This is a genomic window from Janthinobacterium sp. FW305-128 (assembly GCF_020858135.1).
Lineage (GTDB): Bacteria > Pseudomonadota > Gammaproteobacteria > Burkholderiales > Burkholderiaceae_D > Janthinobacterium.
On sequence record NZ_JACYMK010000006.1, the window covers coordinates 1 to 113,724 of the forward strand.

General features: G+C 63.1%; 104 protein-coding genes and 4 tRNA genes (1 of these 108 only partly in view). 87 read left to right on the forward strand and 21 right to left on the reverse strand.

The annotated features are described in order from the left end of the window. Positions 1-227 precede the first annotated feature (227 nt). From IGS60_RS13635 to IGS60_RS13655, 5 genes are all read right to left on the reverse strand, one after another. Complete coding sequence (locus IGS60_RS13635) at positions 228-1,481, reverse strand: DUF2863 family protein (protein ID WP_070219186.1); 1,254 nt, start codon at positions 1,479-1,481, stop codon at positions 228-230. A 213-nt stretch (positions 1,482-1,694) separates the two neighbouring features. Next, positions 1,695-4,415, reverse strand: a complete 2,721-nt coding sequence (gene acnA, locus IGS60_RS13640) for an aconitate hydratase AcnA (protein WP_070219187.1) — start codon at positions 4,413-4,415, stop codon at positions 1,695-1,697. A gap of 87 nt (positions 4,416-4,502) precedes the next feature. Further along, positions 4,503-5,048: a hypothetical protein gene (locus IGS60_RS13645; protein ID WP_230504977.1), complete on the reverse strand. Its 546-nt coding sequence runs from the start codon at positions 5,046-5,048 to the stop codon at positions 4,503-4,505. 13 nt (positions 5,049-5,061) lie between these two features. Next, complete coding sequence (locus tag IGS60_RS13650) at positions 5,062-6,060, reverse strand: CoA ester lyase (protein WP_099410103.1); 999 nt, start codon at positions 6,058-6,060, stop codon at positions 5,062-5,064. Between the two features lie 113 nt (positions 6,061-6,173). Further along, complete coding sequence (locus IGS60_RS13655; RefSeq protein ID WP_070219190.1) at positions 6,174-7,163, reverse strand: malate dehydrogenase; 990 nt, start codon at positions 7,161-7,163, stop codon at positions 6,174-6,176. Positions 7,164-7,468: 305 nt separating this feature from the next. Between IGS60_RS13655 and IGS60_RS13660 the strand changes: the two genes are divergently transcribed. From IGS60_RS13660 to IGS60_RS13700, 9 genes are all read left to right on the forward strand, one after another. After that, a complete protein-coding gene (locus IGS60_RS13660) occupies positions 7,469-8,353 on the forward strand; it encodes a GntR family transcriptional regulator (protein ID WP_230504979.1) in 885 nt (294 codons plus the stop codon). 307 nt (positions 8,354-8,660) lie between these two features. Continuing rightward, the gene (gene sdhC / locus IGS60_RS13665; RefSeq protein ID WP_034752080.1) at positions 8,661-9,083 is read left to right on the forward strand and encodes a succinate dehydrogenase, cytochrome b556 subunit; all 423 of its coding nucleotides are present in this window, start codon (positions 8,661-8,663) and stop codon (positions 9,081-9,083) included. Between the two features lie 2 nt (positions 9,084-9,085). Further along, a complete protein-coding gene (gene sdhD, locus IGS60_RS13670) occupies positions 9,086-9,451 on the forward strand; it encodes a succinate dehydrogenase, hydrophobic membrane anchor protein (protein WP_034752078.1) in 366 nt (121 codons plus the stop codon). Positions 9,452-9,453: 2 nt separating this feature from the next. Then, a complete protein-coding gene (sdhA, locus tag IGS60_RS13675) occupies positions 9,454-11,235 on the forward strand; it encodes a succinate dehydrogenase flavoprotein subunit (RefSeq protein WP_121670131.1) in 1,782 nt (593 codons plus the stop codon). Positions 11,236-11,244: 9 nt separating this feature from the next. Further along, positions 11,245-11,955, forward strand: a complete 711-nt coding sequence (locus tag IGS60_RS13680) for a succinate dehydrogenase iron-sulfur subunit (RefSeq protein WP_034752075.1) — start codon at positions 11,245-11,247, stop codon at positions 11,953-11,955. A 117-nt stretch (positions 11,956-12,072) separates the two neighbouring features. Beyond that, positions 12,073-12,354 (forward strand): succinate dehydrogenase assembly factor 2, encoded by a 282-nt coding sequence (locus IGS60_RS13685; RefSeq protein ID WP_034752073.1) that lies wholly within the window; start codon positions 12,073-12,075, stop codon positions 12,352-12,354. Between the two features lie 121 nt (positions 12,355-12,475). Next, positions 12,476-13,777, forward strand: coding sequence for a citrate synthase (gltA, locus tag IGS60_RS13690; RefSeq protein ID WP_034752071.1), 1,302 nt, complete (start codon positions 12,476-12,478; stop codon positions 13,775-13,777). Positions 13,778-13,901: 124 nt separating this feature from the next. Then, positions 13,902-14,243 carry a helix-turn-helix domain-containing protein gene (locus tag IGS60_RS13695; protein WP_230504981.1) on the forward strand — a complete coding sequence of 114 codons (342 nt, stop codon included), beginning with the start codon at positions 13,902-13,904 and terminating at the stop codon, positions 14,241-14,243. A 225-nt stretch (positions 14,244-14,468) separates the two neighbouring features. Continuing rightward, positions 14,469-15,011 carry an NAD(P)H-dependent oxidoreductase gene (locus tag IGS60_RS13700; RefSeq protein WP_230504982.1) on the forward strand — a complete coding sequence of 181 codons (543 nt, stop codon included), beginning with the start codon at positions 14,469-14,471 and terminating at the stop codon, positions 15,009-15,011. Positions 15,012-15,027: 16 nt separating this feature from the next. Here the strand turns inward: IGS60_RS13700 and IGS60_RS13705 are convergent, their stop codons facing one another. Continuing rightward, a complete protein-coding gene (locus IGS60_RS13705; RefSeq protein ID WP_139143551.1) occupies positions 15,028-15,483 on the reverse strand; it encodes a hypothetical protein in 456 nt (151 codons plus the stop codon). Between the two features lie 115 nt (positions 15,484-15,598). Between IGS60_RS13705 and IGS60_RS13710 the strand changes: the two genes are divergently transcribed. The 20 genes from IGS60_RS13710 to IGS60_RS13805 all read left to right on the forward strand — a co-directional run bounded on the left by IGS60_RS13710 (position 15,599) and on the right by IGS60_RS13805 (position 41,770). Further along, the gene (locus IGS60_RS13710; RefSeq protein ID WP_230504984.1) at positions 15,599-16,573 is read left to right on the forward strand and encodes a LysR family transcriptional regulator; all 975 of its coding nucleotides are present in this window, start codon (positions 15,599-15,601) and stop codon (positions 16,571-16,573) included. A gap of 257 nt (positions 16,574-16,830) precedes the next feature. After that, positions 16,831-19,683: a 2-oxoglutarate dehydrogenase E1 component gene (locus IGS60_RS13715; RefSeq protein ID WP_046685725.1), complete on the forward strand. Its 2,853-nt coding sequence runs from the start codon at positions 16,831-16,833 to the stop codon at positions 19,681-19,683. A gap of 117 nt (positions 19,684-19,800) precedes the next feature. After that, positions 19,801-21,057, forward strand: a complete 1,257-nt coding sequence (gene odhB, locus IGS60_RS13720; protein WP_070310020.1) for a 2-oxoglutarate dehydrogenase complex dihydrolipoyllysine-residue succinyltransferase — start codon at positions 19,801-19,803, stop codon at positions 21,055-21,057. Positions 21,058-21,151: 94 nt separating this feature from the next. After that, positions 21,152-21,535, forward strand: a complete 384-nt coding sequence (locus tag IGS60_RS13725; protein ID WP_070219197.1) for a PspC domain-containing protein — start codon at positions 21,152-21,154, stop codon at positions 21,533-21,535. Further along, the gene (gene lpdA / locus IGS60_RS13730; protein WP_230504986.1) at positions 21,525-22,955 is read left to right on the forward strand and encodes a dihydrolipoyl dehydrogenase; all 1,431 of its coding nucleotides are present in this window, start codon (positions 21,525-21,527) and stop codon (positions 22,953-22,955) included. The genes IGS60_RS13725 and lpdA overlap by 11 nt, the downstream gene beginning before the upstream one ends. Before the next feature lie 70 nt (positions 22,956-23,025). Continuing rightward, complete coding sequence (gene zapE, locus IGS60_RS13735; RefSeq protein ID WP_230504988.1) at positions 23,026-24,123, forward strand: cell division protein ZapE; 1,098 nt, start codon at positions 23,026-23,028, stop codon at positions 24,121-24,123. 16 nt (positions 24,124-24,139) lie between these two features. Then, the gene (locus IGS60_RS13740) at positions 24,140-24,859 is read left to right on the forward strand and encodes a hypothetical protein (protein WP_205602269.1); all 720 of its coding nucleotides are present in this window, start codon (positions 24,140-24,142) and stop codon (positions 24,857-24,859) included. Positions 24,860-24,992: 133 nt separating this feature from the next. Further along, positions 24,993-25,193, forward strand: a complete 201-nt coding sequence (locus IGS60_RS13745; protein WP_034752051.1) for a YdcH family protein — start codon at positions 24,993-24,995, stop codon at positions 25,191-25,193. Positions 25,194-25,287: 94 nt separating this feature from the next. Next, positions 25,288-27,291: an ATP-dependent DNA helicase gene (locus IGS60_RS13750; protein WP_230505328.1), complete on the forward strand. Its 2,004-nt coding sequence runs from the start codon at positions 25,288-25,290 to the stop codon at positions 27,289-27,291. A 269-nt stretch (positions 27,292-27,560) separates the two neighbouring features. Continuing rightward, positions 27,561-28,166, forward strand: a complete 606-nt coding sequence (locus tag IGS60_RS13755; protein ID WP_070219201.1) for a toll/interleukin-1 receptor domain-containing protein — start codon at positions 27,561-27,563, stop codon at positions 28,164-28,166. 19 nt (positions 28,167-28,185) lie between these two features. Then, positions 28,186-30,666, forward strand: coding sequence for a tetratricopeptide repeat protein (locus tag IGS60_RS13760; RefSeq protein ID WP_230504990.1), 2,481 nt, complete (start codon positions 28,186-28,188; stop codon positions 30,664-30,666). 94 nt (positions 30,667-30,760) lie between these two features. Further along, positions 30,761-31,498 carry a 5'/3'-nucleotidase SurE gene (gene surE / locus IGS60_RS13765; RefSeq protein ID WP_230504992.1) on the forward strand — a complete coding sequence of 246 codons (738 nt, stop codon included), beginning with the start codon at positions 30,761-30,763 and terminating at the stop codon, positions 31,496-31,498. 9 nt (positions 31,499-31,507) lie between these two features. Continuing rightward, positions 31,508-32,398 carry a protein-L-isoaspartate(D-aspartate) O-methyltransferase gene (locus IGS60_RS13770; RefSeq protein ID WP_230504994.1) on the forward strand — a complete coding sequence of 297 codons (891 nt, stop codon included), beginning with the start codon at positions 31,508-31,510 and terminating at the stop codon, positions 32,396-32,398. Between the two features lie 42 nt (positions 32,399-32,440). Beyond that, positions 32,441-33,358 (forward strand): peptidoglycan DD-metalloendopeptidase family protein, encoded by a 918-nt coding sequence (locus tag IGS60_RS13775; RefSeq protein WP_083293400.1) that lies wholly within the window; start codon positions 32,441-32,443, stop codon positions 33,356-33,358. Between the two features lie 8 nt (positions 33,359-33,366). Continuing rightward, positions 33,367-34,398 carry an RNA polymerase sigma factor RpoS gene (gene rpoS, locus IGS60_RS13780; protein ID WP_070310025.1) on the forward strand — a complete coding sequence of 344 codons (1,032 nt, stop codon included), beginning with the start codon at positions 33,367-33,369 and terminating at the stop codon, positions 34,396-34,398. A 243-nt stretch (positions 34,399-34,641) separates the two neighbouring features. Beyond that, complete coding sequence (rlmD, locus tag IGS60_RS13785) at positions 34,642-35,985, forward strand: 23S rRNA (uracil(1939)-C(5))-methyltransferase RlmD (protein WP_099380785.1); 1,344 nt, start codon at positions 34,642-34,644, stop codon at positions 35,983-35,985. 398 nt (positions 35,986-36,383) lie between these two features. Beyond that, positions 36,384-38,330: a glycosyl hydrolase family 18 protein gene (locus IGS60_RS13790; protein WP_268994082.1), complete on the forward strand. Its 1,947-nt coding sequence runs from the start codon at positions 36,384-36,386 to the stop codon at positions 38,328-38,330. An 80-nt stretch (positions 38,331-38,410) separates the two neighbouring features. Next, positions 38,411-39,451, forward strand: a complete 1,041-nt coding sequence (locus IGS60_RS13795; RefSeq protein ID WP_230504996.1) for a cupin-like domain-containing protein — start codon at positions 38,411-38,413, stop codon at positions 39,449-39,451. A 269-nt stretch (positions 39,452-39,720) separates the two neighbouring features. Beyond that, complete coding sequence (cfa, locus tag IGS60_RS13800; protein ID WP_230504998.1) at positions 39,721-40,896, forward strand: cyclopropane fatty acyl phospholipid synthase; 1,176 nt, start codon at positions 39,721-39,723, stop codon at positions 40,894-40,896. Between the two features lie 28 nt (positions 40,897-40,924). Next, entirely contained in the window at positions 40,925-41,770 is an 846-nt protein-coding gene (locus IGS60_RS13805; protein WP_070310026.1) for a LysR family transcriptional regulator, read from the forward strand. A 165-nt stretch (positions 41,771-41,935) separates the two neighbouring features. Here the strand turns inward: IGS60_RS13805 and IGS60_RS13810 are convergent, their stop codons facing one another. Further along, complete coding sequence (locus IGS60_RS13810; RefSeq protein WP_230505000.1) at positions 41,936-42,622, reverse strand: Bax inhibitor-1/YccA family protein; 687 nt, start codon at positions 42,620-42,622, stop codon at positions 41,936-41,938. 219 nt (positions 42,623-42,841) lie between these two features. On the opposite strand from IGS60_RS13810, the gene ndk reads away from it, so the two are divergent. The 19 genes from ndk to IGS60_RS13905 all read left to right on the forward strand — a co-directional run bounded on the left by ndk (position 42,842) and on the right by IGS60_RS13905 (position 61,524). Then, on the forward strand, positions 42,842-43,258 hold the full coding sequence (gene ndk, locus IGS60_RS13815; RefSeq protein ID WP_070223377.1) for a nucleoside-diphosphate kinase: 417 nt from the start codon (positions 42,842-42,844) through the stop codon (positions 43,256-43,258). Positions 43,259-43,381: 123 nt separating this feature from the next. Then, positions 43,382-44,557, forward strand: coding sequence for a 23S rRNA (adenine(2503)-C(2))-methyltransferase RlmN (gene rlmN, locus IGS60_RS13820; RefSeq protein WP_034752035.1), 1,176 nt, complete (start codon positions 43,382-43,384; stop codon positions 44,555-44,557). An 11-nt stretch (positions 44,558-44,568) separates the two neighbouring features. Continuing rightward, positions 44,569-45,345, forward strand: coding sequence for a type IV pilus biogenesis/stability protein PilW (gene pilW / locus IGS60_RS13825; RefSeq protein WP_230505002.1), 777 nt, complete (start codon positions 44,569-44,571; stop codon positions 45,343-45,345). Between the two features lie 67 nt (positions 45,346-45,412). Next, positions 45,413-46,339 (forward strand): helix-turn-helix domain-containing protein, encoded by a 927-nt coding sequence (locus IGS60_RS13830; RefSeq protein ID WP_306798489.1) that lies wholly within the window; start codon positions 45,413-45,415, stop codon positions 46,337-46,339. A gap of 38 nt (positions 46,340-46,377) precedes the next feature. Further along, on the forward strand, positions 46,378-47,640 hold the full coding sequence (ispG, locus tag IGS60_RS13835) for a flavodoxin-dependent (E)-4-hydroxy-3-methylbut-2-enyl-diphosphate synthase (protein ID WP_070221911.1): 1,263 nt from the start codon (positions 46,378-46,380) through the stop codon (positions 47,638-47,640). Between the two features lie 57 nt (positions 47,641-47,697). Next, positions 47,698-49,059: a histidine--tRNA ligase gene (gene hisS, locus IGS60_RS13840; protein ID WP_070221912.1), complete on the forward strand. Its 1,362-nt coding sequence runs from the start codon at positions 47,698-47,700 to the stop codon at positions 49,057-49,059. Between the two features lie 54 nt (positions 49,060-49,113). Continuing rightward, positions 49,114-49,782, forward strand: coding sequence for a tetratricopeptide repeat protein (locus IGS60_RS13845; RefSeq protein WP_070221913.1), 669 nt, complete (start codon positions 49,114-49,116; stop codon positions 49,780-49,782). A gap of 88 nt (positions 49,783-49,870) precedes the next feature. Then, on the forward strand, positions 49,871-51,016 hold the full coding sequence (gene bamB, locus IGS60_RS13850; protein WP_230505006.1) for an outer membrane protein assembly factor BamB: 1,146 nt from the start codon (positions 49,871-49,873) through the stop codon (positions 51,014-51,016). A 4-nt stretch (positions 51,017-51,020) separates the two neighbouring features. After that, complete coding sequence (gene der, locus IGS60_RS13855) at positions 51,021-52,367, forward strand: ribosome biogenesis GTPase Der (protein WP_070221915.1); 1,347 nt, start codon at positions 51,021-51,023, stop codon at positions 52,365-52,367. A gap of 242 nt (positions 52,368-52,609) precedes the next feature. Beyond that, positions 52,610-52,846 carry an RNA chaperone Hfq gene (gene hfq, locus IGS60_RS13860; RefSeq protein ID WP_008450615.1) on the forward strand — a complete coding sequence of 79 codons (237 nt, stop codon included), beginning with the start codon at positions 52,610-52,612 and terminating at the stop codon, positions 52,844-52,846. A gap of 114 nt (positions 52,847-52,960) precedes the next feature. Continuing rightward, on the forward strand, positions 52,961-54,184 hold the full coding sequence (gene hflX, locus IGS60_RS13865; protein WP_046685708.1) for a GTPase HflX: 1,224 nt from the start codon (positions 52,961-52,963) through the stop codon (positions 54,182-54,184). Positions 54,185-54,186: 2 nt separating this feature from the next. Next, positions 54,187-55,479 (forward strand): FtsH protease activity modulator HflK, encoded by a 1,293-nt coding sequence (gene hflK, locus IGS60_RS13870; protein WP_070221916.1) that lies wholly within the window; start codon positions 54,187-54,189, stop codon positions 55,477-55,479. Beyond that, a complete protein-coding gene (gene hflC, locus IGS60_RS13875) occupies positions 55,479-56,366 on the forward strand; it encodes a protease modulator HflC (protein ID WP_070221917.1) in 888 nt (295 codons plus the stop codon). Before hflK ends, hflC begins: the two co-directional genes overlap by 1 nt. Positions 56,367-56,635: 269 nt before the next feature. Further along, positions 56,636-57,796 (forward strand): ATP phosphoribosyltransferase regulatory subunit, encoded by a 1,161-nt coding sequence (locus IGS60_RS13880; protein ID WP_070310467.1) that lies wholly within the window; start codon positions 56,636-56,638, stop codon positions 57,794-57,796. 3 nt (positions 57,797-57,799) lie between these two features. Then, positions 57,800-59,113, forward strand: a complete 1,314-nt coding sequence (locus IGS60_RS13885) for an adenylosuccinate synthase (RefSeq protein ID WP_034752021.1) — start codon at positions 57,800-57,802, stop codon at positions 59,111-59,113. Positions 59,114-59,179: 66 nt separating this feature from the next. Beyond that, positions 59,180-59,725 carry a phosphoribosyltransferase gene (locus IGS60_RS13890; protein ID WP_034752020.1) on the forward strand — a complete coding sequence of 182 codons (546 nt, stop codon included), beginning with the start codon at positions 59,180-59,182 and terminating at the stop codon, positions 59,723-59,725. Positions 59,726-59,790: 65 nt separating this feature from the next. Next, entirely contained in the window at positions 59,791-60,300 is a 510-nt protein-coding gene (locus IGS60_RS13895) for a GNAT family N-acetyltransferase (protein ID WP_230505008.1), read from the forward strand. Then, positions 60,297-61,190: a WD40 repeat domain-containing protein gene (locus IGS60_RS13900; protein ID WP_230505011.1), complete on the forward strand. Its 894-nt coding sequence runs from the start codon at positions 60,297-60,299 to the stop codon at positions 61,188-61,190. The genes IGS60_RS13895 and IGS60_RS13900 overlap by 4 nt, the downstream gene beginning before the upstream one ends. A gap of 28 nt (positions 61,191-61,218) precedes the next feature. Beyond that, positions 61,219-61,524, forward strand: a complete 306-nt coding sequence (locus tag IGS60_RS13905; protein WP_034752016.1) for an NIPSNAP family protein — start codon at positions 61,219-61,221, stop codon at positions 61,522-61,524. Positions 61,525-61,530: 6 nt separating this feature from the next. Here the strand turns inward: IGS60_RS13905 and IGS60_RS13910 are convergent, their stop codons facing one another. Together IGS60_RS13910 and IGS60_RS13915 are read right to left on the reverse strand one after the other, a co-directional pair. Further along, complete coding sequence (locus IGS60_RS13910; protein ID WP_070292229.1) at positions 61,531-62,190, reverse strand: glutathione S-transferase family protein; 660 nt, start codon at positions 62,188-62,190, stop codon at positions 61,531-61,533. 132 nt (positions 62,191-62,322) lie between these two features. Continuing rightward, positions 62,323-63,384: an AI-2E family transporter gene (locus tag IGS60_RS13915; RefSeq protein WP_230505013.1), complete on the reverse strand. Its 1,062-nt coding sequence runs from the start codon at positions 63,382-63,384 to the stop codon at positions 62,323-62,325. A 203-nt stretch (positions 63,385-63,587) separates the two neighbouring features. On the opposite strand from IGS60_RS13915, the gene IGS60_RS13920 reads away from it, so the two are divergent. Then, complete coding sequence (locus IGS60_RS13920) at positions 63,588-64,214, forward strand: flavin reductase family protein (RefSeq protein WP_070221929.1); 627 nt, start codon at positions 63,588-63,590, stop codon at positions 64,212-64,214. A gap of 27 nt (positions 64,215-64,241) precedes the next feature. On the opposite strand, the gene IGS60_RS13925 is transcribed toward IGS60_RS13920, so the two are convergent. Genes IGS60_RS13925 through IGS60_RS28350 form a run of 3 tightly spaced genes read right to left on the reverse strand, consistent with a single transcriptional unit; the run spans position 64,242 to position 66,557 of the window. Next, positions 64,242-65,576: an MFS transporter gene (locus tag IGS60_RS13925; protein ID WP_230505014.1), complete on the reverse strand. Its 1,335-nt coding sequence runs from the start codon at positions 65,574-65,576 to the stop codon at positions 64,242-64,244. A gap of 32 nt (positions 65,577-65,608) precedes the next feature. After that, the gene (locus IGS60_RS13930; protein ID WP_230505016.1) at positions 65,609-66,412 is read right to left on the reverse strand and encodes a substrate-binding domain-containing protein; all 804 of its coding nucleotides are present in this window, start codon (positions 66,410-66,412) and stop codon (positions 65,609-65,611) included. A gap of 16 nt (positions 66,413-66,428) precedes the next feature. Continuing rightward, entirely contained in the window at positions 66,429-66,557 is a 129-nt protein-coding gene (locus IGS60_RS28350) for a hypothetical protein (protein WP_268994084.1), read from the reverse strand. Between the two features lie 105 nt (positions 66,558-66,662). Here IGS60_RS28350 and IGS60_RS13935 point away from each other — a divergent pair, with 105 nt between their 5' ends. Further along, positions 66,663-67,577 carry a LysR family transcriptional regulator gene (locus IGS60_RS13935; RefSeq protein ID WP_230505018.1) on the forward strand — a complete coding sequence of 305 codons (915 nt, stop codon included), beginning with the start codon at positions 66,663-66,665 and terminating at the stop codon, positions 67,575-67,577. A gap of 31 nt (positions 67,578-67,608) precedes the next feature. Here the strand turns inward: IGS60_RS13935 and IGS60_RS13940 are convergent, their stop codons facing one another. Further along, positions 67,609-68,421, reverse strand: a complete 813-nt coding sequence (locus IGS60_RS13940) for a FadR/GntR family transcriptional regulator (protein WP_070310460.1) — start codon at positions 68,419-68,421, stop codon at positions 67,609-67,611. 189 nt (positions 68,422-68,610) lie between these two features. On the opposite strand from IGS60_RS13940, the gene IGS60_RS13945 reads away from it, so the two are divergent. The 6 genes from IGS60_RS13945 to denD are packed head-to-tail and all read left to right on the forward strand — an operon-like array spanning position 68,611 to position 74,599. Beyond that, positions 68,611-69,939, forward strand: coding sequence for an MFS transporter (locus IGS60_RS13945; RefSeq protein WP_230505019.1), 1,329 nt, complete (start codon positions 68,611-68,613; stop codon positions 69,937-69,939). Between the two features lie 14 nt (positions 69,940-69,953). Then, a complete protein-coding gene (gene ltnD / locus IGS60_RS13950) occupies positions 69,954-70,853 on the forward strand; it encodes an L-threonate dehydrogenase (protein WP_230505021.1) in 900 nt (299 codons plus the stop codon). Between the two features lie 20 nt (positions 70,854-70,873). Further along, positions 70,874-72,175, forward strand: a complete 1,302-nt coding sequence (otnK, locus tag IGS60_RS13955; RefSeq protein WP_230505023.1) for a 3-oxo-tetronate kinase — start codon at positions 70,874-70,876, stop codon at positions 72,173-72,175. Continuing rightward, positions 72,172-72,816, forward strand: coding sequence for a 3-oxo-tetronate 4-phosphate decarboxylase (gene otnC, locus IGS60_RS13960; RefSeq protein ID WP_070221939.1), 645 nt, complete (start codon positions 72,172-72,174; stop codon positions 72,814-72,816). The genes otnK and otnC overlap by 4 nt, the downstream gene beginning before the upstream one ends. Before the next feature lie 17 nt (positions 72,817-72,833). Further along, a complete protein-coding gene (otnI, locus tag IGS60_RS13965; protein ID WP_230505025.1) occupies positions 72,834-73,631 on the forward strand; it encodes a 2-oxo-tetronate isomerase in 798 nt (265 codons plus the stop codon). After that, positions 73,628-74,599: a D-erythronate dehydrogenase gene (gene denD / locus IGS60_RS13970; protein WP_230505027.1), complete on the forward strand. Its 972-nt coding sequence runs from the start codon at positions 73,628-73,630 to the stop codon at positions 74,597-74,599. The genes otnI and denD overlap by 4 nt, the downstream gene beginning before the upstream one ends. Positions 74,600-74,734: 135 nt before the next feature. Here the strand turns inward: denD and uvrB are convergent, their stop codons facing one another. Next, the gene (uvrB, locus tag IGS60_RS13975; RefSeq protein WP_230505029.1) at positions 74,735-76,822 is read right to left on the reverse strand and encodes an excinuclease ABC subunit UvrB; all 2,088 of its coding nucleotides are present in this window, start codon (positions 76,820-76,822) and stop codon (positions 74,735-74,737) included. Positions 76,823-76,934: 112 nt separating this feature from the next. On the opposite strand from uvrB, the gene IGS60_RS13980 reads away from it, so the two are divergent. From IGS60_RS13980 to IGS60_RS13995, 4 genes are all read left to right on the forward strand, one after another. Further along, on the forward strand, positions 76,935-78,149 hold the full coding sequence (locus IGS60_RS13980; protein WP_230505031.1) for an amino acid aminotransferase: 1,215 nt from the start codon (positions 76,935-76,937) through the stop codon (positions 78,147-78,149). Between the two features lie 131 nt (positions 78,150-78,280). Then, positions 78,281-78,356, forward strand: a tRNA-Asn gene (locus IGS60_RS13985). A 136-nt stretch (positions 78,357-78,492) separates the two neighbouring features. Next, positions 78,493-78,568: transfer RNA gene (locus tag IGS60_RS13990), tRNA-Asn, on the forward strand. Between the two features lie 186 nt (positions 78,569-78,754). Then, positions 78,755-79,501, forward strand: coding sequence for an alpha/beta hydrolase (locus tag IGS60_RS13995; protein WP_230505032.1), 747 nt, complete (start codon positions 78,755-78,757; stop codon positions 79,499-79,501). Positions 79,502-79,513: 12 nt separating this feature from the next. Here the strand turns inward: IGS60_RS13995 and IGS60_RS14000 are convergent, their stop codons facing one another. Further along, entirely contained in the window at positions 79,514-80,458 is a 945-nt protein-coding gene (locus tag IGS60_RS14000; RefSeq protein WP_230505034.1) for an alpha/beta fold hydrolase, read from the reverse strand. Positions 80,459-80,655: 197 nt separating this feature from the next. Between IGS60_RS14000 and IGS60_RS14005 the strand changes: the two genes are divergently transcribed. The 8 genes from IGS60_RS14005 to IGS60_RS14040 all read left to right on the forward strand — a co-directional run bounded on the left by IGS60_RS14005 (position 80,656) and on the right by IGS60_RS14040 (position 87,652). Then, the gene (locus IGS60_RS14005) at positions 80,656-80,982 is read left to right on the forward strand and encodes a Dabb family protein (RefSeq protein ID WP_230505036.1); all 327 of its coding nucleotides are present in this window, start codon (positions 80,656-80,658) and stop codon (positions 80,980-80,982) included. Positions 80,983-81,055: 73 nt separating this feature from the next. Then, positions 81,056-81,131 (forward strand) — tRNA-Asn (locus IGS60_RS14010). 137 nt (positions 81,132-81,268) lie between these two features. Then, complete coding sequence (locus tag IGS60_RS14015) at positions 81,269-81,571, forward strand: hypothetical protein (RefSeq protein WP_230505038.1); 303 nt, start codon at positions 81,269-81,271, stop codon at positions 81,569-81,571. A gap of 348 nt (positions 81,572-81,919) precedes the next feature. After that, complete coding sequence (locus IGS60_RS14020) at positions 81,920-82,579, forward strand: sorbitol dehydrogenase family protein (RefSeq protein WP_230505040.1); 660 nt, start codon at positions 81,920-81,922, stop codon at positions 82,577-82,579. After that, a complete protein-coding gene (locus IGS60_RS14025; protein WP_034788982.1) occupies positions 82,576-84,234 on the forward strand; it encodes a GMC family oxidoreductase in 1,659 nt (552 codons plus the stop codon). The genes IGS60_RS14020 and IGS60_RS14025 overlap by 4 nt, the downstream gene beginning before the upstream one ends. Further along, complete coding sequence (locus IGS60_RS14030) at positions 84,231-85,709, forward strand: cytochrome c (RefSeq protein ID WP_230505042.1); 1,479 nt, start codon at positions 84,231-84,233, stop codon at positions 85,707-85,709. Before IGS60_RS14025 ends, IGS60_RS14030 begins: the two co-directional genes overlap by 4 nt. A gap of 143 nt (positions 85,710-85,852) precedes the next feature. Then, positions 85,853-86,254 (forward strand): GtrA family protein, encoded by a 402-nt coding sequence (locus tag IGS60_RS14035; RefSeq protein WP_230505044.1) that lies wholly within the window; start codon positions 85,853-85,855, stop codon positions 86,252-86,254. A 99-nt stretch (positions 86,255-86,353) separates the two neighbouring features. Then, a complete protein-coding gene (locus tag IGS60_RS14040) occupies positions 86,354-87,652 on the forward strand; it encodes an NCS2 family permease (RefSeq protein ID WP_230505046.1) in 1,299 nt (432 codons plus the stop codon). A 70-nt stretch (positions 87,653-87,722) separates the two neighbouring features. Here the strand turns inward: IGS60_RS14040 and IGS60_RS14045 are convergent, their stop codons facing one another. Next, complete coding sequence (locus tag IGS60_RS14045; protein WP_230505048.1) at positions 87,723-88,430, reverse strand: GntR family transcriptional regulator; 708 nt, start codon at positions 88,428-88,430, stop codon at positions 87,723-87,725. Positions 88,431-88,700: 270 nt separating this feature from the next. On the opposite strand from IGS60_RS14045, the gene IGS60_RS14050 reads away from it, so the two are divergent. Next, positions 88,701-88,776, forward strand: a tRNA-Asn gene (locus tag IGS60_RS14050). 151 nt (positions 88,777-88,927) lie between these two features. Here the strand turns inward: IGS60_RS14050 and IGS60_RS14055 are convergent. Further along, complete coding sequence (locus IGS60_RS14055; protein ID WP_227742012.1) at positions 88,928-89,311, reverse strand: hypothetical protein; 384 nt, start codon at positions 89,309-89,311, stop codon at positions 88,928-88,930. A 340-nt stretch (positions 89,312-89,651) separates the two neighbouring features. Between IGS60_RS14055 and IGS60_RS14060 the strand changes: the two genes are divergently transcribed. Both IGS60_RS14060 and IGS60_RS14065 read left to right on the forward strand, forming a co-directional pair. Beyond that, on the forward strand, positions 89,652-90,446 hold the full coding sequence (locus IGS60_RS14060; protein WP_230505050.1) for an alpha/beta fold hydrolase: 795 nt from the start codon (positions 89,652-89,654) through the stop codon (positions 90,444-90,446). Then, positions 90,440-90,817 carry a VOC family protein gene (locus tag IGS60_RS14065; protein ID WP_230505052.1) on the forward strand — a complete coding sequence of 126 codons (378 nt, stop codon included), beginning with the start codon at positions 90,440-90,442 and terminating at the stop codon, positions 90,815-90,817. The genes IGS60_RS14060 and IGS60_RS14065 overlap by 7 nt, the downstream gene beginning before the upstream one ends. Positions 90,818-90,832: 15 nt before the next feature. Here the strand turns inward: IGS60_RS14065 and IGS60_RS14070 are convergent, their stop codons facing one another. Continuing rightward, a complete protein-coding gene (locus IGS60_RS14070; protein ID WP_230505054.1) occupies positions 90,833-91,525 on the reverse strand; it encodes a hypothetical protein in 693 nt (230 codons plus the stop codon). Between the two features lie 139 nt (positions 91,526-91,664). Between IGS60_RS14070 and IGS60_RS14075 the strand changes: the two genes are divergently transcribed. The 4 genes from IGS60_RS14075 to IGS60_RS14090 all read left to right on the forward strand — a co-directional run bounded on the left by IGS60_RS14075 (position 91,665) and on the right by IGS60_RS14090 (position 98,309). Next, complete coding sequence (locus tag IGS60_RS14075; RefSeq protein WP_230505056.1) at positions 91,665-92,504, forward strand: M15 family metallopeptidase; 840 nt, start codon at positions 91,665-91,667, stop codon at positions 92,502-92,504. A gap of 217 nt (positions 92,505-92,721) precedes the next feature. Beyond that, positions 92,722-96,543, forward strand: coding sequence for a type VI secretion system membrane subunit TssM (gene tssM, locus IGS60_RS14080; protein WP_230505057.1), 3,822 nt, complete (start codon positions 92,722-92,724; stop codon positions 96,541-96,543). Continuing rightward, positions 96,540-97,520: a type VI secretion system-associated protein TagF gene (gene tagF, locus IGS60_RS14085; RefSeq protein WP_230505060.1), complete on the forward strand. Its 981-nt coding sequence runs from the start codon at positions 96,540-96,542 to the stop codon at positions 97,518-97,520. The genes tssM and tagF overlap by 4 nt, the downstream gene beginning before the upstream one ends. Before the next feature lie 9 nt (positions 97,521-97,529). Next, complete coding sequence (locus tag IGS60_RS14090) at positions 97,530-98,309, forward strand: OmpA family protein (RefSeq protein ID WP_230505062.1); 780 nt, start codon at positions 97,530-97,532, stop codon at positions 98,307-98,309. Between the two features lie 28 nt (positions 98,310-98,337). Here the strand turns inward: IGS60_RS14090 and icmH are convergent, their stop codons facing one another. From icmH to tssJ, 3 genes are read right to left on the reverse strand one after another with little or no spacing between them, the layout of a single operon-like run. Next, positions 98,338-99,123, reverse strand: coding sequence for a type IVB secretion system protein IcmH/DotU (icmH, locus tag IGS60_RS14095; RefSeq protein ID WP_230505064.1), 786 nt, complete (start codon positions 99,121-99,123; stop codon positions 98,338-98,340). Next, positions 99,120-100,490, reverse strand: coding sequence for a type VI secretion system baseplate subunit TssK (gene tssK, locus IGS60_RS14100; protein ID WP_230505066.1), 1,371 nt, complete (start codon positions 100,488-100,490; stop codon positions 99,120-99,122). Before tssK ends, icmH begins: the two co-directional genes overlap by 4 nt. A gap of 37 nt (positions 100,491-100,527) precedes the next feature. Continuing rightward, positions 100,528-101,124: a type VI secretion system lipoprotein TssJ gene (gene tssJ, locus IGS60_RS14105; RefSeq protein WP_230505068.1), complete on the reverse strand. Its 597-nt coding sequence runs from the start codon at positions 101,122-101,124 to the stop codon at positions 100,528-100,530. A 272-nt stretch (positions 101,125-101,396) separates the two neighbouring features. On the opposite strand from tssJ, the gene IGS60_RS14110 reads away from it, so the two are divergent. From IGS60_RS14110 to IGS60_RS14165, 12 genes are all read left to right on the forward strand, one after another. After that, positions 101,397-101,987: a hypothetical protein gene (locus IGS60_RS14110; protein ID WP_230505071.1), complete on the forward strand. Its 591-nt coding sequence runs from the start codon at positions 101,397-101,399 to the stop codon at positions 101,985-101,987. 37 nt (positions 101,988-102,024) lie between these two features. Next, positions 102,025-102,534 carry a type VI secretion system contractile sheath small subunit gene (gene tssB, locus IGS60_RS14115; RefSeq protein WP_230505073.1) on the forward strand — a complete coding sequence of 170 codons (510 nt, stop codon included), beginning with the start codon at positions 102,025-102,027 and terminating at the stop codon, positions 102,532-102,534. A 1-nt stretch (position 102,535) separates the two neighbouring features. Next, positions 102,536-104,026, forward strand: coding sequence for a type VI secretion system contractile sheath large subunit (gene tssC / locus IGS60_RS14120; RefSeq protein WP_230505074.1), 1,491 nt, complete (start codon positions 102,536-102,538; stop codon positions 104,024-104,026). A 31-nt stretch (positions 104,027-104,057) separates the two neighbouring features. Beyond that, positions 104,058-104,549: a type VI secretion system tube protein Hcp gene (locus IGS60_RS14125; RefSeq protein WP_034750126.1), complete on the forward strand. Its 492-nt coding sequence runs from the start codon at positions 104,058-104,060 to the stop codon at positions 104,547-104,549. 65 nt (positions 104,550-104,614) lie between these two features. Next, complete coding sequence (gene tssE / locus IGS60_RS14130) at positions 104,615-105,091, forward strand: type VI secretion system baseplate subunit TssE (protein ID WP_230505076.1); 477 nt, start codon at positions 104,615-104,617, stop codon at positions 105,089-105,091. Then, entirely contained in the window at positions 105,088-107,730 is a 2,643-nt protein-coding gene (gene tssH / locus IGS60_RS14135) for a type VI secretion system ATPase TssH (RefSeq protein ID WP_230505078.1), read from the forward strand. Before tssE ends, tssH begins: the two co-directional genes overlap by 4 nt. 34 nt (positions 107,731-107,764) lie before the next feature. After that, positions 107,765-108,802 carry a type VI secretion system protein TssA gene (gene tssA / locus IGS60_RS14140; RefSeq protein WP_230505080.1) on the forward strand — a complete coding sequence of 346 codons (1,038 nt, stop codon included), beginning with the start codon at positions 107,765-107,767 and terminating at the stop codon, positions 108,800-108,802. Between the two features lie 33 nt (positions 108,803-108,835). Beyond that, positions 108,836-109,636 carry an ABC transporter substrate-binding protein gene (locus IGS60_RS14145; protein WP_230505082.1) on the forward strand — a complete coding sequence of 267 codons (801 nt, stop codon included), beginning with the start codon at positions 108,836-108,838 and terminating at the stop codon, positions 109,634-109,636. 25 nt (positions 109,637-109,661) lie between these two features. Beyond that, a complete protein-coding gene (locus IGS60_RS14150) occupies positions 109,662-110,174 on the forward strand; it encodes a lipocalin family protein (protein WP_070224147.1) in 513 nt (170 codons plus the stop codon). A gap of 264 nt (positions 110,175-110,438) precedes the next feature. Beyond that, a complete protein-coding gene (locus IGS60_RS14155; protein WP_230505085.1) occupies positions 110,439-112,196 on the forward strand; it encodes a methyl-accepting chemotaxis protein in 1,758 nt (585 codons plus the stop codon). A gap of 86 nt (positions 112,197-112,282) precedes the next feature. Next, a complete protein-coding gene (locus IGS60_RS14160; protein ID WP_230505087.1) occupies positions 112,283-112,990 on the forward strand; it encodes a tRNA-uridine aminocarboxypropyltransferase in 708 nt (235 codons plus the stop codon). Positions 112,991-113,118: 128 nt separating this feature from the next. Further along, positions 113,119-113,724, forward strand: the 5' portion of a protein-coding gene (locus IGS60_RS14165) for a PA0069 family radical SAM protein (RefSeq protein ID WP_230505333.1). 537 nt of this gene lie beyond the right edge of the window; 606 of the gene's 1,143 nt are visible here — the first part of the coding sequence; the start codon lies at positions 113,119-113,121; its stop codon lies beyond the right edge, outside the window.

Genomic DNA, 113,724 nt, shown 5'->3' on the forward strand with positions numbered 1-113,724 from the left:
GCATTCGGCGTGCTCAGGTCGGGAAAAATATTTGATCCGGCCTTGCACGCCGCTTGACGGGGATAACAGTATCTACGGCCTGCCTTTCAACCATTATATCGACACCTATTGCATCGACACCTCTTCAAACCGTAGTCGGATTACGCCGTTCCGGCTAATCTGACCTACGGCCTATGCCGGCATCGTAGGTCGGATTAGCGCTGCGCGCGTAATCCGACAAGCCCGCATCAATGGAAATGCTCGGTACCCTGCGGCGTATCTTCCGGCATTTCCGCATGCGCCAGCTCGCCGACCGGGTCGGCAAACAGGGGGGCGCCGCAGTCGTCGCAATACTCTCCGACAAAACGTTCCGCGTGGCGCTTGATCTGCGTCACGCCGGCGGCGTTCAGGTGTTCGATGATTTCATCGACGGGCGTCTTTTGCTTGTCCAGCGCGGCGATGCCGACCTGGATCAGGCCTTCGATCGGCGTGCCATCCTCGTCTTCCTGGCCGTACAGGGGCCAGACGATGCCGTAGATGACGTCCGGCGCCTGGCGCAGGGTGAAGGCGATGCGGTACTCGTCGACCTGACCGTCGGCCGCCTCTTCGCCGAAGCCGGCGATCACGGCGCGCAGTTCCGACGGCTCGATGGCCAGCGTGTGCGTCAGGTAGTGCACGGCGGCGCGCACGGAGACGGGGCGTATCAGCTTGTCCGCTTCGCGGCAAGCCACGTAGTACGCTTCCGGCAGCAGCAATTCCAGGCCGCAGCCGGGCAGCAGACGGGCGATGGTCGGCGTCGCCTGCGTGCGCCATTGTTCCAGGGCGGCGCTGCGCTCGGCGATGAAGTCGAGCTGGCTCGAAGGCGTCTGCCAGCGGAACAGCGGCGCGCCGGCAGGCGCGACCACGGCCACCAGCAGGTAGCGCGTGTCGGCCAGGAAGGGCGCCGTTTCCGCCTCTTTGCTGGAGGGCTTGACGGCCGTGCCCTTCAGGGCGGCCAGGGCCAGCTTTTGCGTCTTGGCATAGGTTTCGACGTGGCTGCGCGGCAACTGATCGATCGAGTACAGGGTTGGCGCCATGGCCATCTTCGTGCCGTCGGCCAGCAGGTGGGCGGCGAAATGTGCGGACAGCACGCCGTGCGCGTCGCCGGCCATGGGGCCGGAGGCGATGGAAAAGCGCGTCCACGCAAGGATGGGCACGGCGACGAGCAGGGCGTCGTAGCGCACGTCTTCATGCGTGACGACGGTCGATTCGCTGATGGCTTCAACGCAGTCCATCAGCACGTCGTAGGCGTTCAAGTCTTCCTTGAACAGGCTGCCCAGGGTGTTGTCGATGGTGTCCTGGTGGCCGGTTTTGAGTAATTTCTGGAGCTGCGTATCCAGGCTGTGTTCCCAGGACCGCTCTTCGAGACGGCTGGCTGCCTGTACGATCGCCTGGGCAAAGGTGACCAGGCGCTGGCTGTCGGCAGTCAGTTTATGGGATGAATCTTTGGAAGGACGACGCATAGCGGGATAAGAGTCTCGGAAAGTGAAAAAAATGGATCAGTCAAACAATGATAAACCCTTATAACCGTATTGTAGAGGATTCAGCCGCACGCAATACGTAAGCTGTCCTTAGATCATGCCAATAGTCGAAATTTCAAGTCGGAACGGGGCGCAGGGACGAAAAAAAGCGCCGGTCGGAACCGGCGCTTTGATCTTGCATCACAGCTGGGCTGATTACTCGGCCAGCAGTTGACGCAGCACGAATGGCAGGATACCGCCATGCTTGTAGTAATCGACTTCGATCGGCGTATCGATGCGCAGCAGGACTTTGACTTCCTGGCTGCTGCCGTCGGCGCGGTGGATCACCAGGGTGGCCAGTTGCTGTGGCTTGATTTCGCCTTCGAGGCCTTTCAGGTCGAAGGTTTCATTGCCGGTGATGCCCAGCGTCTGCACGCTGTCGTCGCCGATGAATTGCAGCGGCAGCACGCCCATGCCCACCAGGTTCGAGCGGTGGATGCGCTCGAACGAACGGGTGATCACGGCTTTCACGCCCAGCAGCTGGGTGCCCTTGGCTGCCCAGTCGCGCGACGAGCCCGTACCGTACTCTTCGCCGCCGAAGACCATGGTTGGCGTACCTTCAGCAACATATTTCATCGCTGCGTCGTAGATCGACATCTGTTCGCCGGAAGGCTGGTGGATCGTGATGCCGCCTTCGACCGCCGAACCGTCCGCCTTGGCAGGGATCATGCGGTTTTTGATACGCACGTTGGCAAACGTGCCGCGCATCATGATTTCATGGTTGCCGCGACGCGAGCCGTAGGAGTTGAAGTCCGCTTTCAGGACGCCGTTTTCCTTCAGCCATTTGCCTGCAGGACCGTTTTCCTGGATCGAGCCGGCTGGCGAGATGTGGTCGGTGGTGATGGAATCGCCGAACACGCCCAGTGCGCGCGCGCCTTCGATGCCGGTGGCCACAGCCGCTGGTGTCATCGAGAAGTTGTCGAAGAACGGCGGTTCCGCGATGTAGGTCGATTTCGGCCAGTTGTAGACTTGGCCGGAGACGGTGGTGACTTTCTCCCACAGCTTGCCTGGCGCGCCCTTGACGTCCGCGTAGTTGTCCTTGAACACCTTGGCGTTCATGGCGAACTTCATCATGGCCGACACTTCAGCCGAGGTCGGCCAGATGTCGCCCAGGTAGACGTCCTTGCCGCCCTTGCCCTTGCCGACAGGTTCCGTCATCAGGTCGCGCGTCATGTTGCCGGCGATGGCGTAGGCGACGACCAGCGGTGGCGAAGCGAGGAAGTTCGAGCGGATGTTCGGGTGGATACGCGCTTCGAAGTTGCGGTTGCCCGACAGCACGGCCGAGGCGACGATGTCGTGCGTGGCAATCGCTGCATTCAGCTCGGGCGTCAGGTCGCCCGCATTGCCGATACAGGTGGTGCAGCCGTAGGCGGTCACGCCGAAGCCCAGTTTTTCCAGGTAGGGCAGCAGGCCGGCGGCCGTCAGGTACTCGGTCACGACGCGCGAGCCGGGAGCCAGCGATGTCTTGATGTGCGGAGCGACCTTCAGGCCCGCTTCCACGGCTTTCTTGGCCAGCAGGCCGGCAGCCAGCATCACGCTCGGGTTCGAGGTGTTGGTGCACGAGGTGATCGCGGCGATCAGCACGTCGCCGTTCGACACTTTCACGCCGTTCGTCGTTTCGTACACGGCAGCCAGGTCGGCCGGGTTCTTGTTGAAGCCGTTTTCGGTCGTCGGCTTGGCGAACAGCTCGGCGAAGTTCGCCTTGACGTTGCCGATTTCGATACGGTCTTGCGGGCGTTTCGGGCCGGCCAGCGACGGAGCGACCGACGCCAGGTTCAGTTCCACCACGCGGGTGTAGTCGATGTCGCCGGCTTTTGGCACGCCGAACAGGTTCTGCGCCTTGAAGTAGCCTTCGAACGCGGCGATTTCAGCCTTGCTGCGGCCGGTGCCCTTGAAGTAGTCGATGGTCGCTTCGTCGACCGGGAAGAAGCCCATGGTCGCGCCGTATTCCGGTGCCATGTTGGCGATCGTCGCGCGGTCCGTCAGGGTCAAGGACTCAGTGCCTTCGCCGAAGAATTCGACGAACTTGCCGACGACTTTTTCTTTGCGCAGCAATTCGGTAATCGTCAGTACCAGGTCGGTGGCGGTGCAGCCTTCGCGCAATGCGCCCGACAGGTTGACGCCGATGACGTCAGGCGTCAGGAAGTAGACCGGCTGGCCCAGCATGCCGGCTTCCGCCTCGATGCCGCCCACGCCCCAGCCGACTACGCCGATGCCGTTGATCATGGTGGTGTGCGAGTCGGTGCCGACCAGGGTGTCGGGGTAGTACACGTCGCCGGCTTTCTTGCCTGCGTGGTGCACGCCGCGCGCCAGGTATTCCAGGTTGACCTGGTGGACGATGCCGAAGCCCGGCGGCACGACGCCGAAGGTGTCGAATGCCTGCATGCCCCATTTCATGAACTGGTAACGCTCGTTGTTACGCGAGAATTCCAGTTTCATGTTCAGGTCCAGCGCTTTCTTTTCGCGGTAGTGATCGATGGTGACCGAGTGGTCGACCACCAGGTCGACCGGCACCAGCGGTTCGATCTTCTTGGCGTTGATGCCCATCTTGGCGGCCACGTTGCGCATCGCTGCCAGGTCGGCCAGCAGCGGTACGCCGGTGAAGTCTTGCAGCACGACGCGCGCCACTACGAACGGGATCTCGTCGGTGCGCTCGGCGGTCGGGCCCCAGCTCGCCAATTGCTTGACGTGTTCTTCGGTGACTTTTTTGCCGTCGCAGTTGCGCAATACCGATTCGAGCACGATACGAATCGACACTGGCAGGCGGGAGACATTGATGCCCAGGCTTTTTTCCAGCGCAGGCAGGGAATACAGCTTGCCCTTCTTGCTGTCCGAAATATTAAAGTCCTTGAGCGTGTTCAGAGTGTTGCGGGACATGACCTCTCCTTGTTGGGTATCGTCTATTATTGATTATTCAAATTACAAAACATGACTGAGCCCCCGAAGAGGCCCTTGCTACGCACATCAGCCGCCGGTCGCCGGCAGCACGCCCAGCGATGGCGCGGCTTCCATCACTGCCGCCGGCTTGGCTTGCTCCGCATCCTTGCATTCATTGGCCAACTGGCGGCCCTGCTTGGAGTCGAGCAGCATGCCTTTGGCCGGGATGCCGATCCACACGAGACCATACAGACGGTTCTCGAAGCGGTTGGCGCCGGTGGTGGTGCCAACGCGGCTCAGGCGGTGCAGGCGCTTCTTCCAGCGCAGGGCGATGTGTTTGTCGTCAGTAGCATTGGTGTAGATGGTAATTTTATTACCAAGTTCACAATTGAAATCGGTGGAGGCCGAGCCTGCCGTGTTCGGTTCATCGGCTTCTTCCTTGTCGGCGACCGACATGGCCAGCGGATGGGCTTCCTTGGCGGCAGCTTTTGCCTTGGCGGCCTTGGCCTTTGGCTTGGCCTTGACGGCCTTGGGATTTGCCTCTGCCGTGGCGGCGAAGCTGGCTGGCGCCAGCGTGAGGGTCATGGCGCCCAGCGCGACGCTGCAGGCAATTGCTAATTTGGAGAGGGACATCGTGTAATTCCTGTCAGTTTTCAGTGGTGCTGGAAGAGGGGGTGTTGAGTAATGCAGCAGCCGCCTCGGGCAGGCCGAGGCCCGCCAGTTTGGCGCGTTGCAAAACGGTCCAATAATATCGGTAGCTGGCGCGGTCGTGCAAGCGGCCATTTTGCGCAATCGGCCCCCAGTTGGCGCGCAGCGCTTCGTTGAGGATGTTGCTGGCCTCGTTGACTTCGGACAGGCGCGGCGTAAAGGCCTTGATGATGGGCTTGATCTGGTCCGGGTGGATGCTCCACATGCGCGTGTAGCCGAACTCGGCTGTCGCGCGCTGGGCGTCGTTGGCCACCACGGCCGAATCGCGCACGTCCGTCGTCACGTTATGCGACGCCACCTTGCCGTGCGCGTGGCAGGCGGCCGCCACTTCGAGCTTGGCGCGCACCACCAGCGGGTGCGTGAACTGGCCCGGCGTGCGCATGGCGGCGGCGGGAATGGCGCCGTAGTGGGCCGAGACGAAATCCATGATGCCGAAGGACAGGCATTCGACCTGGGGCAGGGCGGCGATCGCATAGGCGTCGCGCAGCGCGCCGTGCGTCTCGATCAGGATGTGCACGGGCAGGTTGTCGCGGCCGGCGCGGCGCGCGTGCAGGTTGATCAGGTCGATGGCCAGCATGGCGTCCTGCACGCCGGCCACCTTGGGCACGGCGATGTAGGCCAGGCGGGATGCGGCCGTGCAGATGATTTCCACGTCGCGCGCGAAAAACGGGCTGTCGACGTCGTGCACGCGCACGCCGATGCGGTTGAACTGGTTGTCGTCGCTGGCCAGCAGGCCGGCGATCATCAGGGCGTGGGATTCTTCATTGCCGGCGCTGGCGCCGTCTTCGCAGTCGAACGTGATGTCGAACAGGGGACCAAGCTCTTGTTGCAAAGCAATCGATTTACGCATCAGCTTTTCAGAGCCGGCGTAGTGGTCGCAAGCGGCGAGCAACAGCGGCTGGCGTTTGCCTTGGAATAAAACCTCGGAAGGGTGCATGCTTAAGGCATTTCTGCAGGTAAAGACTACTTGATAAAACAGCCGCGCCGCGAATCTCGCGGGGCGGCCTTCGTGGCGGGCGGCACGTTTGCGCCGCGCCGCCAGAACTGGACTTAGGCCAGCAGGTGTTTCACGCCTTCGCGCTCTTCGGTCAGTTCCTTCAGGGTCAGGTTGATGCGCTCTTGCGAGAATGCATCGATTTCCAGACCTTGAACGATCGTGTACTCACCGTTGTCGGTGGTGACCGGGAAGCCGAACACGGTACCTTCCGGGATGCCATACGAGCCATCCGAAGGAACGCCCATGGTGGTCCACTTGCCGTTCGTGCCCAGCATCCAGTCATGGATGTGGTCGATGGCGGCGTTCGCTGCCGACGCTGCCGACGACAGGCCGCGCGCTTCGATGATGGCCGCGCCGCGCTTGCCGACGGTTGGCAGGAACACGTTGGCGTTCCATTCCTGGTCGTTGATCAGGTCTTTCACAGCCTTGCCGTTGACGGTGGCGAAGCGGTAGTCGGCGTACATCGTTGGCGAGTGGTTGCCCCACACGGTCAGCTTTTCGATGTCTTTCACGGCGGTGCCGGTCTTGGCAGCGACTTGCGACAGCGCGCGGTTGTGGTCCAGGCGCAGCATGGCGGTGAAGTTTTTCGCCGGCAGCGATGGTGCCGATTTCATGGCGATGTAGGCGTTGGTGTTGGCAGGGTTGCCGACCACCAGCACTTTGACATTGCGCGAAGCGACGGCGTCGAGCGCCTTGCCTTGCACCGTGAAGATCTGGGCGTTCGCTTCCAGCAGGTCCTTGCGTTCCATGCCTGGGCCGCGCGGACGCGCGCCAACCAGTACGGCCACGTCGACATCCTTGAAGGCGGTCAGCGGATCGGAGTGGGCGGTCATTTCCGTCAGCAGCGGGAAGGCGCAGTCGTCGATTTCCATCATCACGCCCTTGAGCGCCTTCTGGGCTTTTTCGTCCGGGATTTCAAGCAGTTGCAAGATGACAGGCTGGTCTTTGCCGAGCATGTCGCCATTGGCGATGCGGAACAACAGGGCGTAGCCGATCTGGCCGGCGGCGCCGGTCACTGCAACACGCATTGGGGTTTTAGCCATGATGAATCTCCAAAAATGGGAAAGAAAACGGGCTTGAAGCTGGGCTTACGCTTATCCGGAAAAACTATAATGATACCAAAACCGGCCCGCGCCACCGAATTGCTGGTGTACGCTGCCGTCACGCTCGTGCTGCACGAAGCCAGAGTGGCTGGCCGACAACATAAAACGCGGGCTCACATGTTTTATCGAGGGCAGTTTAGGCCTCCGATCCCTATCTGTCAATCATATCTTATGTCTTATATAAGACAGATAACCGCGTCTGTTTTACTGGACGCGGGCAGTGATTTGTGTTGAAATGTCGGACTATGAATTCCGCCTCGTCCAATCTGACCAACAATGCCACTGCTGCAAGCGGGGCGGTCAGTCCGACCGCGGGCACCCCGGCCACGTCCGTCCCCGCGGTGGCCAGTACGCCAGTCACCGTGACGGCCGCCAGCAATACCAGTGCTTCCGCCGTGCCTGCAGTCACTGCTTCGCCCACCTTCAGTCCCCTGTACCAGCAGATCAAGGCGCTCATCACGCAAAGCCTGCAATCGGGCGAATGGAAACCGGGCGAACTCATTCCCAGCGAGGTCGAGCTGGCCGGCCGCTTCAAGGTCAGCCAGGGCACGGTGCGCAAGGCCATCGATGAACTGGCCGCCGAGAATCTCGTCATGCGCCGCCAGGGCAAGGGCACTTTCGTTTCCACCCACCATGAGGCGCGCGCGCATTTCCGCTTCCTGCGCCTGGTGCCGGACGAAGGCGTGCCGCATTATCCCGAAAGCAAATTCATCGAAGTCAAGCGCGTGCGCGCGCCGGCCGACGTGGCGCGCCTGATGGACCTGAAGTCCGGCGACGCCGTCATCTTCATCAAGCGCGTCCAGTATTTCGACGGCGTGCCGACCATCGTCGAAGAGCTGTGGCTGCCCGGCCTGATCTTCAAGGGTCTGACGGCCGAGCGCCTGGTGGAATACAAGGGACCCATGTACGGCCTGTTCGAAACGGAATTCGGCACGCGCATGATACGCGCGTCCGAGCAGATCCGCGCCGTGTGCGCCGACGCGGGCGCCGCGCAACTGTTGAATATCGACCTCGGCACGCCCTTGCTCAGTTCCGAGCGCGTGTCGTTTACCTACGGCGACAAGCCGGTCGAACTGCGCCGGGGCTTGTACCTGACCAGTCGCCACCATTATCAGAATGAACTCAGCTGAAGCTGCGGGGCGCCTGCGGGTGTCCGCACAAGCGGCAAGGCTGAAGTGCATCGCTTGCAAGATGCCTGCCGCAAGGCGGGCTACGGAGACAACGGAAAGCGCAGCGACAACATGGCCCGCCCCCGGCGGGCCGTGTTTTGCCAGCGATTCTGTAATTAAATTACGTGAACTACGGAAAGTAGCGCGGTATTTTGTAGTAAAAAACCATTTTGGTTATATGTAACAATAGATATTGGTATGGGTTGCGAAAATCGGCGAAAATCGCGGCTTCAATATTTAGTTGAAATTCAAAGGGGAGGTTTTTGTTATGTCTGAAGCCGTAAGAGAAGTACCAAAAAAAGAACGGCCGCAATTCCGTAACATTCATGTTACCGAATTGTCGAACTACCGCATGGCTGTCGGCGCCATCGTCTCGATCCTGCATCGCATCAGCGGTTTCATCATTTTCGCCTTGCTGCCATGCATACTGTACATGCTGGAACTGAGCCTGCGTTCCGAAATGTCCTATGCCTACTTCCAGGGCATCGCCTCGCACTGGTTCGTCAAGCTGATCACCCTGGGTCTGGTCTGGGCCTTCCTGCACCACTTCTGCGCCGGTATCCGTCACCTGTTCATGGATGTGCACGTCGCCATCGAAAAAGATTCGGCCCGCAAGACCGCGTCGTCCGTGCTGGTCGTGAGCCTGGTGTTGACGGCTTTGGTCGCTTTGAAACTGTTTGGAGTATTTTAAACATGGCAGACAATAATATCGGACCGAAACGCCTCGTCGTCGGTGCCCATTACGGCTTGCGCGACTGGCTGGCGCAACGCGTCACCGCCATCGTCATGGTGGCTTATGTGGCCATCCTGCTTATTTCTTTCCTGACCGGCAGCAACTTCAGCTATGAAGGCTGGGCTGGTCTGTTCGCACAGCAGTGGTTTAAATTGTTCAGCCTGGTGACCTTCGTCGCCCTGTTCTACCACGCATGGGTCGGCGTACGCGACATCTGGATGGACTACGTGAAAAGCGCTGGCCTCCGTCTGACCCTGCAAATTGCCACCATGCTGTGGTTGATCGCTTGTGCCGGCTGGACGGTACAGATACTCTGGAGTGTGTAATCGTGGCAGCATATAAATCTGCAATCCCTACCCGCCGCTTTGATGCGGTCATCGTTGGCGCCGGCGGTTCCGGCATGCGCGCGTCGTTGCAGCTGGCTGAAGCCGGTCTGAACGTCGCAGTTCTGTCGAAAGTCTTCCCGACCCGCTCGCACACCGTGGCAGCGCAGGGCGGTATCGGCGCGTCGCTCGGCAACATGGCCGAAGACAACTGGTTCTGGCACATGTTCGACACCGTCAAGGGCGGCGACTATCTGGGCGACCAGGATGCCATCGAATTCATGTGCCGCGAAGCACCGAAGGTCGTGTACGAACTGGAACACTTCGGCATGCCATTCGACCGCAACCCTGACGGCACCATCTATCAGCGTCCGTTCGGCGGCCACACGGCCCACTTCGGCGAAAAGCCGGTGCAGCGCGCTTGCGCGGCAGCCGACCGTACCGGCCACGCCCTGTTGCACACGCTGTACCAGCGCAACGTGCGCGCCCGTACGCACTTCTTCGTCGAATGGATGGCACTTGACCTGATCCGTGACGCCGAAGGCGACGTGATCGGTGTTGTCGCGCTGGAAATGGAAACCGGCGAATGCATGATCCTGGAAGCAAAGACGACGGTCATGGCAACGGGCGGCGCAGGCCGCATCTTCGCCGCGTCGACGAATGCGTTCATTAATACCGGCGACGGCATGGGCATGGCGGCACGCGCCGGCCTGCCGCTGCAGGACATGGAATTCTGGCAGTTCCACCCGACCGGCGTGGCCGGTGCGGGCGTATTGATCACCGAAGGCGTGCGCGGCGAAGGCGGCATCCTGATCAATAGCGAAGGCGAACGCTTCATGGAGCGCTATGCACCGACCCTGAAAGATCTGGCGCCGCGCGACTTCGTCTCGCGTTCGATGGACCAGGAAATCAAGGAAGGCCGCGGCTGCGGTCCGAACAAGGACCACGTGATGCTGGACCTGCGCCATATCGGCGCCGACACCATCGCCAAGCGCCTGCCGTCGATCCTGGAAATCGGCCACAAGTTCGCCAACGTCGACGCCACCAAGGAACCGATTCCTGTCGTGCCGACGATTCACTACCAGATGGGCGGCATCCCGACGAACATCCACGGCCAGGTCGTCACCCCGACCGGTCCGGATAATTCGGCCAAGGTCGTCAACGGTCTGTACGCGATCGGCGAATGCGCCTGCGTTTCCGTGCACGGCGCCAACCGCCTGGGCACGAACTCGCTGCTCGACCTGGTGGTCTTCGGTCGCGCGGCCGGCAACCACATCGTCAACAGCGGCCTGAAAGCCAAGGAAAACAAGCCTTTGCCAGCCGACGCTGCCGATTTCGCCATGGGCCGCCTGGCGCGCCTGGAAAACTCGACCGGCACGGAAACCGTGCAGGGCGTGGCCAACGACATCCGCGCAACGATGCAGAAGTACTGCGGCGTGTTCCGTACCGACGAGATGCTGAGCAAGGGCGTCGAAGAAATCATGAAGCTCGACGAGCGCCGCAAGCACGTCTCCTTCAAGGATAAATCGATGGTCTTCAACACGGCCCGCGTGGAAGCGCTGGAGCTGGACAACCTGATCGAAACGGCGAAAGCGACCATCGTTTCGGCAGCGGCCCGCAAGGAATCGCGCGGCGCGCACGCCCAGGACGACCATCCGCAACGCGACGACGAGAACTGGATGAAGCACACTCTGTGGTATTCGGAAGGCAACCGACTGGAATACAAGCCGGTCGTGACCAAGCCGCTGACGGTTGATACCTTCAAACCGAAACCACGTACTTTCTAAGGCTATACCATGGCACGCACTCTTAAATTCAAAATCTACCGCTACGATCCTGACCAGGATGCCAAGCCGTACATGCAAGACCTGACGGTCGAACTGAAAGACACCGACAAGATGCTGCTCGACGCACTGCAGCGCATCAAGGCGGACGTCGATGACTCGCTGGCCCTGCGCCGCTCGTGCCGCGAAGGCGTGTGCGGTTCGGACGCGATGAACATCAACGGCAAGAACGGCCTGGCATGCACCACCAACCTGAACGAACTGTCGGAGCCTATCGTGCTGCGTCCGTTGCCAGGCTTGCCGGTCATCCGCGACCTGATCGTCGACATGACGCAATTTTTCAAGCAGTACGATTCGATCAAGCCTTTCCTGATCAACGATTCGATCCCGCCTGAAAAAGAACGCCTGCAATCGCCGGAACAGCGCGAAGAACTCGATGGCCTGTACGAGTGCATCCTGTGCGCATGCTGCTCCACGTCGTGCCCGTCGTTCTGGTGGAATCCGGACAAGTTCGTCGGTCCTGCCGGCCTGCTGCAAGCCTACCGCTTCATCGCCGATTCGCGCGACGAAGCCACGGGTGCGCGTCTGGACAACCTGGAAGACCCGTACCGCCTGTTCCGCTGCCATTCGATCATGAACTGCGTCGACGTCTGCCCGAAAGGGTTGAACCCGAACAAGGCGATCGGCAAGATCAAGGAATTGATGGTCCGCCGCGCGATCTGATCCTCCTGATCGCGTCCGCCGGGCGCCGTTTGCCGGAAGAGGGTATCCTCTCTTGCCTGCAGGCGGCGCCTGCAAAGCAGCACCGTGCCGCAAGGCACACGTAAAGTGGTAAACCAAATGACAGAATCAATTTTGTCCTCGCATCAGGCCGACCCGGCCAACCGCGCCCGCCTGCGCTGGCGTTCACGCCGTGGCCTGCTGGAAAACGACATTATCCTGACCCGTTTTCTCGATGCGTATGAAACCGAATTGACCGATGAAGAAGTTGACGCGCTGACGCGTTTGCTGGATTTATCGGACAATGCGTTAATGGATCTGGTACTGGCCCGTAAAGAGCCGGAAGGCGAAGTCGATCTGCCGCATGTGCGCGCACTGCTGCAACGACTGCGCATTGCCTAGACGCCTGGGCGATATATTGCAAACGGTGCGAGTGGCGCGCTGTAGCACTGCCGAATGCGGTGCGAATTGCAGCCAGAATTTTTGATTTTAATTTCGACTCACTCCCGAGAAGGAAGAGCCCATGAATATCTCTGACACAAAAGCTACCCTGTCGTTCTCCGATGGCAGCCCATCGCTTGAATTTCCAATCTACAAAGGCACGGTTGGCCCGGACGTCATCGACATCCGCAAACTGTACGCCGGTAGCGGCAAGTTCACCTACGACCCAGGCTTTATGTCGACGGCCGCCTGCAACTCGTCGATCACCTACATCGACGGCGACAAGGGCGAGCTGCTGTACCGTGGTTACCCGATCGAACAGTTGGCCGTCAACGCCGACTTCATGGAATCGTGCTACTTGCTGCTGAACGGCGAACTGCCGAACGCGGCGCAGAAGGCCAAGTTCGTCGACACCGTCACCAAGCACACGATGGTGCACGAACAGATGCAATTCTTCTTCCGCGGCTTCCGCCGCGACGCGCATCCGATGTCGGTCCTGGTGGGCACCGTCGGCGCGCTGGCATCGTTCTACCATGACTCGCTGGACATCAACGACCCGCGTCACCGCGAAGTGTCGGCCATCCGCCTGATCGCCAAGATGCCAACCCTGGTCGCCATGACCTACAAGTACTCGGTCGGCCAGCCGTTCGTGTACCCACGCAACGACCTGTCGTACAGCGCCAACTTCATGCACATGATGTTCGCCAACCCGTGCGAAGAGTACAAGGTCAACGACGTGCTGGTGCGCGCCCTGGACCGCATCCTGATCCTGCATGCGGACCACGAGCAAAACGCATCGACTTCGACCGTCCGTCTGGCCGGTTCGTCGGGCGCCAACCCGTTCGCCTGTATCGCTGCCGGTATCGCCTGCCTGTGGGGCCCTGCCCACGGCGGCGCCAACGAAGCGGCACTGAACATGCTGAAAGAAATCGGCACCGTCGAGAACATCCCTGCCTTCATCGCGCAAGTCAAGGACAAGAACTCGGGCGTCAAGCTGATGGGCTTTGGCCACCGCGTGTACAAGAACTTCGATCCACGCGCCAAGCTGATGCGTGAAACCTGCTACGAAGTGCTGCAAGAACTGGGTCTGCAAGACGATCCGCTGTTCAAGCTGGCGATGGAACTGGAAAAGATTGCGCTGAACGACGAATACTTCGTGTCGCGCAAACTGTACCCGAACGTCGACTTCTACTCGGGCATCGTGCAATCGGCGCTGGGCATCCCTGTGTCGCTGTTCACCGGTATCTTCGCTATGGCCCGTACGATCGGCTGGATCGCCCAGTGGAACGAAATGATCGCCGACCCAGAGCAAAAGATCGGCCGTCCGCGCCAGCTGTTCGTCGGTTCGACCACGCGTGAAGTGCTGCCACTGGACAAGCGTTAATCCAGAGCGGTATCGAGCAAACAAAAAAACGGGCTTCGGCCCGTTTTTTTATGCGCGTGTTCGACGCAAGCCGGGGCCGCCGGGCTGTTATGCTCGTACTCTGATCAACAGGAAGCACAACGCGATGAATGAAGAAACCTGCGCCCCCGGCGGCGTGGCCCTCGGCGATACTGCATTTGGCTATACCTTGTCGCTGATCGGCGGGAAATACAAGATGCTGATCCTGTACGCGCTGGCGGAAAACAAGGTGCTGCGGCATAACGAACTCAAGCGCCATCTGGGCGGCATCGCCTTCAAGACCCTCAGCGTCGTGCTGAAGGAGCTGGAAGCGGACGCGCTGATCGTCCGCAAGGAGTATCCGCAAGTGCCGCCCAAGGTGGAATACTCGCTCTCCAGCAAGGGGGGCTCGCTGATCCCTGTGCTGCATACCCTGTGCGAGTGGGGCGAGCGGCACCAGCCAGTCTGATGCGGATGCACCTGGCAAGGCGCTTTTCCATAGTCTAGTAGCTTACTTTTTGTATGGTATGAGTAGTTAATGTGCGTACTTGTGAAAAGTACCCGGCATGGCTATGCTGTTTCTGCCCTTGGAGGCGTGCGGCCACGTGCTGCACGCCACGGGGCAGGGCATCGGCTTGCCTGCTTTTTTGAAAAGGCGGGGCCGGTGCATCCCTTTCATTTTCAGGAAAGCAGCATGATGAAAACCCTTGTGATCGTCTTCCATCCCTCCATCGCCACGTCGGTGGCCAACAAGCGCTGGCTGCAGGAACTGGCGCGGTATCCGGACCGCTATACCATCCACGACGTGCACCAGGCTTATCCGGATGGAAAGATCGATGTGGCGCGCGAGCAAGCGCTGGTGGAGTCGCACGCCCACGTGGTCTTGCAGTTCCCCGTGTACTGGTTCAACTGTCCGCCCTTGCTCAAGCGGTGGCTCGACGAGGTGCTGGCGTATGGCTGGGCCTATGGCACGGGCGGCGACGCCTTCAGGGGCCGCAAGGTGGCGCTGGCCGTCACGGCAGGCATCCGCGAGGAAGACTTCACGCCGCAAGGCAAGTGGCACGTCACCCTGGCGCAGCTGCTGGCGCCGTTCGATGTCACCCTGGCGTATATCGGCGCCGACAATGGCCGCTTCTTCGCCTTCTATGGCGCGGAAGACGGGCCGAAGGAAACGGGCTATGCCGAGCGGCTGGCGCGCAGCGCGCAAGAGTATGAGCGCTTCCTGGCTGCGTTGTAGAACCGGCCGAGCGGCCTCAGTTCAGCGCTGCTTCGAGCTGGCGCAGCGCGACCTGCCGCCCCTCCAGCTGCAGGCTGCTGCCTTCATAGGGCTGGGGCATGACGATGCAGCGCGGCGCATTGTGCTTGAGGATGCCGCCCCAGTGGGCGACCCTGGCGCCGGCCTGGCGGCGGATCGCCTCGACCGTGGCGCCGCTGGCGAGGATGCGGGCTTGCGGAAAGGCTAGCCGCAGCACGCCCAGACCGAAGTACGCTTGCGGTTCGGCCGCGCTGATATAGATGGTGATCAGGCGCTTGCCGCTGGCGGCGATGGTGTGCGCTAACTGCGCCGCATCGTCGCGCAGGAACTGGGCATTGACGAGGATGGCGTCGGCCACGCCGCTCAGCAGCAGCGAAGTGGACGGTGCGCGGCCCAGTACATCGAGCTGGAAGGTTTCCAAGGTACGGGAGGGAAGGGCGGCGCGTGCAAACATATTATTCTTTCTGCATTAGGTGCTCATGTCGCATATTATCCTTTCGACCAGGCGCGACAAATAGGGTAGATTGCAATACTTAGTTGCATGGATCGGATGAATCAAGGAGTAGCGCATGGACCGTATCACCGCCGCACAAGTATTCGTCGCCATCGCCGAGCGGGGCAGCATGGTGGCCGCCAGCGAGGCGCTCGACATGTCGCGCGCCATGGTGACGCGCTACCTGGCCGAAATGGAAGAGTGGGCGGGGGCGCGCCTGTTGCATCGCACCACGCGCCGCCTGAGCCTGACGGATGCGGGCGACGCCACCCTGGCGCGCTGCCGGCAGATGCTGGAAGTGGCCGGCGCCATGGCCGTCACCTCGCCCGAGGGCATCGACACGCCGCACGGCTTGTTGCGCATCACCTGCTCGCAATCCTTGGCGCAGACGGCGCTCGCTGGCGCAGTGACCGCTTACCTGCGGCGCTACCCGCGCGCCGCCGTCGACCTGCAGATGGAGAACCGCGCCGTCAACCTGGTGGAACAGCGCATCGACCTGGCGATCCGCATCACGAACGCGCTTGAACCGAACCTGATCGCGCGCCAGCTGGCCAGCTGCGCGTCGGTGGTGTGCGCCGCACCATCGTACCTGGCGGCGCACGGCACGCCGCGCCGGGCGCAAGACCTGGCCTTGCACAACTGCCTGACCTATACGTATTTCGGCAAGAGCCTGTGGCAATTTACGCATGACGGGGAAGCGCTCACTGTCCCCGTCAGCGGCCGTTTGTCGGCGAATGAGTCGCTGGTCCTGCTGGTGGCCACGGTGGCGGGGGCGGGCATCGCCATGCAGCCGCGCTATTCGGCCGCGCCGCTGATCGCCAGCGGACAGCTGGTGGAACTGCTGCCCGCTTACGTGCCGCAGGATATGGGCATCTATGGTGTCTACACCTCGCGCCAGCACATGTCGCCGCTGCTGCGCACCATGCTCGACTTCCTGGTGGAGTGGTTTGCCGGCGATGCCGATTGGCTGGCGGCCATCGCGGCGGGGCCGTTGCCGGGCAGACCAGTCGGGCGCAAGCGGCACGCCGGCAGGTCCGCCGATGTGCCGTAAGCACAACAGTGACAGGCTTGCAAGCCCGGGAAAATCAACAACACAGCTTACATTTGCTTGCCAAATAAAATTCAACTTGCAGTTGTTGCGTTACAATACCGCGTGCTATTCTAAATGACGGTATGCAGAATGCTGGTGCAATAAAAAAGCCCTTCCCCACAACTTGATGTGCAATCCGCTAACCGGTCAGGCCGTGTCGCGGAAGGTTAGATTAACCCGCTAATTCCTCGCGAAGCGCGAAGAAAGGTGAGCAATATATGCAGCAATTAACGACCAACTCCTACCTGTTCGGTGGGAATGCTCCGTACGTGGAAGACCTGTACGAGGCGTATCTGAACAATCCAGGCTCGGTACCCGATAACTGGCGTTCCTACTTCGACGCAATGCAGCACGTGCCTGCCGTCGATGGCACCAACAAGCCTGACGTGGCACATGCCTCCGTCGTCGCCTCGTTCGCCGAGCGCGCAAAAGCAGGTCCGATCCGCACAGTGACCGCTTCCTTCGATGCTGAAATGGGCCGCAAGCGCGTCGCCGCCACGCAGCTGATCGCCGCTTACCGCTACCTCGGTTCGCACTGGGCCAACCTGGATCCGCTGCAACGCCAGGAACGTCCGATGATCCCTGAGCTCGAGCCGAGCTTCTACGGTTTCACCGATGCGGACATGGACACCGTGTTCAACATCAGCAATACCTATTTTGGCCCCGAGACCGCCACCCTGCGCGATCTGCTCAACTATCTGCGCGATACCTATACGCGTTCGATCGGCGCCGAATTCATGTACATCTCCGATCCGGCCGAAAAGCGCTGGCTGCAAGAGAAACTGGAATCGATCCGCTCCACCCCGAATTTCACCCCAGAGAAGAAAATCCACATCCTCGACCGCCTGACCGCGGCTGAAGGCCTGGAACGTTATCTGCACACCCGCTACGTGGGCCAGAAGCGCTTCTCCCTGGAAGGCGGCGAAACCTTCATCGCCTCGATGGATGAAACCATCCAGCGCGCCGGCGAAAAAGGCGTGCAGGAAATCGTGATCGGCATGGCCCACCGCGGCCGCCTGAACGTGCTGGTGAACACCCTGGGCAAGGCGCCGCAGGAACTGTTCGAAGAATTCGAAGGCAAGCATGGCGACGACCTGCCAGCCGGCGACGTGAAATACCATCAGGGCTTCTCGTCGGACATCTCCACCGCAGGCGGCCCGGTCCACCTGTCGCTGGCGTTCAACCCGTCGCACCTGGAAATCGTCAACCCTGTGGTCGAAGGTTCCGTCAAGGCCCGCATGGACCGCCGCGGCGACGCGCAGGGCGCGCAAGTGCTGCCTATCCTGGTGCACGGCGATGCCGCTTTCGCCGGCCAGGGCGTGGTCATGGAAACGCTGAATCTGGCGCAAACCCGCGGCTACCATACCGGCGGCACGGTGCATATCGTGATCAACAACCAGATCGGTTTCACCACCTCGGATCCGCGCGATGCCCGCTCGACCCTGTACTGCTCGGACGTCGTCAAGATGATCGAAGCACCGGTCCTGCACATCAACGCCGATGATCCGGAAGCCGTGGTACTGGCGACGCAGATCGCGCTCGACTACCGCATGGAATTCAAGAAGGACATCGTCCTCGACATCATCTGCTACCGCAAGCTTGGCCACAACGAGCAAGATACGCCGGCACTGACGCAGCCGCTGATGTACAAGAAGATCGGCCAGCATCCAGGCACCCGCAAGCTGTACGCGGACAAGCTGGTGGCGCAAGGCGTGATCCCTGCCGATGGCGGCGACAAGATGGTGGCCGCGTTCCGCGACGCCATGGACGCCGGCAAGCACACCGTCGATCCGGTCATCTCGAACTTCAAGAACAAGTACGCCGTCGACTGGCTGCCGTTCCTGAACAAGAAATGGACCGATTCGGCCGACACCGCCGTGCCGATGACGGAACTGAAACGCCTGGCCACCCGCATCACCACCGTGCCGGAAGACTTCAAGGTCCACTCGCTGGTGGAAAAAGTGCTGGGCGACCGTGCCACCATGGGCCGCGGCGAAATGAACCTGGACTGGGGCATGGGCGAACACCTGGCCTACGCATCGCTGGTATCGTCCGGCTACGCCATCCGCCTGACGGGCCAGGATGCCGGCCGCGGCACCTTCGTGCACCGCCACGCCGTGCTGCATGACCAGAACCGCGAACGTTGGGATGCAGGCACCTACATTCCGCTGCAAAACGTGTCGGACAACCAGGCGCCGTTCACCGTCATCGACTCGGTGCTGTCCGAAGAGGCCGTACTGGCCTTCGAATACGGCTATTCGACCGCTGAACCGAACACCCTGACGATCTGGGAAGCCCAGTTCGGCGACTTCGCCAACGGCGCGCAAGTGGTGATCGACCAATTCATCAGCTCCGGCGAAGTGAAGTGGGGCCGCGCTTCGGGCCTGGTCATGATGCTGCCGCACGGTTACGAAGGCCAGGGGCCTGAGCACTCGTCCGCGCGTCCCGAGCGTTTCCTGCAGCTGTGCGCAGACAACAACATGCAAGTGGTGCAGCCGACGACGGCTTCGCAGATCTTCCATTTGCTGCGCCGCCAGATGGTGCGCCAGTTCCGCAAGCCGCTGGTCATCCTGACGCCGAAGTCGCTGCTGCGCAACAAGGATGCCGGTTCGCCGCTGACCGACCTGGCCAAGGGCGGTTTCCAGACCGTCATCGGCGAAGTCGACGACAAAATCGACGCCAAGAAAGTCAAGCGCGTGGTCGCCTGCTCGGGCAAGGTCTACTACGACCTGGTCAACGCACGCAAGACCCGTGGTCAGACCGACACGGCCATCGTGCGCCTGGAACAGCTGTATCCGTTCCCGCACAAGTCGTTCGCTGCTGAACTGAAGAAGTTCCCGAACCTGGTCGAAGTCGTCTGGGCACAGGACGAGCCGCAAAACCAGGGCGCCTGGTTCCAGATCCAGCACAACATCTTCGAAGGCCTGGAATCGGGTCAGCGTCTGGCCTACGCCGGCCGTCCTGCTTCGGCGTCGCCTGCTGTCGGTTACTATGACAAGCACTACGCCCAGCAAAAAGACCTGCTGGAAACGGCATTCTCGAAGCTGAAGGGTTTTATCCTGACCAAGTAAGTGGCTCGATAAGGGGCGTCATGCGAGTGCATGGCGCCTGCTCGCATACATCATGACGGAGCGCCGCCCTTGCTACGCAGGGGCGGCGCCGCAATAACAAAATAAACGGAGTTTTACATGGCACAAATCGAAGTCAAAGTTCCCCAGTTGTCGGAATCGGTTGCGGAAGCGACCCTGCTGGCATGGCACAAGAAGGTCGGCGAAGCAGTCGCGCGCGACGAAAACATGATCGACATCGAAACCGATAAAGTAGTGCTGGAACTGCCGGCGCCGGCCGCTGGCGTGATCGTGCAAATCATCAAGGATAACGGCGCCACCGTCGTTGCCGGCGAAGTCATCGCCATCATCGATACCGACGGCTCGGCCAAGGTCAGCCCGATGGAAGTCTCCGCCGTGCCTGCGCCAGCCCTGGCTGCCGCTGCCCAAGATACCGCCAGCGCTTCGGCGCCAGCTGCCGCGACCAAAGGCGATGTCGCCATGCCTGCCGCCGCCAAGATCCTGTCCGAAAAAGGCCTGTCCGCCGGCGACGTCGCCGGTTCGGGCAAAGACGGCCGCGTGACCAAGGGCGACGCCCTGGCCGCTTCCGCCAAGCCAGCCGTTGCGCCGCTGGCGCCAGCCGCTGCCAAGCCGGCGCTGCAACAAGTTGCCACGCCGTCGGCCGCCAGCCTGGGCGACCGCCCTGAAGAGCGCGTGCCGATGAGCCGCCTGCGCGCACGTATCGCCGAGCGCCTGCTGCAATCGCAATCGACGAACGCCATCCTGACCACGTTCAACGAAGTGAACATGCAGCCGGTCATCGACCTGCGCAACAAGTACAAGGACAAGTTCGAGAAAGAGCACGGCGTCAAGCTGGGCTTCATGTCCTTCTTCGTCAAGGCCGCCGTCGCCGCCCTGAAAAAGTACCCGATCATCAATGCCTCCGTTGACGGCAACGATATCGTCTACCACGGCTACTTCGACATCGGTATCGCCGTCGGTTCGCCGCGCGGCCTGGTCGTGCCTATCATCCGCAACGCGGACCAGCTGTCGATCGCCGACATCGAGAAAAAAATCGGTGAATTCGGCGCGAAAGCCAAGGAAGGCAAGCTGACCCTGGACGACCTGACGGGCGGTACGTTCTCGATCTCGAACGGCGGCACCTTCGGCTCCATGCTGTCGACTCCGATCATCAACCCGCCGCAATCGGCCATCCTGGGCGTGCATGCGACCAAGGACCGCGCCGTCGTCGAAAACGGCCAGATCGTGGTGCGTCCGATGAACTACCTGGCCATGTCCTACGACCACCGCATCATCGACGGCCGCGAAGCCGTCCTGGGCCTGGTGGCGATGAAAGAAGCGCTGGAAGATCCTGCACGCCTGCTGCTGGACCTGTAAGCACTGTAGTCCCCCGGCGTAGCCGCCGGGGCAATGTAGCTGATACCCCTTGCCAGAAGACGCAGCTGGCTGATCTCAATGAAAGAGGATTCCTATGAACATCTCTGAAGAAATCAAGCGTCTGCACGAGTTGCACCTGGCGGGCGCCCTGAGCGACGCGGAATTCGCGCAAGCGAAAGCCAAGCTCCTGAGCAATATCAACCTGGACAAGCCGGACAGCACGTCCGGCGCCGGTGCCGCTGCCGGCCCGGCGAACGACCTGGTGCAGGAATTCAACCGCCTGCGCCGTTCGCGCGACGACCGCTGGCTTGGCGGCGTCTGCGGCGGCCTGGGCCGCGCTTCCGGCATGGAAGCGTGGATCTGGCGCCTCGTCTTCGTCCTGTTTACATTGACCTTCGGCTTCGGCGTGGTGATTTACCTTCTATTGTGGATTTTCGTACCAGACGAAGAGATTGGAATAACAAAACATGAGTACTAAACAATTTGACGTAGTTGTCATCGGTGCGGGCCCTGGCGGCTACATCGCCGCCATCCGCGCAGCGCAGCTGGGCTTTTCCGTCGCTTGCGTCGACGAGTGGTCGAACGCCAAGGGCGGCGCCGCTCCTGGCGGTACCTGCACCAACGTCGGCTGCATCCCGTCGAAAGCGCTGCTGCAATCGTCCGAGCATTTCGAACACGCGGGCCACAGCTTCGCCGAGCACGGCATCGACGTCGCCGGCCTGAAGCTGAACCTGGGCCAGATGCTCAAGCGCAAGGACACCGTCGTCAAGCAGAACAACGACGGCATCCTGTACCTGTTCAAGAAGAACAAGATCGCCTTCTTCCACGGCCGTGCCGCTTTCGCTGCCGCCGCCGCTGGCGCGTATGACATCAGCGTGACGGGCGAAGCCAACGAAACCTTGTCGGCCAAGCACGTGGTCATCGCCACGGGTTCGAACGCGCGCGAACTGCCGGGCGCACCATTCGACGAGAAACTGATCCTGTCGAACACGGGCGCACTGGCCATCGACGCCGTACCCGCCAAGCTGGGCGTCATCGGCGCCGGCGTGATCGGCCTGGAAATGGGCAGCGTCTGGCGCCGCCTGGGTTCCGACGTCACCGTGCTCGAAGGCCTGCCGGTCTTCCTGGGCGCCGTGGACGAGCAGATCGCCAAGGAAGCGTCGAAACTGTTTACCAAGCAAGGCTTGAAGATCAACCTCGGTTGCAAGATCGGTACGATCACGCCAGGCAAGAAAGACGTCACCGTGGAATTCGTGGACGCCAAGGGCGAAGCGCAAAAAGCCGTGTTCGACAAGCTGATCATCTCGATCGGCCGCACGCCGAACACGAACGGCCTGGGCGCCGACAAGGTCGGCCTGCAGCTGGACGAGCGCGGCTTCATCGCCGTCGACGGCGACTGCAAGACCAACCTGCCGAACGTGTGGGCAGTGGGCGACGTCGTGCGCGGCCCGATGCTGGCGCACAAGGCCGAAGAAGAAGGCGTTGCCGTGGCCGAGCGTATCGCCGGCCAGCATGGCCACACCAACTTCAACACGATTCCTTGGGTAATCTACACCTCGCCGGAAATCGCGTGGGTCGGCAAGACCGAGCAAACCCTGAAGGCCGAAGGCATCGCCTACAAGGCCGGCACCTTCCCGTTCATGGCCAACGGCCGTGCGCGTGCGCTGGGCGACACCTCGGGCATGGTGAAATTCCTGGCCGATGCGACCACCGATGAAATCCTCGGCGTGCACATCGTCGGCCCGATGGCGTCCGAACTGATTTCCGAAGCCGTCGTGGCGATGGAATTCAAGGCCTCGGCCGAAGACATCGCGCGCATCTGCCACGCGCACCCATCGCTGTCCGAAGCGACCAAGGAAGCGGCACTGGCGGTTGACAAGCGTACCTTGAACTTCTAATTGTAGTTAGTCCAGCAGGGGCGCTCGCGGATTTTTTCCGCCGGCGCCCTTGTGCGTTAAAGCGAATCCCATGAACGTAGAAGAGTTTTACCAGCACGCGTTGCAGAAGCGTGATTTCAAGGCCGACGCCGCCCAACGGCGCGCGGTCGACCGCCTGCAGCTGTGCTATGACGAGTGGGTGGCCTACAAGGGCCAGCGCTCGAGCACCTTCAAGCGTCTGATCAACCGTCCCGCCGTGCCGAAGGGCGTGTACATGTGGGGCGGGGTGGGGCGCGGCAAATCGTTCTTGATGGACAGTTTTTACTCGGTCGTGCCCCTGGTGCGCAAGACGCGATTGCACTTCCACGAATTCATGCGCGGCGTGCACCAGCAGCTCGATGAATTGAAAGGCGTGGCCGATCCGCTCGACGAGGTGGCCAAGCGCATCGCCAAGAAATACCGCCTCATCTGTTTCGATGAATTCCACGTCTCGGACATCGCCGACGCAATGATCCTGTACAACCTGCTGTCGGCCCTGTTCGCCAATGGCGTGTCCTTCATCATGACCTCGAATTACGACCCCGACCTGCTGTATCCGGACGGCCTGCACCGCGACCGCATGCTGCCGACCATCGCGCTGCTCAAGGACAAGCTCGACGTGATCAACGTCGACGCCGGCGTCGATTACCGCGGCCGCGCGCTGGAACAGGTGGAGAGTTACTACACGCCGCTGGGCGCGGACACGGACCGGGCCCTGCGCGACGCCTACACGCGCATCGCCGAGACGGCCGACGAAGATGCGCGCATCCGCATCGAAAGCCGCGAAATCCACTGCCTGCGCCGCGCCGGCGGCATCATCTGGTTCGATTTCGCCACCTTGTGCGGCGGGCCCCGTTCGCAAAATGACTACCTGGAAATCGCCAGCCGCTTCCATACGGTGATATTGTCCGGCATACCGGCCATGTCGGCGGCGCAGTCGTCCGAGGCGCGCCGCTTCACCTGGCTGATCGACGTGTTTTACGACCAGAAGGTCAAGCTGATCATGTCGGCCGAAGTGGCGCCGGACCAGCTGTACACGAACGGCATGCTGGCCAACGAGTTTCACCGCACCGTTTCGCGTATCATCGAGATGCAATCGCGCGAATACATGGAAAAAGAACAGCGCGGCGCGGCCGACGCGATCGTTTGAGGCAGGGATAAGGAACATGATGGCAAATACACTATACAAGCTGGGTGCGGCGCTGGGCCTGGTTCTGGCGTTGTCCGCCTGCGCGCACAAGGGTGCCGCGGCATTGGATGAGGTCGGCGCACCGCAGGTGCCCGCCACCTTGTCCGTGGAAGAGGCGGACGCCAAGCTGAAGCAGTCGGCCAGCGAGCGCGAAGCGGCGGAAAACGAGTTTGCCGCGCGCGAAATCGAGTGCTACAACAAGTTTTTCGTGAATAATTGCCTCGACAAGGCCAAGGAAAAGCGCCGCCTGATCCTCGTGCGCCTGCGCGCCATCGACGCGGAAGCGAATTATTTCAAGCGTGCCGAGTCCGTGCGCCTGCGCGATATCGACCTGGCCAGGACGCAGGAAAGCGCGCGCCTCGATGCCGAGCAGCGGGCCGCGGCCGTGCCCAAGCCCGTGAAAGTGGTCACGCCCGATCCGGCGCCGCCCAAGCCGCAAGGCAAGAGCGTTGCCGAGCGCGAGGCTGAGCAAGCGGCGAAAGTGGCGAAACAAGCCGCCGACGATGCCGCCGAGGCGCCGCGCCGCGCCGCCCGCGAAGCAGCCTATGCGAAGAAACAGGCTGACGCCGTGGCGCGCCAGAAACGCGTGGCCCAGCGCCTGGCCGAGCGCCAGGCCGAAGCGGATGCCAAGGCCGCCAAGGCAGCCGCCGCTGCCAGCGCGCCGGCGGCTGCCGTGCCTGTGCCGCCGGTCAAATAACACCGCCGCGCAGGGGCACGCCGGAAATGGCGTGCCCTAACGCGCGCGGCAGGTTAAACTATGCACCATGGCTGCCTGCGCGCGCCGCGCCGGTTTCCCAACACTGTTACCAACACTGCCTGGAACGCAACACATGAGCGATGCACAGCAAATAGAGCGGCGCCTGATTGAACTCAACGTGGAGCACCGCGACCTCGATGCCGTCATCGAGTTGCTGATACTCGATGGCCACCATGATGAGCTGCAGCTGCGCCGCCTGAAAAAGCGCAAATTGCAATTGAAGGATCACATCACCTTGCTGAAAATGCAGTTGGTGCCCGACGTTCCCGCCTGAGGGGCGCCAGTAGCGTCCAGTCCAGCCTTCACCTAAGTATATTTTGACCGATCACAATTTATTGCCAGTAAACCCGGATGGCCAGCCGACCGATCTGCAAGCCAGTCCGCCGGCCGAACCGCAGGCGGCGCCTGGCAAGCACGATGCCGACATCGAGCGCCTGTTTGGCGCCGGCGGCCCGCTCGGTCCGGCCGTGGGCAGCTACAAGCCGCGCCGTTCGCAAACGGACATGGCCAAGGCCATCGCCAGCGCCATCGACAGCCAGACGACCCTGATCGCCGAGGCGGGCACGGGCACCGGCAAGACCTTCGCCTACCTGGTACCGGCCCTGATGTGGGGCGGCAAGACTATTGTTTCCACCGGCACCAAGAACTTGCAGGATCAATTGTTCCTGCGCGATATCCCCACCGTACGCGCCGCGCTGCAGGCGCCCGTCTCCGTCGCCCTGCTGAAGGGTCGCTCGAACTACGTCTGCCACTATCACCTGGAACGCACGCTGCAGAACGGGCGCATGACCTCGCGCGACGACGTGGGCCATCTGCGCGAAATTTCGCGCTTCATCAAGATGACCAGCTCCGGCGACAAGGCCGAACTGACCAAGGTGCCGGAAAACGCCATGATCTGGAACCTGGTGACGTCCACGCGCGACACCTGCATGGGTGCCGAGTGCCAGTATTACCAGGATTGCTTCGTCATGAAGGCCCGCAAGGAAGCGCAGCAGGCCGACGTGGTGGTGGTCAACCACCATTTGTTCTTTGCCGACGTGGCCCTGAAAGACACGGGCGTGGCGGAATTGCTGCCTTCGGCCAATACCATCATCTTCGATGAGGCGCACCAGCTGCCCGATACGGCCACTTTGTTCTTCGGTAACACAGTGTCGACCTCGCAAATCCTGGAACTGTGCCGCGACGTGCTGGCCGAGGGGCTCGCGCACGCGCGCGGCATCGACTGGGCCAAGACCGTCACCGTGGTGGAAAAGGCGGCGCGCGACCTGCGTTTGACGTTCCCGCAGGATATCGTGCGCCTGTCCCTGCCGCAGATCGCCCCGTCGAGCGACTTCTTCCCCGCGCTCGACACTCTCAAGGATGAGCTTGACGGCATGGTGGCCGTGCTGGAAACGCAGGCGGAACGGGCGGAGACGCTGGAACAGTGCCGTGTGCGCGGCGTCGAACTGGCGCAGCAGCTGAGCGGCTGGAAGTTTGACCCGAAGGCGAAAGTAGCGGCAGGCGAAGAAGCCGTGTTCTGGGTAGAAGCGTTTTCCAGCTCTTTGCAGTTGCATAAAACGCCATTGTCGATCGCGCCGATCTTCAATAACCAGCGCGAAGGCACGCCGCGCAGCTGGATTTTCACGTCGGCCACCCTGGCCGTGAAAAACGATTTCAAGCATTTTTCCGAGCAGATGGGCTTGACGGGCGAACCGTCGCACACGTGGCCGAGCCCGTTCGACTATGGCCAGCAAGGCTTGCTGTTCGTGCCGCAAAACCTGCCGCAACCGAACTCGCTGGGCTACACGGACGCCGTCATCGACTGCGCCTTGCCCATCATCGAGGCGGCGGGCGGGCGCACCTTCTTCCTGTGCACTACCTTGCGCGCCGTCAAGCGGGCCGCCGAGCGCCTGGCCGACGAATTCAGGCAGCGCGGCCTGAACTTTCCCCTGTTCGTGCAGGGAGAAAGGGGCCGCACGGAATTGCTCGATCAGTTCCGCGCGGCCGGCAATGGCGTGCTGATCGGTAGCCAGAGCTTCTGGGAAGGCGTCGACGTGCGCGGCGATGCCTTGTCCCTGGTGATCATCGACAAGCTGCCGTTCGCGCCGCCGGACGACCCGGTGCTGGCCGCGCGCATCGAAGTGATGGAAAAGCAGGGCAAGAATGGCTTTATGCACCACTCGCTGCCGGAAGCCATCATCAACCTGAAGCAGGGCGCGGGCCGGCTGATCCGCGACGAGGGCGACCGGGGCGTGCTGATGATTTGCGATCCGCGCCTCATCTCCAAGCCATACGGCAAGCGCATCTGGCAAAGCCTGCCGCCGTTCAAGCGCACGCGCGACACGGCTGAAGTGGTGGAGTTCTTCCGCAACCTGCCCGCCAAGGGCGCCTAGCCTTGCTTGCCGGCGCCATCCGCGCGCCGGCTTATTTCCCTTTGTTATCAAGCGAGTAGCGTTTTTCGCGCGCTGCGTGCCTGCGCGCCCGGCATGCCAGAAAGCGGCGCGATCACGCCATTTTCTGGCATTGTGACGCGTGTCCAGGACGCCAGACACATCTTTGTGCCAGCGCAAACAGTCTTGTTGCCGGGCAGTCTACAGTGAGCTCATGCCTTGCAGGATGAGGCGCGGCGATGGCAGGGCCGCACGGGGAACAGGGGGATGCCATGGAGATCCGCTACGGCTGTTTCTTAAGTTATGCACACGGCCAATATGCGTTCATGAACAAGTTCAAGAATGACCTCATCGAGGCGCTGGCGTGCTATCTGGAGCCGCACCTCGACCGCGAGGAAGTCCTGTTCATCGACAGCGAGCAACTGGGCGGCGGCGACGATATCGACCAGCGCGTGGCGCGCGCCATGTGCCAGAGCGTCTGCATGATCGTGCTGTACACGCCCAAATATGAAGCGCATGGCTACACGCGGCGCGAATTTGCCGCCATGCAGCTGATCGAACAGGAGCGCCGCGCCTGGTATGAGCTGCCCAGCCACCTGATCATTCCCATCATCATGACGCGCCATCCGGACGGCTTGCCGCCGCAAATCACGGAGTCGGGTCTGTACGTCGATTTTTCCGGCTATACGCTGGCCAGCGGCGACCTGAAGTCGAATCCGCAATACCTGCCCGATATCGAACGCATCGTGCAGCGCATCGCCACGCATTACCACTTGCTCAAGCGGTCAACACCGCCCGGCCACGATTGCAGCCGTTTCGTGTTGCCCGATATTCCACCGGAATGGCGCGCCATTCCGCCTCCCCACTTTCCACGTTAATCACGTAAAAGGTCCCGTCATGGAATGCCAACGCCTCTCCCTGCCACCTTTGAGCGCCCCTGGCGAAGTCGTCACCTTCTATTCCTACAAGGGCGGCACCGGCCGCACCATGGCCCTGTCGAACATCGCCGTCCTGCTGGCGCGCCGTGAAAACGCCAGCGTGCCCGTGCTGATGCTGGACTGGGACATGGAAGCGCCGGGCCTGCACCATTATTTCGAGCAGCACGAGGAGCGGCCGGGCGTGCTCGAGTTCTTCGAGGCGTGCCGCCAGCAGATCGAGCGTATCAGCCTGGAAACGGCGGGCGCGCGCGCTGGCGGGCAGGCCGGTGGGCGCGAAGATGGGGGCCGCGAGGACGCGGCGCTGGCCCAGCGCGTGCTCGACGCCATCGACTGGCAGCAGTACGTGGTGCGCGTCGACCAGGGCAGTCCGCTGTACCTGATGCGCGCGGGGCGCTTCGACGCCAGCTACAGCGAGCGTCTGGCGCAGATGCGCTGGGATCAGCTGTTCGACAGCTGCCCGGCCCTGTTCCGCTGCTTTGCCGATACCCTGGCCCAGCATTTCCGCTATGTGCTCGTCGATTCGCGCACGGGGCGCACCGACAGCGCCGGCATCTGCACCACCTTGCTGCCGAAAAAGCTGGTGGTGGTCTTCACGCCGAACCGGCAAAGCCTGGAAGGCGTCGACGCGCTCGTCACGCGGGCCATCGAGTACCGCCGCAGCCATGAAGATGAACAGCGCCCGCTGCTCGTGTACCCCTTGCCGTCGCGCATAGAGATGGGCGATGGCGCGCAGCGTGCCGAGTGGCGCCGCGGCGACGCGCACAAGGGCATCGCCGGCTTCCAGCCTATGTTCGAGCGCCTGCTGCGCACGTCCTACGGCTTGCCGCAGATCGCCCTCGACAGCTATTTCGACGAAGTCCAGCTGCAGCAGACGAAAACCTTTGCCTATGGCGAGCAGCTGGCCGTGCGCATCGACCAGGGCGGCGACCGCTTTTCCCTCACGCGCACCTTCGAAGCCTTTTTGCACTGGCTGACGGGCGGCTATTTCCCCTGGCAATCGAGCCGCGAAATCGCCTTGCTGGGCGCCATCAGCGAAGCGCGCCAGGCCTTGCAGCTGGAACCGGGCCGCGCCGTGGCCCTGCCGCTGGCGCGCGATCTGGCCCGTCTGGGCGAGCTGTACCGCAAGGATGGACGCAGCGCGCAGGCGCTCGACGCCTTTCGCCAGAGCGTCGAGATCCGCGTGCGCCTGCTGGGCGAGGAGCATCCCGACAGCCTGGCGTGCAAGAGCGGCATGGCGCGCCTGCTGCGCCAGCTGGGCAAGCTCGATGAAGCGCGCTTCCTGGAAGAAGACGTGCTCGACGTGCGCGAGCGCGTGCTGGGCAGCGAGCATCCCGACACCCTGTCCGCCCGGGCTTGCCTGGCGAAAACCCTGCTGCTGCAGGGCGAGCTGGCGGCGGCGCTGCTGCTGCAGGATACGGTGCTGGCCACCTATGTGCGCCAGCTGGGCGGCGAGCATCCGCTGACCCTGGATGCGATGGATGGCCGCGCCGCCACCTTGCTGCGCATGGGCAGGCTGGCGCAGGCGCGGCAATTGCTGGGCACAGTGGTGGCGGCGCGCGAGCGCCTGTTTGGCGCCGAGCATGGCGATACCTTGCGCAGCAAGCTGGCCCTGGCGCAGGCGCTGGGACGCGAAGGCGACCTGGAGGGTGCGCGGCGCCTGCTCGCCGCCGTGCTGCGGGTGCAGGAGCGGCGCCTGGGCGGCGACCATGCCGCCACGCTGTCCACGCGCGACTTGCTGGCCGATATCGTGGCCGGGCAGGGCGACTGGGCCGGCGCGCGCCAGCTGCACGAAGACCAGGTGGCCGCGCGCGAGCGCACGCGCGGTCTCGACCATCCGGAGACCCTGATGAGCCAGCGCAAGCTGGCCGAGGCGCTGCTGCGGCGCGGTGAACTCGATGCGGCGCGCAGCGTGCAGGAGCAGGTGCTGGAAGTGCATGCGCGCCTGCTGGGCGAAGACCACCTCGATACCTTGCACAGCAAGAAGCAACTGGCTGGCACCCTCCAGCAGCAGGGCGACAGCGAGGCGGCGCGCCTGCTGGAAGACGCTGTGCTCAGCGGCAGCGACCGGCTCTTGAATGCACCCGTCACGGGGCATGCGGACAGCGTGCTCGACGGTGCGCGGCATTTGCAGGAAACCATCCTGGCCGGCCGCGCCAACGAACAGGATGCGGCCGAGCCGGACACCCTGGCCAGCATGATCTCGATGTTGCAAGGCATGATCGAACGGGAACAGTATGCGCAGGCGGGCGAACTGGCCGAACATTTGAAGTCCTGCCTGCTGCGCCCGGGCGTGCCGGGCAAGCTGCGCAGGCGCGGCATGGCGCAGCTGAAAAGAATGTACAAGTTGCAAGGCGACCTGAATGCCTTGCTGGCCTTGCAGGAGGATGAGGTGCAGGCGCTGGAAGGGGCGCTGTCGGAGGCGCGCATCGAGCAGCGCTGAGCTTGCGCGCCAGGTTCGCGCGGCGGCACAAAAAATGCTGCCTATCGGCGTGCGGCATGCGCAGTGTGGGCATTGCTTCAGGTAAAATCTCGTTATGAGAATCCTTATCAGTAACGACGACGGTTACCTGGCGCCAGGCCTGGCGGCCCTGGCCGACGCGCTCGCGCCCATTGCCGACATCGTGGTGGTGGCGCCCGACAGCAACCGTTCGGGCGCGTCCAATTCGCTGTCGCTGGACCGGCCTTTGTCCGTGCACAAGGCCGCCAACGGCTTTTATTTTGTCAACGGCACCCCCACCGACTGCGTGCACGTGGCGTTGACGGGCATGCTCATCGAGCGCCCCGACCTGGTGGTCTCGGGCATCAACAACGGCCCCAACATGGGTGACGACACCCTGTATTCGGGCACCGTGGCCGCCGCCACCGAAGGCTATCTGTTCGGCATTCCCGCCATCGCCTTTTCCCAGTCGCAGTTCGGCTGGGCCAACCTGGACGCGGCCGCCCGCGTGGCGCGGGAAATCGTCGAGCGCCAGTTCGACGCCCTGCAGAAACCGTATTTGCTGAACGTGAATATCCCCGCCATTCCTTACGCGCAATTGCAAGGCATGGCGGCCACGCGCCTGGGCAAGCGCCATTCGGCCGAGCCCGTCATCCGCGCGCTCGACCCGCGTGGCCGTGAAATCTTCTGGATCGGCCCCGCCGGCGCGGCCAAGGAAGGCGGCCCGGGCACGGACTTCCATGCCGTTGAACATGGACAAGTATCGATCACGCCGCTGCAGATCGACCTGACCCATACTACCCAACTCGATGCACTGGCGAAAGGCCTGGCATGACCGCTCACTATGACTGACAAGCCGCGTACCTTCCCCCTTTCCCTCGATTCGCTGGCCGGCAAGCCCGCCAGGCAGGGCGGGGGGCAGTCGCTGGCCCAGTCCAGGATCGCCACGCCGCAGACGGCCACGCAGAATGCGGCGCAAAACGCGGCGCGCGGCGTGGCGCAGCCGTATGGCGCGCACGCGGCCATCGCGCCATCGCGCGCGCAAGCCATCGCCAATGAGCGGGCGCAGCCGGCCGTGGTGTCGCCGCCGCGGCAAAACCCGCTCGTCTCGGAGGCCGTGCGCCGGGCCATGGTGGCGCGCGTGGCGAAGCAGGGCGTCAAGGACCAGGTGGTGCTCGACGCCCTGCAAGCCGTGCCGCGCCACCTGTTCATGGACGAGGCGCTGGCGTCGCAAGCCTACATCGACGCCTCCTTGCCCATCGGCCACCACCAGACCATCTCGCAGCCGTATATCGTCGCGCGCATGATCGAGGTGATGCGCCAGGGCGGCAGCTTGCAGCGCGTGCTGGAAATCGGCACGGGTTGCGGTTACCAGGCGGCGGTGCTGTCGCTGGTGGCGAAGGAGGTGTATTCGATCGAGCGCATCCGGCCCTTGCACGAGTTGGCGAAGGCCAATCTGCGCCCGCTGCGCGTGTCAAATCTGCGCTTGCAGTACGGAGATGGTATGCTTGGCCTGCCGCAGGCGGCGCCCTTCAACGGGATCATCCTTGCCGCAGCCGGCCTGGAAGTCCCGCAAGCCTTGCTGGAACAGCTGGCGCCCGGCGGGCGTCTGGTTGCGCCGGTGGGGGCTAAATTGCAACACTTACAACTCATTACCCGGGTGGGGAAAATGGAATGGACTAGCCAAACCCTGGAAGATTGCCATTTCGTGCCTTTGCGCCCGGGCACCATATGATCCCCGGATCAGCTAGCAAGCAGGACATATAATTACATGCGAATGATTAAGAAAAGTAACATACTTCTATGTAGCATCACCTTGGCCGCGCTGTTGAGCGGTTGCGGCACGACGGGCGTCCAGGCACCCGTCGTTGAGCGCCATCCATCGAGCAGCAGTGCCGCCGCCAGCGATCCGCGCGACCGCGACCCGGCCTATTACACGGTCAAGCGCGGCGATACCCTGTTGCGCATCGCCCTCGAGCACGGCCAGAATTACCGCGACCTGGTGGCCTGGAACGACTTGAGCAATCCGAACGACATCAAGGTCGACCAGGTGTTGCGCGTGCTGCCGCCGACTGGCGAGACAGGCGGCGCGCAAACGTCGGCCGTCGTGATGCCGCCGTCGACGGAAATTAAGCCGGCCGCGCCTGCCGTGCCGAAGAAAACGGGCCCGCGCGGCGAGAAGCGCGCGTATTCCGACGCCACCCTGGCCGAGCTGCGCGCCGATGGCGGCACCGGCGACGCCAAGCCGGCGCCCGCGCCGGCAGCAACTGTCGCCGCCGCACCGGCCGCCGCCGCTGCAGCCCCTGCCGCATCGGCGCCTGGCGACGACAGGATCAGCTGGATGTGGCCTTCCGAAGGCAAGGTCATCGGCACTTTTGACGAAGGCAAGAACAAGGGCGTCGATATCGCCGGCAAGGCGGGCCAGCAAGTGGTGGCCGCAGGCGCGGGAAAAGTCATGTATGCCGGGAGCGGAATCCGTGGTTATGGTAATCTTGTCATCGTGAAGCACAGTAATAGTTTATTGTCGGCATATGCGCATAACCGCAGCATCCTGGTGAAGGAAGGGCAGAACGTCAACAAAGGCCAGGCCATCGCTGAAATGGGCGACTCCGATGCCGACCGCGTGAAGCTGCACTTTGAAATCCGCCAGCAGGGCAAGCCTGTCGACCCTTCGAAATTCCTGCCTAACCGTTAGGTAAAGCAATGACACACGCGCCGCACGATCAGCTGGACGATGACCCGGAACTGCCGGAAGACGGGGCGGATGAAGTCGTGACGGACGATGCCGGCGAGCTCGACGGCATTGACGCCGTCGAGGCGGGCGAGGGCGGCGAGGTGGCCAGCGTCAGCGTGGTGGTCGAAAGTGTCGATGAACTGAAAAAGGTGCTGGCGGCCGAGCTGTCGACCGATACCACGCAGCACTATCTGAACCAGATCGGCACGCGGCCCCTGCTGACGGCGGCGCAAGAAGTGCATTACGCCACCCTGGCCAAGCAGGGCAATTTCGAAGCCCGGCAAACCATGATCGAGCACAACCTGCGCCTCGTTGTGTCGATCGCCAAGCATTACATCAACCGCGGCGTGGTCCTGCTCGACATGATCGAGGAGGGCAACATCGGCCTGATGCGCGCCATCGACAAGTTCGAGCCCGAGCGCGGTTTCCGTTTCTCTACCTACGCCACCTGGTGGATACGCCAGAGCATCGAGCGCGCCATCATGAACCAGGCGCGCACGGTGCGCCTGCCCGTGCACATGGTGCGCGAACTGAATCAAATCTTGCGCGGCAAATATCATCTGGAAGCCCAGCACCACGACGGCAAGGATGCCACTGCGGAAGATATCGCCCACCTCGTGGGCCGTCCCGTGGAAGAGGTGCAGGATATCCTGGCCCTGTCCGAGCACGCCACATCGCTCGACGCGCCGCTCGACAACGATCCGCAGTCGTCGCTGATGGACATGTTGCCGGGCGCCAGCGAAGACAGCCCCGACGCGCGCGCGGAACACCATGAAATGACGGTGCTGGTGCGCGACTGGCTGACCAAGCTGCCCGACAAGCAGCGCGTCGTCATCATGCGCCGTTTCGGCCTCGACAACGACGATCCGGCCACGCTGGAGACGCTGGCCGAGGAAATGGGCGTGACGCGCGAGCGCGTGCGCCAGATCCAGCAGGAAGCGCTGATTAAACTCAAACGGGCTATGGCGGCACGCGGCGTGGTGCGCGACTCGCTGCTGTAGCGTGCCCGATAAAACGCACATGGCGGCGTTGCAATGCCTCGCCGTACTGGCGTACTGTCTTCGGCAATGCGCCTTGCCCTGTACATTTTCTCAGCCACGCTAAATCGGTGCAACTGTGCTGCGGACTTAAGCTAGTCGGCATCTGCTATCATACGCCCCGCTCGCGGCGCCTGACCTTTCCCCCATTGTTTGCAAGTTCCAGCGCGGCCCTGCGTCCTGGCCCACTCTTACCTATTGATCGCTATGCAAGAAAATATCATCGAAATCAAATCGCTCGACATGGACGCCCGTGGCGTTGGCCATATTGAGAACGAAGACGGCTCGCCGGGCAAGGTCGTGTTTGTCGAAGGCGCATTGCCGGGCGAGCGTGTCAGCTTTGTGACGTTCAAGAAGAAGAAAAACTGGGAAATGGCCCGCATGACGGCGCTGCACCGCGAATCGTCGATGCGCGTCACGCCCAAGTGCAAGCATTTCGACAATTGCGGCGGCTGCTCGATGCAGCACCTGGAACCGTCGGCGCAGGTGGCGATCAAGCAGCGCGTGCTGGAAGACAACCTGTGGCATATCGGCAAGGTACGTCCGCAAAGCATCATGCGCCCCATGTATGGTCCGACCTGGGGCTACCGCTACCGCGCGCGCCTGTCCGTGCGCCACGTCAAGAAGAAAGATGCCGTGCTGGTGGGCTTCCACGAAAAGAAATCGGCGTTTGTCGCCGACATGGATAGCTGTGAAATCCTGCCGCCGCACATCTCGGCCATGCTGCTGCCGCTGCGCGGCTTGATTGCGTCGCTGTCGATCTTCGACCAGATGCCGCAGATTGAGCTGGCTGTCGGCGAAGACGTGACCGCCATGGTCTTGCGCATCATGGCGCCGCTGACGGCGGACGATGAAACGAAATTGAAGGCCTTTGCCGACGAGTACGGCGTGCAATGGTGGCTGCAGGTGAAGGGCCCGGAAACGGCCGTGCCGTTCTATCCGCTCGACAAGCAATTGCACTACCTGCTGCCGGAATTCGGCGTCAAGATGCCGTTCAAGCCCGTCGATTTCACGCAAGTGAACCACCACATCAACCGCGTGCTGGTATCGAAAGCCCTGCGTTTGCTGGAAGTGCAGCCGACCGACCGCGTGGCCGACCTGTTCTGCGGCCTCGGTAATTTCACCTTGCCTCTGGCCACGCAGGGCAGCGAAGTGGTCGGTATTGAAGGCAGCACCACCCTGACGGAGCGGGCGCTGGAAAACGCGCTGGCCAATGGTCTGGCGGAAAAAACCTCGTTCTCGACGCGTAACTTGTTCGAAGTGACGACGGACGACCTGATCGCGCTGGGCCGTTTTGATCGCATCCTCGTCGACCCGCCTCGCGACGGCGCCATGGCCCTGTGCCAGGCGCTGGTCGGCCTGTCGCAAGTGCGTCCGGACCTGCTGCCCAAGCGCATCGTGTATGTGTCGTGCAGCCCGTCGACCCTGGCGCGCGACGCCGGCATCCTGGCGCTGGAAGCGGGTTATGTATTGAGCAAGGCGGGCGTGGTGAACATGTTCCCGCACACGTCCCACGTGGAATCCATGGCAGTGTTTGATTTGCCTCAATAATTCTGCCTGGCTCGACGGGTGGCTTTGCAGGCACCCGCCGCTGCCGTATTCAACGGCGTAGCAAGCAACAGCAATACCACTTACAGCGTATTAAAAAACTGGTCTGTCTTTTCCCGATCCAGCGTCTTTTTTCATCCTCCCTCTGCCGTTTTTTCATTGTCCAGTAGGACAACACGCCGTTCGCATAAGCCGCTGCGCTTTCTGCGCAAAGTGGTATTGCCCACTTCGAGGCCACTTCAAAACCACTTGACCGCCTATTTTTTCAGCAGCATGCTGTTCTTGCAACTGCAAAAAAACAAAATCACAGGGTAGCTTTTTATCGAAGCAGAGTGGTATTTCCGCAAACCTGAACAGGAGACAGCGTGGAAAATTTAATACTCAAAAAAACGATCAGGAACATGATGGTATGTCTGGCCAGCGGTGGCGTGCTGGCGGCATGCGGCGGTGGCGGCGATGCCAGCGCGCCGGCTGGCTCGCAATTGCTGGCGGCCAGCACGGTGGTCGCCTGCGTGCCGTGGCAAGAGGGCGGCACGTACAACGCGGGCACGGTGGTCACTTACCTGGGCGCCAATTACACGGCCCTGGTGACGCAGACCGACCACGTGGGCTCGGGCTGGAACCCCGTTTCCACGCCTAGCCTGTGGAGCGCCGGCGGCACGTGCGATGGCGGAACTACGCCAACTCCTACGCCGACACCGACTCCCACGCCAACCCCGACGCCCGCCCCGACGCCGAATCCAACCCCGACACCCACTCCAACGCCTACCCCGACGCCAACCGGCGGCACCTGCGCACTGGCGTGGGTGGCCGGCACGGCTTACAGCGCGGGCGCCACCGTCAGCTATGCGGGCACGAATTACCGCGCCAACTACTGGACGCAGGGCGACAACCCGTCGACCAGCAGCGGCGCCGCCGGCACGGGCAAGCCATGGACCAGCCTGGAGATCTGCAGCACCACGCCGACGCCAACCCCGACGCCGACACCGACGCCGACGCCAACACCGACTCCAACACCGACTCCAACCCCGACGCCAACCCCGACTCCAACCCCGACGCCGACGCCGACGCCAACGCCGACCGGCCGCGAAGTCGGTTCCTATTTCGCCCAATGGGGCGTATATGGCCGCGATTACGAAGTGGCGAACGTGCATACCAGCGGCGTGGCTGATAAGTTGACCTTCATCAACTATGCCTTCGGTAATATCTATCCGAAAAACGGCGGCTACGAATGCGGCATGATCACCAAGACGGAGCCGGGCGCGACGAATCCGAATTCGCCGGACGCGGGCACGGGCGGCGATGCCGAGGCCGACTACATCCGCACGCCGAAGCGCACCGTCGATGGCCAGGCCATTCCGTGGGACGCTCCATTGTCGGGCAACTTCCTGCAGCTGAAAAAGCTGAAGGCGGCGCACCCGAACCTCAAGTTGTTCATTTCCCTGGGCGGCTGGAGCTGGTCGAAGAACTTCTCCGTCGGTTCGGCCACCGATGCGCTGCGCAAGCAGATGGTGCGCTCGTGTATCGATATCTACATCAAGGGCAACCTGCCGGTGCAGGGCGGTCGCGGCGGCGTGGGTGCGGCGGCCAACATCTTTGACGGCATCGACATCGACTGGGAATACCCGGTCGGCGGCGGCCAGCCGTACAACACGGTCAGCCCCAACGACAAGCGCAACTTCACCTTGCTGATGGCGGAATTCCGCAGCCAGCTCGATGCGCTCGGCGCCGCCAACGGCAAGCGCTACCTGTTGACGGCCGCTGTCGGTGCCGGCAAGGACAAGATCGACAACACGGAACCGGCCCTGTACTCGCAGTACATGGACTGGATCAACCTGATGACGTACGACTTCCACGGCGGCTGGGAAAACAGCACCAACTTCAACGCCCAGCTGTTTGCCGACCCTGCCGATCCGTCAACGGGCATGGCGCGCGAATACGTGGGCGACAAGGCGGTGCAGTACATGATTGCCGCCGGCGTGCCGCGCGACAAGCTGCTGCTGGGCATACCGTTCTATGGCCGCGGCTGGACGGGCGTGGCGCCGGGACCGAACGGCGATGGCTTGTACCAGGCGGCCACGGGCACGGCGCCGGGTACGTACGAGTCGGGTATCGAGGACTATAAAATCCTCGTCGCCAAAGCCGGCACGCGCTACTACCATCCCGTGACCAAGCAGCTGTACCTGTACACGGGGGCGGGCGGCCAGTGGTGGAGCTATGATGATCCGACCGTCATCGGCACCAAGGTGAAATACGTCAAGGACCAGGGCTTGCGCGGCGCGTTCTCGTGGGAACTCGATGGCGACGCGAATGGCGTGCTGGCGACCGAGGTGTGGAAGGTGCGCTAACCGTGTGCTAGCGTAGCGGGATGCGGCCGGGTGGCATTGCGACCCGGCCGCTTGTTCATATAAAAAAGAGGAGACGGGCGATGGCGGCGGTATCGGCATTCGGAGTCAAGCAACAGGAACAGGAACAGGAACTGAGCCGCGAGTGGCGCAGCTGGATCGCGGAAAACCTCATGCTGGGCAGCCATCCGTCGGCGCTGATGCCGGTGCTGCAAAAGGCCGGCATCGCGGAGCCGCTGGCGCGCCGCGAAGTGGAGCTGGCGTTGCAGAGTCCCTACCTGGCCGGCGCCGTGCGCCTGTCGAACCGCCTGGCCAAGCGCGACTGGGTGATCGACATCCAGCGCAAGCTGAATCAGCTGCGTGCCCCCGAGATTCCCCGCCGCGAGAGGCTCTCCGCGCAGGAATTCCTGGACGAATTCTATTCGACCAACCAGCCCGTCATCATCACGGGCATGATGGATGAGTGGCCCGCCATGGCCAAGTGGAGCCCTGCCTACTTTCGCGAACATTTCGGGCCGCGCGAAGTGGAAGTGCAGTTCGGCCGCGAAGCGGATGCCCAGTACGAAATGAACAGCGTGGCGCACAAGCGCAAGATGGCGTTCGGCGAGTACGCGAGCCTGGTCGAGGGTAGCGGTGCGACCAATGATTTCTATATGACGGCGAATAACAATTCGCAGAACCGGCAAGCCTTGCGCGAGCTGTGGGACGATATCGGCCAGCTGCCCGAGTATCTGGAGCAGAGTGGCGGCCCGACGGGTTTTTTATGGTTCGGCCCGGCCGGCACGGTGACGCCGTTCCACCACGACCTGACGAACAACTTCATGGCGCAAGTCAAAGGGCGCAAGCGGCTGCGCATCATGGCCGCCTGCGAGGTCGCGCGCGTGTACAACCAGCGCCACTGTTTTACACCCGTCGATGGACGCGCCATCGACCTGCGGCGCTACCCGCTGATGGCCGACGTGCAGGTGCGCGAATGCGTGCTGGCGCCCGGCGAGATCCTGTTTTTGCCCGTCGGCTGCTGGCATTTCGTCGAAGCGCTCGACGTATCGATGACGGTGGCGTTTACCAACTTCAAATGGGATAACGATTTTTACAGCAAGTATCCGCCGAATCACGACTTTTGATTGGTCTTGGCATTGCCGCGAACGCGCAGGGAACAGCCGCCGAACGGGCGGCTTTTTTCATTGTACGGTGCGCTTCTTGTATAAGATATTTCCATAAAAAAATTGATTGAAATCATTTTGCAGCAATAATTTTGATATGAATGGCCATGATGTTTCATTATCCAGATGGTCATGGCGGGCGGATAATTTGATGGCTGGCGCGGCGCCGGGCCTCTGAGCGGGCTTGCCGGTGCGCGTTGGCACCGACAACCATCTGGAGGCGGCAGGGCATGAACACGCAGCAAATGACACAGTTACAGCAAGCACCGGCAAGTAGTACTGAACTCCAGCTCGACACGCGGCTGACCCGCGAAGCGGCCGAATTGCTGGCCAGGGCCGATATCCACTTGAATGGCCGCGCCGCCTGGGACATGCAGCTGCGCAAGCCGGGCGTGCCCGAGCGGGCTTTTGCCAGCGGCAACCTGGGTCTGGGCGAAGCGTACATGGATGGAGACTGGGATGCGCAGCAGCTCGACGAATTCTTTTGCCATCTGCTGCGCGCCAGGGTGGCCGACGATGTGCGCCCCATGCGCCTGGCTTTCCACGCGCTGTATGCGCGCCTGTTCAACCTGCAGACGGAGCGACGCGCGTGGATGGTGGGCAAGGAGCACTACGACCTGGGCAACGCCTTCTATGCGGCCATGCTCGATCCGCGCATGACCTATACCTGCGGCTACTGGAAGGACGCCGGCAACCTGGCCGAGGCGCAGGAAGCCAAGCTCGATCTGGTCTGCCGCAAGCTGCGCCTGGAACCGGGCATGCGCGTGCTCGACATCGGCTGCGGCTGGGGCAGTTTCATGCGCTATGCGGCGGAAAAATACCAGGTGCAATGCGTGGGCGTGACGATTTCGCAAGAGCAGGTCGCCTACGCGCGCGGCATGCCGGGCGGCGAGCACCTGGACTTCCGCCTGCAGGATTACCGCGACACCAATGAAAAATTCGACCGTATCGTCAGCATCGGCATGTTCGAGCATGTGGGGCACAAGAACCACCGCACCTTCATGGAAGTGGCGTACCGCTGCCTGGAAGACGACGGCCTGTTCCTGCTCCACACGATCGGCAAGAACAAGCGCGATTCCGCGTGCGATCCATGGATCGACAAGTACATCTTCCCGAATGGCGACTTGCCCTCCATCGGCCAGATAGGCGACGCTATCGATGACCTGTTCGTGGCAGAGGACTTGCACAACTTTGGCGCCGACTACGACAAGACCCTGATGGCCTGGCACGCGAACTTTGAGCAGGCCTGGCCGCAGTTTGCGGCCCAGCTGGGCGAGCGCTTCCACCGCATGTGGTCATATTATTTGCTGTCCTGCGCGGGCGCCTTCCGCGCGCGCGACCTGCAGCTGTGGCAGTGGGTCTTGTCGAAGCAGGGCGTATTGGGTGGCTACGAGCGTGTCAGTTGAGATGCGCGTCAGCTGATATGATGGCTTGATGGATATCAATCAGGCGCGTACCTTCCTCGAAGTGGCTTCCTGCGGCAGCTTCATCATGGCGGCCGAGCGCATGCACGTGACGCAGACGGCCGTCAGCGCCCGCATCCGCACCCTGGAGCAGCAGCTGGGGCGCCAGCTGTTCGTGCGCAACAAGGCGGGCGCGCGCCTGACGCCGGCCGGCGAGCGCTTCATGCGCCATGCGGCCACCATGGTGCAGGTGTGGGAGCGGGCGCGCCACCAGGTGGCCTTGCCGCCGGGGCGCGACGACGCCGTCAGCATCGGCTGCGAACTGAGCCTGTGGCAGCCGCTGCTCGGCGACTGGCTGATACGCATGAGCCGCGATTGTCCCGAAATCGCCTTGCGCGCTGAAGTCGACAGTCCCGCGCGCCTGCTCGACGCCGTGCACGACGGCTCGCTGGACCTCGCCGTGCTGTACAACCCGCCGCAGCGCCCGGGTCTGGCCAGCGAATTGCTGGCCGAGGAAAAGCTGGTGATGGTGACCACGCGCGCCGACGGGCAGATGCAGGCCGATACCTATGTGTACGTCGACTGGGGACCCAGCTTCGCGGCGAACCACCAGGCGGCGTATCCTGAACTGAGCAGCCCGCCCGTGTCGATCTCGCTGGGCCCGCTGGCCCTCGTGTACCTGCTGGAAGTGGGCGGCGCCAGCTACTTTCGTATCGGCAGCGCGCAGCCGTATCTCGATGGGGGCTTGCTGTACCGCGTGCGCGACGCGCCCGAATTCTCGCATTCCGCCTACGCCGTGTATGCGGCCCAGCGCGACAACCCGACCCTGGACCGCGCCCGCGCCTGCTTGCTCGAGGTGGCGGAGAAGATCAAGTAATTTGAACGGACGTAAAAAAGCCGACCCGCGGGTCGGCTTTTGTTTTCATGTCCTGGCGCATAAGCGCAGCGCATAAAACGTTCAGGGCAAGGCGCGGTGCCGAAGACAGTACGACTGGTACGGCGAGGCACTGCAACGCCGCCCTGGGCATTTTTGCGTTAGCGCTTAGTCGCGGCTGCTGCCAGCGAAGCCCAGAAGGGAGAGCAGGCTGGTGAAGATGTTGTACACGTCCAGGTAGATGCGCAGGGTGGCCGAGATGTAGTTGGTCTCGCCGCCGTTGATGATTTGCTGCACGTCATACAGGATGTAGGCCGAGAAGATGGCGATGGCGACCATGGAGATCACGATCGACAGTGCCGACAGGCCCAGGAAGATGTTCGCCACCGATGCGAGGATCAGCACGATCACGCCGGCGAACAGCCATTTGCCCATCGCCGAGAAATCGCGCTTCGACACCGTGGCGATCGTCGCCATCACGGCCAGGATGGTGGCCGTGCCGCCGAATGCCGTCATGATCAGCATGCCACCGTTCGAGTAGCCGAGCGTGCGCGTCAGGATGGGCGTGAGCATCAGGCCCATGAAGAAGGTAAAGCCCAGCAGGACGGCGACGCCGAGGCCCGAGTTCTTGGTTTTCTCGATCGCGTACATGAAGCCGAATGCGACGGCCATGAAGATGATGAAGCCCATGCCGCCGGTCAGCATCGGCAAATGCATTTGCACGCCGATGAAGGCGCCCAGCACGGTCGGTATCATGGACAGTGCCAGCAGCCAGTAAGTGTTGCGCAAGACCTGGTGGCGGACTTGCTGCATGCCCCCCGACAGGTCAAAGGTGCGTTGCATGTTCTGATTCATAGTGCCTCCGTGTTGTCAATTCAAATTACTGCTTTACCCAAGGATAGCATGGGGGCCGGAATTTGCCAAAAAAGCAGCTTAAGATTTCATTAAACAGGGACAGGGCGGCAAGATGCTCCTGCCTGTCTGGGTGATATGGGGTGGAGTATGGTAAAATCAAAGGTTGATTGAGTTATCAATTTACCGTTTTAAACCTTACTTTTATTGGAGTTTTCACACATGGCAATCGAACGCACCCTGTCGATCATCAAACCAGACGCAGTTGCAAAAAACGTAATCGGTCAAATCTACACCCGTTTTGAAAACGCTGGCCTGAAAATCGTTGCAGCACGCATGACCCAACTGTCGCGCGAACAAGCTGAAGGCTTCTACGCAGCGCACAAAGAGCGCGGCTTCTTCAAGGATCTGGTCGACTTCATGGTTTCCGGTCCAGTCATGATCCAGGCCCTGGAAGGCGAAAACGCCGTTCTGGCCCACCGTGACCTGATGGGCGCGACCGATCCGAAGAAAGCAGAAAAAGGCACGATCCGCGCCGATTTCGCCGATTCGATCGACGCTAACGCCGTACACGGTTCCGACGCTGTCGAAGCTGCTAAAGTGGAAATCGCTTACTTCTTCCCAGAGCTGAAGGCTTAATTGCCTTAGATAACGTTATTTCCTGGCGTTATCTGTGAAATAACTTATCACCCCCTGTTCCCGCTGCGCTGTGGTGCTTTGCCCCTGATGCGCGCGGGGACGGATTTTAGAATAGACAAGATCATGAATACGACGACCCTCACCAACTTGCTGGACCTCGATCCCGCGCAACTCATCGCCTACTGCGCCGAGTTGGGAGAGAAACCGTTTCGTGCGAAACAATTGCAACGTTGGATACACCAGTTCGGCGCTTCCGACTTCGACGCCATGACGGACCTGGCCAAGTCGCTGCGCGACAAGCTGGCTACGCGCGCCGAAGTGCGCGCCCCGGCCATCATCAGCGACCACACGTCAACGGACGGCACGCGCAAGTGGCTGGTCGACGTAGGCAATGGCAATGCCGTGGAAACCGTGTTCATTCCGGAAGAAAACCGCGGCACCCTGTGCATCTCGACCCAGGCCGGCTGCGCCGTGAACTGCCGTTTCTGCTCGACGGGCAAGCAAGGCTTCAACCGCAACCTGAGCGTCGGCGAAATCATCGGCCAGCTGTGGATGGCGGAATTCGAATTGCGCCGCACCAAGGGCATCGAACCGGGCCCGAAAGGCGAGCGTCAGATCACCAACGTGGTGATGATGGGCATGGGCGAGCCCCTGCTGAACTTTGAGCCGACCGTCACGGCCCTGAAATTGATGCTTGACGACAACGCCTACGGCTTGTCGCGCCGCCGCGTGACCCTGTCGACGTCGGGCGTGGTGCCGATGATGGACAAGCTGTCGCAGGAAGTGCCGGTGGCCTTGGCCGTCTCGTTGCACGCCTCGAACGACGCCTTGCGCGACGGGCTGATTCCACTGAACAAGAAATACCCGCTGAAGGAATTGATGGCGGCCTGCAAGCGCTACCTGGAATTCGCCCCGCGCGATTTCATCACCTTCGAATACTGCATGCTCGACGGCGTCAATGACAGCGACGAGCACGCGCGCGAACTGCTGGCGCTGGTGCAAGACCGCGAGTTCGGCGTGAACTGCAAGTTCAACCTGATTCCCTTCAACCCGTTCCCCGAGTCGGGCCTGTTCCGCTCGAAAAACCCGCGCATCAAGGCGTTTGCCCAGGTGCTGATGGATGGCGGCATCATCACCACCGTGCGCAAGACGCGCGGCGATGATATCGATGCGGCCTGCGGCCAGCTGGCCGGCGAAGTCAAGGACCGCACCCGGGTGCAGGAACGCATGGAAAAGATGACTGAGTATCAACAGAAATTTGGCGCCAATTTCGGCAAGATCGTGGAGATCCGCTCCTGATGAGGGAAGGCATGGCTTACCAACGCTCGCTTGCTGTGGCCGCTGTTTGCCTGGCTGTGCTGCTGGTCGGCTGTGCTTCCACCGCAGACAAGGAGCAAGCTGCATCTGTCGAGCAGCGCGCCGCCTTGCGCTTGCAGTTGGCCAGCGCCTATTATATGCAGGACCAGTTTGAGGTGGCGTTGGCCGAAGCAGAGCAGGCGGTGCAGCTGGTGCCGGACAACGTCCAGGTGCGCGGCATGCGCGCCCTGATTTTTGCTGCCATGCATCAACCTGGGGCTGCTGAAAAAGATTTTCTTTACGCTTTGCGCCTCGCGCCCCACAATCCCGAGTTGAGCAATAATTATGGCCTGTTTCTGTGCCAGACCGGGCGCGCGGCGCAGTCGCTGGCGTATTTCGATGCCGCATTGCAAGATGCCGCCTATGGCACGCCTGAACTGGCGCTGCATAATGCGGCGGCGTGCAGCCTGGTCATGAAAGATTACCCGCGCGCCGCTGACTACTGGCTCAAGGCGGAGCGCATCGCACCTGGCGCGGCAATCACGTATGCCGGCCTGGTGCGCGTGTATTACCAACAGCAAGACTACCGGCAAGCGGCTCGTTACCTTGAGCGGCTCGGTAAAGTAGCGACAATGGAGAGCCAGACGGCCGATGTGCTGTGGCTCGGGATCAAGGTGCAGCATAAGCTCGGGGATGCGGGTGCGGAAGCTGGCCTGGGGGCGCATTTGCGCAACCACCATTCCGGCTCCCCCGAATATGCTGCTTATCAAAATGGGGCGTTTGATGAGTGAGACAGGGATACCAATGAATTCAGAGTGGGCAGAAACGCCTCAGCAGCAGCCCCAGGGCAATCTTGCGTTGGCAGGCGCACAGTTGAAGGCGCAGCGCGAAGCGCTGGGCTGGCCCGTGGAGCAGGTGGCCGACCAGCTCAAGCTGGCGCCGCGCCAGGTGATCGCGCTGGAAGAGGGCGACATGGCGGCCTTGCCGAACGTGGCCGTGGTGCGCGGTTTCGTGCGCGCCTACGCCAAGGTGGTGCGTCTCGACGCGGCGCCGCTGGTGGCCATGATCGAAGTCCATCCGGCGCCGGCGCAAGACCCGGCTGCGCCCGCGCGGCGCGAGATTTCCGCCACGTTCTCGGAATCGCGCTTCCCGTCGATGACGCAGCGTTCGTCGAACCAGACGCCAATCTGGATCGCCGGCGCCGTGGCCGTCGTCGTGGCGGCCGCCTTTGGCGCCTATAAACTCGGCTACGTGCCGGCCAGCCTGCTGTCTGCGCAGGCCGGGAAGGAAACCGCGCATGCGGAAGTGGGTCCGGTGGAAACGACCCTGATCAAGCCGGGCCAGGACTTGACGCCCGTGCAGACGCCGTCCGTGCCCCTGATTTCCGTGCCGCCGCCGCCAGGCAACGATACGCAGACGGGCGCACCTGCCGCTGCCGCCGCTTCGGCGCCGGCCGCCGCCGTGCCGCCAGCCGCCGTGCCAGCTCCGGCGACAGCGGCGACGGCTGCCGTCACGCCGCCCGCCGCTGCCGCTGCCCCTGCCGTGGGCGCGAATGCGCTGGTGCTGAAGGTGGAGCAGGATTCCTGGGTCGAGATCCGCCGTCCCGGCGCTTCTCCGCTGATTTCGCGCATGGTCAAGGCGGGCAGCACGGAAACGTTCGATATCACGGGTCCGGCCACTCTGGTGGTGGGCAAGCCGGGTGTTGTGCAGGCAACCTTGCGCGGCGCCAAGCTGGAGCTGCCGACCGTGGCCGGTGGCACGATCTCGCGTGTCAGCATCAAATAATTGCAGTAATCGTTCAAGCAAACTCAGAAGATAATATTATGGCTACCTCGAAAACAGCGATCGGCTCCGGCCCTTCCGGCCGCCGCGACAGCCGCAAGGTGCTGATCGCGCACGGCCAGCGCCAGATCTGGGTGGGCGGCGACGCCCCCGTGGTGGTGCAGTCGATGACGAATACGGATACGGCCGACGCCATCGGCACGGCGATCCAGATCAAGGAACTGGCGCGTGCCGGGTCGGAACTGGTGCGCCTGACGGTGGACCGTCCCGAAGCGGCCGCGGCCGTGCCCTACATCCGCGAGCAGCTCGACAAGATGGACATCGACGTGCCGCTGGTGGGCGATTTCCACTATAACGGCCATACCCTGCTTAACGACTACCCCGATTGCGCGCGCGCGCTGTCGAAGTACCGCATCAATCCGGGCAATGTGGGCAAGGGCGCCAAGCGCGATACGCAATTCGCGCAAATGATCGAAGCGGCGTGCAAGTACGACAAGCCGGTGCGCATCGGCGTGAACTGGGGCAGCCTGGATCAAGCCTTGCTGGCGCGCATCATGGATGAAAACGCGGGCCGCGCCGAACCGTGGCCGGCGCAAGCCGTCATGTACGAGGCTTTGGTGACGTCGGCGATTGAAAACGCCGTGCGTGCGGAAGAACTGGGCCTGGGCCGCGACAAGATCATTCTGTCGTGCAAAGTCTCGGGCGTGCAGGATTTGATCGCCGTGTACCGCGAACTGGCGCAGCGCTGCGACTATCCGCTGCACCTGGGCTTGACGGAAGCGGGCATGGGCAGCAAGGGTATCGTCGCTTCGACGGCGGCCCTGGCCGTGCTGCTGCAAGAGGGCATCGGCGACACTATCCGCATTTCGCTCACGCCGGAACCGGGCGGCGACCGCACGCGCGAAGTGATCGTCGGCCAGGAAATTTTGCAAACCATGGGCTTGCGCAAGTTCGCGCCCATGGTGATCGCCTGTCCCGGCTGCGGGCGTACGACGTCGACCACTTTCCAGGAACTGGCCGACAACATCCAGACGTATCTGCGCGAGCAGATGCCGGAGTGGAAGAAATCGTATCCGGGCGTGGAAGCGATGAACGTGGCCGTCATGGGTTGCATCGTCAACGGTCCCGGCGAATCGAAGCATGCGAACATCGGCATCAGCCTGCCCGGCACGGGCGAGTCGCCAGCCGCCCCCGTGTTTGTCGACGGCGAAAAGGTCGTCACCCTGCGCGGCGAACGCATCGTCGAGGAATTCCAGGACATCGTCCTCAATTATGTTAAAAGCCATTACGGCGCAGCAGCGTAGGTCGGATTAGCGCTACGCGCGTAATCCGGCAATCAAGTTAAAGCAAAGAAGAACACTATGTCCGAAAATAAAAAGCTCGATAAAATCACCGCCGTCAAAGGCATGAACGATATCCTGCCCGCCGACGCCCCGCTGTGGGAATTGTTTGAAAACACGGCCCAGTCCGTTCTGCAAAGCTACGGTTTCCAGCAGATCCGCACGCCGATCGTGGAAGAGACGAAATTGTTCGCGCGCGCCATCGGCGCCGTGACCGATATCGTGGAAAAGGAAATGTATTCGTTCACCGATTCGATGAACGGCGACAACCTGACCCTGCGCCCGGAAGGCACGGCCGGCGTGGTGCGCGCCGTCGTCGAGCACAACCTCGTCTACGAAGGTCCGAAACGCCTGTGGTACAAGGGCCAGATGTTCCGTCACGAGCGTCCGCAGAAAGGCCGCTACCGCCAGTTCCACCAGTTCGGCGTGGAAGCCATCGGTTTCACGGGTCCGGATATCGACGCCGAGATCATCATGCTGTCGCGCCGTCTGTGGGATGACCTGGGCCTGGAAGGCATCCGCCTGGAACTGAACTCGATCGGCGACGCGGCCGAGCGCCTGCGCCACCGCGCCGACCTGATCGCCTACCTGGAAAGCCACAGCGAGCTGCTCGACGAAGAAGCCAAGCGCCGCCTGCACAGCAATCCGCTGCGCATCCTCGATACCAAGAACCCTGCCATGCAGGACCTGGTCAATGGCGCGCCGAAGCTGCTCGATTACCTGGGCGAGGAATCGCTGGCGCACTTCCACGGCGTGCAGAAGATCTTGAACCACAACAATATCCCGTTCACCATCAACCCACGCCTGGTGCGCGGCCTCGATTACTACAACCGCACGGTGTTCGAGTGGGTCAGCGACAAGCTGGGCGCGCAAGGCACGGTCTGCGCCGGCGGCCGCTATGACGGCATGGTGGAAATGTTTGGCGGCAAATCGACGCCCGCCGTCGGTTTCGGCATGGGCGTCGAACGCCTGGTGCTGCTGATGAAGGATGCGGCCGAACCGGAAGCGCCGGCCCAGTGCGACGTCTACCTGGTGCACCAGGGCGAGCAGGCAGGCTTGCAAGCGTTCGTGCTGGCCGAGCGGATTCGCGATGCGGGCCTGGACGTTGTGCTACATTGCGCAGCGAGCAACGGCGGCGGCAGCTTCAAGACGCAAATGAAAAAGGCCGATGCCAGCGGCGCGGCGTTTGCCGTGATCCTGGGCGACGATGAAATCGCCAACAACGTCGCGACGGTGAAAGCCATGCGCGAAGCCGATGCGGGCGCGCAGCAGAGCACGGTGCCGTTCGACGATGTCGTCGATTACGTGGTGGACCAGATCATCGGCGACCACGATTGCGGCCACGACCACGGTCCGGGCGGCCACGTGCATCACCACCATTAATTTGCAGCAAGACCGTACTACCCTCGATCAACTACTCATTCAAACTGACGACCCATGGCATACGATCACGAAGAACAAGAACAACTGGCAACCCTCAAGGCCTGGTGGCAGCGCAATGGCAATCTGACCTCCTGGGTCCTGATCGTGGCGCTGGCCGGCTACAGCGGCTGGGCTGGCTGGCAGTACTACCAGCGCACGCAGGCCGCGCAAGCGGGCCAGCTGTACGACGAACTGCAAAACGCCATCGCCGCCAAGGACACGGCCAAGGTGATGCGCGCGACCAGCGACATGCAGTCGCGTTTCAGCGGTACGGCATATGCACAGATGAGCGCCCTGGCCGCGGCCAAGGTGGCGTTCGACGCGAACGACCTGAAAACGGCCAAGACCCAGCTGCAATGGGTGGCCGAGCACGGTACGGAAGAGTACAAGGCCATCGCCAAGCTGCGTCTGGCCGGCGTCCTGCTGGACGAAAAAGCCTATGATGAAGCGCTGAAGGTGCTGGCGACGGCCACCGTGGCGCAATTTGCCGGTGCCGTGGCCGACCGCAAGGGCGACATCCTGGTGGCGCAAAACAAGCTGGCCGATGCCCGCACGGCCTACCTGGCCGCGATAGCCGCGACGGACAAGAACAATCCAGGCCGTCAACTGATCCAGGTCAAACTGGAAGCGATCGGCGGCACGGTACCGGAAGACAAGGCCAAGGCTGACAAGGCCGCCGCCTGACAGGAACACTGATGGTGGTGCGGCCGCGCGGCGTTGTGCGCCGCCTGCCTTGCCCTTACAAGTACAAGAAAAAGGTTGGATAACACTTATGCGTGTCACTGAAAAGCTGGTAGCTGCAAGTCTGTTGGCCCTGATGGCCGGTTGCTCGTCCTGGAACCCGTTCGCCTCGAAAGATCCGAAAGTCGAGCCGGCCAAGCTGGTCGAGTTAAAATCGAGCATTGCCGTGCGCGACGCCTGGAAATATTCGATCGGCAAGGCCGGCGTGTACGCGTTGACGCCTGCGCTGGCCGGCAGCAGCCTGTACGTGGTCAGTGCCGATGGCGCGCTGGCGCGCCTGGATGCGGCCAGCGGCCGTGAAACGTGGCGCATCAAGGCCGGCAGCGACATCACCTCGGGCGCCGGCAGCGATGGCGCCGTCGTCGCCGTGGGCGCCGCCAAGGGCGCCGTGCTGGCGTTTGACGCCGATGGCAAGCAGCTGTGGAAGGCGCAGGCGTCCAGCGAAGTATTGACGGCGCCCGTCGTGGGGCAGGGCGTGGTCGTGGTGCGCAGCGTGGACAACCGCATCGTCGGCTTCGACGCCAAGACGGGCGAACGCAAATGGACGGTGCAGCGCGCCACGCCGGCATTGACCTTGCGCAATGCGCCGGGCATGGTGCTGGGCGGCGCGAACATCTACGTGGCCCAGCCGGGCGGCAAGCTGCTGGCACTGACGGCAGCGACCGGTGTGGTACGCTGGGAGATCGTCGTCAGCGAACCGCGCGGCGCCACCGAACTGGAGCGCGTCTCCGACATCGCCGGCACGCCGGTGGTGTTCGAAGGCGAAGTGTGCGCCGTCACGTATCAGGGCAAGGCGGGCTGCTTCGACGCCGCCACCGGCGTGCCGCGCTGGACCAAGCCGATTTCGTCCGATGTGGGCGTGGCCGTCGACCAGCGTTTCGTGTTTGTTGCCGATGACCAGGGTGCCGTGGTGGCGTTCAGCCGCGAAGCCGGCCAGAGCGCCTGGAAGAATGAGGCGCTGGGGCGCCGCCGCCTGTCGACGCCGGCCTCCTACGGCCGCAGCGTCGCCGTCGGCGACTATCAAGGTTATATCCACTTCCTGTCACGGGAAGATGGCGCATTAATAGGTCGTGTCAGCACCGACGGTAGCCCGATTGTTTCGGCTCCCGTCGTTGCCGGTTCGAATTTGATTTTTCAAACCCAATCAGGGACAGTGACCGCTCTCGCGGTCGAGTAATACAATGAAGCCGGTAATTGCACTAGTAGGTCGACCCAATGTTGGGAAATCGACTTTATTCAATCGTCTGACCCGCTCGCGCGATGCGCTGGTGGCGGATTTGCCTGGGTTGACGCGCGATCGTCACTATGGCGAAGGCCGTGTCGGCGAACGTCCCTTCCTCGTCATCGATACGGGTGGTTTTGAACCCGTCGCCAAGGAAGGCATCATGCACCAGATGGCACTGCAGACCAAGCAGGCCGTGGCCGAGGCCGACGTGGTGGTGTTCATCGTGGACGGCCGTCAGGGCCTGACCCCGCATGACAAGACCATCGTCGACTTCCTGCGCAAGAGCGGTCGCCCGGTCTTGCTGGTGGTCAACAAAAGCGAAGGCATGCGCTACACGGCCGTCGTGTCCGAATTCTATGAATTGGGCATGGGCGATCCGTATGCGATCTCGTCGGCGCACGGTGACGGCGTCAACGACCTCGTCGAAGTGATGCTGGACCTGGCGTTCGCGCAGCGTCCGGATGAGCCTGAAGAGCTGGAAAAGACCGACCGCGGCATCAAGATCGCCCTCGTCGGCCGTCCGAACGTGGGCAAGTCGACCTTGATCAACACCCTGCTGGGCGAAGAGCGCGTGATCGCCTTCGACATGCCGGGCACGACGCGCGATTCGATCGAAATCCCGTTCGAACGCGATGGCCAGCAATACACCCTGATCGACACGGCCGGTATCCGCCGCCGCGGCAAGGTGTTTGAAGCGATCGAGAAATTCTCGGTGGTGAAAACCCTGCAGTCGATTTCCGAAGCCAACGTGGTCGTGCTGATGCTCGACGCGCAGCAGGATATTTCGGAGCAGGACGCGCATATCGCCGGTTTTATCCTGGAATCGGGCCGCGCACTGGTCGTGGCCGTGAATAAATGGGATGGCTTGCAATCGCACCAGCGCGATGAAATCAAGATCGATATCGACCGCAAGCTCGATTTCCTGTCGTTCGCGCAGATGCATTTCATTTCGGCGCTGAAGGGCACCAACATCGGTCCATTGATGAAGTCGCTCAACGCCGCGTATGCGGCCGCCATGTGCGACCTGTCGACGCCGAAGCTGACGCGCGCCTTGATCGAAGCCGTGGAGAAGCAGGAACCGCGCCGCAAGGGTTCGATCCGTCCGAAGCTGCGCTATGCCCACCAGGGCGGCATGAACCCGCCTGTGATCGTTATTCACGGCAATGCGCTCGACGCCGTTGGCGATCCCTACAAGCGTTATCTGGAAAAACATTTCCGCGATACGTTTGCCCTGGTCGGTACGCCGCTGCGCATCGAATTGCGTACGGGTAAAAACCCGTTTGCACGCACGCCAAGCAAGTAATGAGTTAACAGCTGGATTAAGTGCATATTAAGGCGCCGCGGAGATAATGCGGCGCCGACAGCCAATTCAATGGTTATTTGCACGGAAATAATAAAGTGTTAATGCGCCATGCGCGACAGCGATCGCGAAAACAGGTTACAGTAGCTATGACGCATCTTTCTTTCTTTGAAAGGTGTGAGAGCACTTGAAATCAAGCGAGTCGCCTCCAATTCTTACACAACAACATAAACAACGGAGCTGTTATGAGCAACAAAGGGCAACTGTTACAAGACCCATTCCTCAATGCATTACGCAAAGAGCATGTTCCTGTCTCGATCTACCTGGTCAATGGCATTAAATTGCAGGGCCATATCGAATCGTTCGATCAATATGTCGTATTGCTGCGCAATACGGTGACACAGATGGTGTACAAGCATGCCATCTCGACAGTGGTGCCGGCCCGTGCCGTCAATCTCAATATTGAATCTGAAGCGGAGTAAAGCGTTGAGCTTGACGGCCCAGCGCCTTTCACCCTCCATCGCCCCCGTCCGCGCCAGCGGCGCTGATGCGTTTGCATCGGCGTCGGCGTTCGCCGCAACTCATCAGATGCCATCATGCGCGCGGCACTAGTCGGGGTTGACTTCGGTCACAGCGACTTCGCCGCCAGCATGGAGGAACTCATGCTGTTGTCGCGTTCGGCTGGTGCGGACCCGATTTCCACCATCACGGCCAAGCGTTCCAGTCCCGATTCCGCGTATTTCGTCGGCAGCGGCAAGGCCGATGAAATTGGCGACGTCGTCGTCAACGATGGCCTGGAAATCGTCATCTTCAATCACGCCCTCTCGCCCGCCCAGCAGCGCAATCTGGAAAAGCGCCTGAATGTGCGCGTGCTCGACCGTACCAGCCTGATCCTCGACATCTTCGCGCAGCGCGCCAAGAGCCACGAGGGCAAGCTGCAAGTCGAGCTGGCCCAGCTGCAGCATCTGGCTACGCGCCTGATCCGCGGCTGGACCCACCTGGAACGGCAAAAGGGCGGTATCGGCTTGCGCGGTCCCGGCGAGACGCAGCTCGAGACCGACCGCCGGCTGATCGGCGACCGTGTCAAGGCCCTGCGCGCGCGCCTGGAAAAACTGCACAAGCAGCGCGAAACGCAGCGCCGCGCGCGCGGCCGCAATCACACATTCTCGGTGTCCCTCGTCGGTTATACCAATGCCGGCAAGTCGACCCTGTTCAATGCCGTGACCAAGGCCGGCGTGTATGTCGCCGACCAGTTGTTCGCCACCCTCGACACCACCTCGCGCCGGGTTTACCTGGGCCAGGAAGTGGGCAACGTGGTGATCTCCGACACGGTCGGCTTCGTACGCGAATTGCCGCACCAGCTGGTGGCTGCCTTTCGCGCCACGCTCGAAGAAACCATCCATGCCGATCTGCTGCTGCACGTCGTCGACGCCGCGTCGCCGGTGCGCATGGAGCAGATCGAGCAGGTCAACCTGGTCTTGAAAGAGATCGGCGCCGATCATATTCCGCAAATCCTCGTGTGGAACAAGATCGATGCGGCCGGGCTGGAGCCTTCGGTGGAACGCGATGAATATGCTACGATCAGTCGCGTGTTCGTCAGTGCGCAGAAGGGCAGCGGGCTCGACCTGCTGCGCGATGCGATCGTCGAGATGGCCAGGAAGGCGCCCCGTTCTGCCCACCTGTATCAGAACGACGAAGCACCGCAGGAAGATCAGTTTGACGGTCAGTACGACCAGCACGATGGCGCCGCCCCGGACCAGGACGAAGAGCCTGGCGAGGACGATAGGATTTCCACCCACTCCCAAGTCGGAACACGATAGTTATGCTTGTCTCCCTACTCAAAAAAACAGGCTTGAAGTTGTCCCTGAACGATCCCCGCTGGGGCAATCGCAAGGACGACGGCAAGAAAGCCCAAGAAGGCAAAAAGCCCGGCGAAGGTCCGCCGGACCTCGATCAGTTGTGGCGCGATTTCAATCAGCGCCTGAACGCCTTTTTCGGACAGAAGAACCGTCCCGACAACGGCGGCAATAACAACGGTGGCGGCGGTGGCCCGCGCCCCGACATGAAGGGCGCCGGCATCACCGCCGGCGTCGTTGGCGTGATCGCCGTCTTCATCTGGCTCGCCAGCGGCGCCTTCATCGTGCAAGAGGGCCAGAGCGGCGTGGTGCTGACGTTTGGCCAATACACGCGCACGGCGCCGGCCGGTCTCAACTGGCGCTGGCCGTACCCGTTCCAGACCGATGAAACCGTCAACGTGTCGCAGGTGCGCACGGTGGAAGTGGGGTATCGCACCTCGCTGCGCAACAAGCAGGCCAGCGAGTCGCTGATGCTGACGGATGATGAAAACATCATCGACATCCAGTTCGCGGTGCAGTACACCCTGAAAGATCCCGTGGAATGGCTGTTCAGCCTGCGCGACCAGGAAGACACCTTGCGCCAGGTCGCCGAGACGGCGATCCGCGAAGTGGTTGGCCGCAGCAAGATGGACTTCGTGCTGTATGAAGGCCGCGAAAAAGTGGCTTTTGATACGCAGAAATTGATGCAGCAGATTCTTGAAGATTACAAGGCTGGCGTGTTGATTAACAACGTGACGATGCAGGCCGTGCAGCCGCCGGAGCAGGTGCAAGCCGCCTTCGACGATGCCGTCAAGGCAGGCCAGGACCGTGAACGCCAGAAGAATGAAGGCCAGGCCTACGCCAATGACGTCATTCCGAAAGCCCGCGGCGCAGCATTCCGCCTGGTGCAGGAAGCAGAGGCCTACCGGGCCATGGTGACCGAGAACTCCGAAGGTAACGCGTCGCGCTTCAAGCAGGTGCTGGTCGAGTACCAGAAGGCGCCGGCCGTCACGCGCGACCGCATGTACCTGGAAACGATGCAGCAAGTGTTCAGCAGTGCCAGCAAGGTCATGGTTGACGCCAAGACGGGCAGCAATCTGCTGTATCTGCCGCTCGACAAGTTGATCGCCCAGACGGCTGCCACCGATGCTGCCGCTGCCGCCGCCCGTGCTGCCGCGACACCCGCAGCCAACACCGTTTTGCCACAGGAAGCCATGCCGACAGTAGAAGTCAATCAGCGCCGTGACAGCCGCTCTTCGCGTGAACGGGAGAGCCGCTAATGAACCGTATCGTTGCCGCCCTGATCGCGGGCTTTATCGCGATCATGCTCCTTTCCTCGACCGTGTTCGTCGTCGATCAGCGTAAATACGCCATCGTCTTCGCCCTCGGTGAAGTCAAGGACGAGATCAGCAAGCCAGGCTTGTACTTCAAGCTGCCGCCGCCTTTCCAGAACGTCATCTACCTGGACAAGCGTATCCTGACGCTCGATACGCCGGAACCGGAACGCTTCATCACGGCCGAGAAGAAGAATATCCTCGTCGACGCGTATGTGAAGTGGCGCATCGTCAATCCAAAGACCTATTTCCGCAGCTTCGGCGGCGATGAAAGCCGTGCGCGCAACCGCATGTCGCAAATCGTCAAGGCGGCGCTGAACGATGAAATCACCAAGCGCACGGTGCGCGAAGTGATCTCGGGCGAGCGTGGCAAGGTGATGCAGGCGATCAAGGCCAAGGTGGCGGCCGAGGCCGAGGCCATCGGCGTAGGCATCGTCGACGTGCGCCTGAAGCGCGTCGATTACGTCGAGCAGATCAACAACTCCGTGTACGAGCGCATGAAGTCCGAGCGCGTGCGCGTGGCCAATGAACTGCGTTCCACCGGTTCGGCCGACTCCGAGAAGATCCGCGCCGACGCCGACAAGCAGCGCACGGTGATCCTGGCCGAAGCGTATCGCGAAGCCGAGAAGATCCGCGGCGAGGGCGATGCCAAGGCGTCGCAGGTGTATGCGGAAGCGTTTGGCAAGAATCCGGAGTTCTACAAGTTTTACCGCAGCCTGGAAGCCTACCGCGCCACCTTCAAGGACAAGGGCGACGTGATGGTGGTCGATCCGAGTTCGGAATTCTTCAAGTACTTCAAGGGTAACGGCACGGCCGCTCCGTCCAAGAAGTAAGACAGCATCGCACTGCACCCGGCCGCAAGGACGGGGGCGGCAGCAGCGGGGCCGGCATCGATGCCGGCCCCGTTTTTTTGTGCCCGTCTAGTTGTTGCGGGAAGGCGTAAAATGCGGTGTTTTTAGGGCCGTGCGGCAGCGTTTCGGACAACTTATCCCTAAAGGCCCGTGTTTTCGCGTAAAATATCAGGTTCGGCCTCTTGCCTGGCGCGCCCGCCGCTGCCTCGCATGATGCATTTTTTCAACTTTCTTCCGTATCTCGCTCCCTCATGCCGAATTGGCTTTTGCCCGAAAATATTGCCGATGTTCTGCCGTCGGAAGCGCGCAAGATCGAAGAGCTGCGCCGCCTCATGCTGGATAATTTCCGTCTGTACGGATATGAACTGGTCATGCCGCCGCTGCTCGAGTATCTGGAATCGCTGATGACCGGCGCTGGCAAGGATACCGACCTGCGCACGTTCAAACTGGTCGACCAGCTGTCGGGCCGCATGCTCGGCCTGCGCGCCGACATGACGACGCAAGTGGCGCGCATCGACGCCCACCTGCTCAACCGTGCCACCGTCACCCGCCTGTGCTACGCCGGCAGCGTGCTGCATACCCGTCCGTCGGGCCTGCACGCCACCCGCGAACCGCTGCAGATCGGCGCCGAAATCTATGGCCACGCCGGCCTGGAAGCGGATGCCGAGATCCAGGAACTGGCGCTCGCTTCGCTGGCACTGGCCGGTTTCGACAGCGTGCGCCTGGATCTGTCGCACGTCGGCCTGTTGCGCGCTATCATTGCGCAAGACGCCGCCGCCGGGCGCGACGAAGCTGCGCTGTACGCCTTGCTGCGCGCGAAAGATGCGCCGGGCCTGCGCGCCCTGACCGCATCCTACGATGCCGTCACGCGCGATGCGCTGCTGGCCTTGCCGAACCTGTACGGCGACATCGACGTGCTGGCGCGTGCGCGCGAAGTGCTGCCGCCGCTGCCGGGCGTGCTCAAGGCGCTGGCCGAACTGGCCGCGCTGGCAGGATCCGCGCTGGGCCGCGCCGAAGTGGCGATCGACCTGGCCGACCTGCGCGGCTACCAATATGAAAGCGGCGCGATGTTTGCGCTGTATGTACCAGGCTTGCCGAACGCGGTTGCGCGCGGCGGCCGTTATGACCACGTCGGCGAAGCGTTCGGCCGGGCACGTCCCGCGACCGGCTTCTCGCTCGATTTGCGCGAACTGGCGCGCCTGTTGCCGACCGCGGAACGGAAGCATTCGATCCGCGCGCCGTGGGGCAGCGCGCCAGAATTGAAGGAAAAAATCGCCGAGTTGCGCAAGGCGGGCGAGGTCGTGATCCAGAGTATGCCGGGTCACAGTAATGAACAAGACGAGTTCGAGTGCGATCGCGTGCTGGTACTTGCCGATAATGGTAGTAGCTGGATTCTTAAAAACTTAGGTTGAGTGATGTCAAAGAAAATTATGGCAAAGAACGTTGTTGTCATCGGCACCCAATGGGGCGATGAAGGTAAAGGCAAGATCGTCGATTGGTTGACCGATCACGCCCAGGGCGTGGTGCGCTTCCAGGGCGGCCACAATGCAGGCCACACGCTGGTCATCGGCGGCGTCAAAACCGCACTGCAGCTGATCCCGTCGGGCATCATGCGTCCAGGCGTCGCCTGCTACATCGGTAACGGCGTGGTCGTTTCCGTGCCGGACGTGCTGCGCGAAATCGACAAGCTCGAAGCGGTCGGCGTCGAAGTTGCCTCGCGCCTGAAAGTGTCGGACGCGGCACCCGTGATCCTGCCTTACCACACCGCGATCGACCTGGCGCGTGAAGCCAAGCGTGGCGATGCGAAGATCGGCACCACCGGCAAGGGCATCGGCCCGGCCTACGAAGACAAAGTGGCGCGCCGCGCGATCCGTATCGCCGACCTGCTCAACGAGAAGCGCTTTGCCGAAAAGCTGGCCGAAAACCTCGATTACCACAACTTCGTGCTGGAAAACTACCTGAAGGCGCCGAAAGTCGACTATCAGAAGACCCTCGATGACGCGCTGGCCTATGTGCCGCGTCTGCGTCCGATGGTCACCGACGTGTCGAGCGCGCTGTACAAGGCGCACAAGGCCGGCGCGAATCTGCTGTTCGAAGGCGCGCAGGGTTCCCTGCTCGACGTCGACCACGGCACCTATCCGTTCGTCACTTCGTCGAACTGCGTGGCCGGCAATGCCGCCGCTGGTTCGGGCGTCGGTCCTGGCATGCTGCACTACATCATGGGCATCACCAAGGCTTACACGACGCGCGTCGGCTCCGGCCCGTTCCCGTCGGAACTGCCAACGGATGCAGGCGTTGGCCACCATCTGGCGCAAGTCGGCCATGAATTCGGCACCGTCACGGGCCGTGCCCGCCGCTGCGGCTGGTTCGACGCCGCCTTGCTGCGCCGCTCCGTGCAGATCAACGGCGTGACGGGCATGTGCCTGACCAAGCTGGACGTGCTCGACGGTATCGAAACGCTGAAACTGTGCACCGGCTACACCATCGACGGCGTGGCCACGGACATCTTCCCATCGGGCGCTGAAGAAGCCGCCCGTTGCGTACCCGTGTACGAAGAGATGCCGGGCTGGACGGAAAGCACGGTCGGCGCGAAATCGCTGGCGGCCTTGCCTGCAACGGCGCGCGCCTACATCAAGCGCATCGAAGAACTGGTCGGCGTACCGGTGGACATGGTTTCGACCGGTCCGGATCGTGAAGAAACGATCGTGCTGCGCCACCCATTCGAGTAAGCTGCTGGACACAATCCGCCGCAAGGCGGATTTTTTTAATCACGCTAATAATAAGATTTCACTATCATGACTACCCCACAATCGAACGATCAACATCTCTGGGTCAACTGGGAAGAGTACCACCGCCTGATCGAGCGCCTGGCGCTCAAGGTCTACGAATCGGGCTGGAAATTCGACCAGGTATTGTGCCTGGCGCGCGGCGGCGTGCGTCCTGGCGACGTGTTCTCGCGCATCTTTGATTTGCCGTTGGCCATCCTGTCGACCAGCTCCTACCGCGAAGACGCGGGCACGGTGCGCGGCGACCTCGATATCGCCAAGTACATGACCATGACCAAGGGCCCGCTGGCCGGCCGCATCCTGCTGGTCGACGACCTGGCCGATTCGGGCGTCACGCTGGACAAGGTCACGCGTCACCTGAAGGAAAACTTCCCTGACGTGACCGAAGTCAAATCGGCCGTGATCTGGCTCAAGGGCTGCTCCGTCGTGCGTCCCGATTACTTCCTCGACGAACTGCCGCACAATCCGTGGATCCATCAGCCGTTCGAAGACTACGACGGCCTGCGTCCGCACCAGTTGGCGGCGTGGATCAAGAAGGGCGAAGCAGGCAAGTAATTGCGTGCGCGCTTGCAAAAAAAAGACGATCGTGTATCGTCTTTTTTTTCGTCCAAGGAAATGCGATGACCATATTGACGACGGCGCGCCTGCGCCTGGAACCGATCACAGAAAACCACTACGAGCGCATGCGCACGCTCAACACCGATCCCGAGGTGATGACCTACCTGAACGCGGGCCAGCCCGAGACGGAAGAAAACACACACGCGGCTGTCACGCGCATCACGGGCCGCTGGGCCGAGTGGGGCTATTCGTGGTGGGCGCTGATACGCCTCGATGATGGCGAGATGGTGGGCATGGCCTGCCTGCAACATCTCGATGGCGACAAAAACAAGCCGCATGAAATCGGCTGGCGCCTGGCCCGCACGGGCTGGGGCCAGGGCTACGCCAGCGAAGCGGCGGCCGCCATCGTCGCGCATGCGTTCGATGTCGTCGGCGCACCGGAAGTGGTGGCCGTGGCGCACCCGGACAACGCCGCCTCGATCAAGGTCATGACGCGCCTGGGCATGCAGTATGTGGGCATGGAACGCCATTACGATATCGATAGCGTGGTGTACCGCCTGGCGCGCCCATGACGTTAACGCGCATGCCCCTGAAGCTGGGCTGCAGCTACGGCGTGCGGTTTTCGCCCGATGGCACGCGCCTGGCCGTGCTGGGGCGCGACTTGGTCCTGTGGGACGTGGCGGCACGCCAGAAACTGTGGCGCGGCAAATTCATCGCGCATATGTCGGGCATGGCGTTTTCGCCCGACGGCAACCGGCTGGCCATCAAGAGCACGACGGGCCAGCTGGCCGTGGTGGATGCCGAGGCGGGCCAGTTGCTGGTGAACTTGCAGAACAAAAAGGATGGCGAAGGCTGCGGCCCCGCGTGGTCGCCGTGCGGGCAGTATCTTGCCGACGGCGGCTGGGATGGCCGCCTGCGGGTGCGCGACGCGCAGACGGGCGAGGTGCGCTTCATGCAGGAGCACCCGGGCGAGATGCTGCGCGGTGTCTACGCCATCGATGGCGGGCGGCGCTTGCTGGTCCTGCACGGCGTCAAATCGGTGGACGAGGGGCAGGAGCAGCCGCCTGACTACTGCAGCGTATGGGACTGGCCCCTGCAGGCGGGCGGCGGGCGCAAGGTGCTGTCGCTGCCAGGACTGAAGTCGTGCGCGCCATCGCCGGACGGAGCGTCCCTGGCCGTACTGCATCACGCGGGCGGCGAGGAGGTCCTGTCGGTATATGCGCTGCCGATGGCCGCCGGCTGGCCACGGTGCCTGTGGAGGCGGGCGGCGGCACGGGCGACGCCTTGCGCTGGCTTCCCGACGGCAGCGCGCTGGGACGCATCGGCAAGGGCAAGCTGCTGTTGTATGGCTGGCCCGGGCTCTGCGTCCTGGCGCAGGAAGAATTTACGTATCCCTGCGCGCTGGACTTTTTGCCTGGCTCGCCATTGTCCGCCATCGGCTCATGGGAATCCGGCATGCTGATGGAGTTGAACATACACAAGGAAACCGCATGATCACCTGTTATTTGCGCTACATCATCGACCCGTACAAATTGCGGGAATTCGAAGCCTACGGCAAGCTGTGGATACCGCTGGTCGAGCGCTTCGGCGGCCAGCATCACGGCTACTTTTTGCCATCGGAAGGAGCCAGCAACGTGGCCCTGGCCATGTTCTCGTTCCCCAGCCTGGCCTTGTACGAGCAGTACCGCAGCGATTCGATGCAGGATGCCGAATGCCAGGCCGCCTTCCGCTATGCCGAGGAGACGCGCTGTATCGTCAGCTACGAGCGCAGTTTTTTCCGCCCCGTGTTTGCCTGAACAGGATCAGTCGCGCTGCGGCGCACCCAGGGGGAAGAGGTGGCGGTACGGACGTGCCTCGTCCACCGCGCGGGCGAACGATGGACGGGCCAGCAGGCGCGCGCGGTAGGCGCGCAGCAGGGGCAGCGTGGCGGGAATCGGCTGCGTCCAGTCCGCATAGAACAGCGACGGAGCGGCGGCGCAGTCGGCCAGGGTAAAGTCTTCGCCCGTCGCCCACGTCTTGCCGGCCAGGCGGGTTTCCAGCCAGGCGTAGGCGAGGTCCAGCTTGTTGCCGGCAAACACGCGGCCTTCCTCGGTCTTCGCCGGGTCGCCCGTCAGGGCGGCGCCGACGGCATGCTGCACGGGCGTCATGACGTGCAGGTCGAAATAGCGGTCGAGAAAGCGCACGTCCAGCGCCTGCATGGCGTCGTCCGGCAGCAGGCGCAGCGGGCCGGGATGGGCCAGTTGCAGGTATTCGATGATGATGCTGGTCTCGGCGACGTTGCGCTCCCCATCCACCAGCAGCGGAAACTTGCGCAGCGGCCAGCGCGCCAGCCACTGCTGCAGGTGCTGCGGCATGTCCGGCGCCAGGCAGCGGAAATCGAACGGTATGGCGTTTTCGTACAGGGCGATGAGCACCTTTTGCGTGTACGAGGAAAAGGGATGGCCGTAGAGGATCAGCGACACGGTGGGATCTCCTGTGCAAGGTTGGCAACACGCGCGTGCAGCAACGATAGTGCAATCACCGGATCAATGCAAGCGGTCCGGGCCATGCTGATGTCGGCGCCGTGGCATTGCCCGCTCCCCCAGTGCCAGGCTTTAATCCTCAGCCTGGAATTCGCTGGCCGAGACGAACAGGTCCCACGAGGCGATGAACAGGGCCGCCACCACGGGGCCGATGACAAAGCCGTTCAGGCCAAACAGGGCCATGCCGCCCACGGTCGACAGCAGCACCACGTAGTCGGGCATCTTCGTGTCCTTGCCCACCAGGATAGGGCGCAGCACGTTGTCGACCAGGCCGATGACGAAGACGCCGAAGGCGGCCAGGCCGGCGCCTTGCCAGATGGCGCCCGTGGCCAGGAAGTAGGCTGCCACGGGTGCCCACACGAGGGCGGCGCCGACGGCCGGCAGCAGCGACAGGAAGGCCATCAGCACGGCCCACAGCAGGGGCGCCGGCACGTCGAGGAACCAGAACGCCAGGCCGCCGAGGGCGCCCTGGGCGATCGCCACGAGGATGTTGCCTTTCACCGTGGCGCGGATCACCGTGGTGAAATTGGTGAACAGGCGCTGCTTGTACTTGCGGCTCAGCGGCACGGCGTTCTTGATGCGTGCCGACAGGGTCGAGCCATCGCGCATAAGGAAAAACAGCAGGTACAGCATGATGCACAGGCTGGTGAGGAATTCGAAGGTGTACAGGCCCACATTGATGGCTTTGACGGCCACCACCTGGCTTACCTGCGTGGCGCCCTCGGCCAGCTTGTCCTGCAGGCTGGCCAGGCTGGTCAGGTTGAAGCGCTCGAGCAGGTTGATCAGCCATTGCGGCAGCACGGCCATGATTTTATTGAAGAACATGGCGACCGTGATTTCGCCCGAACGCACCATTTCCACGACGCTGGCCGCCTGGTTCACGAGCGATACGGAAATGAGCGACAGCGGCAGGATCACGATGACGATGATCAACAGCAAGGTCAGCAGCGACGCCATGCCGGCGCGGCCCCGGGTTTTGGCCAGCAGCCAGCGGTACACGGGCGCGAACAGGATCGCCAGGATGACGCCCCAGAAGATGGCGCCCGCATACGGCGCCAATATCCAGCCGAAGCCGATGGTGACGATGCTCAAGAGGAGCAGGAACACTTTCTGGTGCAGCGTGAGGGTAGGCATGGGCGATAGCGCAATGATAAGGGTTGAGTTGCCCCATCATAAGCGAGGCCAAGGGCCGTGCGCCATACAATTGTCGCGCTGCGTGCGCGAGCGCACCCGGCGCGCCGGCGGGCTGGCAACGCGGTGGCAGCAATTCCAGTAAGCTGTCGTTCCAGGCGTTCCATCCCGGGCGCCGTTGACTTCCTTTGACTTCAGGAACGCGTGTGCTTGACCCCATCCATTTTTATGAACCTGCGCAGGGCCACGGCTTGCCGCACGATCCCTTTAACGCCATCGTGGGGCCGCGTCCGATCGGCTGGATCGCCTCGCGCAGCAGTGCGGGCGTGCTCAATCTGGCGCCGTACAGCTTTTTCAACGCCTTCAATTACCATCCGCCGCTGATCGGCTTTTCCAGCATCGGCCGCAAGGATACCTTGCGCAATATCGAACAGACGGGCGAATTCGTGTGGAACCTGGCGACCCGTCCGCTGGCCGAGGCCATGAATGCCAGTTGCGCGCCGGCGCCGCCCGAAGTCGACGAATTCGCGCTGGCCGGCCTGACGCCGGCCGCCTCGCGCATCGTGGACGTGCCGCGCGTGGCCGAAAGCCCCGTGTCCTTCGAATGCCGGCGCACGCAGATCATCGAGCTGCAAGGCGTCAATGGCGACGGTGTCGGCAGCTGGCTGGTGCTGGGGGAAGTGGTGGGCGTGCACATCGCGCGCCACCTGCTGGCCGACGGCGTGTACGACACGGCCGCCGCCGCGCCGATATTGCGCGGCGGCGGCCCGGCCGATTATTTCGAGATCGGGCCGGCCAGCCTGTTCCACATGCGCCGGCCAGCCTGGCCGTAATGCGCCGTCTGGCCAGGCCGTACTGGTTCAGGCCGGAACTGGATGGCGCTCCTTGACGATGCCGCGATAGATCAGCCACGTCGCCAGCAGGCTGATGGCGCCGGCGCCCGCCATCCAGTAGCCTGGCGCCGCCTTGTCGCCGGTGCTTTCGATCAGCAGGGTCGACACCAGCGGCGTCAGGCCGCCGAACAGCGCGGTGGCCAGGCTGTAGGCCAGCGAAAAGCCCGTGGTCCGCACGCTGGCCGGGATGATTTCCGTCAGCGCGACGATGGTGGCGCCGTTGTAGCTGCCGTACAGGAAGGACAGCCACAGCTCGACCATCAGCATGTGATTGAAACTGGGATGGGCGACCAGCCAGGACAGGGCCGGGTACGCGGTCAGCATCGTCAGCGCCGCGCACGCGGCCATGATGGGCCAGCGCCCGATGCGGTCGGACAGCGCGCCCATGACGGGCAGCCAGAGGAAGTTCGACAGGCCGATGCACAAGGTGACGAGCAGGCTGTCTTCGGTGCTCAGTTTGAGCACGCTCTTGCCGAAGGTCGGCGTGTAGACGGTGATCAGGTAGAACGCCACCGTCGTCAGCACGATCAGCATCGCGCCGCTGACGACCAGCGGCCAGTTGAGGCTGATGGTCTTGAGCATTTGCCGGAACGTCGGATGCGACTTGCGCGTCAGATAGGCCTCGGTCTCCTGCAGCGAACGGCGGATGTAGAACACCACGGGGATGATGGAGCAACCGATGAAGAACGGAATGCGCCAGCCCCAGTCCGCGATGAATTCCTTGCTCAAGGTTGCGTTGAGATAGTAGCCGAGCGCCGCGGAAAAGATGATGGCGACCTGCTGGCTGGCCGATTGCCAGCTGACGTAATAGCCCTTGTTGCCGGGTGTCGCCATCTCGGACAGGTAGACCGACACGCCGCCCAGCTCCACGCCGGCGGAGAAACCTTGCAGCAAGCGCCCGATCAGCACGAGGAACGGCGCCAGCAAGCCGATGGTCGCATAGCCGGGCACGAAGGCGATCAGCGCCGTGCCGGAAGCCATGATGGCCAGGGTCAGCACCAGTCCCTTGCGGCGGCCGATGCGGTCGATATAGCTGCCGAGGATGATGGCGCCCAGCGGCCGCATGAAAAACCCCGCACCGAAGGTGGCGAAGGTCATCATCAGGGCCGCGTATTCGCTGGTGGCGGGGAAGAAGGCCTTGGCAATATACGTCGCGTAAAAGCCGAACAGGAAAAAATCGTACATTTCGATGAAGTTCCCGCTCGTCACCCGGATGACGGTGGCGATGCGCGAGGGAGGGCGTGCCTGTGCGCGCGGCGCTGTCGGCTCGGCGAGGGGTGCGGCGGTCGATGGAATGGCCATGATTTACCTCGATGAAAGATGAGTGACGTCGGCTAGTGCGTTGCTGTCGCTGGTGCCGATGCCGGCTGCAGCCCGGTCGCTTCGATCGCACCGGCGTTGGCAGGGGCAGCGAGGAAGCGCAGCAAGGCGCGGCCGGCTTCCGGCTCCTTGCCGCCCGGGACCAGCGCCGCCGAAAATTGCGTCATCAACTGCACTTCCGGCGGCAGCAGGCCGACGATGTCGATGCCTTGGACCGGCAGCAGCTCGCTGCGCTGCTGGCAGCCGAAATCGGCCTCGCCATGCGCGATGATTTCGCCGACGGGGGTGGCGGGAATTTTGGCGGCCTTGCCCTGCATCTGCTCCGCGATGTGCAGTGTCTTCATCAGTTGCTTCTCGATGTATTCGCCGCTGGCGCTGTCCGAATAGGCCACCTTGTGCGCCTGCAGGAAAGCGCTGCGCAAGCCCTCGGTGGTGCTGATGTCGGGCTTTGCCGCGCCGTGGCGCACGGCGCAGGCAATCGGCGAATTGGCCAGGACCACCTTGCTGCCGGGGACGAGGCGGCCTTCCTGCATCAGTTTGTCGAGCGCGTCGCCGACCATGATGACGACGTCGATCGGCTCGCCGCGCGCCAGGCGCGCCGGGATCGCATTCCTGGTGGTGCCCATCGACGGACCCCATTCGGACAGCAACTGGTCGCCGCTGGCGCGTTCGTAGGCGGGCGCCAGGTTTTTGTAGGCCTGGGCGAAGCCGCCCGAGCTGACCACGCGGATGTCGGCGGCATGGGCCGCGCCGGCGGCCAGCAGCACCAGCGCCGCGAGCAGCGGGCGCGAGGTTTGCAGCAGAATATGCTGAGGCATGATGGTTCTCCTGATGTTAAAATTTTTTCATGAGGCCGGGTGTCAAGCCCGTGCCGTGGCGGTTGTTGAGGTGTGTTTCCGTGACGCCGGCAGCGTCGCCGCCGGCCGCCGGTAAAAGCGCGAACGTGGAATGGTGTCGCATCATGTCTCCTTTTTCAGTTCAGGCCTTCTTGGCGAGGCTCAGCATTCAGACCCCATCATCGTTGAAATGGCATAATTTGATAATTGCAATTTTTCCGGGGATTAATGCATGCAGCGCATCAATTACGAGCTTCATGATTTGAAGGCTTTTGTGGCCGTGGCGGAGCGCAACAGCTTTCGCCAGGCCGCGGCGGACCTGTTCCTGTCGCAGCCGGCGCTCAGCCGCCGCATCGAAAAACTCGAGGATGCGCTGGGGGTCAAGCTGTTCGAGCGCACCACACGGCGCGTGCAGCTGACCAACGTCGGGCAGGTGTTCCTGGTAAACGTGCGCGATGCGCTCAACGGCCTGGAAGATGCCGTGCTGGGAGTGGCCGACCTGGCCGCGCACCGCACGGGGACGGTGACGTTCGCCTGCGTGCCCTCGGCCGTGTGGCATTTCCTGCCGGACGTGCTCAAGCGCTTCAGCGCGCAGTTTCCGAAAATTCGCGTGCGCGTGCATGACGAAAGCGCGCAGGACGTGCTCAACCTCGTGCTGTCTGGCGAGGCGGATTTCGGCATCAGCTTTACGGGCGCGGAAAATCCGGAGATCCATTTCCAGCCCATCTACGTCGAGACCTACGTGCTGGCAATGCGGGCCGATCACAGACTGGCCAAGCGCAAGAAGCTGAGCTGGAAGGATACGGTCGACGAACGCTATATCTCGGTGGCCAAGTCGAGCGGCAACCGCAGCGTGCTCGATGCGGCGCTGGCCGGCGTGGAAAAACACCCGTGGATCTCGTGCGAGATCAACCACGTGTCAGGCATCCTGGCGCTGGTGGAGTCGGGCTTGGGCGTGGCGGCGGTGCCGGGCCTGTCGATTCTGCCGGAGCGGCAAGGCGCGGTGGTCGGCGTGCCGCTCGTCAATCCCGCCGTCAAGCGCACGCTGGGCTTGATCAGCCGGCATCAGCACGCGATGCCGCCCGCGTCACGCACCCTGTTCGACATGATGAGCGCGAGCATAGGAAAGCAGGGGCGGCGGGCATGAGCGCAGCGCAGGTGAGGCGGTGACGTAGATCTTATTTTTGCATGATGGGATCGCGCCCCAGCGTGCGCGCCAGCGCGCCGCCGTCGCCGCGCCAGAATTCGCGGTCGGCCAGGCGCACGCGCTCGGCCGCGTGCTGCATGTGTTCCATGGCCGCCTGGCGTGCCCGCTGCGGGTCGCCATCGGCGATCGCCTGCACGATCTTTTCATGTTCGCGCCGCACTTCGATGGAAAAGTCCGTGCGGCGCGCTTCATTCGCGCGCGTCACCTTGACGGCCGAGCGGATCGGGTCGGCGAACATGGCGACGAATTTCGGCCAGTAGGGGTTGCCCGTCGCCTCGGCGATGCACAGGTGCAGGCGCACGTCTTCTTCCACGCCGTCGACGCCGGCCGCCACGGCTTCCTCGATGCGGCGCAGCGCGTGTTCGATGTCGGCCAGCTGGCCCGGCGTGCGCCGCACGGCCGCCAGCGCGGCGATTTCCGCTTCCAGTCCCTGGCGCACCTCGATCAGATTCAGCAGCGACTGCACGGACTGCTCCGTCAGCTCGTCGCCCCGTTCGCCCGTCTTCGCGCCATCCTGCGCGCAGACGAACGTGCCGCTGCCCTTGCGCGTGGCGACGATGCCGTCCGCCTGCAGCAGGGCGATGGCTTCGCGCAGCACCGTGCGGCTGACGCCGAAGTGCGTTGCCATCGCTTGCTCGGACGGCAAACGCGTGCCGCCGGCCAGACCGTCGTTGTGGATTTGCTGGCGCAGCCGTGCCGCCACCCGCGCACCCAGGGTACCGGTGGTGAAGCTGCCCGCAGCGGGCTCCGGAGGGGGAAGGGTAAAGCGGAACGTGCGGTCCATCGGATGCATCCTTGTGCTAGCGGTTTTTATGCGGGCTTGCCTGCTTGCCATTATATGGAATATACAGCTTGACACACACAAAACACACACATAATATACATCCATACAAATTTTAGACAAGTTGCCAGCCACCTCCGGTGGACCATAAAAACCCGGCACGGTCGATCCCCCAGCGATCAGGAGACAAGCATGGACGTATCACAAGCATTGCCCGGGCAGGCGGCCGGCGCCGCCGCCAGCCAGAAAAACATCGACGACGCCGTCTATCGCAAGGTGACCTGGCGCATCATCCCCTTCCTCATGCTGTGCTACATCGTCGCTTACCTCGACCGTGTGAACGTGGGCTTCGCCAAGCTGCAAATGCTGGCCGACCTGCAGTTTTCCGAAACCGTGTACGGCCTGGGCGCCGGCGTGTTCTTCCTCGGCTACTTCCTGTTCGAAGTGCCCAGCAACGTGATGCTGCACAAGATCGGCGCGCGCGTGTGGATCGCCCGCATCATGATCACCTGGGCCATCATCTCGGGCGCCTTCATGTTCGTCACCACGCCAACCCAGTTCTACGTGATGCGCTTCCTGCTCGGCATCGCCGAGGCGGGCTTCTTCCCCGGCATCATTCTCTATTTGACCTACTGGTATCCGTCCGAACGCCGCGCGCGCATGGTGTGCACCTTCATGGCCGCCATCCCCGTGGCGGGCCTGATCGGCGGCCCCCTGTCGGGCTGGATCATGGAAACCTTCGCCGGCTGGCACGGCTACGCGGGCTGGCAGTGGATGTTCGTGCTCGAAGCGATACCCGCCGCGCTGATGGGCGTGGCCGTGCTGCTCTACCTCGATAACAGCATCCGCGCCGCGAAGTGGCTGACGGAAGACGAAAAAGTCATCCTCGAGCAGCGCATCGCCACGGAGGCGCAGGGCAAGGTCTCGCATCCGTCGATCCGCGCCATGTTCGCCGACCCGCGCATCTGGGTCATGGCCCTGATTTATTTCTGCTGCGTGATGGGCCAGTATTCGCTGACCTTCTGGCTGCCCAGCCTGATCAAGGCGGCCGGCGTGACGGGCGTGCTCAATATCGGCCTGTTCACGGCGATTCCGTACTCCGTGGCCGTGGCGTCGATGATCCTGCTGGGCCGCAGCTCGGACAAATACCGCGAACGCCGCTGGCACATGGCGATCCCGCTGGTGGTCGGCGCCGCCGCCATCGTCTGCAGCGCGCTGGCCGGCGCCCACAACACGGGCTGGGCCATCTTCTTCCTGACGATCGCCGCCGGCGGCATCCTGGCCGCCTCGCCCATGTTCTGGAGCCTGCCGACGGCTTTCCTCGGTGGCGTCTCGGCCGCCGCGGGCATCGCCGCCATCAATTCGGTGGGCAACCTGGCCGGCTTCGCGGCGCCGTACATGATCGGTTCCATCAAGGATCTGACGCAATCGACCGACATCGCCATCTACCTGCTGGCCGGCATCCTGGTGATCGGCGCGTTCATCATCATGCGCGTGCCGGCCAAGCTGGTGAACAAATAAGACTGGAGTAGCAGATGAACGTAGAAATGAAAAGAGTGGGCGTGATCGGCCTGGGCGCCATGGGCATGGGCATCGCGCAATCGTTGCTGCGCGCGGGCTTTGAAGTGCATGCCTGCGACGTGCGCCCGGAAACCGTGCAAACACTGGTCGACAAGGGCGCCCATGCGGCGCAATCGCCGGCCGCGCTGGCGGCGCAGGTGCAGGCCTTGCTGATCGTCGTCGTCAATGCGCAGCAGACGGAAACCGTGCTGTTTGGCGAAGACGGCGCGGCCAGCGCCCTGACGCCGGGCAGCGTCGTCATCGCCTGCGCCACCGTGGCGCCCGAATTTGCCGAAGCGCTCGGTGCTCGCCTGGCGGCCATGGGACTGCGCTTCATCGACGCGCCCATTTCCGGCGGCGCGGCCAAGGCGCAAGCCGGCGAAATGTCGGTGATGGCGGCCGGCGCGCCCGACGCGTTCGACGCTTGCGCCGGTATTTTTGACGCCATCAGTGCAAAGCTGTACCGCCTGGGCGAACAGCCGGGGCAGGGCTCGAAAGTCAAGATGATCAACCAGCTGCTGGCCGGCGTGCACATCGCCGCCGCCGCCGAAGCGATGGCGCTGGGCTTGCGCGCCGGCTGCGATGCCGATGCCTTGTACGAAGTCATTTCAAACAGCGCCGGCAGTTCCTGGATGTTCCAGAACCGGGTGCCGCACATTTTGAAGGGCGACTATACGCCGTTATCAAGCGTGAACATTTTCGTCAAAGACCTCGGCATTGTGCTCGATTACGCGAAAAAGAGCGTCTTTCCACTGCCCCTGTCGGCCACGGCGCACCAGATGTTCATGCAGGCGTCGGCCGCTGGCTTTGGCGGCGAGGACGACTCGGCCGTGATTAAAACTTTCCCCGGTATCGATCTGCCGGCGAAAGCGTAACTGAATCAAAAGGAACCATCATGACTGTATTACTGGGATGTATCGCCGACGATTTCACGGGCGGCACCGACCTGGCCGGCATGCTGGTCAAGGCCGGCATGCGCACGGTGCAGCTGATCGGCGTGCCGCAAGGTCCACCGCCGGCCGATGTCGACGCCGTCGTCATCGCCCTCAAGTCGCGCACGAATGCGCCGGAAGAGGCAGTGGCCGAATCGCTGGCCGCGCTGGCCTGGCTGCAGCAAGCCGGATGCCGCCAGTTCTACTTCAAGTACTGCTCCACGTTCGACTCCACGCCGCGCGGCAATATCGGCCCCGTGGCCGAAGCGCTGATGCGGGCGCTGGACACGGACTTCACGATCGCCTGCCCAGCGTTCCCGGCCAACGGACGCACCATCTACAAGGGCAACCTCTTCGTCGGCGACGTGCCGCTGGCCGAATCTGGCATGCGCGACCATCCCCTGACGCCGATGACGGATTCGAATCTGGTGCGCGTGCTGCAGCAGCAGGTGCAGGCCAAGGTGGGCCTGGCCGATTACAGTGTGGTGGAGAAGGGCGCGGCCGCCATCGCCCAGCGCTTCACGGACTTGCGCGGCCAGGGCTGCCATTTCGCCGTCGTCGATGCCGTGTCGAACCGCGACCTGGAAGCCATCGGCGCCGCCTGTGCGGACTTGAAACTGATCACGGGCGGTTCCGGCATCGCGCTGGGCCTGCCGCAGAACTTCCGCCAGCGGGGCCAGTTGTCGCCATCGCCTGCGGGGCAGGCGGGGCGCTTGCCGCCGGCGTCCGGATTGCGCGCCGTGATCTCGGGCAGCTGTTCCGTGGCCACGCAGCAGCAGGTGGCGCACCTGCGCGAACTGGCGCCGTCCTTCCACGTCGACCCTTTGTCGCTGGCTGCGGGCGGCGAGGTGGTGGACGTCGTGGTGGCGCAGGCGCTGGCCTGGGCGAATCAACACCTGGCGCAAGGCCACATTTTGATCTATGCCACGGCCACGCCGGATACGGTACGCGCCGTGCAGGCGCAGCTGGGCGTGGAGCGTGCCGGCGCCCTCGTCGAGGAAGCCCTGGCCGCCATCGCGCAGGGACTGGTGCGCCTCGGCGTGGGCCAGTTGATCGTCGCCGGCGGCGAAACCTCGGGCGCCGTGGTGAAAGCGCTGGGCATTGCCGGCTTGCGCATCGGCCCCGAAATCGACCCCGGCGTGCCCTGGACGCTAGCCTTGCCAGCGCCGGGCGACGAAGGCAGGGCGCCTTTGGCGCTGGCCCTCAAGTCCGGCAATTTCGGCACCGTGGATTTCTTCAGCAAGGCCTGGCAGGTGCTGGCATGAGCGCCACGGAATCGCGCCAGCGCGAGCTGATCGTCGACTTCGGCAAGTCGCTGTTCGAACGGGGCTTGACGGCGGGCAGCAGCGGCAACCTGAGTGTGCGCCTGTCCGACGGCTGGCTGCTCACGCCAACGAACGCCAGCCTGGGCCGGCTCGATCCCGCGCAATTGTCCAAGCTCGATTGGGACGGCAAGCTGATCAGCGGAGCGCCGCCGTCCAAGGAGGCGTTCCTGCACCGCGCCATGTACGCAGAGCGGAGCAGCGCGGGCGCCATCGTGCACCTGCACTCGACGCATTCGGCCGCCGTGTCGTGCATGTGCGGCTTGAACCATGACGACTGCATCCCGCCGCTCACGCCATACTTTGTGATGAAGGTGGGGCGCTTGCCGCTGGTGCCGTACCACCGTCCGGGCGACCCGGCGCTGGCGGGCGCGATTGGCGCCATGGCGCGCAAGCACTCGGCCGTGCTGCTGGCCAATCACGGTCCCGTCGTGTCGGGCACCAGCCTGGAAGCGGCCGTGTATGCGGCCGAGGAACTGGAAGAGACGGCCAAGCTGTTCCTGCTGCTGCGCGACGTGCCCACGCGTCCGCTCGACGCGGCGCAGATCGCGGACCTGAAGCAGACATTCAAACTCGAACTATAGAATTCAAGGAGACACGCATGCCCCGTTTTGCCGCCAACCTGACCATGATGTTCAATGAAGTGCCTTTCCCGCAGCGCTTTGCCGCCGCCGCGCAAGCGGGTTTCACGGGCGTCGAATTTTTGTTCCCCTACGATCACGCGCCGCAGGAAGTGGCCGGCTGGCTGCGCGAAAACAAGCTGCAGAACGTGCTGTTCAACCTGCCGCCGGGCGACTGGGCGGCCGGTGAGCGGGGCATCGCCTCGCTGCCGGGCCGCGAAGCGGAATTTCGCGCTGGCGTGGCACAGGGCATCGCGTATGCGCTGGCGCTGGGCACGCCGCGCGTGCACATGATGGCGGGCCTGCTGCCCGTGGGCGCCGACGTCAATCTGCACCGCGCCACCTACCTGGCCAACCTGCGGTACGCGGCGAAAGCCGTGGGCGAGCATGGCATCGAGCTCTTGATCGAACCGATCAACGGGCGCGACATGCCCGGCTACTTCCTCGTCACGCAGGCGCAGGGCCATGCGCTGCGCCTGGAGTCGGGTGCGCCCAACGTCAAGGTGCAGATGGATTTTTATCACACGCAGATCGTCGAGGGCGATATCGCCATGACGTTCCAAAACAACTTCGACGGCATCGGCCACGTGCAGATCGCCAGCGTCCCGGCCCGCAATGAACCGGACGATGGCGAAGTCAATTACCCGTATTTATTCAGGCTGCTCGACGAGCTCAACTACGAGGGCTGGATCGGCTGCGAATACCGTCCGCGCGGTCGCACCGAGGATGGCCTGGTCTGGCTTGCCGCATACAACAACACGCAAGGAGAATTGAAATGAAGGTACTGATTACCGGCGGCGCCGGTTTCCTGGGACAGCGCCTGGCGCGCCAGTTGCTGGCGCAAGGCCGCTTGACGGACAGCCACGGCCAGCTGCAAGCGATCAGCGAGCTGGTACTGGTCGACGTGGTGGCCGCGCATGACTTCCACGATGCGCGCGTCAAAGTGGTCACGGGCGACATCGCCGACGGTACGTTGATGCGCGCCACCATCGATGCGCAGACCGCGTCGATCTTCCACCTGGCCGCCATCGTCAGCGGACAGGCGGAAGTCGATTTCGAGCTGGGCATGCGCATCAACCTCGATGCCTCGCGTTTGCTGCTCGATATCTGCCGCGAACTGGGGCACAAGCCGAAAGTGGTCTTCACCAGCTCCGTGGCTGTCTACGGCGGCAAGCTGCCGGACGTGGTGCAGGACACCACCGCGCTGAACCCGCAATCGTCGTACGGCGCGCAAAAGGCCATCGGCGAATTGCTGCTCAATGACTACAGCCGCCGCGGCTTTGTCGATGGCCGCGTGCTGCGCCTGCCCACCATCAGCGTGCGTCCCGGCAAACCGAACAAGGCGGCGTCGTCCTTCGCCAGCGGCATCATCCGCGAACCGTTGAATGGCGAGGCGGCCGTCTGCCCCGTGTCCACCGATTTGCTATTGTGGCTGCTGTCGCCGCGCGGCGCCATCACTTCGCTGATCGCCGGCCACGAACTGGCGGGCGAGATGTTTGGCGCCAGCCGCACGGTGAACTTGCCGGGCTTGAGCGTGAGCGTGGGCGAGATGATCGCCGCGCTGGAACAAGTCGCCGGCGCGGACGTCGTTGCCCGCATCAGCTATGCGCCCGATCCGGCCGTCGAGCGCATCGTCAAGAGCTGGCCCGGCGCCTGGGACACGGCCCGCGCCGAAGCGCTGGGCTTGACGGCCGATGCGGATTTCGCCAGCATCATCCGCGCGTATATCGACGATGTGAAAGCATGAAGCCGCGTAGGTCGGATTAGCGGCGGCACGCCGCGTAATCCGACAATATTGCTGGCGTTGGTTTAAGTGCTGATGTCGGATTGCGCTGGCCTGTCAGCCAGCTAATCCGACCTGCGCCATGCCCGCGCGTGGGGCTTATTTGCCCAGTATCGACGCCACATTGTCGGTGCCGGGCGCGCCGAACAGCTGCTGCTTGAGGATGTGCAGCTGGTCGCGCACCTGCGCCGCCTTTTCGAACTCGAGGTTCTTGGCGTGGTCGACCATCAGTTTTTCCAGGCGCTTGATTTCCTTGCTGACCTGTTTCTCGCTCATCGCTTCGAATTTCGCCGCTTCCTGCGCCACTTGCAGGGTCTCGCGCGCTTCCTGCGGGCTGTAGACGCCGTCGATCATTTCGCGGATCGATTTCTTCACGCCGATCGGGATGATGTTGTTGGCCGTATTGAAGGCGATCTGCTTGGCGCGGCGGCGTTCCGTCTCGTCGATGGCGCGGCGCATGGAGTCCGTGATGCGGTCGCCGTACAGGATCGCCGTGCCGTTCAGGTTACGCGCGGCGCGGCCGATGGTCTGGATCAGGCTGCGTTCGGAGCGCAAAAAGCCTTCCTTGTCTGCGTCGAGGATGGCGACCAGCGATACTTCCGGCAAGTCCAGGCCCTCGCGCAGCAGGTTGATCCCCACCAGCACGTCGAAGGTGCCCAGACGCAGGTCGCGCAGGATTTCCACGCGCTCCACCGTTTCGATATCGCTGTGCAGGTAGCGCACCTTGATGCCATGGTCGCCCAGGTATTCCGTCAATTGCTCGGACATGCGCTTGGTGAGGGTGGTCACGAGCACGCGCTCGTCCTTCTTGATGCGCTCGACGATTTCCGACATCAGGTCGTCCACCTGGCTGCTGGCCGGACGCACGATGATCTGCGGGTCGACCAGGCCGGTCGGGCGCACGACCTGTTCGACCACCTGGTCCGAGTGGGTCTTTTCGTATTCGGCCGGCGTGGCCGAGACGAACACGGTCTGGCGCATCTTCTGTTCGAATTCCTCGAATTTCAAGGGCCGGTTGTCGAGCGCGGACGGCAGGCGGAAACCATAGTCGACCAGGTTGGTCTTGCGCGAGCGGTCGCCGTTGTACATGGCGCTCAGCTGGCCTGTCAGCACGTGCGACTCGTCGAGGAACATCAATGCGTCGGCCGGCAGGTAGTCGACCAGGGTCGGCGGCGGTTCGCCCGGCAGCGCGCCGCTCAGATGGCGCGAGTAGTTCTCGATGCCCTTGGTGAAACCGATCTCCGCCATCATTTCCAGGTCGAAGCGCGTGCGCTGTTCCAGCCGCTGCTCTTCGATCAGTTTATTTTCCTTGCGGAAGAACTCGAGGCGCTCGCGCAGCTCGTCCTTGATGGTCTCGACGGCGCGCAGCACGGTGGAGCGGGGCGTGACGTAATGCGAGCCCGGATACACGGTGAAGCGGGGGATCTTTTGCCGTACGCGGCCCGTCAGCGGGTCGAACAGCTGGATCGATTCGATCTCGTCGTCGAACATTTCCAGGCGCACGGCCAGCTCCGCATGCTCGGCGGGGAAGATGTCGATGGTGTCGCCGCGCACGCGGAAGGTGCCGCGGCCGAAATCGACCTCGTTGCGCGTGTACTGCATCTGGATCAGGCGCGCGATGACGTCGCGCTGGGCGACCCTGTCCTTGACGCGCAGGGTCAATATCATCTGGTGGTATTCGTTCGGATTACCGATACCGTAGATGGCCGAGACGGTGGCGACGATGATGACGTCGCGCCGCTCCATCAGCGACTTGGTGCACGACAGGCGCATCTGTTCGATATGCTCGTTGATCGACGAGTCCTTTTCGATGAACAGGTCGCGCTGCGGCACGTAGGCTTCGGGCTGGTAGTAATCGTAGTAGCTGACGAAGTACTCGACCGCGTTTTGCGGGAAAAAGTCGCGGAACTCGCTGTACAGCTGCGCCGCCAAGGTCTTGTTGGGCGCAAAGACGATGGCGGGCCGGCCCATGCGCGCGATGACGTTGGCCATGGTGTAGGTCTTGCCCGAACCGGTCACGCCCAGCAGGGTCTGGAAGGCCAGTCCGTCGGCAATCCCCTCTGACAGCTGGTCGATTGCCGTGGGCTGATCGCCGGCCGGAGGGAAGGGCTGGTGCAGCTTGAAGGGGGAGTCCGGGAAAGAGATAATTGCGCTTTCCGCCTCGCTGGCGGTAGATAATTCGGGCATGTGAATCAGACCTTTGTTAGAATAGTGCTCTGCTGGCGGCCCTGGCGTTGTATTTCGGGGCGCTGTCTACAACTCCGCTGTGAACCTGCTTCCAATCGAATCCAATCTTATCATGACGAACCCAACTGTTTCTGCCAGTCTGTTTAGCGCCATCGAGATGGCCCCACGCGACCCGATCCTGGGCATCACCGAAGCATTTAACGCGGACCAGAATCCCGCCAAAATCAATCTGGGCGTTGGCGTCTATTATGACGACAACGGTAAAGTGCCTCTGTTAGCTTGCGTACGCAAGGCGGAAGCCATCCTGATCGAACAGGCCGCCCCACGCACCTATCTGCCGATCGAAGGCCTCGCTGCCTACGACAAGGCGGTGCAAGAACTCGTATTTGGCGCCGATAGCGCCGTAATTCAAGAGCGCCGCGCCGTCACCGTGCAAGCGATCGGCGGCACGGGCGCACTGAAGATCGGTGCCGACTTCCTGCAGCGCTTCGCGCCGGGTGCCCAGGTCTACATCAGCGACCCGAGCTGGGAAAACCACCGCGCGCTGTTCGAGAACGCCGGTTTCGTTGTGAATAACTACACGTACTACGATGCCGTCACCCATGGCGTGAACTTCGACGGCATGCTGGCCAGCCTGAACGCCATGCCGGCCGGTTCCATCGTCGTGCTGCACGCCTGCTGCCACAACCCGACCGGCGCCGACCTGAGCGTGGCCCAGTGGGACCAGATCATCGCCGTCGTCACGTCGCGCGGCCTGGTGCCGTTCCTGGACATGGCCTATCAAGGCTTCGCCAACGGCATCGCCGAAGACGGCGCCGTGGTGCGCCGCTTTGCCGACGCGGGCGGCCCGCTGCTGGTGTCGAACTCGTTCTCGAAATCGTTCTCGCTGTACGGCGAGCGCGTGGGCGCCCTGAGCGTCGTCGCCGCCAGCGCCGATGAAGCGGCCCGTCTGCTGTCGCAGCTGAAACGCGTCGTGCGCACCAACTACTCGAACCCGCCAGTCCACGGCGGCAAGGTGGTCGCCACCGTCCTGGCCACGCCGGAACTGCGCCATCTGTGGGAAGAGGAACTGGCCGGCATGCGCGTGCGCATCCGCGAAATGCGCAATGCCTTCGTGGAAAAGCTGAAAGCCAAGGCGCCAGGCCACGACTTCGAATTCGTGCGTCAGCAAATCGGCATGTTCTCGTACTCGGGCCTGAGCAAGGAACAAGTGGCTTCGCTGCGCGAGCAATCGATCTACGCCGTCGACACGGGCCGCATCTGTGTGGCAGCATTGAATTCGCGCAACATCGACATCGTTATTGACGCGATCGCCAAAGTGCTTTAAGATCTTGCTTCTTCGGCGCTGCATGCAAGTGTGGCGCTGATGGCAATAGAAAGTCGGCGCTGGCCGTGTTTGTGAAGATGCAGTATCCATCTTGCAAATATGGAACAAGCGACATATAATATTGCCTCTTTTCCCTGATAGCTCAGTTGGTAGAGCGACGGACTGTTAATCCGCAGGTCCCTGGTTCGAGTCCAGGTCGGGGAGCCAGAATTCGAAAGGCCACGTTGAAAAACGTGGCCTTTTTTGTTTTTGCGCTGTCGGCGGGCAGCTGCTGTCCGGAATAGAAATTTCCCTGGGGGAATCTGGACATGTGCTTGCTTGCCCTATATAATACGGCCTCTTTTCCCTGATAGCTCAGTTGGTAGAGCGACGGACTGTTAATCCGCAGGTCCCTGGTTCGAGTCCAGGTCGGGGAGCCAGAACATCAGCAGTATCGAAAAGCCCAGCCTTCACCGGTTGGGCTTTTCGCGTTTCAGAGCCTGCATGAGGCATCCGTGTCATCACTCTTGATCCCGCGCATAGGCCGCCAGGCACCCGGCGCTATGCTGGAGGCGACAAGGCGCCGGCAGGCCTGTCATCGCCTTCAACTTCCTGGAGGGGCTGAAATGGATGAGGTCACAAGTGTTGGGGCGGCAACGATCGTGCTCGTGCATGGCGGTTTTGTCGACGGGTCGGGTTGGGAAGCCGTTTACCGGGCGCTGCGTGACGAGGGTTGTCACGTTGCCACTGTGCAAAACACAACGCTATCGCTGGCGGACGATGTGGCCGCGACCGTGCGGGTCATCGCCGCGTCGCCGGGTCCCGTGGTCCTCGTTGGTCATTCGTATGGCGGTGCCGTGGTCACGCAAGCGGGGAACGATCCCAAGGTCAAGGCATTGGTCTACATCGCGGCGTTTGTGCCGGATCAAGGCGAGTCCGTCGATTCCTTGCTGAAGAATGCCCCGCCTGGCGCACCGGTGCCGCCGATCTTGCCGCCGCACGATGGCTTCCTGTTGCTCGACCAGAAAAAGTTTGCGGCCGCCTTCGCGGCCGATGTGCCCAGGGACAAGGCCCGCTTCATGGCGGCATCGCAAGTGCCCTGGGGAGTGGCCGCGCTGACCGGCGTGGTCGGCGCGCCAGCGTGGAGGAGCAAGCCCAGCTGGTACCTGGTCGCGACGGAGGACAAGATGATTGCGCCGGCGATGCAACGCAAGATGTCCGAACGCGCGGGCTCGAAGGTGGTCGAAGTCGCCGGCAGCCATGCCATTTACATTTCGCAAGCCCATGCGGTGGCGACGCTGATCCGCAAGGCCGCCGCCAGCATTGCCGGCGACCAGGCCAGCCTGTCGGCTTCCGGGAGTGGCTTCCCGTGACGGGGCGTCGTATCAGGACTTCGGCGCTGCATCCAATGTCTTGATGATGGCTTCCTGGAACTGCACCGGTTCATCCTGGTGAATTTGATGCCCGGAATGGTCAAAGAAAAACAGCCCCTTCTTTGGCGCCTTCAATGTTTCAAAATACGCTTGCGTGATCCTGGTCGAGGTCTGGATATCGTTTTTGCCGACGAAGAAATACACGGGGCAGTCAACGCTCTTCAAGGTCCTGGGCAGATCGATGTTCATGACCTCGTTCCAGACTGGCGACCAGGTTTTCGACCATTGAAGAAAGCTCGTCTTGAAGCCCTCGCTCGTGGCAAATTCCTTGCCATCCTTATAAAAAAGCCATTTCCTTAAATAAAACATGCTTTCGTCACTTGCAAACGGGAAACTGACGCTGTCCAGTTCCTGGCTGGCGACGGCATTGTCCTTGAAATGGGCTTTCAAGGTTTTCAGCAATTCTTTCTCGCTTTCCAGCTGGCTCACGACAGGATTGGACGCGAAATAGGCATGCAGCAGTTCCGGATGATGCTTGACGATATAAAAGCCCAGGACGTTGCCCCAGGAACTGCCCAGCAAGTATATTTTTTCCTGCTTGAGCTCTTTTTGTAGAAACGTGATGACCTGGTACGTGTCCTGCTCCATCTGCGCGACGGAAGGTTGGCTTGGCGAAGGATTCAGTTTCAGGGTTTTTCCTGCATTGCGCTGGTCCCATTGCACAAGCGTAAATCTCTTTTTCAGGATGGCGGTAAACGCATCCGCATTCTTCATCATCGAACTTCCCGGCCCGCCCGATAGAAAGAGAAGAGCAGGCTTGTTGGAGTCATCTGTTTTGATTTCCACAAACTGCTTTATCCCGCCAATGTCGGGAGTCAGCAGCACGTCGATGGCAAGCGGAACGGGTTGTGCTTTACATGCATAAAATGGAATCAAGGCGATGAATAACACGGCCATTATGCTGTTTTTTGTCATGGGCTGGTATGGATGGTTGCTGGCAGGTATGGAGTGTCCATGTGGGATGTTATCCGAATAGCATGTTGCATATGAAAAATATCTGCAGCGCGTCCGCAGTGGCGCCATGGCGGGCTGCGGCCTGTGTCTTTTCCCGTTTTGCGCTATCCTGAATGCAACCCCATAGGAGAGTTGCCACCATGACCTGTTCTATCCCGTTGCGCCATATCGTTCTCTGTGATTTTCTTGAGGACATCACACCGGCCAAGCATGCCGAGCTGGTCTATGAATTTTCCCAGCTTAAACATCGCATCCCCGGCGTGCTGCAATTCGAATGGGGACCGAACATCAGCCCGGAAGGCCTCGATGACGGCTTTACCGATTGCTTCAGCTTGAGTTTTGCCGATACGGGCGCGCGCGATGCGTATCTGACCCATGCCGCGCACCAGGCTTTTGTCGAGCTGCTTAAGCCATGGCTGGGCCGCGTACTCGTGTTCGACTATCATCCGCAGGAAAATCCGGGCTGAGGTATGCCGTGCATAATTTTTTTCGCGTAAATCTGGACAACTGAAAATTTGCGCTATAGAATGCGGCCTCTTTTCCCTGATAGCTCAGTTGGTAGAGCGACGGACTGTTAATCCGCAGGTCCCTGGTTCGAGTCCAGGTCGGGGAGCCAGAACATCAGCAGTATCGAAAAGCCCAGCCATTACGGTTGGGCTTTTTGCATTGTGACATTGCACGCAGATGTGTCGAAAAGCATCTGTCATACTTGCAAGGCATATTTGCCGCCTCTCGATGAACACAAGCCTTCCCATGAAGAATATCTGCGCCCTGGTGCTGATGCTGGCCGCCGGCATCGTCTATGGGCCCCTTGCCGGCGGCCAGGGACGCCAGCCCTTGTCCGAAGCGAAGGTCAAGCAGCAGATCATCGCCGAATCGATTGCCGCCTATCCCGGGCGCTGCCCCTGTCCCTACCATGCCGCCAAGAATGGCAGCGCTTGCGGAGGACGCAGCGCATGGAGCAGGAAGGGCGGTTATGCCCCCATTTGCTACGAACGCGAAATCAGCAGCGAGATGGTGCGCAAGTGGCGCGAGGAAAATGCCGCGGCGCCGTGACCATTGCCCCCTGCGCAGCGTCTGCAGCTGTGCCGGCGTGGGGGCGATGCCCAAGCGGCCCCATAAATCGTGGTACAGCCTGACCGGCACGAGGCCCGTATGGCCATCGATATCGCCGGGCGCCACCCTCGTGCGATGCCGCTATCTCGCCCCTGGCCAGCACATGTTCTTGCTGGGCAGCCAGCCGGCATTCATGCCGGCATCGCGCAGGGCAAATTCTCAATAGTAATACTACATTGGCAGACAATTTACTTCTGTAGGATAATGTGGAACCGGTTCCATTTATGCGCAAATGCAATGTGGCGCAACCATCGAAGTCAATAAAACAACAAGTCTTGCGGGAGTCTCATGAACTATCCAGGCAGCGAACCATCTGCAACATCCGTTTCATCCCTTCCCCGCATCAGCCGCCGCCACGCCCTGATCGGCCTGGCCGCCTTGCTGGCGCAGGCCGGTTTCTGGAGCAATCCGCTCTCGGCCGCCATGCCGGCGCCAGCCAGCGCTCCGGCGCCCGGCCTGGCGCCTGCCACGATGCTGTTCTACACCTTGTCGCAAACCATCACGGGCCACCGCGATCTGTCCGCCGCGACGGCGGCGCGCATCGAGCAAGCCATGCGCACGAACGTGCCCGGTTTCGCCGAGCGCTTGCCGCAGCTGGGCGCGCTGCTCGTCACGGGCCAGGAAGCCAAGGCCCTGCTGGCGGCCGCCACCGCTACGGACGCCGGCTTACGTGAGCTGGCGCTGGCCATCGTCGCCGCCTGGTACACGGGCACCGTCGCCGGCCATGCTGAGCAGGGCACGAAGTCCATCGTCGTCGCGTATGCGGAAGCCTTGATGTACCGCACGGTGGCCGATGGCCAGGTCGTGCCGACCTATTGCAATTACGGCCCTCTCTGGTGGCTGAAGGCGCCGCCGGCCGTGCGCGTCTCCGCGCCCGTGGCGCCCAAACCCGTACCGGCCCCGGCCACTACCGGCACTCCCGAACCGAAAGGCAAGCAAGCAAAATGAAATCACCGCAATTCAAGAGTAATGGCGACGTCGTCGCCGATGTCGTCATCGTCGGCACGGGTGTCGTCGGCGCCATGATGGCCGACCAGCTGGCCGCGCAAGGCCATTCCGTGATCATGCTGGAAGCGGGCCTGCGCATCGAGCGGGGACAAGCCGTGGAAAACTGGCGCAACATGCCGTTCGAGAACCGCGTCGGTTCCGACTTCCAGGGCCTGTATCCGCAGGCGGACAATGCGCCCGCGCCCCTGTATTTTCCGAAGAATAACTATGTGGAATTGTCCGGCCCCAGCGGCAGCAGTTTCCAGCAGGGCTATCTGCGCACGGTGGGCGGCACGACCTGGCATTGGGCCGCGTCGTGCTGGCGCCATTTGCCGTCGGACATGCGCATGAAGAGCGATTACGGCGTCGGGCGCGACTGGGCCATTTCCTATGATGAACTGGAACCCTACTATTGCCGCGCCGAGCAGGAAATGGGCGTGGCCGGCCCCAACGATCCCGCCTTGCAGTCGCCCAGCGAGCGCAGCGCGCCGTACCCGATGGACATGGTGCCCTGGGGCTATGGCGACAAGCGCTTCGCCGAAGTGGTCAACCCGCACGGCTACCGTTCCGTGCCGATTCCGCAAGGGCGTTCGACGCGCCCATGGCAGGGCCGTCCCACGTGCTGCGGCAATAACAATTGCCAGCCGATCTGCCCGATCGGCGCCATGTACAACGGCATCCACCACGTGGAGCGGGCCGAGCTGAAAGGCGCTGGCGTGCTGGCCGAGGCCGTCGTCTACCGCATCGACACGGACCAGAACAATCGCGTCACCGCCGTGCACTGGTACGACGCCAAGAAACAGTCGCACATGGCGACGGGCAAGGCCTTCGTCATCGCCTGCAACGGCATCGAAACGCCCCGTTTGCTGCTGCTGGCGGCGAACCAGAATAATCCGAACGGCATCGCCAACAGTTCGGACCAGGTCGGCCGCAACATGATGGACCACTCGGGTTTCCACTGTACCTTCCTGGCCAATGAACCGATCTGGACGGGCCGTGGCCCCGCGCAAAGCAGCTGCCTGGTGGGCCCGCGCGACGGCGCCTTCCGCGCACAGTATTCGGCCAACAAGATGATCCTGAACAACATCACCAGGGTCGGACCTGCAACGCAGCAGTCATTGAAGCTGGGCCTGGTGGGCAAGGATCTCGACGATGAAATCCGTCGACGCGCCGCGTTCGGCGTGGACCTGTCGATCAGCCTGGAACCGCTGCCCGAAGCGCACAACCGTTTGACCTTGAGCAAGACGCGCAAGGACCCGCTGGGCCTGGCCTGTCCCGACATCTACTATGACGTGGGCGATTACGTGCGCAATGGCGCGAAGGCCGCGCATGCGCAGCTCGAACACATCGGCAAGCTGTTCGGCGCCGTGGAATTCCATATCACCGACAGCCTGAATGCGAATAACCACATCATGGGCGGCGTCATCATGGGCAGTAACCGTCTTGACTCCGTGGTCGACGGCAATTGCCGCGCCCACGACCATGCCAACCTGTGGCTGCCGGGCGGCGGCGCCATGCCATCGGCCAGCGTCGTCAACACGACCCTCAGCATGGCCGCGCTCGGCTTGCGCGCGGCCGACGACATCGCCCGCACCCTGGCAAGGGAGGCTGCATGATGCGCCGTTTCTTGCTGGGCCTGACCCTGGCGGCCGGCTTGCCGCTGGCCGCGCGTGCTTTACCACCTGTGCCGCCGGCGCCGCCCGTCACCCTGACGCCGGACCGTCCGTCCGCGCCGGCCGCAAGCACAGCCGCCAAGCCCGATGCACGGCTGGAGCGGGGCCGCTACCTGGCTATCGCGGCCGACTGCATGGCCTGCCATACGGCGGCGGGCGGCAAGCCGTATGCGGGCGGCTACGCCATCGATTCGCCGCTGGGCACGATCTACGCGACGAATATCACGCCCTCCAAAAAAGGCGGCATCGGCCGCTACACGGAAGCCGACTTTGCGCGCGCCCTGCGCGCAGGCGTGCGCGCCGATGGCAGTCATCTGTATCCGGCCATGCCCTACACCAGCTATGCGCAGCTGACGGATGCGGACGTGGGCGACCTGTATTACTACTTCATGCAGGCCGTACAGCCCGTCGATGAACCGGCGCGCCAGACGGCCCTGCCATTCCCGTTCAATGTGCGCCTGTCCATGCTGGGCTGGAACACCTTGTTCCTTGACAATAAACGCTTCGTGCCCGATCCGGCGAAGAGCGCGCAGATCAACCGCGGCGCCTACCTGGCCGAAGGGCTGGCGCACTGCAGCGCCTGCCATACGCCGCGCAATATGCTGATGGGGGAGATCGGCAGCCAGACCCTGGCGGGCGCCGCGCTCGGCTCCTGGCATGCGCCGAACATCACGTCCGACAAGGTCAGCGGCGTCGGCGCGTGGACGGATGCGGAACTCACGGCTTACCTGAAGACGGGTCATGTGGAAGGCAAGGGGCAGGCGGCGGGCGGCATGGCCGAAGCCATCCAGAACAGCCTGCAATTCTTGCGCGACGACGACGTGGCCGCCATCGTCGCGTGGCTGCGTACCGTGCCGCCCGTGCGCGCGCCGGGGCAGACCAAGGCTGCCTTCAGCCACGGCAGCGCCGCCAGCGAGGAAGCGGCATTGCGCGGCATGGCCGGCGCCACCGAGCGCCATTCCTTGAATAGCGGCGCGGTGCTGTTTTCCGGCTATTGCGTCAGCTGCCATTCGGCCAACGGCGCCGGCAGCACGGGGCAAAGTTATCCGGCCCTGTTCAACAACACGGCGACGGGCGGCAACACGCCGGCCAACCTGGTCTCGGCCATCCTGTTTGGCGTCGAGCGCAAGATCGAAGGGGAAGAGCACGAAGCGTTCATGCCCCGTTTCGACCAGCGCTCGTACGTGCAGCCCTTGACGGACGAGCAGATCGCCTCGATCGCCAATTACGTGCTGAAACAGTATGGCAACCCGGATGTGTCGGTGACGCCTGCCTACGTGGCGCAGGCGCGCAGCGGCGGCGAAAAACCCGTGCTGGCGCGGGCGCAACCGTTCATGCTGCCGGGCGGCATCGCGGCCATCTTGTTGCTGATCGCGCTGTGCGTGTGGCTGCGCCGGCGCCGTCAAGTCAAGAAATAGGCATCGGAGCCGTGGAGTATCGGCGGCGAATATGAACGTTGGGCGCAACTTGCAGTAAAATGCAGGCTGAAAAATGGTTACGAGCAATCGTAGCCATTTTTTATTCTGGCCCGATCCTGCTATCGTTCATTTGAAAATTGACAATGTCCCATTCCCTGCATCACCAATTCTTGCGTTTCGCCGCCGTCGGCGCTTCCGGCACGGCCGTGCAATACAGCGTGCTGTGGGGCGGTGTGGGATGGGCGGGCATCAGCGCTGCCGCCGCGTCCGGCATCGGCTACATCCTCGGTTCCGTCGTCAACTACCTCCTGAATTACTTTTTCACGTTTAAAAGCGACAAGGGCCATGGCGAGGCGGCCAGCAAGTATTTCACCTTGCTGGGCATCGGCTGGTGCATCAATACGGGGCTGATGTGGCTGCTGGTACACCAGCTGGGCTGGTATTACTGGCTGGCGCAGGTGCTGGCGACGGGCATCGGGCTGGTCTGGAATTTCGCGGGCAGCCGCTGGTGGGCCTTCAAGCCGGCCGGCGCGCCAGGCAAGTAATCAAGTAAGCAAGTAAGCAAGTAAGTAGTTGTTGCAAGAAAAAAAGATGCGCATAGTCCAAGACCAGGCGCGCGGTTTTACCAAAACAAGGGGTTAATCATGCAGTTCCTGGAACGCTATTTCAAACTGAAGGACAACGGGACCAATGTGCGCACGGAGCTGCTGGCCGGCCTGACCACGTTCCTGACGATGGCCTACATCATCTTCGTCAACCCGTCCATCCTCGGTGACGCGGGCATGCCGAAAGACTCCGTTTTTGTCGCCACCTGCCTGGCGGCCGCCATCGGCACCCTGATCATGGGCCTGTACGCGAACTACCCGATCGCGCTGGCGCCGGGCATGGGCTTGAATGCGTATTTCTCGTACACGGTGGTCAAGGGCATGGGCATGAGCTGGGAAGTGGCGCTGGGCGCCGTCTTCATTTCCGGCTGCCTGTTCATTCTGGTCAGCCTGTTCAAGATACGCGAGATGATCATCAACAGCATCCCGCCCGCGCTGCGCACGGCGATCACGGTGGGTATCGGCCTGTTCCTGGCCATCATTTCGCTGAAAAGCGCGGGCGTGGTGGTGTCGAACCCCGCCACCATCATCGCACTGGGCGACTTGCACCAGGCGGCGCCCATCCTGGCCATCCTCGGTTTCTTCATCATCGTCGCGCTGGACCGCCTGAAAGTGCCGGGCGCCATCCTGATCGGCATCCTCACCATCACCATTGCCAGCTTCTTCTTCGGCGGCAACCAGTTCAACGGCATCGTCTCGGCGCCGCCCGCCATCGAACCGACCCTGTTCAAGCTCGACATCATGGGCGCGCTGTCGATCGGCATCGTCAACGTGGTGCTGGTATTTTTCCTTGTTGAATTGTTCGATGCGACGGGCACCCTGATGGGCGTGGCCAACCGTGCCGGCTTGTTGAAAGACGGCAAGATGGAACGCATGAACAAGGCCTTGCTGGCCGACAGCACGGCGATCGCCGCCGGCGCCTGCTTGGGCACGTCGAGCACCACCGCCTTCGTCGAAAGCGCTGCCGGTGTGCAAGCGGGCGGACGTACGGGTTTGACGGCCGTCGCCGTCGCGCTGCTGTTCCTGGGCAGCCTGTTCTTCGCCCCGCTGGCGCACACGGTGCCGCCGTACGCGACGGCGCCCGCGCTGCTGTACGTGGCCTGCCTGATGCTGCGCGAACTGACGTATATCGACTGGGATGACAGCACGGAAAGCATCCCGGCCGCCATCACGGCGCTGATGATGCCGTTTACGTATTCGGTGGCCAGCGGCGTGGCCTTCGGTTTCATCACCTATGCGGTATTGAAACTGTTGACGGGCAAGGGCAAGCAGGTATCGGTAGTGGCCTACATCATCGCCGCCATCTTCCTGTTCAAGTTCATCTACCTGGGCGAATAGCAAGTTTGCCTGCAAGCACTGACAAGGCCGCCCGCGCATCAGCAGGGCGGCCTTTTGCTTTTGGCGCCGCTTACATCAGCAGCGCGGCGACCAGGTCTTTTTTGGCGTCGCCGGCGCTGCCGTCGAAGCGCAAGGCCGCTTCCACATGCGCCAGGTGCTCGACCATCATGTGGGCCGCCAGATCGGCGTCGCCGCTGCGTGCCGCATCGAGAAAGCGGCCGTGTTCGTCGCACGAGCAGGCGGCCGCGTGACCCGACTGGTACAGCATGGTGATGAGCGAGCTGCGGCCCACCAGTTCGCGCACGATGTCGCGCAGAACGGCGTTGCCGGCGATATCGGCCAGCAAGACGTGGAAGTCGCCCAGCAGTTGCGAGCGCAGCGGCGTCGCTTGCGCCAGCGCCAGGCGTTCCGCTTTCAGGTGCCGATCGAGCATCCTGTAGTCGGCAGGTTTGGCCTGCGCGACGAATTCGCGCGCCAGGGCCGCTTCGATGATGCGCCGCGCGGCAAAGATGTCGCGCGCTTCCGCTTCGGTGGGCTGGCTGACGAAGGCGCCCTTGTCGGGCACCATGCGGATGAGTTTGTCTTTCGAGAGAATCAGCAGGGCGGCGCGGATCTTGGTGCGGCTGACGCCATACAGCCGGCACAGCGCCTCTTCGCGCAGCCGCGTGCCGGGCGGCAATTGGCGCGCCACGATGGCGGCCGCCATATGTTCGGCAATTTCTGCCGAGCTGTCGCCGCTGCCGGCCTTGTCTACCAGGGTTGCGCTTGATTCTGTCATGTCGGGTAAGAGCAGTCAGCCAGGGGCAAGGCGAACCTTGCAAGCGCATGTCCGCGCGGCGGCGTGGTTGACGCCCCGCTGCCGGCATGCCGTTGTGCGCCTTGCGTATCGGCAAGGCATGGCTATTCTACTATCTTGCCTGGCGGCGCGCAGACGGGGCCCGCCGCGTGGCGAGGCATGCTCCCTGGCTGCCTGTTTTGCTGGCCATGCAGCAACCATGTAGTAACGACTGGACATGGGAAATTTTGACGTATATAATTCGGCCTCCTTTCCCTGATAGCTCAGTTGGTAGAGCGACGGACTGTTAATCCGCAGGTCCCTGGTTCGAGTCCAGGTCGGGGAGCCAGAACAAGCAGCAGCAAAGGGCCACGTGGCAACACGTGGCCCTTTTGTCATGTGCGCATGGTTTTCATCCATGCTTGCCATCCCGTCAGTGTATCAACGGCCTGCGCGATGCCATTCCGCTGGTGGCAGGGGCACGCGCAATGATGCCCGGATCAGGGATCGACAAACACGTCGAAGCGCACCTTGAGCGGGCTGCCCCAGGAGATTTCTACCCAGGCACGGAAGCCGCCGTTGTATGGCGCGATGTTATACACGGCCATGCGGGCGGCGCCGATGAAACGGTCCTGGGGATTCGCGCCATATTCGCTGATATTGAGAAATACGCGCGAATTGGCGTGCACATTGGCATTGGCGAAGTTGACCGAAGGATGCACGCCATTGGCCGTCCACGTATAGTAGGTGGTGAAGGCAGCGGGACTCAGGTTCAAGTCCTGTGCGGCCGCGCCTTGGGCGCTTTGGCCTTCCTGCTCCATCGGCGTATCGGTTTCATCCAGTGCCAGGTTGCTGCCGGTGCGATGTTCTACTTTCATTTCCATGATGTACTCCTGATCGATAGTTTGGACGCCGCGCCTGTCGTCGTGCGGCAAGACGCCCTATCTGTGCTGCCGTGACGGCCAATGTCACGTCCTGGCTGATAAGGTAGCCGCCTGCTCCATGCTGTTGGAGTAATTCATTCTAGGCATACGCGGGGGCGGAAAGCGCGCTGGGCCGCCGGAAAAGCGGCGTGCGATTGTGCTGGCGCAAACACCTTGCAAGCAGGCGGCAAGATATTTTCCCTCAGGCTATTTTTACGGGGCTGCCACGCATGCGGCGCAGGACAATGGCACAATAGGCCCAGCCGACCTGCCGATACGGAACCCGTTGCGAGCCTAGCCCATGCCGATACTGAACCTGAGTGCCGAAACCGATATCTATTACGAACTGATCGAAGGCGACCCCGCCAAGCCCTGTCTGGTATTCCTGCACGAAGGACTCGGTTGCTGTGCGATGTGGAAAGATTTTCCCGCGCAGCTATGCCAGGCGACGGGGTGCCGCGGCTTGCTGTATGACCGTCATGGCTATGGGCGGTCGTCGCCGCTGGCGGCGCGGCGCCAACTCCATTATTTGCACGACTACGCGCTGTGCGAGCTGCCGCAAGTGCTGGCGGCACTGCTGCCGGGGCAGGACCATTTTCTCGTCGGCCACTCCGATGGCGGCAGTATCGCCCTGATCTATGCGGCGCAGCAGCCGCCGCGCTTGCGCGGCATCATCACCGAAGCGGCGCACGTGTTTGTCGAAGGCATCACGCTCGATGGCATCCGCGTGGCCGACGCGGCGTTTGGCGCGGGCAAGCTGCGCGCGCTGGCGAAATACCATGGCGACAAGACGGAAACCATCTTCAAGGCCTGGTCGGAGACTTGGCTCAGCTATGGTTTCCAGTTCTGGAATATCGAGTACCTGCTGCCCTCCGTCGAATGTCCGGCGCTGGTGGTGCAGGGCAGCGAGGACCAGTACGGCAGCGCGGCCCAGGTCGATACGATCGTGGCGCAGGCGCTCAACGCCATGCCCGCCATGGTCGAGCAGTGCGGCCATACGCCGCACCAGGAGCAGCCGCAGGCATTGCTGGCGCTGATGGAAGGTTTCTTGCAAGGCCGCATGGACGCGGCCGCTCACCCGAGAAACCCATGCTAGACCACCTCGATCATCTGGTATTGACCACCCGCGACAAGCGCGCCTGTATCGATTTCTATACGCGCGTGCTGGGCATGCAGCTGGAAACGTTTGGCGCCGGCCGCCACGCCTTCAAGTTTGGCGCGCAAAAAATCAATCTGCATGAGGCCGGCAAGGAATTCCTGCCCAAGGCGGACTTGCCCACGCCCGGCGCGCTGGACCTGTGCTTCATCGCCGCCGTGCCGCTCGACGTCTTCATCGCCCACCTGGCGGCGCTGGGGATTGCCATCGAGGAAGGACCGGTGGCCCGCACGGGCGCCAACTGGCCCATCCGTTCTATCTATCTGCGCGACCCGGACCGCAACCTGATCGAAGTCTCCGAACGCGCCTGAGCTTCCCCCGGGCACTCAATGGCAGGCGGGATCGCTGTCCCAGCGGCCCGAGCAGATGCGCGAACGGCACAGCATGCCTTCGATCAGGCCCAGCTGCTGACAGCGCCGCAACAGCTCCGCCGTGTCCTGTTCCTGTCCCTGTTCCTGTTCCTGCCTGCGCAGCACCACGTCGCGCACGGGCGGCGTCGTGCCTTCCTGCCGGTGCGCATGCGCGACCATCGCCGTGAGCAAGGCGACATCGCTGTCGCTGGATGCGGCGGCCGGTTTCGCTCCCTGTGGGCGGGCGGCCGCCTGGCGCGCGGGCGGCGGCGTCTTGGGCGGGGTGCTTGCTGTGGCGGCGACCGCAGCAGGCAAGGGCGGCGCCGCCGTATTGACGATGGTGGCCGCCTGTGCCGCGTGCGGCAGCGCCGTTGCTGCTGGCGCGGGCGGAATCTCGGTCATGGCTGTGACGGGCGCCGGCGGCAGGGGCGGCACCTCCGTGTCGTAGGCAAGCACGGCCATGATCAGCACCGCCAGGCACAGTGCGCCGGCGGCGCCGTACCGCCAGCCGGGGCGCCAGCGCGGGGCCGGCATGGCTGCGGGCGCGGCGGCGCCGTGCTCGAGCTGCGACAGGATACCCTTGCCTTCGATGCGCGCGCCAGCCGCGCCGGCCTTGCTCAGCAGGTCAGGACCGCGCGCCTGGCCATCCCCGGTTTTCAGTAAAGACAAAATATCACCTCCGCAATGGATCAAATTCGACTGACCTTGATGTAAACCGCGCTCATGCGGGCTGCGGACGCCTACGATCTAACGATACCGCCGAGCAATGGATTGCCCGGCCCCGCCGATTCCCGTCACGGAGCGCCCCATGTTTGTCGCCCTGGTCCTGATGTATTTCCTGCTCGCCTGTCTCGCTTGCTGGCTGCTGCTGTTTCCCGGCGGCCGCGCCATCGTGCTGCACACGCTCGTCAACCTGGGCTGGCGCATGCAGCGGCGCGCACAAGGGTTGCAGCGGGGCGGCGGCGCGCAGTGGCAGCGCGTGCAGCAGCACACGGGCTCGGGCATGGCACGCGCCTGGCAATTGCTGTGGCGGCATCGCTGGCTGAGCCTGGCAGGCAGCGTGCTGGTCATCGTGCCCCCGCTGCTGGCCTGGCTGTCCAGCGACCGCATCGCCCTGCGCGGCTATGCCGACCAGCAACACGTCATCAATGACCAGGTCAGCGATTTGCTGAAGGGCGAACAGCTGGTACCGCCACCGACCTTGCCGCCGCTGCTGTTTTCCACTGCCGAAGTCACGCAGCTGCGCCCGCTGCTGGGCGGCGCCAGCCGCAACTGGCAATTGCTCGACCACGATTTCGCGCAACGCCTGCTGCTGGCCTTCAAGATCATGAAGGAGATGCATGGCTATGACATGGTCTTGCTGGAGGGCTATCGCAGCCCCGCGCGCCAGGACCAGCTGGCGGCGGCAGGCCCGAACGTGACCAACGCGAGGGCGTTTCAGAGCTATCACCAGTACGGCCTGGCCGCCGATTGCGCATTCATGCATGAAGGAAAGCTCATCATTTCTGAAAAAAATGCCTGGGCCATGCGCGGCTACCGTTTGTATGGCGTGACGGCCGAATCGGTAGGCCTGCGCTGGGGCGGGCGCTGGACCATGATGGATTTTGGCCACACGGAATTGCCGCAACCGCGCGGGCCGGGCAAGTAAGCCGCGCCAGCCATTCTAGCGCCGCGTACCGGCTTGAATTTCACCGCTGCAAGCTTACTTGCGCAGCGTCAATTGCACACCGGCACGGGCCGTGCGCTGGCACCAGATACTTGTCGTATGTCAACAAAGGCGCGCCGCATTGCTGTCAGCATTGGCCGAATCCGCCTCGCTGCGCGGCGGCGTTCCTCCTGTTTTGCGACCTCACCCTGGGCTCATCATGCTGCGACGACTCTGGCATTTCCTCACCGACAGCCGCAATCTGACCATCTTCGGCTTCGTGGCGCTGGCCGTGTCCCTGTACCTGGGCGCCGAGGTGCTGGAAGTGGCACTGATCTGGGCGCTGGCCTTGCTGCTGCTGGCTTTTGTCACGTGGCTGGGCCTGTGGCTGTGGCGCCGTCGCCGCGCGCGGCGCAATGCGCAGGCGCTGGGCCAGGCCATCCTCAACGAGGCCGAGATCGCCGCCGCGCAGGCGGCCTCGTCCTCGACGGCCAGCAACACGCAGCAGGGCGAACTCGACGCCGTGCGCACGGGCATGCTGGCCGCCATCGAGACCATCAAGACCTCCAAGCTGGGCCTCAAGTCGGGCGCCGCCGCCCTGTACGAATTGCCGTGGTACATGATCATCGGCAATCCGGCCGCCGGCAAGAGCAGCGCCATCCTGCATTCGGGCCTGCAGTTTCCCTTCGCCGACGGCAAGATCGTGCAGGGCGTGGGCGGCACGCGCAACTGCGACTGGTTTTTCACCACGGACGGCATCGTGCTCGACACGGCAGGGCGCTACTCCGTCGTCGACGAGCACCGGGGCGAGTGGTTCGGCTTTCTCGACCTGCTGAAAAAATACCGGCGCAAGGCGCCCATCAACGGCATCCTCATCGCCGTCAGCATCGCCGAATTGAAGGGCGACCCTGACGTCGGCATGCAGCTGGCGCGCAGCCTGCGCAAGCGCGTGCAGGACGTCATCGAGCGCCTGGAAGTGTTCGCGCCCCTGTACATCGTGTTTACCAAGGCGGACCTGATCGCCGGCTTCACGGAGTTTTTCGCGGACGCCGAACGCAGCGAGCGCGAGCGCGTATGGGGCGCCACCATGCCCTACCAGCGCAAGCTGCCCACGGCGGACTTGCTGAGTTTTTTCGACCAGAGCTTCGATGAATTGCACGATGGCTTGACGGAGCTGAGCCTGGCCAACATGGCGCACCGGCAACGCAAGACGATGGCGCCCGGCGTGTTCACCTTCCCGCTGGAATTTGCCGCCATCAAGCCGGCCCTGCGCGCCTTCATCGCCACCCTGTTCGAGGAAAACCCATTCCAGTTCCAGCCCGTGTTCCGCGGTTTTTACTTGACCAGCGCGCTGCAGGAGGGCGAGCCCGTCAGTGCCTCCTCGCAGCAGGTGGCGCGCCGTTTCGACCTGGCCTTCGCGCCGGCCCCGGCCACGGCGCCATCGGGCGCGCGCCAGCATGGCTATTTCCTGCTGGAGTTGTTCCGCAAGGTGATTTTTGCCGACAAGCACCTGGTGGCCACCTATGCCAACCGCGCCAGGCTGCGCTTCAAATATGCCGTGTTCTTTGCCGCCACCGTGTCGCTGGGCGCCTGCCTGGGCGGCTGGAGCTGGTCCTACCTGGGCAACCGCCAACTGGTGGCCAACGTCGAAGCCGATCTGAATAAAGTCGTGAAGCTGCAGGAGAAACGCCTGGACTTGCAATCGCGCCTGGAAGCGCTCGAGATATTGCAGGACCGCATCGAGCAGCTGGAAGCGTACCGGGAGCAAAGGCCGTGGTCCTTGCGCCTGGGCCTGTATCAGGGCGATTTACTGGAGCGCAAGCTGCGCGAGGAATATTTCGCCGGCGCGCGCCAGGTCATGCTGACCCCCGTGGCGGGCGCGCTGGAAGCCTTGCTGTTCGAAATGAACGCCAGCGCCGACCAGCTGCAGCCCACGGCGCGCACGCCGCAGACGCCGGGCGCCGCATCGCCCGCTGCGGCGCCCGCCGCGCCGCGCAACGTGCAATACCAGGCGGCCAGCGCGACGAATGTGGAAGACGCCTACAACGCGCTGAAAACCTATCTGATGCTGGCCGACAAGACGCATGCGGAAAGCAGCCACCTGAACGACCAGATGACGCGTTTCTGGCGCGGCTGGCTGGAGGGCAACCGGGGCGCCATGCCGCGCGAGCAGATGATACGCAGTGCCGAACGGCTGCTGACGTTTTACCTGGCGCAGATCGGCGACCCGTCCTGGCCGCGCATCGAGCAGAAGCTGGCGCTGGTCGACCAGGCGCGCGAAAACCTGCGCCGCGTGGTGCGCGGCATGCCGGCGCGCGAGCGCGTGTATGCCGACATCAAGGCGCGCGCCTCGACGCGCTTTCCCGGCATGACGGTGGCGCGTATCGTCGGCGAACAGGATCAGGCCCTGCTGGCGGGCAGCTATGCCGTCTCCGGCGCCTTTACGCGCCAGGCCTGGGAAAAGTTCGTTGAAGGCGCGTTTCGCGACGCCGCCAACCGCGAACTGCAAAGCGCCGACTGGGTGCTGAAAAGCGCCTCCACCGACGACTTGACCCTGGAAGGCAGTCCGGAGCAGATCGAGAAAAACCTCGTGGCCATGTACAAGGCCGACTATGCGCGCGAATGGCAAAAATTCGTGCAGGGCGTGGCCGTCGCCGACCTGAAGGGTTTTGACGGCGCCGTGCAGGCGATGAACCGCCTGGGCGACCCGCAGTCGTCGCCGATCGCCAAACTGCTGACGACAATTTACGAAGAAACTTCGTGGGACAACCCGGCGCTGCAAAATGCCCAATTGCGCAAGGCTGAGAGGGGCATCATCGCGTGGTTCAAGGAAACGGTGCTGCGCCGCGCGCCGTCGCAGCTGACGGCCAGTCCCGGCGTCAATGCGCAGCTCGATCCGGCGCGCCTGGACAAACCGATGGGCCCCGTGGGACGCGAATTTGCCGGCGTGGGCAAGCTGGTGGCGGCCAGGGACAACAATGCTTCGCTGATGCGCGCCTACCTGGAAGCGCTGTCGAAACTGCGCAGCCGCTTGAACCTGCTGAAGAACCAGGGTGACGCGGGGCCGGGCGCGCGCCAGTTCATGCAGCAGACCTTGGAGGGCAGCGGCTCCGAGCTGGCCGACGCCCTGAAACTGGTCGACGAGCAGCTGCTCACGGGGATGAGCGACGCGCAAAAGCAGGCGATACGCCCCATCCTCGTGCGCCCGCTCATGCAGACCTTTGCCGTCATCGTCGCGCCGGCCGAACTCGATATCAACAAGACCTGGGCGGCGCAGGTGTACGAACCGTTCCAGAAATCGCTGGCCAACAAATATCCGTTTGCCCCAAGCGCGCGCATCGAGGCGAGCAACCTGGAGATCGGGCAGTTCTTCGGCCCGGAAGGCCTGGTGGCGAAATTCGTCACGACGTCCATGGGGCCCCTGGTGGTGCGGCGCGGCGACGTGTTGGCGCCGCGCACCTGGGCCGACATGGGCATCAGCCTGTCGCCGCAGGTGGTGGCGCGCTTCCCCGGCTGGATCGCGCCGCTGGGCGCGGGCGGCGTGGCGGCCACCTCGACGGCGGCGCAAACCGTGTTCCAGATCCAGCCGTCGCCCGCACCGGGCACCCTGGAATACACGGTGGAGATCGACGGCCAGCAGCTGCGCTACCGCAACACGCCTGCGCAGTGGACGAACATGGTCCATCCGGGGCCGCAGGGCGCGGCGGGCATGCAGGGGGCGCGCATCACGGCCGTCACCTTCGACGGACGCACGGTGGAACTGTTCAACGAGCCGGGACAATTTGGCCTCAAGCGCATGATCGATGCGGCGAGTAAAAAGCGCAAGGACGGCGGCGTGTTCGAACTGCGCTGGGCGCGCGGCGAGGTGGCCGTGGCGGTCGACCTGAAAATCACCAGCAGCGCGGAAACGACGGCGACGGGTGCGGGCGGAACTGCGGCGGTGCAGGAGCAGGGCTTTCGCGGCATGCAGCTGCCCGAGACCATCGTGGGTGCTCCGGCTTCTGTGCCGGTCATCGCTGCGGCTGCGGGAGTGTCGCCATGATGCGCGCGCAGCAGCCGGTGCGCCTCGGCTACTTCGGCAAGATCCCCGCGCGCGGCGATTTCATCAAGGCTTGCGACAATCACGCGCTGGTGCAGCTGCTCGACGACTGGCTGGCGCAGGTCATGACTGCGCTGACGGTGGAGCCGCGCTGGAAGCTCAATTACGACGCCTTGCCGCCGCTGCGCTTTGCCTTCGTCGGTACGCGCAGCCGGCGCGCCATCGCCGGGCGCCTCGAAGCGAGCAACGACCAGTCGCAGCGGCGCTTTCCCTTCATGGCCATGGGCGCGCTGGAAATCGACGACGCCGAAGCCTTTGTCGGCTGCAGCCCGCTGGCGCTGGCGCCGCTGTGGCAGCGCGTGGAGCAGCTGTCGCAAGGCATCGTGGCCAGCCCGGAGCCGGGTCCGGCCTTGCTGGCGCTGGCCGGCAATGTGGTGGAGATCGAACCGGCCGCGCCTGAGCACGCGGCACGGCTGGCCGCCTTTTTGCAGGCGCAGACCGTGCATGGCCTGCAAACGATGCTCGCTTCGCCCGCGTTCCCCGTGACGGTGCGCGAATTGCTGCTGGGCCTGGGCCTGCTGCTGCAGCCGGTGCGCCGGAGCGGCTTGCCGCGCCTGGAAAAAAGCCTGGTGCTGCCGCTGCCGCAAGACGCGCAGCTGCGCGACCTGGTGGCCAGCTTCTGGCTGCACCTGATCGCGCCTTTCCTGCGCCAGGCCGATTTCGAACTGGCGCTGTTCTTTTCCCACCTCGACGAGGCGCCCGTGCTGGTGATCGGCTTTTGCGGCGCAGACCCGCACGGCTTGCGCGCGCTGATCGATCCGCAGGCCGGCAGCGAACGGCTGATCATCTTCGACCAGCTCGACTGGGTCGAGGAGCAGCTGGGACGCGATGCGGCGCTGCGCCGGTTGTCCGCCTGCCTGCAGCAGGAGCAGCTGTCGCTGCGCTCGGCCTGCGCCATGTTCACGAATACCTTTACCTGAGGGATTGCGATGAAACCAACCGTTTTCTTCCTGCTGCAGCTTGCCGCCACTGCCTGCCACGCCCAGGCGCAAGCGCCGCAGACGCCGATGCCGGGCCAGATCCTCGTCACGGGCACCCTGGCCGACGAGGCGGGCAAGGCGGCCGTGCTGGGCCGCCTGCGCGAACTGTATGGCGCCGAGCGCGTGGTCGACCAGATCAGCATCGGCAATGTGGCGGTGCCGGCCAACTGGAACGGCTACGTGCAAAAGCTGATCGCGCCGAACCTGAAGCTGATTTCACGGGGGCAGATCAGCATAGCCGGCAACAACGTCAGCGTGCGCGGCGAAGTGGCGAACGAGGCGCAGCGCCAGCAGATCGCCAGCGATATCGCCACCAGCCTCAATCCCACCTACACCGTCAACAATGGCTTGCGTGTCAAGGCGGCCGAGGCCGAGCAGGGCTTGCTCGATGCGGCGCTCGATAAACGCATCATTGAATTCGACAGCGGCAAGGCCACCATCACGCCGGCCGGCCAGTCCATCCTCGACGAGATGGCGGCCGCCATGCTCAGGCTGCGGGGCCGCAAGGTGGAGGTGATCGGCCATACGGACGACACGGGCCTGCGCGCCAGCAACGTGGCCCTGAGCCAGGCACGGGCCGAAGCCGTGCGCGCCTACCTGGCCAGCAAGGGCGTCGCGGCCGATACCGTGCTGGTGTCGGGCCAGGGGCCGGACCGTCCCGTGGCCAGCAACGCCACGGCCGATGGCCGGGCGAGAAACCGGCGCATCGAGTTCCGCATTGCTCAATGAAGTACGCGTAATGGGACATGCGCAATGATCAGGGCAGAGTAATGGTCAGGTGCGCGGGCCGAGGCGCCAGCTTGACCAGGTCCGCATACGCGGCCAGGGTCGTTTGCGTGCCGCGCGTCAGATGCGTTTTCAATCCGAGGTAGGCGCAGATGGCCAGCAGGGCGAAAAAGCTCGACAGCGCCCACAGCGGCACGTCGCTGCCGCGTTTGTTGACCACCTGGTCGGGGCGTTCCGCGCGCGGCGCGAAGCCGCGGCTCTTGCCCTTGATGTGGGCGATCTCGTCGCCCAGGCGCGCCGTCAGATAGCTGAGTTTTTCGCCGCCGTCGATCGCATACTTGCCCTGGAATCCCAGCAATAAACACATGTGGAACACCTGCAGCGCCTGCACGCGCATGGCGCCCTTGCCGCGCAAGGCGTCGAGGCGGTCGAAGAAGTGTTCGCCGGCCAGCTGGTCGCCGAAGATCAGCAGCTGCAGCGGGCGCCGCTCCCACTGTTTGCGCAGGGAGAACGGCGAGGCGAGGATGATTTCATCGACGGCCGCGCAGAACGCATACTTGGCCGCCTCGATATCGTCGCCGTCGGCGCGGATCTTTTTCGCTTCGCGTTCGAAGTCGTCGAGGAAGGCCGTGATGCGGTCCATGAAGCTTTGCTCGTCGCCGGGCGCTGAACCGTGCTTCAGCATGAACAGCATGTAAAAGCCTTCGTGCATCAGGTCCAGCAGGGCGCTGCCCGCATGCCGGCTGCTGCCTGCCGGGGCGGCACCGCGTGGTCCCAGCAGGGAGGGCGCCGCGCGCCGTTCGATGAGCTGGCTCATGCCGTCACCGCGATCAGTTCCAGCTGCAGGTCGCGTATGCCGGCCGGCACGTAGACGGAAATCGACTGCGCCTTGAGCATCTGCTCGTACAGCGCGCCGCGGTTTTCAATCGCAAAATAATAGGTGTCGGGCCGCACGGGGATGGCCGCCGGCACTTGTGGCGCATGCGACAGCTTCAGGCCGGGCATCGCGGTGAGCACGCATTTTTCCACGTCGTCGGGCGCGCCCACTTTCACCCGCACGGGCACCACCTCCACCAGCTCGATGGCGGGCATGGCGGCGCGTATCGCCAGGTACAGGGTGGTGTGCTGGTCGATCTTGCCCGAATCGAGCTTGCCCAGGTAGTAAGACGGCTTGTCTTCCAGCAGGGCGATGGAAAAATACTTCGACGAGATGACGGTGTCGAGCAGTTCGCGGATGATCGTATCGATGGCGTCGAAGCAGGCGCCCGGCTGCGCGTGGTCGTAGGCGGGCAGGCTGGCCAGGGTGTAGTGCTTGGAGTAGCTGAGCAGGCCGCCCGCCAGGCCCAGCAGCGCCTCGTACAGGCGCTCCGGATGCAGGGCTGGGTGGCGCACATAGTGCATCAGCGCGGCGGCGGCCGTGCTGACCGTATGCAGCAGCCAGAACGAGGACACGTCGCCCGAGCGGAATTCGATCACGTTGCGGCTCGGTTCGCGGTGGTGGCCGTGCAGCGCGCTCACTTTCGCCTGCAAGGCGTCGAGCAGGTGTTCCAGCACGCCTTGCAGGCGCGGCGCGCCGGCGATCGCCAGGCTGGGCGCCATGAACGAGGGCACGGGTTCGAAGCCGCCCGATACCGTGCGCCGCAGGGCGATCAGCGGCAGGCAGTCGTAGGAGCCGCGCGCCTCGCTGTCGGGAATCAGGCGCACGGTCTTTTTCAGATAGGCCACGTCGGCCACGGCGGACTCCGTAAACAGGTCGGGCGTGGCGCGCATGGCGTGCGCGAAGCGCGTGGCCGCCGGCGTACCGGCATTTGGCGCCTGCGCCGTGTAATTCACGCCTTCGCGGTTGAGGATGGGCAGGGCCGCGTAATACGTCACTTCCTGCACCGCCGGCGGCAGCGCTTCCAGGTCCACCGGCGGGGGCAGGATATCGCTGCCGGGCGCGCCGTCGCCCAGTGCCTCGAACACTTCGCCGTCGCGGAAGATGGCCGACAGGGCCTGCAGGCGCAGGGTGCCCGTCTTCAGCGCCGCCAGGTCCCACTCCATGTGCGCCACGCCCCACAGGTAGGGATGCAGCGCGCTGGCCGTGTGATGCAGGCGCGCTTCGTGATACTGATCCTGGCGCTGGAAATGCTGCGGCCGCAGGAACAGGCCTTCTCCCCACAAGACTTTCGCTGCCATGCCCATCTCGTTTCTCCTTGAATGTGTGGCGTGTCTGTTGGTGCTATTGGCAGCGCGCGGCCGACAGCGTGGACGTGCCGCTGATGCTGAGCGCGCAGGCATGCAGGCCGACGGTGATGCCGCTGCGTTCCGCGTCGGCGGCGGCAAAGGTGGCGCGCCAGCGCTGTGTCGCAGGCGCGCGGAACAGGGCCACGACGCCGATGAAATACGCTTCCTTGCTGACTTTTTCCTGCACTTCGTAGCGCTGGCCCGGCACCAGCAGCACCTCTTTGACTTCCATCAGGTCGGCGCCCAGCGCCGCTTTTTCGCGCTGCGCGTCGAGGAAGCTGTCGTAAGGCGCCTGCTCGAAGGCGGCGCTCTGGCGCAGCTTGTAGATGCGCGCCACCAGCGCCAGCGGCCGGCCGTCGGCATCGGTGTTCAGGCGCTGCGCCGCGTGCAGGCGGATGCTGACATTGCGCGGCGGCTGCTGCGCGTCGGGCAGTTCCGGCGGCGGCTTGGCCACGCCGGCCATTTGCAGCGCCGCGTTGGCCAGGCTGCCGATGGCGCCGCCCGCGCAGCCGGTCAGCAGCAACGCTTGCAGCAATGCCAGCAGCGGTAGCGCGGTGGCGCGGGCCGGGCGGACCAGGGCGTCAGGTGGCATGGGCGACCTTTGCAAGATGTAGTGTGGAAACAAAAGTGTTGCAGTCATTTAAACGCATGCACGGGCGACCTGCTTGCGTTGGCGCAAGATCGGTCTGCGATCAAGACAATTACTGCGCCAGATCAGGATTCATGTCGTCCTACGCGGCTGTAGCGTGGAACTTCTTCTTTGCTGATTAATCTCAATTTGGTAAAAAATTGCCGATCAATAATAGTCTTCACGCCGCCCATCTTTCCCAGCGGTAGCGTCCTCCACGTGAAGGAGTACCCCCGATGAAGCCAGCCACGATATCGCTCCGTATTGTCTGCCTCGCCAGCGCCTTGTTGCTGGCCGCCTGCGCCACGCCGGACCAGTCGGTGTCCCCAAAACCTGCCGCGCCGACCCTGGCGCAAGTGATGAGCGACGCCGATGCGGCGGCGCGCGCCGGCCAGTACGAGCGTGCCATGACCCTGCTTCAGCGCGGCGGCGCGAGCTATCCCGCCGACAAGGCGCCGTGGCTGCAAATGGCGCAGATGAAGTTCGACCGCGGCCAGTACGGCGACGCCATCGGCCATGCGCTTGAAGCGCTGGAGCGCGACCCGGACGACAAGGTGGCCAACAGCATCGTCGCCGTCAGCGGCTTGCGCCTTTCCGGCAAGGCGCTGGCCGATCTGTCGCGGCAAAATAATCTGAATGGTTCGTTGCGTTCGGAAGCGCAGGACCTGGCCAAGCTGCTGCGCGCAAGCATAGGCGAAGACGTCCTGGTGCCGCCGGCCAGGCGCCCGCCGGCGGCCGGCAAGCGCGCGGCCGGTTCCGGTACGCCGGCGGCGAAGGGCGCGGCGCAGCAAGGAAGCACGGCCGACCCGTTCAGCGGCCTGAAATAAGCGAGCATCCCCACCATCCCCTTGCAAAGGAAGCGACATGCCCAAGTCCGACAGCGTGCAAAAACGCTTGCAAAAGGTACGCGCGCCGCGCGTGCAAATGACCTATGACGTCGAGATTGGCGACGCGATTGAAAACAAGGAGCTGCCCTTCGTGGTCGGCGTGCTCGGTGATTTTGGCGGCAATCCGGACAGCGAGAAAAAACGTCTGAAGGACCGCAAGTTTGTTGCCATCGACAGCGACAACTTCGACGAAGTGCTGGCCGGCGTGGAGCCGGTGGCCCGTTTCGCCGTGCCGAACCGCCTCAGCGAGGCGGGCGGCACGTTCGCCGTCGATCTGCACTTCCGCTCGATGGACGACTTCCGCCCGGAATCGGTGGTGCGCCAGGTCGATCCCTTGCGCAAGCTGCTCGAGGCGCGCACCAAGCTGGCCGACCTGCGCAACAAGCTGGCCGGCAACGACAAGCTGGAAGACTTGCTGACGGAAGTGCTGAACAACACGGACAGCCTGGCTACCCTGAAACCGCAGTTCCCAGCGCAGGAGGATTGAGATGAGTACCCAGGCAGAGGCCCTAGCAGTATCCACGCCCGGCGCGCCGGCCGCGACCGATTTGCTCGACCAGATCGTCGAGCAAAGCCGCGTCGCCAAGTCCGGTGCCGAACATGCGCGCGCGCGTGACCTGATCTCGGAACTGGTGGCCCAGGTGCTCGACGGCACGGTGCTGATGTCGAGCAGCCTGTCGGCCACCTTGGACGCGCGCGTGGCGGAGATCGACCGCCTGATCTCGGCCCAGCTCAGCGAAATCATGCACGCGGCGCCGTTCCAGCAGCTCGAACAAAGCTGGACGGGGCTGCGCTACCTGGTCGGCAATTCCGACACGGGCACGCGCCTGCAGATTCGCATGTTCAACACCACCAAGCGCGAACTGGTGAAGGATTTCCAGGCCGCGCTGGAGTTCGACCAGAGCAGCATGTTCAAGAAGGTGTATGAAGAGGAATTCGGCACCTTCGGCGGTGCGCCATTTGCGGCGCTGCTGGGCGACTTCGCCATCTCGCGCCAGCCGGAAGACATGTATTTCGTCGAGCAGATGTCGCACGTCGCCGCCGCCGCGCACGCGCCCTTCATCGCCTCGGCTGCGCCGGAACTGTTTGGCCTGGAAAGCTACGGTGACCTGGGCAAGCCGCGCGACCTGGCCAAGGTGTTCGATACCGTCGAGTACGCGAAATGGAAAGCCTTCCGCGAATCCGAGGACGCCCGCTACGTCGGCCTGACCTTGCCCCGCTTCCTGGGCCGGCTGCCGTTCAATCCCGTCGACGGCACCACGGTCGACGGTTTTAACTTTGTCGAGGAAGTCGACGGCAGCGATCATCACAAATACCTGTGGTGTAACGCCGCGTATGCGTTTGGCAGCAAGCTGACGCGCGCCTTTGCCGACTACGGCTGGTGCGCCGCCATCCGCGGCGTGGAGGGCGGCGGCCTGGTGGACGACCTGCCGACCCACACCTTCAAGACGGACGAGGGAGACGTGGCCCTGAAATGCCCGGCCGAAGTGGCGATCACCGACCGGCGCGAAAAGGAGTTGTCGGACCTGGGCTTCATCTCGCTGGTGCATTGCAAGAACACGGCGTATGCGGCGTTTTTCGGCGCGCAGTCGGCGCAGAAAAGCCGCAAGTACAACAGCGACGCGGCCAACGCCAACGCGGTGCTGTCGTCGCAGCTGCAGTACATCTTCGCCGTCTCGCGCATCGCGCACTACATGAAGGCCATGATGCGCGACAAGATCGGCAGCTTTGCCGCCGCCTCCAGCGTGGAAGATTTTCTGAACCGCTGGCTGATGCAGTACGTGCTGCTCGACGATAACGCCAGCCAGGAACAGAAGGCGCAGTTCCCGCTGCGCGAGGCGTCCGTGCAGGTGCATGAAGTACCGGGCCGGCCCGGCGTGTACCGCGCCGTGTCGTTCCTGCGGCCGCACTTCCAGCTCGATGAATTATCCGTTTCGCTCCGACTGGTCGCGGAGTTGCCGAAGTCGACCAATTCCTGAATCACCCATCTTTCAACCAGAGGAGCACACCATGGCAATCGATGTATATCTGCAGATAGACGGCATCAAGGGCGAGTCCACCGATGACAAGCACAAGGACTGGATCGAATGCAAATCGGTCAGCTGGAGCGTCGAGCAGCCGAAGTCCGCCACCGCTTCGACGGGCGGCGGCCACACGGCCGAACGCTGCGAACACAAGGACATCGTCATCTCCAAGCTGGCCGATCTGGCCTCGCCGGTGCTGTTGCAGACCTGCTCGGCCGGCAAGACAATCCCCAAGGCGCGCTTCGAATTCATGCGCGCCGATGGCCAGGGGGAGCGCGTCAAGTATTTTGAAATCGAAATCGAGAACGTATTGATCGGCGCCGTGACGCCGAATGTGGAAGAAGGCGACATCCTCGGTGAACACGTCGGCTTCAAATTCTCGAAAGTGAAGTGGAAATACACGCAGCAAAAAGTGACGGGCGGCGCCGGCGGCAATACCTCGGGCGGCTGGGACCTGGCCGCGAACCGCGTGGCTTGATCCATGGTGCGCGGCGCGCGGCGGCCACCTTCGCCGCGCGCCGCGCCGATTTTTCAGGAGAGCGCATGGACAGTTATGTACCTGGCCTGTTTGACCGCCTGATGGATGACGGCGGCGGTGCGGCGGGCGGCGTGGCGGTGCGCCTGTCGCTGGAACAATTGAAGGATGCGGTGGCGCGCGACCTGGAGGAACTGCTCAACACGCGCGTGGCCCTGCCGCCCGGCGCGCTCGACGCCTATCCGGAATGCGCGGCCTCCATCGTCAACTATGGCCTCATCGATTTCGCCGGCATGTGCCTGTCCAGCAGCGATGACCGCGCCCGCATCTGCGCCGCGCTGAAGGCGGCCATCGAACGCCATGAACCGCGCCTGCGCAATGTGCGCGCCCGCCTGGAGCGCGAAGCGGGCAGCATCAACCGCGTCGGCTTCGTCATCAGCGGCACCCTGGCCGTGATGACCGGCGGCGAGGCGGTCAATTTCGACGCCGTGCTGCAGCCGTCGTCGCTGCGCTATTCGATCAACCGCAAGGGAGCCGCCGCATGAGCAATCATTTGAAAACCTTGATCGCCAAACTCAATGACACGGCGCGCACGGCCGCCACCCGCGCCGCCGCCATCTGCGTGGGACTGGGCCAGTACGAAGTCGATGTCGAGCACCTGTTCCTGGCGCTGCTGGAGCAGGAGCGCAGCGATTTCGTCACCATCGCGCGGCGCAGCGAAATCAGCCTGACGGCGCTGGAGGCGGACCTGCGCCGCGAGATCGGCGGCTTCAGGACGGGCAGCGCGCGCACGCCCGTGTTTTCGCGTCACTTGCCGCTGCTGTTCGAACACGCCTGGCTGATCGCTTCGCTGGACACGACGCGGCCAGGGCCCATTCGCAGCGGCCATCTGTTGCTGGCGCTGCTGACGGAGCCGGAACTGTCGCAGCTCGCGTACCGCGGCTCGAAGCTGTTCGCCCGCTTCAGCGTGGAGCAGTTGAAACACCATCCGGATAAACTCACGGCCGGCTCCGGCGAGGAGGAAGCTGCGGCAGCGCCGCAGCTTGCCGACACGCCAGTCGACCCGGTGGCTACGCTGGCGACGAAAACCCCGGCGCTGGACCAGTTCACCACCGACCTGACGCAGTTGGCGCGCGACGGCAAGCTCGATCCCGTGATCGGCCGCGAAGCCGAGATACGCCAGGCCGTCGACATCCTGCTGCGCCGGCGCCAGAACAATCCGATACTCACGGGCGAGGCGGGCGTGGGCAAGACGGCCGTGGTGGAAGGCCTGGCCCTGCGCATTGCTGCCGGCGACGTGCCCGAGGTGCTGCAGGGCGCGCACATCCACGCGCTCGACATGGGCTTGCTGCAGGCCGGCGCCAGCGTGAAGGGCGAGTTCGAAAGCCGGCTGAAAAATGTCATCGACGAGGTGGCGAAAAGCCCGCATCCGATCATCCTCTTCATCGACGAGGCGCATACCATGATCGGCGCCGGCGGCCAGGCGGGACAGAACGACGCGGCCAATCTGCTGAAACCGGCGCTGGCGCGCGGCGCCCTGCGCACCATCGCCGCCACCACCTGGAGCGAGTACAAAAAGTACTTTGAAAAGGATGCGGCGCTGGCGCGGCGCTTCCAGGTGGTGAAGGTGGAAGAGCCGAGCGAAGACATCGCCTGCGCCATGCTGCGCGCCATGGCGCCGCTGATGGAGCGCCATTTCGGCATCCGCGTGCGCGACGCCGCCATCGTCGAGGCGGTACGCCTGTCGCACCGCTACATCAGCGGGCGCCAGCTTCCCGACAAGGCCATCAGCGTGCTCGATACGGCGTGCGCCAAGGTGGCGCTGGGCCAGCGCGCCACGCCGGCGCAGCTGGAAAACGCGCACCGGCGGCAGGAACGCATCGGTGCGGAAATCGCCGCCCTGAGCCGCGAAGCGGCCGATGGCGAAGCGCCCGACAAGGCCGGCGCCGCGCGCCTGGCGCAGCTGCGGCGCGAGCATGACGAAGGACAGGCGCAGATCGCGGCGCTGGCGCAGCGCTGGGAGCGCGAAAAAACGCTGGTGGCGCAGATTGGCGACTTGCGCGCGCAGCTGCGCGGCGAGCGGCCGGGCGAGATCGGCGCGGCGCGCCTGCTGGCGCTGAAGGAAGAGCTGGCGGCCCTGCAGGGAGAGGCGCCGCTGTCGCCGCTGGAAGTCGATGCGCAGGTGGTGGCCGGCATCGTCGCCGGCTGGACCGGCATCCCGCTGGGAAAAATGCTCAAGGACGAGATCCGCACGGTGCTGACCCTGGAGGGCGCGCTGCGCGAACGGGTGCTGGGACAGGACCACGTCATCGACGCGGTGGCGCAGCGCGTGCGCACGGCGCGCGCCAGCCTGGACGACCCGAACAAGCCGCAAGCCGTGTTCCTGTTCACGGGGCCGTCGGGCACGGGCAAGACGGAAACGGCGCTGGCGCTGGCCGATCTGCTGTACGGCGGCGAACGCAAGCTCATAACCATCAACATGAGCGAGTACCAGGAAGCGCACAGCGTGTCGGGCCTGAAAGGCTCGCCGCCCGGCTATGTCGGCTATGGCGAAGGCGGCGTGCTGACGGAAGCCGTGCGGCGCCAGCCCTACAGCGTGGTGCTGCTCGACGAGGCGGAAAAAGCCCACCCCGACGTGCTCGAATTGTTCTTCCAGGTGTTCGACAAGGGCGTGCTCGATGATGCGGAAGGGCGCGAAGTCGATTTTCGCAACACCATCATCATCGCCACGTCGAACCTGGGGTCCGGCGCCATGATGGCCGCCTGCCTGAACCGGGTCGCGCAAGACTTGCCCACGCCGGCCGCGCTGGAAGAACTGGTGCGCCCGCAACTGGTGGCGCATTTCAAGCCGGCCCTGCTGGGGCGCCTGAAAGTGCTGCCATTTTTTCCCCTGAACGACGCGGTGCTGGCCGAAATCATCGCCCTGAAGCTGGCGAGGATAGGCGCGCGCATCGCGCGCAACCACCAGGCGCAGTTCAGCCATGACGCGGGCCTGGTCGACGCCGTGCTGGCGCGCTGCACCGAGGTCGATTCGGGCGCGCGCAATGTCGATCAAATTCTGAACGGCAGCCTGCTGCCGGCGATCGCCGAAGCGGTGCTGGCGCGCATGGCGGCAGGCGAGCCGGTCGCATCGATACGCGTCACTGCAAATAAGCAGGGGCAGTTCAAATACACCATCAAATAACGTCAGCAAGTAACGTCACCCCGCGGAGGGCACCATGTTCAATCTGGAGCAGTTGCTGCACCCCGTCAGCGCCGTCAGTCCCTGCGGCGAAGACATCACCTTCAGCCAGGAGCTCGACGCCATCGCGCGCGCGCGCCAGCACGACGACCCGAGCCTGGACCAGGGCGAGTGGGTGACGGCGCTGAAGGAAGCCGACTGGCCTTTCGTGGCGACGCGCTGCGAACAGCTGATCGCCACGCACAGCAAGGATTTGCGCGTGGCCGTGTGGCTGGCCGAAGCGCACGCGAAAACGCGCCACTTCCGCGGCCTGGGCGACGGCTACGCGCTGCTGGCCGGCCTGTGCGAGCGTTACTGGGATGGCCTGTACCCGCCGGCGGAAGAGGGCGACCAGGAGCAGCGCATCGGCAATGTCTTCTGGCTGCTCTCGCGCACGCCGCAGCTGCTGCGCGAGATTCCGCTGACGGAAGGCGCCGACGGCCTGTTTTCGCTGCAGGATTTCGATGCGGCGCGCCAGCGCGCGGCCGCCAGCCTGGCGCCGGGCGCGGCGGAGCAGGGCTGGGGCGATGCGCGCCACGACGAAGGCGTGACCCTGGCGCAGATGGAGGCGGCGCGGCAAAGGAACTCGCGCGCCTTTTCCGACGCCTTGCTGGCCGATGCGCAGTACTGCATGCAGTCGCTGCTGGCGTTCGAGCGCAGCGTCGACGCGCGTTTCGGCGTCGACGGTCCGAGTTTTCGCGCCGCGCGCGAAGCGCTGGAAAACGCCATTCATTTCATCGCGCCGCTGTCACCGGATGCGGACTTTGCCGGCGCGCCGAGGGTCGCTGGCCAGGGCGCTGACGCAGGCGCAGGCGGGAGCGCCGTCGTGCAGCGCCAGCAGGCGCTGGCCCAGCTGCGCCAGGTGGCCGATTTTTTCCGCCGCACGGAGCCGCACAGCCCCGTCGCCTACCTGGCCGACAAGGCTGCCAGCTGGGGCGAGCTGCCGCTGCACCTGTGGCTGCGCGCCGTCGTGAAGGATTCAAGCACCCTGGCGCAACTCGACGAAATGCTGGGCACGAACAGCGCGAACGGATGATCGGTTTGCGCGCTTCCATGCTAATCTTCCGGCATGTCCAGAATGTTCATCCTGCCTGCCGCGCTATGCCTGTTCCTCGCTGCCAGTGTGCGGGCGGAAGGGGCGACGCCGCTGGTGATCTATGGCGACGACGATTATCCGCCGTACTCCTACGTCGACAACGGCCAGCTGAAAGGCATCTACACGGAGATCGTGCGCGAAGCCGTGCAATCGATGCCGCAATATGCGGTGCAACTGCGTCCCGTGCCGTGGAAACGGGGCGTGCTGATGCTGCAGACAGGCGAGGCGTTTGCCCTGTATCCGCCGTATTCGTGGCGCAGCGAGCGGCCGTACGTGCGCTATTCCGTGCCGTTGCTGATGGAGCAGCTGGTGGTGCTGTGCAACCAGGACGTGCTGGCGAAGCGCGCGCTGCGGCAGTGGCCCGCCGATTACGGCGGCCTGCACATCGGCGTGAACGCGGGTTTTTTGCTGGGCGATGCGCAACAGACGGCAGCCCTGCAAGCGGCCAGCATCGTGTTCGATACGGCCAAGGGCACGCGCACGAATCTGCTCAAGCTGATGCGCGGGCGTATCGATTGCTATGTCAGCGACCGCCTGTCGGCGCAGTGGGAATTGCAGCGCATCCGGCGCGAGGGTGCGCCGGGCACGCCGATGCAGGCGATACAGGAAACCGCGCAGCTGGCCAGCCAGCAGGGCCACCTGGGTTTTACGGAGCGCCGGCCTGCCGCCTACCCTTATCGCGATGACTTTATCGAACAATTCAATGCGGCCATCGTGCGCATGCAAGCCAATGGCGCAATTCGCCGCATCCTGGACCGCGCGCTGCTGCCCTGACTGATTCAACCCGATGGAGAAAAACATGAAAAGAATATTATTGCTATGTGTGCTCGTGCTGGCCGGCTGCGTAGGCCGGCCCGAGAATATTGTGCCAGTTAGCAACTTCGACACGACCCGTTATCTGGGCAAATGGTATGAGATCGCGCGCCTCGACCATTCGTTCGAGCGGGGCCTGAGCCACGTGACGGCCGACTACAGCCTGCGCCAGGATGGCGGCCTGAAAGTGCTCAACCGCGGCTACCAGGATGCGGACGCGAAGTGGAAGGAAGCGGAAGGCAAGGCGTACTTCGTCGACAAGAAAGACGTGGGCTACCTGAAAGTGTCTTTTTTCGGTCCCTTCTATGGTTCCTACATCGTGTTTGATTTGGACCAGCAAGATTACAGCTATTCCATGATCAGCGGCCCCGACAAATCCTACTTCTGGTTGCTGTCTCGCACGCCCACCATGGATCCTGCCTTGCAGCGGCGCCTGATCGAGAAAGCCGGTGGCTTGGGTTTCGATACATCAAAATTGATCTATGTGAAGCAAAACTGACCTTGCTTGCCTGCCGCCCGTTCGTGGCGGCAAACCGTCTTCTGGTTGTTGCTTTTCTGCATGTTATTTCTTGCAATACCACTCTGATTCACTCACAATCTGCTCCAAAGTGGTGCGCTGCGGCGTGCTGCCATTCTGGTGACGCGCCTGCCATTGCGTCGCCGCTCGTGATTGCCGCACGGCAGATGCCTGCTATATTGATACGTAGCAGCACGTCGGTTTCGTGGCGTCTGTGCATTGTTTTTTTCAGATAGGAATCACGCAATGAAAAACCTCAAAATCGGCGTACGTCTCGGTGGCGGTTTTGCCGCCGTCCTGCTCCTGTTGACGACCCTGACCGTGGTGGGCATCGTGCAGATGCAAAGCGCCAGCAAGGAAACCGATGCGCTGGTCAACGTCAAGGTGCGCAACGAGCGCCTGATCGGTGAATGGACCAAGGTCATCGAGGTGAACGCGGCGCGCACGGCGGCCGCCTGGAAAGTCGGCGATCCCGAACACCAGAAGCAGTTTGAACAGGAAATGGCCGTCTCGTCGGCACGCGCCACGGAAATTCAGAACGCTATCGGCAAAAGCGAGCTGAATGCCGAAGAGCAATCGCTGTACCAGGAGGTGCTGAGCACGCGCAAGGCTTACACGGAAGTACGCAAGAATGTGTTCAAGGCCAAGAATGCGGGCGATCTGGAACTGGGCAAGCGCCTGTACGAAGGCGACATGGTCGCCAAGCGCGACATCTACCTGGCATCGTTGAAGAAGCTGGAACTGCTGGAAGCCAAATTGCTCGACGAAACGGCTGCGCAAATTCGTTCGCGCTACGAAAACGGCCGTCTGCTGCTGATCTCGCTGGGCGTGGTGGCCATCTTGCTGGGCATTGCCTGCGCCTACTGGATCACGCGCTCGATCACGCGTCCCATCACGCGTGCAGTCGAGGTGGCGCAAGCCGTTTCCGCCGGCGACCTGACCAGCCATATCGTCGTGGAAAGCCGCGATGAGACGGGACAGCTGATGCACGCGCTGAAAAACATGAACGATAAACTGGTCAGTATCGTGGGCCAGGTGCGCGCCGGCACCGAATCGATCAGCACGGCGTCGAGCGAAATCGCGGCCGGCAACCTGGACCTGTCGTCGCGCACGGAAGAGCAGGCCAGTTCGCTGGAAGAGACGGCATCGTCCATGGAAGAGCTGACCTCCACCGTGAAACTCAACGCCGACAATGCGCGCAGCGCCAACCAGCTGGCCATCGACGCCTCGCAGATCGCCAGCAAGGGCGGCGTGGTGGTCTCGGAAGTGGTCAGCACCATGGGCTCGATCAACGATTCCTCGCGCAAGATCGTCGACATCATCAGCGTCATCGACGCCATCGCCTTCCAGACGAATATCCTGGCCCTGAACGCGGCCGTCGAAGCGGCCCGCGCCGGCGAGCAGGGCCGTGGTTTTGCCGTCGTGGCCTCCGAAGTGCGCAACCTGGCGCAGCGCTCCAGCGCGGCGGCCAAGGAAATCAAGGGCTTGATCGACGATTCCGTGCAAAAGGTCGAGGCCGGTTCGCAACTGGTGGACAAGGCGGGCCGCACCATGGACGAGATCGTGCAAAGCATCAGCCACGTGACGCAGATCATGAACCAGATCACCGACGCCAGCGATGAGCAGCGCACCGGCATCGAACAAGTCAACCGGGCCATCGGCCAGATGGACCAGGTGACGCAGCAAAACGCGGCCCTCGTGGAAGAAGCGGCGGCGGCGGCCGAATCCATGCAGGAACAGGCAGCCAAGCTGGCCGATGTGGTGGGCGTGTTCAAGCTCGATGCCACACAGCGCTATGTTTCGGCCAGTGCTGGCCCGTCCGTGACGGCGTCGGCGCCCATCAAAGCTGCGGTGCGGCCTGCCATGCGGCACGCCACGCCGCGGACGCCGGCACCCGCCGTGGCCGCGCCTGCGCCGGGCAAGGCGGCGCCAGCGGACGCTGTGCGCGCACGCGCGCCGAAGACGACGGTGGCATCCGGTGCCGACGACTGGGAAGAGTTTTAAGCGCAGGTGTTTTAAGCGCAGCTTTCCCTTGGCATGGCACGGGCGCTACAATCGCGGCTTGAAGAATCCCGCGAACGCGCTCCGCCATGACCACCCGCCGTACCTCCAGCTCTATTTCCAGCGCGATCGCCAGCCCTGGCGCCGCATCCTCCTTCCAGGCTGAACCCGCCAAACGCGCACGCTGCCCGGTCTGCCTGCGCGCTGCGTCCAGCTGCATTTGCCGCTGGACTGCCCCCGTCGCCCACGCCGTGGACGTGCTGATCCTCCAGCATCCGCTGGAAGTCCACAACGCCAAGGGCAGCGCCCGCTTGCTGCATCTGAGCCTGCCCAACAGCCGCCTGCTGACGGGCGAACAGTTTGCCCCGGACGCGCTCGCCGAACTGCTGGCCGGCAAGCACAATGTGCTGCTGTACCCGGATACGCCAGGCGACCGTTCGCTGGGCATCGCGCCGCCGCCAGCGCTCGACCCGTCCATCTTGCTCGATCCGGCCCGATTTTCGAGCCAATTGCGGCTGGTGGTGCTGGACGCCACCTGGCGCAAGAGCCGCAAGATGCTGTATCTGAATCCCCTGTTGCAACAGTTGCCGCGCCTGCCGCTGCGCGATACACCCACTTCCCATTATCTGATCCGCAAGGCGCATGCGCCAGACCAGTTATCGACGCTGGAAGCGACGTGTTATGCCCTGATGCAGTTGGAGCAGGACGCTTCCCGCTTCGTTCCCTTGATCACGGCATTTGACGGGTTTGTCGCGCAGCAGTTGAGTTATGTCATGCCGCATGGCGAAAAAGCTTGAAACGACAGCACGGTAGCCCTTGATCTTGGCCGCACAGCGGCATAGTATACTGTACGTATATACAGTTGATGGGGCCGTTCATGAAAGCAATCATTCCAGAGCACGATGACAGCTTCGCCGGGCAAGCCATGTTGCCGCCGCAATCGCTGAAAGCGCAAAAGGGGCGCGGGGCCATCTCGAACCTGCAGGGGCGCCACGAGACGCATGCGCGCGCCGGTTTCGATGACGGCTGGAGCGTGGGCGGCCTGGACGAGGCGGCTGGGGAAGAGGCGGCGCCGGGATGGAAGACGCAGGTCAGCGACGAACAGGCGCGCACCATTCTCACGCGCAACGCTTCGCCCGATTTGCCCTTCAACGTGTCGCTGAACCCGTACCGGGGGTGTGAACATGGCTGTATTTATTGCTTTGCCCGCCCCACGCACAGCTATCTGGGCCTGTCGCCGGGCCTGGATTTCGAAAGCCGCATCTACGCCAAGGTGAACGCCCCCGAATTGTTGCGGCGCGAACTGGCCAAGCCGTCGTATGTGCCCGAACCGATCGCCCTGGGCGTCAATACCGATGCGTATCAGCCGTGCGAACGCGAACGCCAGCTGACGCGGCGCGTGCTGGAAGTGCTGCACGAATGCGACCACCCCGTGGCGCTGATCACGAAGTCATCGCTGATCGAGCGCGATATCGACATCCTGGCGCCCATGGCGGCCAGGCGCCTGGCCGCCGTGGCCGTCACTGTCACG

Bases quoted from the DNA above. Each gene is read 5' to 3' on its own strand.
- otnI (WP_230505025.1), top strand. From the start codon at position 72,834: ATGCCCCGTTTTGCCGCCAACCTGACCATGATGTTCAATGAAGTGCCT.
- IGS60_RS13700 (WP_230504982.1), top strand. From the start codon at position 14,469: ATGATGAAAACCCTTGTGATCGTCTTCCATCCCTCCATCGCCACGTCG.
- sdhD (WP_034752078.1), top strand. From the start codon at position 9,086: ATGGCAGACAATAATATCGGACCGAAACGCCTCGTCGTCGGTGCCCAT.
- uvrB (WP_230505029.1), bottom strand. From the start codon at position 76,822: ATGCCCGAATTATCTACCGCCAGCGAGGCGGAAAGCGCAATTATCTCT.
- tagF (WP_230505060.1), top strand. From the start codon at position 96,540: ATGATGCGCGCGCAGCAGCCGGTGCGCCTCGGCTACTTCGGCAAGATC.
- IGS60_RS14125 (WP_034750126.1), top strand. From the start codon at position 104,058: ATGGCAATCGATGTATATCTGCAGATAGACGGCATCAAGGGCGAGTCC.
- IGS60_RS14150 (WP_070224147.1), top strand. From the start codon at position 109,662: ATGAAAAGAATATTATTGCTATGTGTGCTCGTGCTGGCCGGCTGCGTA.
- IGS60_RS13715 (WP_046685725.1), top strand. From the start codon at position 16,831: ATGCAGCAATTAACGACCAACTCCTACCTGTTCGGTGGGAATGCTCCG.
- IGS60_RS13710 (WP_230504984.1), top strand. From the start codon at position 15,599: ATGGACCGTATCACCGCCGCACAAGTATTCGTCGCCATCGCCGAGCGG.
- surE (WP_230504992.1), top strand. From the start codon at position 30,761: ATGAGAATCCTTATCAGTAACGACGACGGTTACCTGGCGCCAGGCCTG.
- IGS60_RS14055 (WP_227742012.1), bottom strand. From the start codon at position 89,311: ATGGAAATGAAAGTAGAACATCGCACCGGCAGCAACCTGGCACTGGAT.
- IGS60_RS14160 (WP_230505087.1), top strand. From the start codon at position 112,283: ATGACCACCCGCCGTACCTCCAGCTCTATTTCCAGCGCGATCGCCAGC.
- odhB (WP_070310020.1), top strand. From the start codon at position 19,801: ATGGCACAAATCGAAGTCAAAGTTCCCCAGTTGTCGGAATCGGTTGCG.
- tssC (WP_230505074.1), top strand. From the start codon at position 102,536: ATGAGTACCCAGGCAGAGGCCCTAGCAGTATCCACGCCCGGCGCGCCG.
- IGS60_RS13890 (WP_034752020.1), top strand. From the start codon at position 59,180: ATGACTACCCCACAATCGAACGATCAACATCTCTGGGTCAACTGGGAA.
- IGS60_RS13810 (WP_230505000.1), bottom strand. From the start codon at position 42,622: ATGAATCAGAACATGCAACGCACCTTTGACCTGTCGGGGGGCATGCAG.
- IGS60_RS13900 (WP_230505011.1), top strand. From the start codon at position 60,297: ATGACGTTAACGCGCATGCCCCTGAAGCTGGGCTGCAGCTACGGCGTG.
- hflC (WP_070221917.1), top strand. From the start codon at position 55,479: ATGAACCGTATCGTTGCCGCCCTGATCGCGGGCTTTATCGCGATCATG.
- IGS60_RS14015 (WP_230505038.1), top strand. From the start codon at position 81,269: ATGAAGAATATCTGCGCCCTGGTGCTGATGCTGGCCGCCGGCATCGTC.
- IGS60_RS13655 (WP_070219190.1), bottom strand. From the start codon at position 7,163: ATGGCTAAAACCCCAATGCGTGTTGCAGTGACCGGCGCCGCCGGCCAG.
- tssM (WP_230505057.1), top strand. From the start codon at position 92,722: ATGCTGCGACGACTCTGGCATTTCCTCACCGACAGCCGCAATCTGACC.
- acnA (WP_070219187.1), bottom strand. From the start codon at position 4,415: ATGTCCCGCAACACTCTGAACACGCTCAAGGACTTTAATATTTCGGAC.
- IGS60_RS13740 (WP_205602269.1), top strand. From the start codon at position 24,140: ATGATGGCAAATACACTATACAAGCTGGGTGCGGCGCTGGGCCTGGTT.
- gltA (WP_034752071.1), top strand. From the start codon at position 12,476: ATGAATATCTCTGACACAAAAGCTACCCTGTCGTTCTCCGATGGCAGC.
- IGS60_RS13660 (WP_230504979.1), top strand. From the start codon at position 7,469: ATGAATTCCGCCTCGTCCAATCTGACCAACAATGCCACTGCTGCAAGC.
- IGS60_RS13895 (WP_230505008.1), top strand. From the start codon at position 59,791: ATGACCATATTGACGACGGCGCGCCTGCGCCTGGAACCGATCACAGAA.
- tssE (WP_230505076.1), top strand. From the start codon at position 104,615: ATGGACAGTTATGTACCTGGCCTGTTTGACCGCCTGATGGATGACGGC.
- IGS60_RS13745 (WP_034752051.1), top strand. From the start codon at position 24,993: ATGAGCGATGCACAGCAAATAGAGCGGCGCCTGATTGAACTCAACGTG.
- IGS60_RS13680 (WP_034752075.1), top strand. From the start codon at position 11,245: ATGGCACGCACTCTTAAATTCAAAATCTACCGCTACGATCCTGACCAG.
- IGS60_RS14000 (WP_230505034.1), bottom strand. From the start codon at position 80,458: ATGGCCGTGTTATTCATCGCCTTGATTCCATTTTATGCATGTAAAGCA.
- IGS60_RS13795 (WP_230504996.1), top strand. From the start codon at position 38,411: ATGGCGGCGGTATCGGCATTCGGAGTCAAGCAACAGGAACAGGAACAG.
- IGS60_RS14060 (WP_230505050.1), top strand. From the start codon at position 89,652: ATGCCGATACTGAACCTGAGTGCCGAAACCGATATCTATTACGAACTG.
- IGS60_RS13635 (WP_070219186.1), bottom strand. From the start codon at position 1,481: ATGCGTCGTCCTTCCAAAGATTCATCCCATAAACTGACTGCCGACAGC.
- ndk (WP_070223377.1), top strand. From the start codon at position 42,842: ATGGCAATCGAACGCACCCTGTCGATCATCAAACCAGACGCAGTTGCA.
- pilW (WP_230505002.1), top strand. From the start codon at position 44,569: ATGGCTTACCAACGCTCGCTTGCTGTGGCCGCTGTTTGCCTGGCTGTG.
- IGS60_RS28350 (WP_268994084.1), bottom strand. From the start codon at position 66,557: ATGATGCGACACCATTCCACGTTCGCGCTTTTACCGGCGGCCGGCGGC.
- tssK (WP_230505066.1), bottom strand. From the start codon at position 100,490: ATGGGCATGGCAGCGAAAGTCTTGTGGGGAGAAGGCCTGTTCCTGCGG.
- otnC (WP_070221939.1), top strand. From the start codon at position 72,172: ATGAGCGCCACGGAATCGCGCCAGCGCGAGCTGATCGTCGACTTCGGC.
- rlmN (WP_034752035.1), top strand. From the start codon at position 43,382: ATGAATACGACGACCCTCACCAACTTGCTGGACCTCGATCCCGCGCAA.
- IGS60_RS14145 (WP_230505082.1), top strand. From the start codon at position 108,836: ATGTCCAGAATGTTCATCCTGCCTGCCGCGCTATGCCTGTTCCTCGCT.
- IGS60_RS13885 (WP_034752021.1), top strand. From the start codon at position 57,800: ATGTCAAAGAAAATTATGGCAAAGAACGTTGTTGTCATCGGCACCCAA.
- sdhC (WP_034752080.1), top strand. From the start codon at position 8,661: ATGTCTGAAGCCGTAAGAGAAGTACCAAAAAAAGAACGGCCGCAATTC.
- IGS60_RS14045 (WP_230505048.1), bottom strand. From the start codon at position 88,430: ATGACAGAATCAAGCGCAACCCTGGTAGACAAGGCCGGCAGCGGCGAC.
- IGS60_RS13695 (WP_230504981.1), top strand. From the start codon at position 13,902: ATGAATGAAGAAACCTGCGCCCCCGGCGGCGTGGCCCTCGGCGATACT.
- bamB (WP_230505006.1), top strand. From the start codon at position 49,871: ATGCGTGTCACTGAAAAGCTGGTAGCTGCAAGTCTGTTGGCCCTGATG.
- IGS60_RS13805 (WP_070310026.1), top strand. From the start codon at position 40,925: ATGGATATCAATCAGGCGCGTACCTTCCTCGAAGTGGCTTCCTGCGGC.
- IGS60_RS13645 (WP_230504977.1), bottom strand. From the start codon at position 5,048: ATGTCCCTCTCCAAATTAGCAATTGCCTGCAGCGTCGCGCTGGGCGCC.
- lpdA (WP_230504986.1), top strand. From the start codon at position 21,525: ATGAGTACTAAACAATTTGACGTAGTTGTCATCGGTGCGGGCCCTGGC.
- IGS60_RS14065 (WP_230505052.1), top strand. From the start codon at position 90,440: ATGCTAGACCACCTCGATCATCTGGTATTGACCACCCGCGACAAGCGC.
- IGS60_RS13760 (WP_230504990.1), top strand. From the start codon at position 28,186: ATGGAATGCCAACGCCTCTCCCTGCCACCTTTGAGCGCCCCTGGCGAA.
- IGS60_RS13905 (WP_034752016.1), top strand. From the start codon at position 61,219: ATGATCACCTGTTATTTGCGCTACATCATCGACCCGTACAAATTGCGG.
- otnK (WP_230505023.1), top strand. From the start codon at position 70,874: ATGACTGTATTACTGGGATGTATCGCCGACGATTTCACGGGCGGCACC.
- IGS60_RS13845 (WP_070221913.1), top strand. From the start codon at position 49,114: ATGGCATACGATCACGAAGAACAAGAACAACTGGCAACCCTCAAGGCC.
- hflX (WP_046685708.1), top strand. From the start codon at position 52,961: ATGCGCGCGGCACTAGTCGGGGTTGACTTCGGTCACAGCGACTTCGCC.
- icmH (WP_230505064.1), bottom strand. From the start codon at position 99,123: ATGAGCCAGCTCATCGAACGGCGCGCGGCGCCCTCCCTGCTGGGACCA.
- IGS60_RS14090 (WP_230505062.1), top strand. From the start codon at position 97,530: ATGAAACCAACCGTTTTCTTCCTGCTGCAGCTTGCCGCCACTGCCTGC.
- ispG (WP_070221911.1), top strand. From the start codon at position 46,378: ATGGCTACCTCGAAAACAGCGATCGGCTCCGGCCCTTCCGGCCGCCGC.
- IGS60_RS13940 (WP_070310460.1), bottom strand. From the start codon at position 68,421: ATGGACCGCACGTTCCGCTTTACCCTTCCCCCTCCGGAGCCCGCTGCG.
- tssB (WP_230505073.1), top strand. From the start codon at position 102,025: ATGCCCAAGTCCGACAGCGTGCAAAAACGCTTGCAAAAGGTACGCGCG.
- IGS60_RS13755 (WP_070219201.1), top strand. From the start codon at position 27,561: ATGGAGATCCGCTACGGCTGTTTCTTAAGTTATGCACACGGCCAATAT.
- rpoS (WP_070310025.1), top strand. From the start codon at position 33,367: ATGACACACGCGCCGCACGATCAGCTGGACGATGACCCGGAACTGCCG.
- der (WP_070221915.1), top strand. From the start codon at position 51,021: ATGAAGCCGGTAATTGCACTAGTAGGTCGACCCAATGTTGGGAAATCG.
- IGS60_RS14020 (WP_230505040.1), top strand. From the start codon at position 81,920: ATGAACTATCCAGGCAGCGAACCATCTGCAACATCCGTTTCATCCCTT.
- IGS60_RS13995 (WP_230505032.1), top strand. From the start codon at position 78,755: ATGGATGAGGTCACAAGTGTTGGGGCGGCAACGATCGTGCTCGTGCAT.
- denD (WP_230505027.1), top strand. From the start codon at position 73,628: ATGAAGGTACTGATTACCGGCGGCGCCGGTTTCCTGGGACAGCGCCTG.
- hfq (WP_008450615.1), top strand. From the start codon at position 52,610: ATGAGCAACAAAGGGCAACTGTTACAAGACCCATTCCTCAATGCATTA.
- zapE (WP_230504988.1), top strand. From the start codon at position 23,026: ATGAACGTAGAAGAGTTTTACCAGCACGCGTTGCAGAAGCGTGATTTC.
- IGS60_RS13705 (WP_139143551.1), bottom strand. From the start codon at position 15,483: ATGTTTGCACGCGCCGCCCTTCCCTCCCGTACCTTGGAAACCTTCCAG.
- tssJ (WP_230505068.1), bottom strand. From the start codon at position 101,124: ATGCCACCTGACGCCCTGGTCCGCCCGGCCCGCGCCACCGCGCTACCG.
- IGS60_RS13650 (WP_099410103.1), bottom strand. From the start codon at position 6,060: ATGCACCCTTCCGAGGTTTTATTCCAAGGCAAACGCCAGCCGCTGTTG.
- IGS60_RS13770 (WP_230504994.1), top strand. From the start codon at position 31,508: ATGACTGACAAGCCGCGTACCTTCCCCCTTTCCCTCGATTCGCTGGCC.
- IGS60_RS13775 (WP_083293400.1), top strand. From the start codon at position 32,441: ATGATTAAGAAAAGTAACATACTTCTATGTAGCATCACCTTGGCCGCG.
- IGS60_RS14035 (WP_230505044.1), top strand. From the start codon at position 85,853: ATGTCCCATTCCCTGCATCACCAATTCTTGCGTTTCGCCGCCGTCGGC.
- IGS60_RS13935 (WP_230505018.1), top strand. From the start codon at position 66,663: ATGCAGCGCATCAATTACGAGCTTCATGATTTGAAGGCTTTTGTGGCC.
- IGS60_RS14110 (WP_230505071.1), top strand. From the start codon at position 101,397: ATGAAGCCAGCCACGATATCGCTCCGTATTGTCTGCCTCGCCAGCGCC.
- IGS60_RS13880 (WP_070310467.1), top strand. From the start codon at position 56,636: ATGCCGAATTGGCTTTTGCCCGAAAATATTGCCGATGTTCTGCCGTCG.
- IGS60_RS14025 (WP_034788982.1), top strand. From the start codon at position 82,576: ATGAAATCACCGCAATTCAAGAGTAATGGCGACGTCGTCGCCGATGTC.
- IGS60_RS13725 (WP_070219197.1), top strand. From the start codon at position 21,152: ATGAACATCTCTGAAGAAATCAAGCGTCTGCACGAGTTGCACCTGGCG.
- IGS60_RS14030 (WP_230505042.1), top strand. From the start codon at position 84,231: ATGATGCGCCGTTTCTTGCTGGGCCTGACCCTGGCGGCCGGCTTGCCG.
- IGS60_RS14040 (WP_230505046.1), top strand. From the start codon at position 86,354: ATGCAGTTCCTGGAACGCTATTTCAAACTGAAGGACAACGGGACCAAT.
- IGS60_RS14005 (WP_230505036.1), top strand. From the start codon at position 80,656: ATGACCTGTTCTATCCCGTTGCGCCATATCGTTCTCTGTGATTTTCTT.
- hisS (WP_070221912.1), top strand. From the start codon at position 47,698: ATGTCCGAAAATAAAAAGCTCGATAAAATCACCGCCGTCAAAGGCATG.
- IGS60_RS13980 (WP_230505031.1), top strand. From the start codon at position 76,935: ATGACGAACCCAACTGTTTCTGCCAGTCTGTTTAGCGCCATCGAGATG.
- IGS60_RS13685 (WP_034752073.1), top strand. From the start codon at position 12,073: ATGACAGAATCAATTTTGTCCTCGCATCAGGCCGACCCGGCCAACCGC.
- IGS60_RS14155 (WP_230505085.1), top strand. From the start codon at position 110,439: ATGAAAAACCTCAAAATCGGCGTACGTCTCGGTGGCGGTTTTGCCGCC.
- hflK (WP_070221916.1), top strand. From the start codon at position 54,187: ATGCTTGTCTCCCTACTCAAAAAAACAGGCTTGAAGTTGTCCCTGAAC.
- IGS60_RS13930 (WP_230505016.1), bottom strand. From the start codon at position 66,412: ATGCCTCAGCATATTCTGCTGCAAACCTCGCGCCCGCTGCTCGCGGCG.
- IGS60_RS13925 (WP_230505014.1), bottom strand. From the start codon at position 65,576: ATGGCCATTCCATCGACCGCCGCACCCCTCGCCGAGCCGACAGCGCCG.
- IGS60_RS14075 (WP_230505056.1), top strand. From the start codon at position 91,665: ATGTTTGTCGCCCTGGTCCTGATGTATTTCCTGCTCGCCTGTCTCGCT.
- IGS60_RS13915 (WP_230505013.1), bottom strand. From the start codon at position 63,384: ATGCCTACCCTCACGCTGCACCAGAAAGTGTTCCTGCTCCTCTTGAGC.
- tssH (WP_230505078.1), top strand. From the start codon at position 105,088: ATGAGCAATCATTTGAAAACCTTGATCGCCAAACTCAATGACACGGCG.
- rlmD (WP_099380785.1), top strand. From the start codon at position 34,642: ATGCAAGAAAATATCATCGAAATCAAATCGCTCGACATGGACGCCCGT.
- cfa (WP_230504998.1), top strand. From the start codon at position 39,721: ATGAACACGCAGCAAATGACACAGTTACAGCAAGCACCGGCAAGTAGT.
- IGS60_RS13945 (WP_230505019.1), top strand. From the start codon at position 68,611: ATGGACGTATCACAAGCATTGCCCGGGCAGGCGGCCGGCGCCGCCGCC.
- IGS60_RS13790 (WP_268994082.1), top strand. From the start codon at position 36,384: ATGATGGTATGTCTGGCCAGCGGTGGCGTGCTGGCGGCATGCGGCGGT.
- ltnD (WP_230505021.1), top strand. From the start codon at position 69,954: ATGAACGTAGAAATGAAAAGAGTGGGCGTGATCGGCCTGGGCGCCATG.
- tssA (WP_230505080.1), top strand. From the start codon at position 107,765: ATGTTCAATCTGGAGCAGTTGCTGCACCCCGTCAGCGCCGTCAGTCCC.